The sequence below is a fragment of the Pseudomonas sp. Sample_14 genome, from assembly GCF_004307515.1.
Taxonomy (GTDB): Bacteria; Pseudomonadota; Gammaproteobacteria; order Pseudomonadales; family Pseudomonadaceae; genus Aquipseudomonas; species Aquipseudomonas atacamensis.
Genome location: NZ_RCOC01000025.1, coordinates 56,406 through 156,670, shown reverse-complemented (window position 1 = coordinate 156,670; position 100,265 = coordinate 56,406). Strand labels below are relative to the sequence as shown.

Annotated in this window: 100 protein-coding genes (1 of these 100 only partly in view); 48 read left to right on the top strand and 52 right to left on the bottom strand. The window is 61.4% G+C overall.

Annotated features, from left to right (window positions below):
• The 5 genes from D8U61_RS05570 to D8U61_RS05550 form a co-directional block, all read left to right on the top strand.
• A partial coding sequence (locus tag D8U61_RS05570; protein ID WP_130926545.1) for a YqgE/AlgH family protein occupies positions 1 to 512 on the top strand: 512 nt, incomplete at its 5' end.
• Entirely contained in the window at positions 512 to 949 is a 438-nt protein-coding gene (ruvX, locus tag D8U61_RS05565; protein ID WP_016772738.1) for a Holliday junction resolvase RuvX, read from the top strand. The genes D8U61_RS05570 and ruvX, both read left to right, overlap by 1 nt.
• Before the next feature lie 81 nt (positions 950 to 1,030).
• Complete coding sequence (gene pyrR, locus D8U61_RS05560; RefSeq protein ID WP_130888298.1) at positions 1,031 to 1,537, top strand: bifunctional pyr operon transcriptional regulator/uracil phosphoribosyltransferase PyrR; 507 nt, start codon at positions 1,031 to 1,033, stop codon at positions 1,535 to 1,537.
• A gap of 27 nt (positions 1,538 to 1,564) precedes the next feature.
• The gene (locus tag D8U61_RS05555; RefSeq protein WP_130926544.1) at positions 1,565 to 2,569 is read left to right on the top strand and encodes an aspartate carbamoyltransferase catalytic subunit; all 1,005 of its coding nucleotides are present in this window, start codon (positions 1,565 to 1,567) and stop codon (positions 2,567 to 2,569) included.
• Positions 2,566 to 3,837, top strand: a complete 1,272-nt coding sequence (locus tag D8U61_RS05550; RefSeq protein ID WP_042606567.1) for a dihydroorotase — start codon at positions 2,566 to 2,568, stop codon at positions 3,835 to 3,837. The genes D8U61_RS05555 and D8U61_RS05550 overlap by 4 nt, the downstream gene beginning before the upstream one ends.
• 158 nt (positions 3,838 to 3,995) lie before the next feature.
• On the opposite strand, the gene D8U61_RS05545 is transcribed toward D8U61_RS05550, so the two are convergent.
• The gene (locus D8U61_RS05545) at positions 3,996 to 4,430 is read right to left on the bottom strand and encodes a TM2 domain-containing protein (RefSeq protein WP_016772734.1); all 435 of its coding nucleotides are present in this window, start codon (positions 4,428 to 4,430) and stop codon (positions 3,996 to 3,998) included.
• 248 nt (positions 4,431 to 4,678) lie between these two features.
• Between D8U61_RS05545 and D8U61_RS05540 the strand changes: the two genes are divergently transcribed.
• Positions 4,679 to 5,296: a C40 family peptidase gene (locus D8U61_RS05540; RefSeq protein ID WP_024014657.1), complete on the top strand. Its 618-nt coding sequence runs from the start codon at positions 4,679 to 4,681 to the stop codon at positions 5,294 to 5,296.
• A 149-nt stretch (positions 5,297 to 5,445) separates the two neighbouring features.
• Here the strand turns inward: D8U61_RS05540 and D8U61_RS05535 are convergent, their stop codons facing one another.
• On the bottom strand, positions 5,446 to 6,480 hold the full coding sequence (locus tag D8U61_RS05535) for a type IV pilus twitching motility protein PilT (protein ID WP_016772732.1): 1,035 nt from the start codon (positions 6,478 to 6,480) through the stop codon (positions 5,446 to 5,448).
• 56 nt (positions 6,481 to 6,536) lie between these two features.
• On the opposite strand from D8U61_RS05535, the gene D8U61_RS05530 reads away from it, so the two are divergent.
• The 10 genes from D8U61_RS05530 to D8U61_RS05485 all read left to right on the top strand — a co-directional run bounded on the left by D8U61_RS05530 (position 6,537) and on the right by D8U61_RS05485 (position 13,979).
• Positions 6,537 to 7,223 carry a YggS family pyridoxal phosphate-dependent enzyme gene (locus tag D8U61_RS05530; protein ID WP_130902721.1) on the top strand — a complete coding sequence of 229 codons (687 nt, stop codon included), beginning with the start codon at positions 6,537 to 6,539 and terminating at the stop codon, positions 7,221 to 7,223.
• 23 nt (positions 7,224 to 7,246) lie between these two features.
• Positions 7,247 to 8,065, top strand: coding sequence for a pyrroline-5-carboxylate reductase (gene proC / locus D8U61_RS05525; RefSeq protein ID WP_130926543.1), 819 nt, complete (start codon positions 7,247 to 7,249; stop codon positions 8,063 to 8,065).
• A gap of 11 nt (positions 8,066 to 8,076) precedes the next feature.
• Positions 8,077 to 8,667, top strand: a complete 591-nt coding sequence (locus tag D8U61_RS05520) for a YggT family protein (RefSeq protein WP_016772729.1) — start codon at positions 8,077 to 8,079, stop codon at positions 8,665 to 8,667.
• A 254-nt stretch (positions 8,668 to 8,921) separates the two neighbouring features.
• Positions 8,922 to 10,061 carry a homoserine O-acetyltransferase gene (locus D8U61_RS05515; RefSeq protein WP_130888301.1) on the top strand — a complete coding sequence of 380 codons (1,140 nt, stop codon included), beginning with the start codon at positions 8,922 to 8,924 and terminating at the stop codon, positions 10,059 to 10,061.
• 7 nt (positions 10,062 to 10,068) lie between these two features.
• Positions 10,069 to 10,689: a methionine biosynthesis protein MetW gene (metW, locus tag D8U61_RS05510; RefSeq protein WP_024014659.1), complete on the top strand. Its 621-nt coding sequence runs from the start codon at positions 10,069 to 10,071 to the stop codon at positions 10,687 to 10,689.
• A 26-nt stretch (positions 10,690 to 10,715) separates the two neighbouring features.
• Entirely contained in the window at positions 10,716 to 11,150 is a 435-nt protein-coding gene (locus D8U61_RS05505; protein WP_122506138.1) for a DUF4426 domain-containing protein, read from the top strand.
• Positions 11,147 to 11,743: an RdgB/HAM1 family non-canonical purine NTP pyrophosphatase gene (gene rdgB / locus D8U61_RS05500; protein ID WP_024014661.1), complete on the top strand. Its 597-nt coding sequence runs from the start codon at positions 11,147 to 11,149 to the stop codon at positions 11,741 to 11,743. Before D8U61_RS05505 ends, rdgB begins: the two co-directional genes overlap by 4 nt.
• The gene (gene hemW, locus D8U61_RS05495; RefSeq protein WP_130926542.1) at positions 11,740 to 12,945 is read left to right on the top strand and encodes a radical SAM family heme chaperone HemW; all 1,206 of its coding nucleotides are present in this window, start codon (positions 11,740 to 11,742) and stop codon (positions 12,943 to 12,945) included. Before rdgB ends, hemW begins: the two co-directional genes overlap by 4 nt.
• Positions 12,946 to 12,967: 22 nt before the next feature.
• Positions 12,968 to 13,291, top strand: a complete 324-nt coding sequence (locus D8U61_RS05490; RefSeq protein WP_008083808.1) for a DUF3392 domain-containing protein — start codon at positions 12,968 to 12,970, stop codon at positions 13,289 to 13,291.
• Between the two features lie 139 nt (positions 13,292 to 13,430).
• Positions 13,431 to 13,979, top strand: a complete 549-nt coding sequence (locus tag D8U61_RS05485) for an RNA 2'-phosphotransferase (RefSeq protein WP_130926541.1) — start codon at positions 13,431 to 13,433, stop codon at positions 13,977 to 13,979.
• Positions 13,980 to 14,108: 129 nt separating this feature from the next.
• Here the strand turns inward: D8U61_RS05485 and trmB are convergent, their stop codons facing one another.
• The 4 genes from trmB to D8U61_RS05465 all read right to left on the bottom strand — a co-directional run bounded on the left by trmB (position 14,109) and on the right by D8U61_RS05465 (position 16,352).
• On the bottom strand, positions 14,109 to 14,834 hold the full coding sequence (gene trmB / locus D8U61_RS05480; RefSeq protein WP_130926540.1) for a tRNA (guanosine(46)-N7)-methyltransferase TrmB: 726 nt from the start codon (positions 14,832 to 14,834) through the stop codon (positions 14,109 to 14,111).
• A 9-nt stretch (positions 14,835 to 14,843) separates the two neighbouring features.
• Positions 14,844 to 15,638 carry a thiazole synthase gene (locus D8U61_RS05475; protein WP_007964131.1) on the bottom strand — a complete coding sequence of 265 codons (795 nt, stop codon included), beginning with the start codon at positions 15,636 to 15,638 and terminating at the stop codon, positions 14,844 to 14,846.
• 61 nt (positions 15,639 to 15,699) lie between these two features.
• On the bottom strand, positions 15,700 to 15,900 hold the full coding sequence (thiS, locus tag D8U61_RS05470; protein ID WP_038861193.1) for a sulfur carrier protein ThiS: 201 nt from the start codon (positions 15,898 to 15,900) through the stop codon (positions 15,700 to 15,702).
• Between the two features lie 71 nt (positions 15,901 to 15,971).
• Complete coding sequence (locus D8U61_RS05465) at positions 15,972 to 16,352, bottom strand: DUF423 domain-containing protein (protein WP_130926539.1); 381 nt, start codon at positions 16,350 to 16,352, stop codon at positions 15,972 to 15,974.
• 74 nt (positions 16,353 to 16,426) lie between these two features.
• Here D8U61_RS05465 and mtgA point away from each other — a divergent pair, with 74 nt between their 5' ends.
• Positions 16,427 to 17,149, top strand: coding sequence for a monofunctional biosynthetic peptidoglycan transglycosylase (mtgA, locus tag D8U61_RS05460; protein ID WP_016772718.1), 723 nt, complete (start codon positions 16,427 to 16,429; stop codon positions 17,147 to 17,149).
• Positions 17,150 to 17,330: 181 nt separating this feature from the next.
• Here mtgA and rpoH read toward each other — a convergent pair whose 3' ends face one another.
• The 4 genes from rpoH to ftsY all read right to left on the bottom strand — a co-directional run bounded on the left by rpoH (position 17,331) and on the right by ftsY (position 21,475).
• Positions 17,331 to 18,185, bottom strand: coding sequence for an RNA polymerase sigma factor RpoH (gene rpoH, locus D8U61_RS05455; protein ID WP_016772717.1), 855 nt, complete (start codon positions 18,183 to 18,185; stop codon positions 17,331 to 17,333).
• 115 nt (positions 18,186 to 18,300) lie between these two features.
• Positions 18,301 to 19,326 carry a permease-like cell division protein FtsX gene (gene ftsX / locus D8U61_RS05450; RefSeq protein WP_122612362.1) on the bottom strand — a complete coding sequence of 342 codons (1,026 nt, stop codon included), beginning with the start codon at positions 19,324 to 19,326 and terminating at the stop codon, positions 18,301 to 18,303.
• On the bottom strand, positions 19,323 to 19,994 hold the full coding sequence (gene ftsE / locus D8U61_RS05445; protein ID WP_016772715.1) for a cell division ATP-binding protein FtsE: 672 nt from the start codon (positions 19,992 to 19,994) through the stop codon (positions 19,323 to 19,325). The genes ftsX and ftsE overlap by 4 nt, the downstream gene beginning before the upstream one ends.
• On the bottom strand, positions 19,991 to 21,475 hold the full coding sequence (ftsY, locus tag D8U61_RS05440) for a signal recognition particle-docking protein FtsY (protein WP_130926538.1): 1,485 nt from the start codon (positions 21,473 to 21,475) through the stop codon (positions 19,991 to 19,993). The genes ftsE and ftsY overlap by 4 nt, the downstream gene beginning before the upstream one ends.
• Here ftsY and D8U61_RS05435 point away from each other — a divergent pair.
• The 5 genes from D8U61_RS05435 to D8U61_RS05415 all read left to right on the top strand — a co-directional run bounded on the left by D8U61_RS05435 (position 21,474) and on the right by D8U61_RS05415 (position 26,333).
• Positions 21,474 to 21,668, top strand: a complete 195-nt coding sequence (locus tag D8U61_RS05435; protein WP_016772713.1) for a hypothetical protein — start codon at positions 21,474 to 21,476, stop codon at positions 21,666 to 21,668. The genes ftsY and D8U61_RS05435 overlap by 2 nt on opposite strands.
• 151 nt (positions 21,669 to 21,819) lie before the next feature.
• Entirely contained in the window at positions 21,820 to 23,175 is a 1,356-nt protein-coding gene (locus D8U61_RS05430; RefSeq protein WP_071172213.1) for a pitrilysin family protein, read from the top strand.
• Positions 23,168 to 24,658: a pitrilysin family protein gene (locus tag D8U61_RS05425; protein WP_130926537.1), complete on the top strand. Its 1,491-nt coding sequence runs from the start codon at positions 23,168 to 23,170 to the stop codon at positions 24,656 to 24,658. Before D8U61_RS05430 ends, D8U61_RS05425 begins: the two co-directional genes overlap by 8 nt.
• Positions 24,658 to 25,272 carry a 16S rRNA (guanine(966)-N(2))-methyltransferase RsmD gene (rsmD, locus tag D8U61_RS05420; RefSeq protein ID WP_016772711.1) on the top strand — a complete coding sequence of 205 codons (615 nt, stop codon included), beginning with the start codon at positions 24,658 to 24,660 and terminating at the stop codon, positions 25,270 to 25,272. The genes D8U61_RS05425 and rsmD overlap by 1 nt, the downstream gene beginning before the upstream one ends.
• A gap of 65 nt (positions 25,273 to 25,337) precedes the next feature.
• Complete coding sequence (locus tag D8U61_RS05415; RefSeq protein WP_125925433.1) at positions 25,338 to 26,333, top strand: hydrolase; 996 nt, start codon at positions 25,338 to 25,340, stop codon at positions 26,331 to 26,333.
• A 57-nt stretch (positions 26,334 to 26,390) separates the two neighbouring features.
• Here D8U61_RS05415 and D8U61_RS05410 read toward each other — a convergent pair whose 3' ends face one another.
• Positions 26,391 to 27,245: a sulfurtransferase gene (locus D8U61_RS05410; RefSeq protein WP_130926536.1), complete on the bottom strand. Its 855-nt coding sequence runs from the start codon at positions 27,243 to 27,245 to the stop codon at positions 26,391 to 26,393.
• Positions 27,246 to 27,276: 31 nt separating this feature from the next.
• Positions 27,277 to 27,948 carry a TetR/AcrR family transcriptional regulator gene (locus D8U61_RS05405; protein ID WP_016772708.1) on the bottom strand — a complete coding sequence of 224 codons (672 nt, stop codon included), beginning with the start codon at positions 27,946 to 27,948 and terminating at the stop codon, positions 27,277 to 27,279.
• Between the two features lie 147 nt (positions 27,949 to 28,095).
• Here D8U61_RS05405 and D8U61_RS05400 point away from each other — a divergent pair, with 147 nt between their 5' ends.
• The 5 genes from D8U61_RS05400 to D8U61_RS05380 all read left to right on the top strand — a co-directional run bounded on the left by D8U61_RS05400 (position 28,096) and on the right by D8U61_RS05380 (position 32,820).
• Entirely contained in the window at positions 28,096 to 29,526 is a 1,431-nt protein-coding gene (locus D8U61_RS05400; RefSeq protein ID WP_130926535.1) for a coniferyl aldehyde dehydrogenase, read from the top strand.
• A 29-nt stretch (positions 29,527 to 29,555) separates the two neighbouring features.
• Complete coding sequence (locus D8U61_RS05395) at positions 29,556 to 30,101, top strand: twin-arginine translocation pathway signal protein (RefSeq protein WP_125925430.1); 546 nt, start codon at positions 29,556 to 29,558, stop codon at positions 30,099 to 30,101.
• Between the two features lie 131 nt (positions 30,102 to 30,232).
• Positions 30,233 to 31,828 carry a GMC family oxidoreductase gene (locus D8U61_RS05390; RefSeq protein ID WP_125925429.1) on the top strand — a complete coding sequence of 532 codons (1,596 nt, stop codon included), beginning with the start codon at positions 30,233 to 30,235 and terminating at the stop codon, positions 31,826 to 31,828.
• Between the two features lie 115 nt (positions 31,829 to 31,943).
• Positions 31,944 to 32,423 carry a pantetheine-phosphate adenylyltransferase gene (gene coaD / locus D8U61_RS05385; RefSeq protein WP_003229157.1) on the top strand — a complete coding sequence of 160 codons (480 nt, stop codon included), beginning with the start codon at positions 31,944 to 31,946 and terminating at the stop codon, positions 32,421 to 32,423.
• Between the two features lie 145 nt (positions 32,424 to 32,568).
• Positions 32,569 to 32,820, top strand: a complete 252-nt coding sequence (locus D8U61_RS05380; RefSeq protein ID WP_003195146.1) for a YfhL family 4Fe-4S dicluster ferredoxin — start codon at positions 32,569 to 32,571, stop codon at positions 32,818 to 32,820.
• A 151-nt stretch (positions 32,821 to 32,971) separates the two neighbouring features.
• Here D8U61_RS05380 and D8U61_RS05375 read toward each other — a convergent pair whose 3' ends face one another.
• From D8U61_RS05375 to D8U61_RS05365, 3 genes are read right to left on the bottom strand one after another with little or no spacing between them, the layout of a single operon-like run.
• A complete protein-coding gene (locus D8U61_RS05375; protein ID WP_076564452.1) occupies positions 32,972 to 33,295 on the bottom strand; it encodes a multidrug transporter in 324 nt (107 codons plus the stop codon).
• Between the two features lie 56 nt (positions 33,296 to 33,351).
• A complete protein-coding gene (gene mutM, locus D8U61_RS05370) occupies positions 33,352 to 34,164 on the bottom strand; it encodes a bifunctional DNA-formamidopyrimidine glycosylase/DNA-(apurinic or apyrimidinic site) lyase (protein WP_122698599.1) in 813 nt (270 codons plus the stop codon).
• A 12-nt stretch (positions 34,165 to 34,176) separates the two neighbouring features.
• Positions 34,177 to 34,989 (bottom strand): HDOD domain-containing protein, encoded by an 813-nt coding sequence (locus tag D8U61_RS05365; RefSeq protein ID WP_160769650.1) that lies wholly within the window; start codon positions 34,987 to 34,989, stop codon positions 34,177 to 34,179.
• 228 nt (positions 34,990 to 35,217) lie between these two features.
• Between D8U61_RS05365 and D8U61_RS05360 the strand changes: the two genes are divergently transcribed.
• The 6 genes from D8U61_RS05360 to ilvD all read left to right on the top strand — a co-directional run bounded on the left by D8U61_RS05360 (position 35,218) and on the right by ilvD (position 42,936).
• On the top strand, positions 35,218 to 35,757 hold the full coding sequence (locus D8U61_RS05360; protein WP_071172203.1) for a type 1 glutamine amidotransferase domain-containing protein: 540 nt from the start codon (positions 35,218 to 35,220) through the stop codon (positions 35,755 to 35,757).
• A gap of 162 nt (positions 35,758 to 35,919) precedes the next feature.
• Entirely contained in the window at positions 35,920 to 37,116 is a 1,197-nt protein-coding gene (locus D8U61_RS05355; protein WP_016772700.1) for a class I SAM-dependent rRNA methyltransferase, read from the top strand.
• Positions 37,117 to 37,565: 449 nt separating this feature from the next.
• Positions 37,566 to 38,639 carry a SagB family peptide dehydrogenase gene (locus D8U61_RS05350; protein ID WP_130926534.1) on the top strand — a complete coding sequence of 358 codons (1,074 nt, stop codon included), beginning with the start codon at positions 37,566 to 37,568 and terminating at the stop codon, positions 38,637 to 38,639.
• The gene (locus D8U61_RS05345; RefSeq protein ID WP_130926533.1) at positions 38,636 to 39,613 is read left to right on the top strand and encodes a diiron oxygenase; all 978 of its coding nucleotides are present in this window, start codon (positions 38,636 to 38,638) and stop codon (positions 39,611 to 39,613) included. Before D8U61_RS05350 ends, D8U61_RS05345 begins: the two co-directional genes overlap by 4 nt.
• The gene (locus D8U61_RS05340; RefSeq protein WP_125925425.1) at positions 39,606 to 40,838 is read left to right on the top strand and encodes an MFS transporter; all 1,233 of its coding nucleotides are present in this window, start codon (positions 39,606 to 39,608) and stop codon (positions 40,836 to 40,838) included. Before D8U61_RS05345 ends, D8U61_RS05340 begins: the two co-directional genes overlap by 8 nt.
• Before the next feature lie 256 nt (positions 40,839 to 41,094).
• Positions 41,095 to 42,936 carry a dihydroxy-acid dehydratase gene (ilvD, locus tag D8U61_RS05335; protein WP_016772696.1) on the top strand — a complete coding sequence of 614 codons (1,842 nt, stop codon included), beginning with the start codon at positions 41,095 to 41,097 and terminating at the stop codon, positions 42,934 to 42,936.
• Between the two features lie 221 nt (positions 42,937 to 43,157).
• Here ilvD and D8U61_RS05325 read toward each other — a convergent pair whose 3' ends face one another.
• Positions 43,158 to 44,213: a haloacid dehalogenase-like hydrolase gene (locus D8U61_RS05325; RefSeq protein WP_125925424.1), complete on the bottom strand. Its 1,056-nt coding sequence runs from the start codon at positions 44,211 to 44,213 to the stop codon at positions 43,158 to 43,160.
• A gap of 239 nt (positions 44,214 to 44,452) precedes the next feature.
• Here D8U61_RS05325 and D8U61_RS05320 point away from each other — a divergent pair, with 239 nt between their 5' ends.
• The gene (locus D8U61_RS05320) at positions 44,453 to 45,844 is read left to right on the top strand and encodes an L-cystine transporter (protein WP_130926532.1); all 1,392 of its coding nucleotides are present in this window, start codon (positions 44,453 to 44,455) and stop codon (positions 45,842 to 45,844) included.
• A 93-nt stretch (positions 45,845 to 45,937) separates the two neighbouring features.
• Here D8U61_RS05320 and D8U61_RS05315 read toward each other — a convergent pair whose 3' ends face one another.
• Positions 45,938 to 46,450, bottom strand: a complete 513-nt coding sequence (locus D8U61_RS05315) for a dihydrofolate reductase (RefSeq protein WP_130926531.1) — start codon at positions 46,448 to 46,450, stop codon at positions 45,938 to 45,940.
• Between the two features lie 85 nt (positions 46,451 to 46,535).
• Between D8U61_RS05315 and D8U61_RS05310 the strand changes: the two genes are divergently transcribed.
• Together D8U61_RS05310 and D8U61_RS05305 are read left to right on the top strand one after the other, a co-directional pair.
• A complete protein-coding gene (locus D8U61_RS05310) occupies positions 46,536 to 47,909 on the top strand; it encodes a DUF2868 domain-containing protein (RefSeq protein WP_130926530.1) in 1,374 nt (457 codons plus the stop codon).
• The gene (locus D8U61_RS05305) at positions 47,902 to 49,287 is read left to right on the top strand and encodes a GTPase/DUF3482 domain-containing protein (protein ID WP_130926529.1); all 1,386 of its coding nucleotides are present in this window, start codon (positions 47,902 to 47,904) and stop codon (positions 49,285 to 49,287) included. The genes D8U61_RS05310 and D8U61_RS05305 overlap by 8 nt, the downstream gene beginning before the upstream one ends.
• Positions 49,288 to 49,447: 160 nt before the next feature.
• Here D8U61_RS05305 and D8U61_RS05300 read toward each other — a convergent pair whose 3' ends face one another.
• The 7 genes from D8U61_RS05300 to D8U61_RS05270 form a co-directional block, all read right to left on the bottom strand.
• Positions 49,448 to 50,005 carry a phosphonate degradation HD-domain oxygenase gene (locus tag D8U61_RS05300; protein WP_125925420.1) on the bottom strand — a complete coding sequence of 186 codons (558 nt, stop codon included), beginning with the start codon at positions 50,003 to 50,005 and terminating at the stop codon, positions 49,448 to 49,450.
• On the bottom strand, positions 50,002 to 51,135 hold the full coding sequence (locus D8U61_RS05295) for a TIGR03364 family FAD-dependent oxidoreductase (RefSeq protein WP_130926528.1): 1,134 nt from the start codon (positions 51,133 to 51,135) through the stop codon (positions 50,002 to 50,004). The genes D8U61_RS05300 and D8U61_RS05295 overlap by 4 nt, the downstream gene beginning before the upstream one ends.
• 118 nt (positions 51,136 to 51,253) lie before the next feature.
• Positions 51,254 to 52,279, bottom strand: a complete 1,026-nt coding sequence (locus D8U61_RS05290) for a putative 2-aminoethylphosphonate ABC transporter substrate-binding protein (protein WP_042606530.1) — start codon at positions 52,277 to 52,279, stop codon at positions 51,254 to 51,256.
• A gap of 37 nt (positions 52,280 to 52,316) precedes the next feature.
• Positions 52,317 to 54,041 carry a putative 2-aminoethylphosphonate ABC transporter permease subunit gene (locus tag D8U61_RS05285; protein ID WP_130926527.1) on the bottom strand — a complete coding sequence of 575 codons (1,725 nt, stop codon included), beginning with the start codon at positions 54,039 to 54,041 and terminating at the stop codon, positions 52,317 to 52,319.
• Positions 54,041 to 55,117 carry a putative 2-aminoethylphosphonate ABC transporter ATP-binding protein gene (locus D8U61_RS05280; RefSeq protein WP_130926526.1) on the bottom strand — a complete coding sequence of 359 codons (1,077 nt, stop codon included), beginning with the start codon at positions 55,115 to 55,117 and terminating at the stop codon, positions 54,041 to 54,043. The genes D8U61_RS05285 and D8U61_RS05280 overlap by 1 nt, the downstream gene beginning before the upstream one ends.
• Positions 55,118 to 55,338: 221 nt before the next feature.
• Positions 55,339 to 56,202: a LysR family transcriptional regulator gene (locus tag D8U61_RS05275; RefSeq protein WP_038861192.1), complete on the bottom strand. Its 864-nt coding sequence runs from the start codon at positions 56,200 to 56,202 to the stop codon at positions 55,339 to 55,341.
• Positions 56,203 to 56,217: 15 nt separating this feature from the next.
• Positions 56,218 to 58,473 carry a heavy metal translocating P-type ATPase gene (locus D8U61_RS05270; protein WP_125925416.1) on the bottom strand — a complete coding sequence of 752 codons (2,256 nt, stop codon included), beginning with the start codon at positions 58,471 to 58,473 and terminating at the stop codon, positions 56,218 to 56,220.
• A gap of 84 nt (positions 58,474 to 58,557) precedes the next feature.
• Here D8U61_RS05270 and cadR point away from each other — a divergent pair, with 84 nt between their 5' ends.
• Positions 58,558 to 59,007, top strand: a complete 450-nt coding sequence (gene cadR, locus D8U61_RS05265) for a Cd(II)/Pb(II)-responsive transcriptional regulator (protein ID WP_016772685.1) — start codon at positions 58,558 to 58,560, stop codon at positions 59,005 to 59,007.
• Between the two features lie 119 nt (positions 59,008 to 59,126).
• Here the strand turns inward: cadR and D8U61_RS05260 are convergent, their stop codons facing one another.
• From D8U61_RS05260 to D8U61_RS05250, 3 genes are all read right to left on the bottom strand, one after another.
• Positions 59,127 to 60,098 carry a thymidylate synthase gene (locus tag D8U61_RS05260; RefSeq protein WP_024014695.1) on the bottom strand — a complete coding sequence of 324 codons (972 nt, stop codon included), beginning with the start codon at positions 60,096 to 60,098 and terminating at the stop codon, positions 59,127 to 59,129.
• 50 nt (positions 60,099 to 60,148) lie between these two features.
• On the bottom strand, positions 60,149 to 60,964 hold the full coding sequence (gene lgt / locus D8U61_RS05255) for a prolipoprotein diacylglyceryl transferase (protein WP_016772683.1): 816 nt from the start codon (positions 60,962 to 60,964) through the stop codon (positions 60,149 to 60,151).
• 79 nt (positions 60,965 to 61,043) lie between these two features.
• Positions 61,044 to 61,826: a sulfite exporter TauE/SafE family protein gene (locus tag D8U61_RS05250; RefSeq protein WP_016772682.1), complete on the bottom strand. Its 783-nt coding sequence runs from the start codon at positions 61,824 to 61,826 to the stop codon at positions 61,044 to 61,046.
• 130 nt (positions 61,827 to 61,956) lie between these two features.
• Here D8U61_RS05250 and D8U61_RS05245 point away from each other — a divergent pair, with 130 nt between their 5' ends.
• On the top strand, positions 61,957 to 62,703 hold the full coding sequence (locus tag D8U61_RS05245; RefSeq protein ID WP_130926525.1) for an NRDE family protein: 747 nt from the start codon (positions 61,957 to 61,959) through the stop codon (positions 62,701 to 62,703).
• Positions 62,704 to 62,912: 209 nt separating this feature from the next.
• Here D8U61_RS05245 and ptsP read toward each other — a convergent pair whose 3' ends face one another.
• The gene (ptsP, locus tag D8U61_RS05240; RefSeq protein ID WP_024014698.1) at positions 62,913 to 65,192 is read right to left on the bottom strand and encodes a phosphoenolpyruvate--protein phosphotransferase; all 2,280 of its coding nucleotides are present in this window, start codon (positions 65,190 to 65,192) and stop codon (positions 62,913 to 62,915) included.
• A gap of 22 nt (positions 65,193 to 65,214) precedes the next feature.
• Entirely contained in the window at positions 65,215 to 65,694 is a 480-nt protein-coding gene (locus D8U61_RS05235; RefSeq protein ID WP_003229203.1) for an RNA pyrophosphohydrolase, read from the bottom strand.
• 143 nt (positions 65,695 to 65,837) lie between these two features.
• Here D8U61_RS05235 and D8U61_RS05230 point away from each other — a divergent pair, with 143 nt between their 5' ends.
• A complete protein-coding gene (locus D8U61_RS05230) occupies positions 65,838 to 66,494 on the top strand; it encodes an HAD family hydrolase (protein ID WP_073471005.1) in 657 nt (218 codons plus the stop codon).
• Between the two features lie 105 nt (positions 66,495 to 66,599).
• Here the strand turns inward: D8U61_RS05230 and D8U61_RS05220 are convergent, their stop codons facing one another.
• The gene (locus D8U61_RS05220) at positions 66,600 to 67,013 is read right to left on the bottom strand and encodes a DUF2269 family protein (RefSeq protein ID WP_024014701.1); all 414 of its coding nucleotides are present in this window, start codon (positions 67,011 to 67,013) and stop codon (positions 66,600 to 66,602) included.
• 41 nt (positions 67,014 to 67,054) lie between these two features.
• Complete coding sequence (ilvA, locus tag D8U61_RS05215) at positions 67,055 to 68,569, bottom strand: threonine ammonia-lyase, biosynthetic (RefSeq protein ID WP_130926523.1); 1,515 nt, start codon at positions 68,567 to 68,569, stop codon at positions 67,055 to 67,057.
• A 317-nt stretch (positions 68,570 to 68,886) separates the two neighbouring features.
• Here ilvA and rpiA point away from each other — a divergent pair, with 317 nt between their 5' ends.
• Positions 68,887 to 69,561 (top strand): ribose-5-phosphate isomerase RpiA, encoded by a 675-nt coding sequence (rpiA, locus tag D8U61_RS05210; protein ID WP_007913886.1) that lies wholly within the window; start codon positions 68,887 to 68,889, stop codon positions 69,559 to 69,561.
• 141 nt (positions 69,562 to 69,702) lie between these two features.
• On the opposite strand, the gene D8U61_RS05200 is transcribed toward rpiA, so the two are convergent.
• From D8U61_RS05200 to D8U61_RS05185, 4 genes are all read right to left on the bottom strand, one after another.
• On the bottom strand, positions 69,703 to 70,620 hold the full coding sequence (locus D8U61_RS05200; protein ID WP_130889107.1) for an SdiA-regulated domain-containing protein: 918 nt from the start codon (positions 70,618 to 70,620) through the stop codon (positions 69,703 to 69,705).
• 117 nt (positions 70,621 to 70,737) lie between these two features.
• Positions 70,738 to 71,661, bottom strand: a complete 924-nt coding sequence (locus tag D8U61_RS05195) for an SdiA-regulated domain-containing protein (protein ID WP_130926522.1) — start codon at positions 71,659 to 71,661, stop codon at positions 70,738 to 70,740.
• Positions 71,662 to 71,976: 315 nt separating this feature from the next.
• Positions 71,977 to 72,642 carry a fumarylacetoacetate hydrolase family protein gene (locus tag D8U61_RS05190; protein ID WP_130926521.1) on the bottom strand — a complete coding sequence of 222 codons (666 nt, stop codon included), beginning with the start codon at positions 72,640 to 72,642 and terminating at the stop codon, positions 71,977 to 71,979.
• Between the two features lie 41 nt (positions 72,643 to 72,683).
• Complete coding sequence (locus tag D8U61_RS05185; protein ID WP_125925410.1) at positions 72,684 to 74,078, bottom strand: FAD-binding oxidoreductase; 1,395 nt, start codon at positions 74,076 to 74,078, stop codon at positions 72,684 to 72,686.
• 205 nt (positions 74,079 to 74,283) lie between these two features.
• On the opposite strand from D8U61_RS05185, the gene serA reads away from it, so the two are divergent.
• Positions 74,284 to 75,513 carry a phosphoglycerate dehydrogenase gene (gene serA, locus D8U61_RS05175; RefSeq protein WP_024014707.1) on the top strand — a complete coding sequence of 410 codons (1,230 nt, stop codon included), beginning with the start codon at positions 74,284 to 74,286 and terminating at the stop codon, positions 75,511 to 75,513.
• A gap of 123 nt (positions 75,514 to 75,636) precedes the next feature.
• On the opposite strand, the gene D8U61_RS05170 is transcribed toward serA, so the two are convergent.
• Positions 75,637 to 76,062, bottom strand: coding sequence for a DUF4399 domain-containing protein (locus tag D8U61_RS05170; protein ID WP_039757489.1), 426 nt, complete (start codon positions 76,060 to 76,062; stop codon positions 75,637 to 75,639).
• Positions 76,063 to 76,197: 135 nt separating this feature from the next.
• Here D8U61_RS05170 and D8U61_RS05165 point away from each other — a divergent pair, with 135 nt between their 5' ends.
• The gene (locus D8U61_RS05165) at positions 76,198 to 76,761 is read left to right on the top strand and encodes a transporter substrate-binding domain-containing protein (RefSeq protein WP_125925409.1); all 564 of its coding nucleotides are present in this window, start codon (positions 76,198 to 76,200) and stop codon (positions 76,759 to 76,761) included.
• Positions 76,762 to 76,991: 230 nt separating this feature from the next.
• On the opposite strand, the gene D8U61_RS05160 is transcribed toward D8U61_RS05165, so the two are convergent.
• Together D8U61_RS05160 and D8U61_RS05155 are read right to left on the bottom strand one after the other, a co-directional pair.
• The gene (locus tag D8U61_RS05160) at positions 76,992 to 77,477 is read right to left on the bottom strand and encodes a DUF523 domain-containing protein (protein ID WP_130926520.1); all 486 of its coding nucleotides are present in this window, start codon (positions 77,475 to 77,477) and stop codon (positions 76,992 to 76,994) included.
• Between the two features lie 2 nt (positions 77,478 to 77,479).
• Complete coding sequence (locus D8U61_RS05155; protein WP_071172179.1) at positions 77,480 to 78,112, bottom strand: 2OG-Fe(II) oxygenase; 633 nt, start codon at positions 78,110 to 78,112, stop codon at positions 77,480 to 77,482.
• A gap of 108 nt (positions 78,113 to 78,220) precedes the next feature.
• Here D8U61_RS05155 and D8U61_RS05150 point away from each other — a divergent pair, with 108 nt between their 5' ends.
• Entirely contained in the window at positions 78,221 to 78,952 is a 732-nt protein-coding gene (locus tag D8U61_RS05150) for a DUF2059 domain-containing protein (RefSeq protein ID WP_123441772.1), read from the top strand.
• Between the two features lie 104 nt (positions 78,953 to 79,056).
• Here D8U61_RS05150 and D8U61_RS05145 read toward each other — a convergent pair whose 3' ends face one another.
• Entirely contained in the window at positions 79,057 to 80,004 is a 948-nt protein-coding gene (locus D8U61_RS05145; protein WP_024014713.1) for an alpha/beta hydrolase, read from the bottom strand.
• Positions 80,005 to 80,103: 99 nt separating this feature from the next.
• Here D8U61_RS05145 and D8U61_RS05140 point away from each other — a divergent pair, with 99 nt between their 5' ends.
• Together D8U61_RS05140 and D8U61_RS05135 are read left to right on the top strand one after the other, a co-directional pair.
• Positions 80,104 to 80,682, top strand: coding sequence for a DUF6436 domain-containing protein (locus tag D8U61_RS05140; protein ID WP_024014714.1), 579 nt, complete (start codon positions 80,104 to 80,106; stop codon positions 80,680 to 80,682).
• 102 nt (positions 80,683 to 80,784) lie between these two features.
• Positions 80,785 to 83,193 carry a penicillin acylase family protein gene (locus D8U61_RS05135; RefSeq protein WP_130926519.1) on the top strand — a complete coding sequence of 803 codons (2,409 nt, stop codon included), beginning with the start codon at positions 80,785 to 80,787 and terminating at the stop codon, positions 83,191 to 83,193.
• A gap of 201 nt (positions 83,194 to 83,394) precedes the next feature.
• Here the strand turns inward: D8U61_RS05135 and D8U61_RS05130 are convergent, their stop codons facing one another.
• Positions 83,395 to 84,360, bottom strand: coding sequence for a GlxA family transcriptional regulator (locus D8U61_RS05130; RefSeq protein WP_122698629.1), 966 nt, complete (start codon positions 84,358 to 84,360; stop codon positions 83,395 to 83,397).
• Positions 84,361 to 84,671: 311 nt separating this feature from the next.
• Between D8U61_RS05130 and D8U61_RS05125 the strand changes: the two genes are divergently transcribed.
• Positions 84,672 to 85,313: an HD domain-containing protein gene (locus tag D8U61_RS05125; RefSeq protein WP_071172175.1), complete on the top strand. Its 642-nt coding sequence runs from the start codon at positions 84,672 to 84,674 to the stop codon at positions 85,311 to 85,313.
• Positions 85,314 to 85,487: 174 nt separating this feature from the next.
• Here D8U61_RS05125 and D8U61_RS05120 read toward each other — a convergent pair whose 3' ends face one another.
• From D8U61_RS05120 to D8U61_RS05090, 7 genes are all read right to left on the bottom strand, one after another.
• Positions 85,488 to 86,378 carry an ABC transporter permease subunit gene (locus tag D8U61_RS05120; RefSeq protein ID WP_122748323.1) on the bottom strand — a complete coding sequence of 297 codons (891 nt, stop codon included), beginning with the start codon at positions 86,376 to 86,378 and terminating at the stop codon, positions 85,488 to 85,490.
• Positions 86,375 to 87,256, bottom strand: coding sequence for an ABC transporter permease subunit (locus D8U61_RS05115; protein ID WP_177318487.1), 882 nt, complete (start codon positions 87,254 to 87,256; stop codon positions 86,375 to 86,377). The genes D8U61_RS05120 and D8U61_RS05115 overlap by 4 nt, the downstream gene beginning before the upstream one ends.
• A 35-nt stretch (positions 87,257 to 87,291) precedes the next feature.
• Positions 87,292 to 88,434: a polyamine ABC transporter ATP-binding protein gene (gene potA / locus D8U61_RS05110; protein WP_016772662.1), complete on the bottom strand. Its 1,143-nt coding sequence runs from the start codon at positions 88,432 to 88,434 to the stop codon at positions 87,292 to 87,294.
• Positions 88,435 to 88,497: 63 nt separating this feature from the next.
• A complete protein-coding gene (locus D8U61_RS05105) occupies positions 88,498 to 89,595 on the bottom strand; it encodes a polyamine ABC transporter substrate-binding protein (protein WP_038860901.1) in 1,098 nt (365 codons plus the stop codon).
• Between the two features lie 186 nt (positions 89,596 to 89,781).
• Complete coding sequence (locus D8U61_RS05100) at positions 89,782 to 90,894, bottom strand: polyamine ABC transporter substrate-binding protein (RefSeq protein ID WP_130926518.1); 1,113 nt, start codon at positions 90,892 to 90,894, stop codon at positions 89,782 to 89,784.
• A 171-nt stretch (positions 90,895 to 91,065) separates the two neighbouring features.
• Positions 91,066 to 92,430: an aspartate aminotransferase family protein gene (locus tag D8U61_RS05095; protein WP_130926517.1), complete on the bottom strand. Its 1,365-nt coding sequence runs from the start codon at positions 92,428 to 92,430 to the stop codon at positions 91,066 to 91,068.
• 56 nt (positions 92,431 to 92,486) lie between these two features.
• Positions 92,487 to 93,845, bottom strand: a complete 1,359-nt coding sequence (locus D8U61_RS05090) for a glutamine synthetase family protein (protein WP_016772658.1) — start codon at positions 93,843 to 93,845, stop codon at positions 92,487 to 92,489.
• A 728-nt stretch (positions 93,846 to 94,573) separates the two neighbouring features.
• Here D8U61_RS05090 and D8U61_RS05085 point away from each other — a divergent pair.
• Positions 94,574 to 95,950, top strand: a complete 1,377-nt coding sequence (locus D8U61_RS05085; protein ID WP_016772657.1) for a glutamine synthetase family protein — start codon at positions 94,574 to 94,576, stop codon at positions 95,948 to 95,950.
• A gap of 285 nt (positions 95,951 to 96,235) precedes the next feature.
• A complete protein-coding gene (locus D8U61_RS05080) occupies positions 96,236 to 96,868 on the top strand; it encodes a TetR/AcrR family transcriptional regulator (RefSeq protein WP_095181294.1) in 633 nt (210 codons plus the stop codon).
• A 161-nt stretch (positions 96,869 to 97,029) separates the two neighbouring features.
• Here the strand turns inward: D8U61_RS05080 and D8U61_RS05075 are convergent, their stop codons facing one another.
• The 5 genes from D8U61_RS05075 to D8U61_RS05055 form a co-directional block, all read right to left on the bottom strand.
• Positions 97,030 to 97,245: a TOBE domain-containing protein gene (locus D8U61_RS05075; RefSeq protein ID WP_003229256.1), complete on the bottom strand. Its 216-nt coding sequence runs from the start codon at positions 97,243 to 97,245 to the stop codon at positions 97,030 to 97,032.
• 106 nt (positions 97,246 to 97,351) lie between these two features.
• Positions 97,352 to 98,158 (bottom strand): aliphatic sulfonates ABC transporter ATP-binding protein, encoded by an 807-nt coding sequence (gene ssuB / locus D8U61_RS05070; RefSeq protein WP_130926516.1) that lies wholly within the window; start codon positions 98,156 to 98,158, stop codon positions 97,352 to 97,354.
• Positions 98,155 to 98,937 (bottom strand): aliphatic sulfonate ABC transporter permease SsuC, encoded by a 783-nt coding sequence (gene ssuC / locus D8U61_RS05065; RefSeq protein ID WP_122612327.1) that lies wholly within the window; start codon positions 98,935 to 98,937, stop codon positions 98,155 to 98,157. The genes ssuB and ssuC overlap by 4 nt, the downstream gene beginning before the upstream one ends.
• 9 nt (positions 98,938 to 98,946) lie before the next feature.
• A complete protein-coding gene (ssuD, locus tag D8U61_RS05060) occupies positions 98,947 to 100,095 on the bottom strand; it encodes an FMNH2-dependent alkanesulfonate monooxygenase (RefSeq protein WP_016772653.1) in 1,149 nt (382 codons plus the stop codon).
• A gap of 25 nt (positions 100,096 to 100,120) precedes the next feature.
• Positions 100,121 to 100,265 carry the final stretch of a sulfonate ABC transporter substrate-binding protein gene (locus D8U61_RS05055; RefSeq protein WP_110644464.1) on the bottom strand. The gene runs 830 nt beyond the window's last position, so only the last 145 of its 975 coding nucleotides appear in the window; its start codon lies off the right edge, out of view; its stop codon occupies positions 100,121 to 100,123.

Sequence of the window (100,265 nt, the reverse complement as noted above, 5' to 3'; positions counted from 1 at the left end):
CCGACCCGAACTTTGCCCACACCTTGACCTACATCGTCGAGCACACGGCCAATGGCGCGATGGGGCTGGTGGTCAACAGGCCGCAAGACTTGAACCTGGCCGACATCCTCGAACAGCTGCGCCCGGACATCGAGCCGCCGGCGCGTTGCCAGGATGTGCCGATCTTCATCGGCGGGCCGGTGCAGACCGATCGCGGTTTCGTCCTGCACCCGGCGGGCCAAACGTTCCAGGCCACGGCGCAGCTGGACGGCGACCTGGCCCTGTCGACTTCGCAGGACGTGCTGTTTGCCATCGCTGACGGCGTCGGCCCCGCGCAGAGCCTGATCACCCTCGGTTACGCCGGTTGGGAAGCCGGACAACTGGAAGCCGAACTGGCCGACAACGCTTGGCTGACCTGCCCGTTCAACGCCGACATACTCTTCAACACCCGCAGCGAATTGCGCCTGGAAGCGGCAGCGCGGCACTTGGGCATCGACCTCAATCTGCTCACCAGCCAGGCAGGTCACGCCTGATGGCCCTGCGCCTGATTCTCGGCTTCGACTACGGCACCAAACAGATCGGCGTCGCGGTCGGCCAGGTCATCACCGGCCAGGCCCGCGAGCTGTGCACCCTGAAAGCGCAGAACGGCGTGCCGAACTGGGATCAGGTCGAAGCGCTGATAAAAGAATGGAAACCCGACGCCGTGGTGGTCGGCCTGCCGCTGAACATGGACGGCACGCCCAGCGAGATGTGCGTACGCGCGGAGAAATTCGCCCGCCGCCTCAACGGCCGCTACAACCTGCCCTTCTATACCCACGACGAACGCCTGACCACTTTCGAAGCCAAGGGCGAGCGACTGGTGCGTGGCGGGCAGAAAGGCAGTTACCGCGACAACCCGGTGGACGCCATCGCCGCCGCCCTGTTGCTGCAGGGCTGGCTCGATGAAAACACTGCATTGTTTGAATCCTGACAAGCGCTTCGGCGCTTTTCTTTTGGTTATAAACCGAGCTTCGTCCGGCAGGACGCAGCGCGGAATCACGAAGGAGCAACCATGAGCCTGCCCAATCCCGCCGATCTGATCAGCCAGATGGCGACCCGCCTCAAGGCGCACCTTGCCCAGCGTGACATCAGCGAACCGCGTTACATCGGCATCCGCACCGGCGGCATCTGGGTCGCGCAGGCGCTGCTCAAGGAAATGGCCAGCGATGCGCCACTGGGCACGCTGGATGTATCCTTCTACCGCGACGACTTCAGCCAGAACGGCCTGCACCCGCAAGTGCGCCCATCCGCCCTGCCCTTCGAGATCGAAGGCCAGCATCTGGTGCTGATCGACGACGTGCTGATGAGCGGTCGGACCATCCGCGCCGCCATGAATGAACTGTTCGATTACGGCCGCCCGGCCAGCGTCACCCTGGTCTGCCTGCTGGACCTGGACGCCGGCGAGTTGCCGATCCGCCCGAACGTGGTCGGCGCCACCCTGACCCTGGCCGGCAACCAGCGGGTCAAGTTGTCCGGCCCCGAGCCGCTGACGCTTGAACTGCAAGACGTCACCCTTTAATCCGCCCTATTGAGAGTCCCCCTCGCGATGACGCCTCTAGATACCAAGCGCCCGCTGCAGCTCAATGATCAGGGCCAGCTGCGCCACTTCCTCTCGCTCGACGGCCTGCGCCGCGAGTTGCTGACGGAAATCCTCGACACTGCCGACTCGTTCCTTGAAGTCGGCGCCCGGGCGGTGAAGAAGGTCCCGTTGCTGCGCGGCAAGACCGTGTGCAACGTGTTCTTCGAAAACTCCACGCGCACCCGCACCACGTTTGAACTGGCGGCCCAGCGGCTGTCGGCGGACGTGATCACCCTGAACGTGTCGACATCGTCGGCGAGCAAGGGCGAAACGCTGCTCGATACCCTGCGCAACCTTGAAGCGATGGCTGCCGACATGTTCGTCGTGCGCCACGGCGACTCGGGCGCGGCGCACTTCATCGCCGAGCATGTCTGCCCGCAGGTGGCGATCATCAACGGCGGCGACGGCCGGCATGCGCACCCGACCCAGGGCATGCTCGACATGCTCACCATCCGTCGGCACAAGGGCGGTTTCGAAAATCTTTCGGTGGCGATCGTCGGCGACATCCTCCATTCGCGGGTGGCGCGCTCGAACATGCTCGCGCTGAAGACCCTCGGCTGCCCGGACATCCGCCTGATCGCGCCGAAAACCCTGCTGCCGATCGGCATCGAGCAATACGGCGTCAAGGTCTACACCGACATGGCCGAAGGCCTGAAGGACGTCGACGTGGTGATCATGCTGCGTCTGCAACGTGAGCGCATGACCGGCGGCCTGCTGCCCAGCGAAGGCGAGTTCTATCGCCTGTTCGGCCTGACCACCGCACGTCTGGCCGGGGCCAAACCCGATTGCATCGTCATGCACCCGGGCCCGATCAACCGTGGCGTGGAGATCGAGTCGGCGGTGGCCGACGGCCCGCACTCGGTGATCCTCAATCAAGTGACCTACGGCATCGCGATTCGTATGGCTGTGCTGTCCATGGCCATGAGCGGGCAGACTGCGCAACGTCAATTCGAGCAGGAGAACGCCCAGTGAAGCTCAGCATTCTCGGCGCACGCGTCATCGATCCCAGCAGCGGCCTGGATCAAATCACCGACATCCACGTTGAAGCCTGCAAGATCGTCGCGCTCGGCGCCGCACCGGCCGGTTTCAGCGCAGTGGAAACCATCGATGCCCAAGGTCTGGTCGCCGCGCCTGGCCTGGTCGACCTCAACGTTGCCCTGCGCGAGCCGGGCTACAGCCGCAAAGGCTCGATCGTCAGCGAAACCCGCGCCGCCGCTGCCGGTGGCGTGACCAGCCTGTGCTGCCCGCCGAAGACCAGACCGGTGCTCGACACATCCGCCGTGGCCGAACTGATCCTCGACCGCGCCCGCGAGGCTGGCAACACCAAAGTGTTCCCGATTGGCGCGCTGAGCAAAGGTCTGGACGGTGAGCAACTGGCCGAACTGGTCGCGCTGCGCGACGCCGGTTGCGTGGCGTTCGGCAACGGTCTGGAGAGCTTCCGCAACAGCCGCACCCTGTGCCGGGCGCTGGAATACGCGGCGACTTTCGACCTGACGGTGATCTTCAACTCGCAGGACCACGATCTGGCCGAGGGCGGTCTCGCTCACGAAGGCGCGGTCGCCAGTTTCCTAGGCCTGCCGGGCATCCCGGAAACCGCCGAAACCGTGGCGCTGGCTCGCGATCTGCTACTGGTCGAGCAGACCGGCGTGCGTGCGCATTTCAGCCAGTTGACCAGTGCGCGCGGTGTGGCGCTGATTGCTCAGGCGCAGGCCCGTGGCTTGAAGGTAACGGCGGATGTTGCGTTGTATCAGCTGATCCTGACTGACGAAGCGCTGATCGACTTCAACAGCCTCTACCACGTTCAGCCGCCGCTGCGCACCCGTGCTGACCGTGATGGCCTGCGTGAAGCGGTGAAGTCCGGGGTGGTCTCGGCCATTTCCAGCCATCACCAGCCCCACGAGCGCGACGCCAAACTGGCACCGTTCGGCGCCACCGAGCCGGGCATCAGCAGTGTTGAGTTGCTGCTGCCGCTGGCGATGACGCTGGTCGAGGATGGTTTGCTCGACTTGCCGACGCTGCTGGCACGTCTCAGCGCAGGCCCGGCCGAAGCCCTGCGCCTGCCGGCGGGCAAACTGGCGGTAGGTGGTGCGGCGGATATCGTGCTGTTCGATCCGAAGGCATCGACGGTGGCTGGTGAGCACTGGCTGTCGAAGGGCGAGAACTGCCCGTTCATCGGCCACAGTCTGCCGGGCGTGGTGCGCTATACGCTGGTGGATGGGCGGATTACTCACCAGGCATGACTTGCTGCTGAGGGAGATTGTGGGGAGGGGATTTATCCCCGTTCGGCTGCGTAGCAGTCGCGAAGCCATTGCACGCGGTGGAACAAATCCACCGCGTTCTCGGATTCAGGACCGCTTCGCGGCCCAACGGGGATAATCCCCTCGCCACTACTTACTGGTTACTGAAAGGCGCCGCGATTCTGCGCGTTGCGCACCGACACCTGATCGTTCAGGGTCCAGAAGTCATACAGCACGCCAATAAAGAACAACCCGCCGGTCAGCAGATACAGCAGGCCGCTGATCCATTTGCCCTGATACATCCGGTGCACGCCGAACACACCGAGGAAAGTCAGCAGAATCCACGCGACGTTGTACTCGATCGGCCCGGCGGCAAAGCGCAAATCCGCTTCGCGATCCATCGCCGGGATCAGAAACAGGTCGATCAGCCAGCCAATCCCCAGCAAACCGAAGGTGAAGAACCAGATCGTTCCGGTCACCGGCTTGCCGTAATAAAAGCGGTGCGCACCGGTGAATCCGAAAATCCACAGCAGGTAGCCGATGACTTTGCTGTGAGTGTCTTTTTCTTTCACGCGGGGGAGCTGATAGCTGTTCATTAAGACCTCATTGCACTCGATAGATAAATATTCTTCATTTCTTTGTGACTTTTTTACAGGTGGCCGACGTATGGCAAATGTTACCGTTGCTAGCGCGAAACCCTTGTAAAACCTGACTTCTGTCGGACAATTGCGTACTTTTTGAGCGTTTTTGGTTCCGTAGGCGGCGGAATGAATCGATGAACGGCCTCGGAACGGCAAAAAAAGCTGTTATAAAGTTGCGCGCTATCACTTATGAGCCACGCCTAATGCGACCATTTTTCAAGACATGGCTGACTATTTGCCTATTAATGCCACTGGCCGCCCACGCCACCAATCGTGAGCAACGTCTTCCCAACGTCAACGGATTCACCCCTAAATCCCATGCTTCGGCTCCTTCGAGCAAAAGCAGCAAGAGCAAGACCACCACGCTGAGCAGCAAGAGCCGCAGCAAGCTGGTGCCACCGATGGCGAGCAAGGAAAGCAGCAATGTGCTGAGCCGTGCGGTAAACGTCCTCGGTACACCTTATCGTTGGGGCGGCAGCAGCCCAAGTAAAGGCTTCGATTGCAGCGGTCTGGTGAAATATGCGTTCAACGACGCTACGTTCGACCTGCCACGCACCTCCAATGCCATGGCCAGCGGTCACGGCGAGAAAGTCGAGCGCAAGGATCTGAAGCCGGGCGATCTGATTTTCTTCAACATCAAGAGCCGTCGGGTCAACCACGTTGCCATCTACCTGGGCAACGACCGCTTCATCCACGCCCCGCGCCGGGGCAAAGCGGTAAGCATCGACACGCTGAACAAGCCGTACTGGGAAAAGCATTACGTTGTGGCCAAGCGCGTGTTGCCGAAAGAACAACAGCAACTGCGCGTAGTCCAGCGCTGAGCTGTTTGATCTCCTGAATCAGCTTCAGCAGTACCGGCCTTTTCGCGAGCAGGCTCGCTCCCACAGAAAAATGCATTCCAGCTGAAGGAATACGGTTTGATGTGGGAGCGAGCCTGCTCGCGAGGGGCCGGCAGCCGCACCACCGACCCTCAGAAGTTATCCGGGGTGCGCGCCTTCTCCCGCGCATGCTCGCGGCTGATCAAGCCCTTGGTCACCAGATCCTTCAGGCACATATCGAGTGTCTGCATCCCCAACGACCCACCGGTCTGAATCGCTGAATACATCTGCGCCACCTTGTCCTCGCGAATGAGGTTACGGATCGCCGATGTCCCGAGCATGATTTCATGCGCCGCCACCCGCCCGCCGCCGATCTTCTTGATCAACGTCTGCGACACTACCGCCAGCAACGACTCCGACAGCATCGAACGGACCATCGACTTCTCGTCGCCGGGGAACACATCCACCACGCGGTCGATGGTCTTCGCCGCCGAGGTCGTGTGCAGCGTGCCGAACACCAGATGCCCGGTCTCGGCGGCGGTCAGCGCCAGGCGAATGGTTTCAAGATCACGCATCTCGCCAACCAGAATCACGTCCGGGTCTTCACGCAGGGCCGAGCGCAGTGCGGTGGCGAAGCTGCGCGTATCGCGATGGACTTCGCGCTGATTGATCAGGCATTTGCGCGATTCATGGACGAACTCGATGGGGTCTTCGATGGTGAGAATGTGGTGATGGCGATGGGTGTTGAGGTAATCGATCATCGCCGCCAGCGTGGTCGACTTGCCGGAGCCGGTCGGCCCGGTGACCAGCACCAGCCCGCGCGGCGCGTCGGTGATCTTGCGGAAAACATCGCCCATGGCGAGGTCTTCCATGCTCAGCACTTTCGACGGAATAGTGCGGAACACGGCGCCGGCACCACGATTCTGGTTAAAGGCGTTGACCCGAAAGCGCGCCACGCCGGGTACATCGAAGGAAAAATCCGTTTCCAGATTTTTCTCGAATTCGATGCGCTGGGTGTCGTTCATGATGTCGTAGATCAGATCGTGCACTTGCTTGTGATCCAGCGCCGGCAGATTGATCCGTCGCACGTCGCCATCGACGCGAATCATCGGCGGCAGGCCGGCCGACAGGTGCAGGTCGGAAGCGCCCTGTTTGGCGCTGAAGGCCAGCAGTTCAGTGATATCCATAGCGTCCCTCAATTCCAGTAGAATGCCGCGAACCTACAGACCGCCGGCGCCTCTTGATGTCCACGATAGCAGACAACATCCTTCAGGTTAGTTCGCGCATCCAGGCAGCGGCGAAAGCTGCGCACCGCGACGAAAACAGCATCCATTTGCTCGCCGTGAGCAAGACCAAACCCGCCCAGGCCCTGCGGGAAGCCTATGCGGCGGGCCTGCGCGACTTCGGCGAGAACTACTTGCAGGAAGCCCTGGGCAAACAGCTGGAGCTGGCCGACCTGCCCTTGATCTGGCACTTCATCGGCCCTATTCAATCGAACAAGACTCGGGCGATTGCCGAGCATTTCGACTGGGTGCACTCCGTGGATCGTCTGAAAATTGCCCAACGCCTGTCCGAACAACGCCCGGCCGAACTGCCGCCACTGAACATCTGCATTCAGGTCAATGTCAGCGGCGAGGCGAGCAAATCCGGTTGCACCCCGGCCGATCTGCCAGCGCTGGCCGAGGCCATCAGCGCGCTGCCACGCTTGAAACTGCGCGGACTGATGGCGATTCCCGAGCCGACCGAGGAGCGCGCTGAACAGGACGCTGCCTTCGCCGCCGTACAGGAATTGCAGGCGAGCCTCGCTCTGCCGCTCGACACACTGTCCATGGGCATGAGCCACGACCTTGAGTCGGCCATCGCCCAAGGCGCCACCTGGGTGCGGATCGGTACCGCGCTGTTTGGCGCCAGAGATTATTCCCAGTCTTGAACGTTTCCAGATAAGGACCACACATGAGCAACACACGTATTGCGTTTATCGGTGCGGGCAACATGGCGGCCAGTCTGATTGGCGGCTTGCGCGCCAAAGGTCTGGAAGCGGCGCAGATCCGCGCCAGCGATCCGGGCGAAGACACCCGCGCCAAAGTCAGCGCCGAACACGGCATCGAAACCTTCGCTGACAACGCCCAGGCCATCGACGGCGTCGATGTCATCGTCCTGGCGGTCAAGCCACAGGCGATGAAAGCCGTGTGCGAGGCGATTCGCCCAAGCCTGAAACCGAATCAAGTGGTGGTGTCGATCGCCGCCGGCATCACCTGCGCGAGCATGACTGCATGGCTCGGCGAGCAGCCGATCGTGCGCTGCATGCCGAACACTCCGGCGCTGCTGCGTCAGGGTGTCAGCGGTCTGTACGCGACCAGCGAAGTGAGCGCCGAGCAGCGCCAGCAAGCCGAAGAGCTGCTGTCCGCCGTCGGCATCGCCCTGTGGCTGGAAGAAGAACAGCAACTGGACGCAGTCACCGCAGTGTCCGGCTCCGGCCCGGCGTACTTCTTCCTGCTGATCGAAGCGATGACCGCCGCCGGCGTCAAACTTGGCCTGCCAAAAGAGATCGCTGAGCAACTGACCGTGCAGACTGCTCTGGGCGCCGCGCACATGGCGGTGTCCAGCGATGTCGACGCCGCCGAACTGCGTCGCCGCGTGACCTCGCCAAACGGCACCACGGAAGCTGCGATCAAATCATTCCAGGCTGGCGGCTTCGAAGCGCTGGTTGAAACCGCACTCGGCGCCGCCGCGCACCGCTCGGCCGAAATGGCCGAACAACTGGGCAAATAAAGGAGCCTTACATGATCGGATTGAACACCGCAGCGGTTTACGTGCTGCAAACCCTCGGCAGCCTGTACCTGCTGATCGTGCTGCTGCGCTTCGTCCTGCAACTGGTGCGGGCGAACTTCTACAACCCGCTGTGCCAGTTCGTGGTCAAGGCCACTCAGCCGCTGCTCAAGCCTTTGCGCCGGATCATCCCGAGCCTGTTCGGCCTCGACATGTCGTCGCTGGTGCTGGCGATTCTGGTGCAACTGCTGCTGATGGCGCTGACCCTGCTGCTGACCTACGGCACCACTGGCAACCCGCTGCAACTGGTGATCTGGTCGCTGATCGGCGTCACTGCACTGTTCCTGAAGATCTTCTTCTTCGCCCTGATCATCAGCGTAATCCTGTCGTGGGTCGCACCGGGCAGCCACAATCCGGGCGCTGAACTGGTCAACCAGATCTGTGAACCGGCGCTGGCACCGTTCCGCCGCTTCCTGCCGAATCTCGGTGGCCTGGACCTGTCGCCGATCTTCGCCTTCCTTGCACTGAAATTGATCGACATGCTGGTGATCAACAATCTGGCGGCGATGACGATGATGCCGGAGATTCTGCGTTTGCTGATGTGAGGTGAGAGGGATTGGCGCTCGGCTTGATATGGCGTCGTCTGCGCCCCTCACCCCAGCCCTCTCCCAAGGGAGAGGGAGCCGATTTGTGTTGAGCTCAAGATTGGAGTTCGACTCGCAATTATCAGGTCGGCGCAGTTCGACAGAACACCTTGGTCAGTCCCCTCTCCCTCTGGGAGAGGGTTAGGGTGAGGGCTGCTTGCCGCTAACCCCCCCGGTCTTTAGACTTACGCCTCATTTCAACGAGAGCAGGGTCGATGCCAACTGCCTTTCCCGCCGATTCTGTTGGTCTGGTAACGCCGCAAACCGCGCATTTCAGCGAACCGCTGACGCTGGCCTGTGGCCGTTCGCTGGCCGCTTATGACCTGATTTATGAAACCTACGGCACGCTGAACGCCCAGGCGAGCAACGCCGTGCTGATCTGCCACGCGCTGTCCGGTCATCATCACGCCGCTGGTTATCACAGCGTCGACGACCGCAAGCCCGGTTGGTGGGACAGCTGCATCGGCCCCGGCAAGCCGATCGACACCAACAAGTTCTTTGTGGTCAGCCTGAACAACCTCGGTGGCTGCAACGGCTCCACCGGCCCGAGCAGTATCAACCCGGAAACCGGCAAGCCGTTCGGCGCCGATTTCCCGGTGCTCACCGTGGAAGACTGGGTGCACAGCCAAGCGCGTCTGGCTGACCTGCTCGGCATCCGCCAGTGGGCAGCGGTGATCGGCGGCAGCCTCGGCGGCATGCAGGCCCTGCAATGGACCATCACCTACCCGGATCGCGTACGTCACTGCTTGGCGATCGCCTCGGCGCCTAAATTGTCGGCGCAGAACATCGCCTTCAACGAAGTCGCGCGTCAGGCGATCCTCACCGATCCGGAATTCCACGGTGGTTCGTTCCAGGAAGCGGGCGTGATCCCCAAGCGCGGGCTGATGCTCGCGCGCATGGTCGGGCACATCACCTATCTGTCCGATGATTCAATGGGTGAGAAATTCGGCCGTGGCCTGAAGAGCGAAAAGCTCAACTACGACTTCCACAGTGTCGAGTTCCAGGTCGAAAGCTACCTGCGTTATCAGGGCGAAGAGTTCTCCGGGCGCTTCGATGCCAACACCTATCTGTTGATGACCAAAGCGCTGGATTACTTCGATCCAGCGGCTAACTTCGACGATGACCTGGCGAAAACCTTCGAAAACGCCACGGCCAAGTTCTGCGTGATGTCGTTCACCACCGACTGGCGCTTCTCCCCGGCGCGCTCGCGGGAACTGGTGGATGCGCTGATGGCCGCGCGCAAGGACGTCAGTTATCTGGAAATCGACGCCCCCCAGGGCCACGACGCCTTCCTGATTCCGATCCCGCGCTATTTGCAGGCGTTCGGCAATTACATGAACCGCATTTCGTTGTGAGAAAGCCATGAGAGCTGATCTGGAAATCATCCAGGAATGGATCCCCGCCGGCAGCCGCGTCCTCGACCTGGGTTGCGGTGACGGCGAGCTGCTGACCTGGCTGCGCGACAACAAGAACGTCACCGGTTATGGCCTGGAAAACGACGCCGACAACATCGCCGAGTGCGTGGCCAAGGGCATCAACGTCATCGAGCAGGATCTGGACAAAGGCCTGGGCAACTTCGCCAGCAACAGTTTCGACATCGTCGTCATGACCCAGGCCCTGCAAGCGGTGCATTACCCGGACAAGATCCTCGACGAAATGCTCCGGGTCGGCCGGCAGTGCATCATCACTTTCCCCAATTTCGGCCACTGGCGCTGCCGCTGGTACCTGGCGAGCAAGGGCCGCATGCCGGTCTCGGAATTCCTGCCCTACACCTGGTACAACACGCCGAACATCCACTTCTGCACCTTCGAGGACTTCGAAGAACTGTGCCGCGAACGTGACGCCAAGGTCATTGATCGGCTTGCCGTGGATCAACAGCACCGCCACGGGTGGGCCAGTAAGCTATGGCCTAATCTGTTAGGTGAAATCGGTATCTACCGCGTCAGCAGTCCGCAGTTGGCGGACCACCGAGTCGCGGTCTGAGCCTGGGCATTCGAAGGAGCACGAACATGAGTCGTCTAGCGTTGCTGTTACTCACCGCCTGCCTGAGCGCCAGCGCCATGGCGGCGGACGTCATCAAAGGTGAACGCAAGGAAACCTTCGGCGACATCACGGTGCACTACAACACGTTCAACTCGACGTTCCTGCAACCGGACATCGCCAAGGCTGCCGAGCTGATCCGCAGCAAGAATCAGGGCGTGATCAACGTCTCGGTGGTCAAGGACGGCAAACCGGTGATCGCCAGCGTCACCGGCACGGTCAAGGACCTGACCAGCAACAGCGTGCCGCTGAAATTCCGCCAGGTCACCGAACAGGGCGCGATCTACTACATCGCCCAGTACCCGGTGCCGCAGCAGGAAACCCGCACCTTTGAAATCAAGGTGCAGAACGGCGACAAGATCAACACCATCAATTTCAACCAAGAACTCTTTCCCGGCGAATGATGAACATCAAGCAGCTCGTACTGGCCAGCCATAACGCCGGCAAACTCAAAGAACTCCAGGCCATGCTCGGCGACTCGGTGCAACTGCGCTCGATTGGCGAGTGGAGCAAGGTCGAACCGGAAGAAACCGGCCTGTCGTTTGTCGAGAACGCGATCCTCAAGGCCCGCAATGCCGCGCGTATTTCAGGGCTGCCGGCACTGGCCGACGACTCCGGGCTGGCAGTGGATTTCCTTGGCGGTGCGCCGGGCATCTATTCGGCGCGTTACGCCGACGGCCAGGGCGATGCGGCGAACAACGCCAAACTGCTCGATGCGCTCAAGGACGTGCCACAAGCCGAGCGCGGCGCGCAGTTCGTCTGTGTATTGGCACTGGTGCGCCACGCCGATGATCCGCTGCCGATCCTCTGCGAAGGCCTGTGGCACGGGCGCATCCTCACCGCTGCCAGCGGCGAGCACGGCTTCGGTTATGACCCACTGTTCTGGGTGCCGGAGCGCGACTGCTCCAGCGCCGAACTGAGCCCGGCCGACAAAAACCAGATCAGCCACCGCGCCCGTGCAATGGATCTGCTGCGCCAGCGTCTGGGCTTGAAATGACCACTGATTCTTCCGCGTCGTCGCTGATCATCGGCGGCGCCGCGTCCTCGCCTCGGGCACCGCTGCCAACCCTGCCGCCCCTGGCGCTGTACATCCACATTCCGTGGTGTGTACGCAAATGCCCGTATTGCGATTTCAACTCGCACACCGCCAGCCCGGTGCTGCCTGAGCAGGAATACGTCGACGCGCTGCTGGCCGATCTCGACCAGGATCTGCATGCGGTGTATGGCCGTGAGCTGACCTCGATTTTCTTCGGTGGCGGGACGCCGAGCCTGTTCAGCGCCGAAGCCCTCGGACGCTTGTTGCAGGGCGTCGAGCAACGCATCCCGTTCGCCGATGACATCGAAATCACCCTTGAGGCCAATCCGGGCACCTTCGAGCAAGAGAAGTTTGTTGCTTATCGCAAGCTGGGGATCAATCGCCTGTCGATCGGCATCCAGAGTTTCCAGCAGGAAAAGCTTGAAGCCCTCGGCCGCATCCACAATGGTGACGAAGCCGTGCGTGCGGCGGGCATGGCCCGGCAGGCCGGGTTCGATAACTTCAACCTCGACCTGATGCATGGTTTGCCCGATCAGTCGCTGGACGATGCCCTGAGCGATCTGCGCCAGGCCATCGCGCTGAAGCCGACGCACATTTCCTGGTATCAGCTGACGCTGGAGCCCAATACGGTGTTCTGGAACCAGCCGCCAGTGCTGCCGGAAGACGACACCCTGTGGGACATTCAGGAAGCCGGTCAGGCGCTGCTGGCCGAGCACGGTTACGCGCAGTACGAAGTTTCGGCGTATGCCCAGGCCGGTCGCCCGGCGCGGCATAACCTCAATTACTGGAGTTTTGGCGACTTCATCGGCATCGGCGCCGGCGCCCATGGCAAGCTGAGTCATCCGGACGGGCGCATCGTGCGCACGTGGAAAACCCGCCTGCCGAAGGATTATCTGAACCCAGCGAAGAGTTTTCAGGCTGGCGAGAAATCGCTGAGCAATGACGAGATACCCTTCGAGTTCCTGATGAACGCCCTGCGCCTGACCGCCGGGGTCGAATCGCGCCTGTATCCGGAGCGCACCGGCCTGTCGCTGGAGACCCTCGCCGAAGGCCGGCGCGAGGCCGAACAAAGCGGCCTGTTGCAGGTCGAACCGTCACGCCTGGCGGCGACCGAACGCGGCCAGCTGTTCCTCAACGATTTGCTGCAACAATTTCTGAACTGACTTCAGCTCAAAGGGAAAACGCATGGATTTGATACTCGACCTGCTGGCCACCGTCTCCCGCTGGAGCCGCAGCAATCTCTCGGAAATCGCTTTGGCGCTGGTCGGTTGCCTGCTGGTGCTGTTCGGCGCTGACTTCAAAGGCTGGGTCGAGCAACGGCTGGGCAGCATCGCCGGCGCCCTGCGCGTGCCGCTGATGGCCCTGCTCTGCCTGATCGGCAGCGGCGCCGCGCTGATCTACGCCACGCCGTGGGTGATCAAAGGCCTGAGCCAGTTCAACAACTACAGCCTGGCGCCGGTGCTGCTGGTGGTGTTGGTACTGATCGGCGTCGTCGCCGACCGCCGCTGATCCCGCAAGCACCCCGAAACAAAATGTGGGAGCGAGCCTGCTCGCGAAGGCGTCATGACATCCAACATCATCGTTGATTGTCAGACCGCTTTCGCGAGCAGGCTCGCTCCCACAGTTGATTGCAATGAAAGGGAAGTTCATGAGTAAAAAACTACTGGATGAGACAAGCAAATTTCTCAGCTTCGTGTTGCGTCACCAGCCTCAAGCGATCGGACTGAATCTGAATTCGGAAGGCTGGGCAAATATCGATGCACTGATCAGCGGCGCGGCGCGTGATGGCAGACATTCAAGTCGTGAGCTGATTGAAAACGTCGTAACCAGCAGTGACAAGAAGCGTTTTACGATTTCCGCTGATGGCCACTGTATACGCGCTGTTCAAGGCCACTCGACGAAAAGCGTTGATCTGCAATTCGAGCAGAAACAGCCACCGCAAACGCTCTACCACGGAACAGCGACGCGTTTTCTCGACTCGATCCACGAACAAGGCTTGATTCCAGGACAACGCCATCAGGTGCATCTGTCCGATGAGATCGCCACCGCGTCGGCCGTGGGTCAACGCTACGGAACGCCAGTCGTTCTGAAGGTTGCCGCGAAGCAGATGGAAGAACAGGGCTTCAAGTTCTATCAGGCCGAAAATGGCGTCTGGTTGACAGAGCAGGTGCCCGCTCGATTTCTTGCCCCCCTGTAATCTCCTCATACACAAAACAATTGTGGGAGCGAGCCTGCTCGCGAAGGCGTCTTAACATCCAACATCATCGTTGATTGTCAGACCGCTTTCGCGAGCAGGCTCGCTCCCACAGTTTTTATTGCGTGATGCTTAAGCGAACTTTTCGAACTTCAGATCCCACACGCCATGGCCAAGACGTTCACCACGGCGTTCGAACTTGGTGATCGGGCGTTCGGCCGGGCGTGGGACGCATTTGCCATCTTCGGCGAGGTTGCGGTAGCCCGGGGCGACGTTCATCACTTCCAGCATGTACTCGGCGTACGGTTCCCAGTCGGTGGCCATGTGCAGAATGCCGCCGACCTTCAACTTGCTGCGCACCAGTTCAGCGAACGAGGCCTGGACGATGCGGCGCTTGTGGTGGCGGCTCTTGTGCCACGGATCCGGGAAAAACAGCATCAGACGATCGAGGCTGTTGTCGGCGATGCAGCGGTTGAGCACTTCGATCGCGTCGCAATCGTAGACCCGCAGGTTGGTCAGCCCTTGGGTCAACACGCCATTGAGCAGCGCGCCGACACCCGGACGATGCACTTCAACACCGATGAAATCCTGCTCCGGAGCGGCCGCGGCCATTTCCAGCAGCGAGTGGCCCATGCCGAAACCGATTTCCAGCGAGCGCGGTGCCGAGCGGCCGAACACCTGGTCGTAATCGACCGGCGCATCGGCCAGCGGCAGCACGTACAGCGGCGCGCCCTGGTCCAGGCCGCGTTGCTGGCCTTCGGTCATGCGCCCGGCGCGCATCACGAAACTCTTGATACGGCGGTGTTGGCGCTCGTCGCCTTCGTCCGGCTGGACAGGCGTGTCGTTCGATTCAGTCATCAATGGCTCTTACTTGATCAGACCATCCAGCGGCGAAGAGGCGCTGGCATAGAGTTTTTTCGGCATGCGGCCGGCGAGGTACGCCAGGCGACCGGCGACAATGGCGTGCTGCATGGCTTGCGCCATCATGACCGGTTGCTGGGCGTGGGCGATGGCCGAGTTCATCAGTACGGCGTCGCAACCCAGCTCCATCGCGATGGTCGCGTCGGAAGCGGTACCGACACCGGCATCCACCAGCACCGGGATCTTGGCTTCTTCGAGGATGATCTGCAGGTTGTACGGATTGCAGATGCCCAGACCGGAGCCGATCAGACCGGCCAGCGGCATCACGGCGATGCAGCCGATTTCCGCCAACTGGCGAGCGATGATCGGGTCATCGCTGGTGTAGACCATCACGTCGAAGCCTTCCTTGACCAGGGTTTCGGCGGCCTTGAGGGTTTCGATCACGTTGGGGAACAGGGTTTTCTGGTCGGCCAGCACTTCCAGCTTCACCAGATTGTGGCCATCGAGCAGCTCACGGGCCAGGCGGCAGGTGCGCACGGCTTCGATGGCGTCGTAGCAACCGGCAGTGTTCGGCAGGAAGGTGTAGCGATCCGGCGACAGCACTTCGAGCAGGTTCGGCTCGCCTTCGATCTGGCCCAGGTTGGTGCGGCGCACGGCGAAGGTGACGATCTCGGCACCCGAGGCTTCGATGGCCTGGCGGGTTTCTTCCATGTCACGGTACTTGCCGGTACCGACCAGCAAACGCGACTGGTAAGTACGACCGGCCAGCACAAAAGGCTTGTCGCTACGAACGATGCTCATGGGAAATCCTCTTCAAGGGTGAGGGTCTTGCAGAATTCTGTGCCCTTGCGGGCCGGGGCAATCAGCCGCCGCCGATGGCGTGGACCACTTCGACGTTGTCGCCGTCGTTCAATGTGGTGTCGGCATGCTGGCTGCGCGGGACGATGTCCAGATTGAGCTCGACCGCCACGCGACGTCCGGCCAGATCCAGACGGGTGATCAGGCCCGCAACGGTTTCACCGTCGGGCAATTCAAAGGACTCGCCGTTCAACTGAATGCGCATGCACAACGCCGCCATCATTTTTAGGGGCTGGCATTCTAGCCCGATCATGACCTAAAGGTCAGTACCAAGCGTCAAGCGGTTGGCTGCAAGCGCCAGGCGGCGAGGCCGAGGCAGATCCAACCGACCAGAAATGCCAAGCCACCGAACGGCGTGATGATGCCGAGTTTGCTGATGCCGGTCATGGTCAGCAGATACAGGCTGCCGGAGAACAACATAATGCCGACGGTGAAGGACAGGCCGGCCCAAGTAATCAGGCGCCCCTGAATCTGCGTGGCCAGCAGCGCAACGCCGAACAGCGCGAGTGTGTGCACCAGTTGGTAGGTGACGCCGGTGTGGAAAATCGTCAGGTATTCCGGCGTCAGACGGTTTTTCAGGCCGTGGGCGGCAAACGCGCCCAGCGCAACACCGGTGAATCCGAAAAAAGCGGCCAGCATCAAAAAGCCACGCAGCATGGGGAACTCCAGTCAGACGCCATCGGCAGGGTCTGTATAATGGCCCGCTCCACGGGTTCGGCCAAGCCATCTCTATGCTGCGTTCAATTTTCCGTCGTCTCACGAAGGCTCTGCTCTGGTTCGCCGGCGGCAGTGTCTTACTGGTGCTGGTGTTCCGCTTCGTGCCACCGCCGGGTACGGCGTTGATGGTCGAGCGCAAGGTCGAATCCTGGGTCGACGGCGAGCCGATCGACCTGCAGCGCACCTGGAAGCCGTGGGACGAGATTTCCGACGACCTGAAAGTGGCGGTGATTGCTGGCGAAGACCAGAAATTCCCCGAGCACTGGGGCTTCGATCTGCGCGCGATTCAGGCCGCTCTGGCCCACAACGAACTGGGCGGTTCGATTCGCGGGGCCAGCACCTTGAGCCAGCAGGTGTCGAAAAACCTCTTTCTGTGGTCTGGTCGCAGTTATCTGCGCAAAGGCCTGGAAGCGTGGTTTACCGCGCTGATCGAGGTGTTCTGGCCCAAGCAGCGGATTCTTGAGGTGTACCTGAACAGTGTCGAGTGGGATGACGGCGTGTTTGGCGCTGAAGCGGCGGCCCGCCATCACTTTGGCGTGAGCGCGAAGTCATTGTCGCGCCAGCAGGCGAGTTATCTGGCTGCCGTACTGCCCAATCCACGGGTGTGGAGCGCGAGTCATCCGACCGGTTATGTATCGCGACGCGCCGGGTGGATTCGGCAGCAGATGAGTCAGCTGGGCGGGGACAGTTACTTGCTCGGGCTGAATGATTCGCGACGGGCGCCTTGGGCTGAATAACACCGAAATTCCAATGTGGGAGCGAGCTTGCTCGCGAATGCGGTGGATCATTCAGCAGTGGCGGTGACTGACACTCCGCTTTCGCGAGCAAGCTCGCTCCCACATGGGTTTTGCGTAAAGCCAGAAATGAAAACGCCCCGATCATCGCTGATCGGGGCGTTTTTTATTGCTGATGCGCCGGTTACGCGGCGATCGACAACTTGAGCTTGTTCATCGCGCTCTTTTCGAGCTGACGGATTCGCTCGGCCGACACGTTGTACTTCTGCGCCAGATCGTGCAGTGTGGCTTTCTCTTCCGCCAGCCAGCGCTGGTAGAGGATGTCACGGCTGCGCTCGTCCAGCACTTCCAGTGCTTCGTGCAGGTTGGTGTTGGAGTTGTCGCTCCAGTCGGCATCTTCCAGTTGACGCGCCGGGTCGTACCGGTGGTCTTCCAGGTAGTTGGCCGGCGACTGGAAAGCGCTGTCGTCGTCGGCTTCGGCAGCCGGGTCGAAGGCCATGTCGTGGCCGGTCAGGCGGCTTTCCATCTCGCGCACTTCACGTGGTTCGACGCCAAGGCTTTCCGCCACACGGTGGACTTCCTCGTTGTTCAGCCACGCCAGACGCTTCTTCTGGCTGCGCAGGTTGAAGAACAGCTTGCGCTGGGCCTTGGTGGTCGCGACTTTCACAATGCGCCAGTTGCGCAGGATGAACTCGTGAATTTCCGCCTTGATCCAGTGCACGGCGAACGACACCAGACGCACGCCCATTTCCGGGTTGAAGCGCTTGACGGCCTTCATCAGGCCGACGTTGCCTTCCTGTATCAGGTCAGCCTGAGCCAGACCGTAGCCGGAATAGCTACGGGCAATGTGTACGACAAAACGCAGGTGGGCGAGCACCATCTGCCGAGCCGCCCCCAAATCCTGCTCATAGTAGAGACTCTCGGCCAGTTCACGCTCCTGCTCCGGCGTCAGCAATGGAATGCTGTTGACGGTGTGCACATAGGCTTCCAGGTTCGCACCCGGAACCAGCGCATACGCAGGTTGCAAAGAATTGGTCATACGAAAAAACCTCCCACTCACATACTCGTGCCTCTCGGCACTGCGAAAAATTGACCGGGAACTCAGGTACAAGTTCCCATAAAAACCGCAAGGTCAATCACGCGCAAAAAAGATTCTACTTCGGCGCCAGCTCCCTGAGATGACGTGCGACTGCAATCCATGCACCGATATAACCCAACAGCACCGCGCCAAGCAAGAGCGACAGACCGTCGGCCACTGGCACGCCGGCCAGGGCGAAATCACTGCCGTACAAACCGGCCAGTCCGACCACCGCATCGTTCAGCCAATTGAGGCCGAACGCCAATACGCCCCAGGACAACAGCCCTGCACCGAAGCCATACAACGCGCCCATATACAGGAAAGGGCGGCGCACATAACTGTCAGTGCCGCCGACGAGTTTAATCACTTCTATCTCGGTGCGGCGGTTTTCAATATGAAGACGAATGGTATTGCCTATCACCAAAAGTAATGCAGACACCAACAATACCGTCAGACCGAAGACAAAGCGGTCGCCAAGCTTGAGGATGGCGGCCAGACGCTCGACCCAGACTAGATCAAGTTGCGCCTGTTGTACCTTCGGCAGCTCGGAAAGTTTTTGTCTTAATGCTTCGAGTGTCGGCTTGTCGACTTCGTTCGGGGTCACCAGCACCACACCCGGCAAAGGGTTGTCGGGCAGCTCACGCAGGGCTTCGCCCAGGCCGGACTGCTGCTGGAATTCTTCCAGCGCCTGATCGCGGCCGACATATTCGGCATCAGCGACGCCGGGCATGCCTTTGATCTGCTCACGCAGCGCTTCACCCTGCTCCGGGCTGGCGTCGAGTTGCAGGTACAGGGAAATCTGCGCCGCGCGCTGCCAGGAACCGCCAAGACGCTCAACGTTGTTGAGCAACAGCGACAGCCCCATCGGCAGACTCAACGCCACGGCCATCACCATGCAGGTGAAGAAGCTGCCGATCGGCTGTTTGCCGAGGCGGCGCAGGCTATCGAGCAGGCTGGCGCGATGGCTTTCGATCCAGGCGTGAAACAGCGTGGCGAAGTCCGGGCCGTCGTCATCGTCGTGTTTTTTCTTCTTCTGCGGTTGCGGGTCGGCGGCCTTCGGGGCCACGCGCTCGGAAACCTTCGGACTGCGTGTCGCACTCATACCCCGGCCTCCCCGTCGCCGATCAGGCGGCCGCGTTGCAGGGTCAGCATGCGATGACGCATGCGCGCGATCAGTGCCAGGTCGTGACTGGCGATCAGCACGCTGGTGCCCAAACGGTTGATGTCTTCGAACACGCCCATGATCTCCGCCGCCAGACGCGGGTCGAGGTTACCGGTCGGTTCGTCTGCCAGCAGCAAGGCCGGGCGATGGACGATGGCGCGGGCAATGCCGACGCGCTGTTGCTGACCGGTGGACAGATCGCCCGGGTACAGATCGGATTTGTCCGACAGTGCCACGCGTTCCAGCGCCGAATCGACGCGCTTGGCGATCTCGACCTTGGACAGGCCGAGGATCTGCAGCGGCAAGGCGACGTTGTTGAACACCGTACGATCGAACAGCAACTGGTGATTCTGGAACACCACGCCGATCTGTCGGCGCAGGAACGGAATCTGCGCGTTGCTGATGGTGCTCAGGTCCTGCCCGGCGAGCAGCAGTTTGCCGCTGGTCGGCCGTTCCATTGCCAGCAACAGGCGCAACAGCGTGGATTTACCGGCACCGGAGTGACCGGTGACAAACAAGAACTCGCCACGACGGACTCGAAAGCTCAGCTCATGCAAGCCGACGTGACCGTTCGGGTAGCGTTTACCGACCTGTTCGAAACGAATCATGAACGCTCCCGCTCGGCAAACAGTGCCTGGACAAAGGGTTCGGCTTCAAAGGTGCGCAAATCGTCGATGCCTTCACCGACGCCGATGTAGCGGATCGGCAGGCCGAACTGCTTGGCCAGGGCGAAAATCACCCCGCCCTTGGCGGTGCCGTCGAGTTTGGTCAGGGCCAGGCCGGTCAGTTCGACGGTCTGGTTGAACTGCTTGGCCTGGTTGATGGCGTTCTGGCCAGTGCCGGCGTCGAGCACCAGCAGCACTTCGTGCGGCGCGTCGGCGTCGAGCTTGCCGATCACCCGGCGAACCTTTTTCAGTTCTTCCATCAGGTTGTCTTTGGTGTGCAGACGACCGGCGGTGTCAGCGATCAGCACGTCGATGCCACGGGCCTTGGCCGCTTGCACCGCGTCGAAGATCACCGAAGCGGAATCGGCGCCGGTGTGCTGGGCAATCACCGGAATCTTGTTGCGCTCGCCCCAGACCTGCAATTGCTCCACGGCCGCGGCGCGGAAGGTGTCGCCGGCCGCCAGCATGACCTTCTTACCCTCCAATTGCAGCTTCTTCGCCAGCTTGCCGATGGTGGTGGTCTTGCCAGCGCCGTTGACGCCGACCACCAGAATCACGAACGGCTTGTTCTGCGAGGCGATTTTCAGCGGCTGTTCAACCGGCTTGAGCATCGCTGCCAATTCGGCCTGCAGAGATTTGTACAGGGCGTCGGCGTCGGCCAGCTCCTTGCGTGCGACCTTCTGGGTCAGGCGCTGGATGATCTGCGTAGTGGCTTCGACGCCGACGTCGGCGGTCAACAGACGGGTTTCGAGGTCATCGAGCAGGTCATCGTCGATGGTCTTGCGCCCGAGGAACAGGCTGGCCATGCCCTCGCCGATGCTGGCGCTGGTCTTCGACAGGCCTTGCTTGAGACGGGCGAAGAAGCCGGCTTTGGTTTCTTCGGTGCGCGGGGTTTCGACGGGCGCTTCTACAGGTGCTTCGACCGGCACGATCGGAGTGATAACCGGCGCAGCGGCAAGCGGTGCGGGCTCAGGCTCGGACGGCGGAACAACCGGGGCGGCGGGTTCAGAAATGATCGGCGCTGGCGCGACAACCGGCTCAGGCACAGGCTGCGCAGCCACTTCGGCAACCGGCGCAGGAATCACTGGCGTCACATGCGGCGCTGCTTCTTCAACCAGCGCGACCGGTTCTTCTGCCACTGGCAGGGTCAGCCACGGCTCGGCGGCGGGCGTCAGCGGCAACTCGGCAGCGGCCGGCGTTTCGGGCTCGGCGTCAACCTCCGGTTGCAGCACCGGCTCGGCGATCGGCAGCACAATCGGCGCCGGCTCTTCTTCTATTACAGGTGCTGGCGCGGGGGCCGGCTCAGGAATCGCGGGCGGCTGTTCGACGACGGGTTCTTGCGGTTTCTTCCGCAGCCATCCGAACAGGCTTTTCTTCTCGCCAGCCGCAGCTGGGCTCTTCTTGTCGTCGTTGGAACCAAACATGGAGGACGGCTATCTCACGGTAGCGACGCGCCAACAGGGCGCCCCGGCAAATAAATATTCGATGCAGAACAGACTGTGTTTCACCCAGCTTGTTCACGCGCAACATTTTGTCGAGGCACCGAAGGCACCTCAAACTTCAATTAACACGAAGGACTGGAGCGGCATCGTCGGCGAAAACGCGCAGTACAGATGAAAAACTGCTGCTATCCGCGACAAACCCATACAGCCTGACCGGGTATCGAAACCTGATAGGCGTGGCCGCCAGTAAAACGGATCAGTATCCTAGCACCCTCTCGCCCGCTGACGCTAAGACCAAGCGGGCAGCCCAACAGGTTGAAAAACGAATGAATGCTCTTGCCCGCCGCGCTGCTGGCCTGCTGCTCAGCGCAGTCTGCCTGCCCCTTTCGGCCCTGGCGGCCGACCCGCAACCGACCCATGAATTCACCCTCGACAACGGCCTCAAGGTCGTCGTGCGCGAAGACCATCGTGCGCCGGTGGTCGTTTCGCAGATCTGGTACAAGGTCGGCTCCAGCTACGAGACTCCGGGCCAGACCGGTCTGTCCCACGCGCTCGAGCACATGATGTTCAAGGGCAGCGAAAAAGTCGGCCCCGGCGAAGCTTCGCTGATCCTGCGCGACCTCGGCGCCGAAGAGAACGCCTTTACCAGCGACGACTTCACTGCTTATTACCAGGTGCTGGCTCGCGATCGCCTCGGCGTGGCCTTCGAGCTGGAAGCCGACCGCATGGCCAACCTGCGCCTGCCGGCCGACGAGTTTGCCAAGGAAATCGAAGTCATCAAGGAAGAGCGCCGCCTGCGCACCGATGACAAGCCGATGTCCAAGGCTTACGAGCGCTACAAGGCCATGGCCTACCCGGCCAGCGGATACCACACGCCGACCATCGGCTGGATGGCTGACCTCGACCGTATGAAAGTCGAGGAACTGCGCCACTGGTACCAATCCTGGTACGCGCCGAACAACGCCACGCTGGTGGTGGTTGGTGACGTCACTCCGGACGAAGTGAAAACCCTCGCCCAGCGTTATTTCGGCCCGGTCGCCAAACGCGACGTGCCACCGGCGAAAAAACCGCTGGAACTGGCCGAGCCCGGCGAACGCCAGATCACCCTGCGCGTGCAGACCCAACTGCCGAGCCTGATGCTTGGCTTCAACGTGCCGAGCATTGCTACCGCTGAAGACAAACGCTCTGTCAACGCCTTGCGCCTGATCTCGGCGCTGCTCGACGGCGGCTACAGCGGACGCATCCCGGCGCAACTGGAACGCGGCGAAGAGCTGGTCTCCGGCGGCTCGTCGGACTATGACGCCTACACCCGTGGCGACAGCCTGTTCACCCTGTCGGCCACGCCAAATACGCAGAAGAAAAAGACCATCGCCCAGGCCGAAGCCGGCTTGTGGAAACTGCTTGAGCAACTGAAAACCACCGCGCCGTCTGCCGAAGAGCTCGAACGCGTCCGCGCTCAAGTCATCGCCGGCCTGGTCTACGAGCGTGACTCGATCACCAGCCAGGCCACCGCGATCGGTCAACTGGAAACGGTCGGCCTGTCGTGGAAGCTGATGGACACCGAACTGGCCGATCTGGAGAGCGTGACCCCGCAAGACATCCAGAACGCCGCGAAAAAGTATTTCACCCGCGAACGTCTCAGCGTCGCCCACGTCCTGCCTTTGGAGACGACTCATGAGTGAGCGCAAAACCCCACGCCTGATGCTGCTTGGCCTGATTGCTGTCGCGGTGATCGGCTCGGCAGCGGTTTATTTGTCGCCAAGCGCTGACAGCAAGGCCAGCGAAGCACTGGATAACGCTAAGTCCAGCCAGAAACTGCAATCGCTGGCCGAACTCGACGGCAAGGCCCCGGCCAGCCGCAAGCTTGATGTGCAGACCTGGAACACCGCTGAAGGCGCGAAAGTGCTGTTCGTCGAAGCCCATGAGCTGCCGATGTTCGACATGCGCCTGATCTTCGCCGCTGGCAGCAGCCAGGATGGCAACGTCCCCGGCCTCGCGGTGCTGACCAACGCAATGCTCAACGAAGGCATTGCCGGCAAAGACGTCGGCGCAATCGCTCAAGGGTTTGAAGGCCTCGGCGCCGACTTCGGCAACGGTGCGTTCAAGGACATGGCGCTGGCCTCGTTGCGCAGCCTGAGCGCACCTGAGCAGCGTGAACCGGCGTTGAAGCTGTTCGCCGATGTGGTCGGCAAACCGACCTTCCCCGCCGATTCCTTCGCGCGCATCAAGAACCAGCTGCTCGCCGGTTTCGAATACCAGAAACAGAACCCCGGCAAACTCGCCAGCCTGGAGCTGATGAAGCGTCTGTACGGCGATCACCCGTACGCGCATTCCAGCGATGGCACTGCCCAGAGCGTGCCGAAGATCACCCTGGCGCAATTGCGCGAGTTTCATGCCAAGGCCTACGCCGCCGGCAATGCGGTGATTGCGCTGGTTGGTGATTTGTCGCGAGCCGAAGCCGAGGCGATCGCCAATCAGGTCTCTTCTGCCCTGCCGAAAGGTCCGGCACTGGCGAAAATCGCCGCACCGCAGGAACCGAAGGCCAGCGTCAACCACATCGAGTTTCCGTCGAAACAGACCAACCTGATGCTCGCGCAACTGGGCATCGATCGCGACGATCCGGATTACGCCGCGCTGTCGCTGGGCAACCAGATCCTCGGCGGCGGTGGTTTCGGCACACGCCTGATGAGCGAAGTGCGCGAGAAGCGTGGCCTGACCTACGGTGTTTATTCGGCGTTCAGCCCGATGCAGGCCCGTGGCCCGTTCATGATCAACCTGCAGACCCGCGCCGAGATGAGCGAAGGCACCCTGAAGCTGGTGCAGGACGTGCTCGCCGACTACCTGAAAACCGGGCCGACGCAAAAAGAACTCGACGATGCCAAGCGCGAACTGGCCGGCAGCTTCCCGCTGTCCACCGCGAGCAACGCCGACATCGTTGGCCAATTGGGCGCGATGGGCTTCTATAATCTGCCGCTGAGCTATCTCGACGATTTCATGCGTCAGTCGCAGAGCCTGACCGTAGAGCAAGTCCGCGCTGCGCTGAACAAACACCTGAGCACGGAGAAAATGGTCATCGTCACCGCTGGCCCGACCGTGCCGCAAAAGCCGTTACCGGCCCCATCTGATAAACCTGCCGAGCAACCGCTCGGGGTTCCGGAGCATTAATGGCGACTCGAGCACCGAAAAAACCTGTGCAAAACGTGCACAACGGCGTCAATCAGCTGCGCATCATTGGCGGCCAGTGGCGCAGCCGCAAGCTGAGCTTCCCCGACGCACCAGGCCTGCGCCCGACCCCGGATCGCGTGCGTGAAACCCTGTTCAACTGGCTCGCGCCGTATGTCGAAGGGGCGAAAGTGCTCGACCCGTTCGCCGGCAGCGGCGCGCTGTTTCTCGAAGCCCTGTCCCGTGGCGCGGCCACGGCCCAGGCGCTGGACGCCAGCAACGTTGCGGTTTCCAGCCTGAAAGAACATCTCGGCACCCTGCGTTGCAGCAACGGCCAGGTGCAAACCGCCGATGCGCTGCGCTACCTGGAAACCCAGACCGCGACGCCGTTCGACCTGGTGTTCCTCGACCCGCCGTTCAACCAGAACCTGCTGCCAGCGGTTTGTACCTTGCTGGAAGAGCGCCAATGGCTGGCGGCCGATTCGTGGATCTACACTGAAAGCGAAACAGCGCCATCGACGCTGGGCCTGCCGGGCAACTGGCGTCTGCATCGTGAACAGAAATCCGGTCGGGTTTTTTACGCGCTGTGGCAGCGCACGGCGGACATCGCCGGCTGACAACGTCGCAAGCAACCTGCGGCGAGGGGGCGAGCTTCCTCGCCACAAGCCTATCGAGAATCATCGTGCCCCCTTCGCCAGAACGCTTCATCCCCGCCCTCGGCCTCGGCAATCCGCATCTGCAAACCCTGTGGGGGCCGCTGTGGCGCAAGACCGTGCACATCGAGCGCGAACGCGAGCGCCTGTGGCTCGAGGACGGCGACTTCCTCGACCTCGACTGGCACGGCCCGCACAGCGCCGAGGCGCCGTTGGTACTGGTGCTGCACGGTTTGACCGGCTCTTCCAATTCGCCCTACGTGGCGGGCATTCAAAAGGCCTTGGCCGAGCAGGGCTGGGCCAGCGTCGCGCTGAACTGGCGCGGTTGTTCCGGCGAGCCGAATCTGTTGCCGCGCAGCTACCACTCCGGCGCCAGCGAAGACCTTGCCGAAGCCATCCAGCACCTGCGCGCGAAACGACCGTTGGCGCCGTTGTACGCGGTCGGCTATTCGCTGGGGGGTAATGTGCTGCTCAAGCATCTGGGCGAAACCGGCAGCAACAGCGGTGTGCTCGGCGCGGTGGCGGTGTCGGTACCGTTCCGTCTCGATCAATGCGCCGATCGCATTGGCCAAGGGTTTTCGCGGGTGTATCAGGCGCACTTCATGCGAGAGATGGTCGCCTACATCAGGAACAAGCAGCGTCAGTTCCAGCATGACGGGCGCGAAGACGGCCTGGCGAAACTGGCCACGCTCGGCTCGCTGGAGAACATGCGTACGTTTTGGGATTTCGACGGCCGGGTTACCGCGCCGCTGCATGGCTTCAATGATGCCGAGGATTATTACCGCCGCGCCTCGAGCCGCTACTACCTCGGCGAGATCCGCACGCCGACGCTGATCATTCAGGCGGCGGACGATCCGTTTGTATTTCCACACAGCCTGCCGCAAGCCGACGAGTTGTCAGCCTGCACCAGGTTCGAATTGCAGGCGCGTGGCGGTCATGTCGGCTTCGTCGACGGCTCGGTGCGCCGGCCCGGGTATTACCTGGAGCGGCGTATCCCGCAATGGCTGGCCGCACTCGGTCAATGAGCGCCGCATATCCCTTGCAGGAGTGAGCCTGCTCGCTCCCACATGGGATCAGCGATGTTATTCGCCCGTGGCAATGCCGCGCGATGGCTCGTTGATCCATTCGCTCCACGATCCGGCATACAGCGCACCCAGCGGGTAGCCGGCCAGGCACAGTGCAAACAGGTTGTGACACGCCGTCACCCCGGAGCCGCAGTAGGCGACCAGTTCCGACGGTGAGCGATCGCCCAGTTTCGCTGCAAAGCGCTGCTTGAGCTGCTCGGCCGGCAAAAACCGTCCATCACCGCCGAGGTTGTCGGTGAACGCCGCACACTGGGCGCCGGGAATGTGCCCGGCGACCGGATCGATCGGTTCCATTTCGCCCTTGAAGCGCGGCAAGGCGCGGGCGTCGAGCAGGGTCAGGGTTGGCTGGCCGAGGCGCTGCTGCAATTGTTCGGCGCTGAGCAACAGGCTCATGTCCGGCTGACCACTGAAGCTGCCCGGCGTCACGCTCGGCGGATCCAGGCTCAGCGGCAGGCCGGCGGCGTGCCAGGCTTTGAGCCCGCCATCGAGAATGAATACGCCGTCGCGCTTGCCCAGCCATGCCAGCAACCACCACGCCCGCGCCGCGTATGCACCCGGGCCGTCGTCATACAGAACCACATCGCTGTCGTTGCTGATGCCCCAGGCTTGCAGGCGTTCGATCAGCGCCGCCGGCTCGGGCAACGGATGACGCCCGGTCACGCCCTTCTCGACTTTACCGCTCAGATCCCGTTCCAGATCGGCGAAACTCGCTCCGGCAATGTGCCCTTCGGCGTAGCTGCGCTGACCGTAATCCGGATCTTCGAGGGCAAAACGACAATCGAGAATCACCAGCCCCGGCTGCTCTTTGCGAGCGTCCAGTGCTTGTGGGCTGATCAACTGCGCAATTGACATAACGGGCTCCTGTGGAATTCGGCTGAACGGTTTATTTCACGTCTTCAAGGGCCTGCGCCAGCGGCACGTAGAACTCGTCGAACAGTGCGTTGACTTCATCCCGCGCCTGATCGGTAACAAACCCTGCTTCCAGCACCAGCACCTGATACACGCCACGCTTCACGGCCTGTTCGCTGAGGTGGTTGGAGTTTTCCCGCGTGGTGCACAGAAAACGCACCCACGAGGTCAGGATGATCCACGCGTTGAGGGTCAGCGACTCGATCTGCACGCGATCCATTTTCAGGATGCCGGCGGCGACAAAACCTTCGTAGATTGCGGCCCCCTGGATCACGCAGCGCTGGGAGAAACGCCGATAACGCGCGGCCAGTTCCGCATCGCTGTCGAGCAGATGCTCGAGGTCGCGGTGCAGAAAGCGGTAGCGCCACATGGCCGAGAGCAGTTCCTTCAAATAGAAACGCTTGTCCTCGACGGTCGCCGGGCGGCCCTGAGGCGGACGCAAAAAGCTGTCCACCAGGGCTTCGTACTCACTGAACAACACGGCGATGATCGCCTGCTTGTTGGGGAAGTGGTAGTACAGGTTGCCCGGAGAAATCTCCATGTGCGCGGCGATGTGGTTGGTGCTGACGCTGCGCTCGCCCTGCTGATTGAACAGCTCCAGGCTGTTCTGAACGATGCGCTCGCTGGTTTTTATTCGTGGGGCCATGGCTTGAGCTTTAATTCAGAGTGCGTAGACGGCGCATCTTACGACCTAACCGGAAATGGATAAAACACTGACGTGCGCGGAAGTCGTTTGACTTTCTAGAGCTTAGACTCTAAAAAGTGCCCACTACAATAAAATCCGGAGCCCGCGATGACTGCCGACATTGCCTACCTGCAAACGCTGCAACAGCCTCTTGAAACCCTCGATCGGCAGTTCCAGGCACAACGGGCCGCGTACGCCGCCAACCCGATGCCGCCGGCCGCGCAACGTCAGCAATGGCTCAAGGCTTTGCGCGATCTGCTCAGCGCTGAGCGGCAGGCATTGATCGACGCGATCAGCGCCGATTTCAGTCACCGCAGCGCCGACGAAACCCTGCTCGCCGAGCTGATGCCGAGCCTGCACGGCATTCACTACGCCAGTCGTCACCTGAAAAACTGGATGAAGCCCTCGCGACGCAAGGTTGGCATGGCGTTCCAGCCTGCTTCGGCGAAGGTGGTTTATCAGCCGCTGGGCGTGGTCGGCGTGATCGTGCCGTGGAACTACCCGCTGTATCTGGCCGTGGGGCCGATGGTCGGCGCCCTGGCTGCCGGCAATCGGGTGATGCTCAAGCTCAGCGAATCGACCCCGGCTACCGGCCTGCTGCTCAAAGAACTGCTGGCGCGGATCTTTCCCGAAGACCTGGTTAGCGTGGTGCTGGGCGAAGCGGATGTCGGCGTCGCGTTCTCGCGTCTGCCGTTCGATCATCTGCTGTTCACCGGCTCCACCAGCGTCGGCAAGCACGTCATGCACGCTGCCGCGGAAAACCTCACGCCAGTCACCCTGGAACTGGGCGGCAAGTCGCCGGCCATCGTCTCCAGAGACGTACCGCTCAAGGACGCCGCCGAACGCATCGCCTTCGGCAAGACCCTCAACGCCGGGCAGACCTGCGTCGCGCCCGACTATGTGCTGGTGCCGGAAGACCGCGTCGGCGCCTTCGTCGAGGCCTACCGTCAGGCTGTGAAAGGCTTCTACCCGACCCTGGCCGACAACGCCGACTACACCGCGATCATCAACGAACGCCAGTTGGCCCGACTGAACGGTTACGTCAGCGACGCGACCAGCAAGGGCGCGCTGCTGATCCCGCTGTTCGAACAAGGCCAGGGCCGACGCATGCCGCACAGCGTGCTGCTCAATGTCAGCGATGAAATGACCGTGATGCAGGACGAAATCTTCGGCCCGTTGCTGCCAATCGTGCCTTATCGCGATCTGGAGCAGGCATTCGCTTACATCAATCAGCGGCCTCGTCCTCTGGCTCTTTACTACTTTGGCTACGACAAACGCGAACAGCATCGCGTACTGCACGAGACCCATTCCGGCGGCGTATGCCTGAACGACACTTTGTTGCATGTCGCTCAGGACGACATGCCCTTCGGTGGCATCGGTCCCTCGGGCATGGGCCATTACCACGGCCACGAAGGTTTCCTGACGTTCAGCAAGGCCAAGGGTGTGCTGATCAAACAGCGCTTCAACGCGGCCCGGCTGATCTACCCGCCCTACGGCAGATCGATTCAGAAACTGATTCAGAAACTGTTCATCCGCTAAACGTTCGTCGACGCCGGGTAATAACAACAATGCACCCAAGCCTGACCGAAACACCCGCCCTGTCGCGCCGTGGCCTGCTGAAATTCAGCCTCGGCGCCAGCGCGTTTCTCGCCACCGCCGGCCTTGGCGCCAGCCTCACCGGCTGCTCGTCGAGCGTCAGCGCTAACGGCTTTGTCGTTTTGCGCGACGGCGATCTGCTGTTCCTGCGCGCGCTGATCCCGGTGATGCTCGACGGCGCCGTTGCCGTCGGGGAAATACCCGCAGCGGTCGACGGCACGCTGAAGTCGCTGGACTACAGCCTCGATCACGTGTCGCCGGAAATGCTCAAGCTCACTCGGCAACTGTTCGACGTGCTGGGCATGGCCGTGACCCGTGGCCCGCTTACCGGCATCTGGGGCAGTTGGGAAAATGCCAGCCCTGAAGCGATGCGGCATTTCCTCGAACGCTGGGAGAACAGTTCACTGAGCTTGCTGCGCATGGGCCATAGCTCGTTGCAGCAGATGGTGATGATGGCCTGGTACACCCGCGCCGAATCCTGGGCGCATTGCGGTTATCCCGGGCCGCCGAGGGTCTGAAACCGGGGCGCGGCCTTCGCGAGCAGGCTCGCTCCCACATTTGAAATGCATTCCCCTGTGGGAGCGAGCCTGCTCGCGACAGGGCCTGCTGCATCACCACAGCATCCAGAATAATAAAGAGAACCTGACCGATGCCCGTACCCGATCCCTTCCGCGAAGGCCTCGCCCGAGGCTGGAAAACCTACAACGGCGCGCAACTGAGCGACGACCTCACCCTCGAAGCCGACGTGGCGATCATCGGCAGTGGCGCCGGCGGCGGCACCACGGCGGAGATCCTCAGCGCGGCCGGCTACAAAGTCCTGCTGATCGAAGAAGGCCCGCTGAAGACCAGTTCGGATTTCAAACTGCTCGAAGACGAGGCCTACAGCAGCCTCTACCAGGAAGGCATCGGGCGCATGAGCAAGGACGGCGCGATCACGATCCTGCAGGGCCGCGCAGTCGGCGGTACGACGCTGATCAACTGGACCTCAAGCTTCCGCACGCCCGAGCCGACCCTCGAACACTGGGCCAGCGAGCACAACGTCAAAGGCCATAGTCCGGCAGAGATGGCGCCGTGGTTCGAAAAAATGGAGCAGCGCCTCGGCGTCGCGCCGTGGATGGTGCCACCCAATGCCAACAACGATGTGATCCGCAAAGGCTGCGAGCAACTTGGCTACAGCTGGCACGTGATCCCGCGCAACGTTCGCGGTTGCTGGAATCTCGGCTATTGCGGCATGGGCTGTCCGAGCAACGCCAAGCAATCGATGATGGTAACGACCATCCCGGCGACGCTGGAAAAGGGCGGCGAGCTGCTGTATCTCGCGCGGGTGGAGAAACTGCTGATCAGTGGCGACAAGGTTACCGGCCTGCATTGCGTGGCGATGGACGAGCGCTGCGTCGAGCCGACCGGGCGCAGCATCACCGTCAAGGCGCGGCATTACGTGCTGGCCGGCGGCGGCATCAACAGCCCGGCGCTGTTGCTGCGCTCCGACGCGCCGGATCCGCATGAGCGCGTGGGCAAGCGCACCTTTCTGCACCCGGTGAACATGTCCGCCGCGCGTTTCGCCGAGGTGGTCAATCCGTTCTACGGCGCGCCGCAGTCGATTTATTCCGACCATTTTCAATGGAAGGACGGCACCACCGGGCCGATGGCATTCAAACTTGAAGTGCCACCGCTGCATCCGGCGCTGGCCGCCACACTGCTCGGTGGTTTCGGCAAGGAAAACGCCCAGCATATGGCCGACCTGCCGCACACCCACGCGATGCTGGCGCTGCTGCGCGATGGCTTCCACCCGGACAGCAGCGGTGGCTCGGTGGAGCTGCGCGGTGATGGCTCGCCGGTGCTCGACTATCAGGTTTCGCAATACGCATGGGACGGTTTGCGCCGGGCCTTTCACGTCATGGCCGAAATCCAGTTCGCCGGCGGCGCGCAATCGGTGATGCCGATGCACGCCGACGGCCGCTATGTGAAGACCCTGGCCGAGGCGCGCTCAATGATCGATGGACTGAGCCTGGAGCTGTACCGCACGCGACTCGGTAGCGCCCATGTGATGGGTGGTTGTGCGATGGGTGAAGATCCGCAAAGCGCGGTCGCTGACAGCCTCGGCCGCCATCATCAACTGAGCAATCTGTCGATTCACGATGGCTCGCTGTTCCCCACCAGCATCGGCGCCAACCCCCAGCTGTCGGTGTATGGCCTGACCGCGCAACTGGCGACAGCCTTGGCTGATCGGCTGAAAAATCCATGAAAAAGCAGAATATTCCTATCGTCTATAGTGCTTTCTTACCCAACAGGCGACTTGGCCGACCGGGAAGGCTGCGATACCATCCGACTCCCCAACGGACTCCCGCCAGGACGACGCGATGAACCGAGTGTTGTACCCAGGTACCTTCGACCCTATTACCAAGGGCCATGGCGATCTGGTCGAACGCGCCTCGCGCCTGTTCGATCACGTGATCATTGCGGTCGCCGCCAGCCCGAAAAAGAACCCGCTGTTCCCGCTGGAACAACGGGTCGAACTGGCTCGCGAGGTCACCAAACACCTGCCGAACGTGGAAGTGGTCGGTTTCTCGACGCTGCTCGCGCATTTCGCCAAAGAGCAGAACGCCAATGTGTTCCTGCGTGGTCTGCGTGCGGTGTCGGACTTCGAATACGAATTCCAGCTGGCCAACATGAACCGCCAACTGGCGCCGGATGTGGAGAGCCTGTTTCTCACGCCGTCGGAGCGTTATTCGTTCATTTCCTCGACGCTGGTGCGGGAGATTGCCGCGCTGGGCGGCGATATCAGCAAGTTCGTCCACCCGGCCGTGGCCGACGCGCTGACCCTGCGCTTTAAAAAGTAGGAGCTGCCGCAGGCTGCGATCTTTGCTTTTGAAGATTGCAGTCTCGTGCCCTTGATCGCCCCCGCGTGCACTGCGCTCGCCAATGCGGCACAATTGCGCGCATTGATTTATAGCGCCCGGGCCTGCCGCCCCGGCTGGAGTTAGCATGTCCCTGATCATCACCGACGATTGCATCAACTGCGACGTCTGCGAACCCGAGTGCCCGAACGCCGCCATTTCCCAAGGCGAAGAGATCTACGTGATCGACCCGAACCTGTGCACCCAGTGCGTCGGCCACTACGACGAGCCGCAGTGCCAGCAGGTCTGCCCGGTGGATTGCATTCCACTGGACGAAGCCCATCCGGAGACTGAAGAACAGTTGATGGAGAAGTACCGCAAGATCACCGGCAAGGCCTGATCACATCAGCGCCAGTACCGAAGCCATCGCGGGCAAGCCCGCTCCCACAGAGTCTGTGGTGAAACACAAATTTGTGTGAACACCAAAACCCATGTGGGAGCGAGCCTGCTCGCGAATGGGCCATCAGCCACACCACTGAAACCCGATCAGCTCACTCGCGCTGCTCAAACCCCTCCCCTGTACACCCCAGACACCGCACAAACGCCGCTTTCGCCGGGTCGACCACCAGCGCCTGACCGGCATCGCCAACACCGCCGCCCAGTGCGGTAAAAGGCAACGACACCACAAATGCTCCCGCACCGATCACCGTGGCCACCACCAGCAAAGGTCGGGCAATCAGCAGGTCGCCAAGCATGGCGTAGGCCGGGGGATTCTGGATGGTGTAACGCGGATCACCGCTGCCGGTTTCCGAGGCCTGAACGGCCAGGCTGGAACACAACAGCAGCGTGACGAAGAAGACTTGCAGGACTTTCATGGCACGATCCTTCGGGCTGCGCAGTAAGACTTCTCACTATAGACCGAAGGATTTTTTCAGGTCTGGCAGCGCGGGCAAAACACGCTGGCGCGCTGGCCCAGCTTCACTTCGCGCAGGCCGCTACCGCAGACCTTGCAGTGCTGACCACCGCGGCCGTAGACAAACAGTTCCTGCTGGAAATAGCCCGGCTGACCATCTCCGCCAATGAAATCGCGCAGCGTCGTGCCGCCACGCTCGATGGCGGCGGCGAGGATGCGTTTGATCTCGATTGCCAGTTTCAAGTAACGCCCGCGGGAAATGCCCCCGGCTTCGCGGCGCGGATCGATGCCGGCGGCGAACAGCGCTTCGGTCGCGTAGATATTGCCGACCCCGACCACCACCGCGTTGTCCATGATGAACGGCTTGACCGCCATCGAGCGCCCGCGTGACAGCTGGAACAGGCGCTCGCCATCGAACAGATCGGTCAGCGGCTCCGGCCCGAGGCGAATCAGCAGTTCGTGATTGAGCGGGTCGTTGCTCCACAGCATCGCACCGAAGCGTCGCGGGTCGGTGTAGCGCAGGGCCAGTCCCGACTCCAGTTCGATATCGACGTGCTCGTGCTTCAACGCCGGCAACCCCGCCTCGACCAGACGCAGATTGCCGGACATGCCCAAATGGCTGATCAGCGTGCCGATCTCGGCGTTGATCAACAGGTATTTGGCGCGCCGCTCGACCAGCACGATGCGCTGCCCGGACAGGCGCACATCGAGGTCTTCGGGGATCGGCCAGCGCAGGCGCCGGTCGCGGACGATGACCCGGCTGACCCGCTGGCCTTCCAGGTGCGGGGCGATCCCACGACGGGTGGTTTCGACTTCCGGCAGTTCAGGCATGGTGTCCTCGGATCAATGCGCGCCGAGGTCGCGAATCGTTTGTTTGAGTGTTTCGAAGTCGTAGTCCGACAGACCGACGTAATCGAGCACCAGCGGGCCCACCGCGCTCCACTCGAAATCCTCGCTCTGGTTGCCCAGCACGCGATAAGAGGCGCAGATGTGCTCGGCCATTTTCAGAATCGCCAGCAAATTCTTCAGTTGGCTGTTCTTCGACGATTCGTCGCTGAAAATCGCCAGCGCATTGTGGTGGTTGGCGATGGCGGCGCTGACATGCTCCGGCAGGCGCCAGGACTTGGCGGTGTAGTAACCGACCACGGCGTGGTTGGTGTTGAACACACGGTTTTCCGTATCGACCACGCGGCATTCCGGGCTGGCGCTGGCGTAGGCCTCTTCCAGCACGGTCATGTAATTGGGGAAACGCTGCAGCATCAATGGCACGCCGCAATCGTGGAACAGGCCCAACGCATAGGCTTCGTCACCGGCCTGGGTGCCGATGCGCTTGGCCAGAGTCAGGCAGGTCATCGCCACATCCTGCGCGGTGTCCCAGAAACGGTTGAGGGTGACGATGGTGTCATCGTTCATCTCGCCCTTGATCGACTGCGCGTTGATCAGGTTGATGATCGAGCGGCTGCCCAACAGGTTCACCGCACGCTGGATCGAGGTGATCTTGTTGCTCAGGCCGTAATACGGCGAGTTGACGATTTTCAGCAGCGCGCCGGACAGACCGGGGTCCTGGGAGATCAGTTTGGCGATCACCTCCAGGTCCGGGTCGGGCATGTACTGCTCCATTTGCAGATCCACCATGATCTGCGGTTGCGCCGGCACACTGATGCCTTGCAGCGATTGTTGAATCTGTTCGGTGGTCAGCTCTTGGGACATAAGTACACACTCCGGGGCAGGCGGCGATTCTAACCGCTGAAACCGCAGGGCGACACACCGATGGGCACATCGCCGGAACTTTCATCTGTGCCCAGGCTTCGGAATCTGTAGGGCGCATCGGACCTCATCGGTCCGCTGCGAAGGCAAAATCTCCACAGACTCAGGAGCTTACCGATGGCAACTTCCCTCAATGGCAAACGCGTCGCTATTTTGGTTACCGATGGTTTCGAACAGGTCGAAATGACCGGCCCCAAGGATGCCCTGGAGCAGGCCGGCGTGCAGGTCGATATCCTCTCGGCCGAGGCCGGCACCGTCAAAGGCTGGAACCATGACAAACCGGCCGACGACTTCCCCGTCACCAACACTTTCCAGGCTGTGAGCGTCGATCAATACGATGCCGTGCTGCTGCCGGGTGGTGTGCAAAATTCCGACACCATCCGTATCGACCAGGATGCTCAGCATCTGGTCAAGACTGCCGCTTCGGCGGGCAAGCCGATTGCCGTGATCTGCCACGGCAGCTGGTTGCTGATTTCCGCAGGACTGGTCAACGGCAAGACCATGACCAGCTACAAAACGGTCAAGGACGATCTGGTCAATGCCGGGGTCAACTGGGTCGATCAGGAAGTGGTCAAGGACGGCAACCTGATCAGCAGCCGCCAGCCGGATGATGTGCCGGCGTTCAGTCAGGCCCTGATTGACGCACTGGCTGCATAAGAGCTGAAATCGCTTTCGCGAGAAGGCTCGCTCCCACAGGTGAATGCATTCCAAGTGTGGGAGCGAGCCTGCTCGCGAAGGGGCCACCCGCTTTTCATCGCAGGCCAGACCGGAGCACGCCTCAACACGCTATACTCCCGCTCTTTTTTCCGGAGCGACGTCATGTCCCTGCCTAGCCTGCGCCTCAAAGCCAACGCCGACCGTCGCCTGCGCAACGGCCACTTGTGGGTCTACAGCAACGAAATCGACGTGGCCGCCACGCCTCTGCACGGCTTCAAGGCCGGCGATCAGGCGGTGCTCGAAGCCGCTGGCGGCAAGCCGTTGGGCATCGTCGCCATGAGCCCGAACAACCTGATCTGCGCGCGCCTGCTGTCGCGCGACATCAAACTGGCCCTCGACAAGTCGCTGCTGGTGCATCGCCTGAACGTCGCGCTGTCGTTGCGCGAGCGCCTGTTCGACAAGCCGTTCTATCGTCTGGTCTACGGCGACTCCGACCTGCTGCCGGGTCTGGTGGTCGATCGTTTCGGCGACATCCTCGTGGTGCAGATCGCCTCGGCGACCATGGAAGCGCATAAAGACGACGTGATCGCCGCGTTGACCCAGGTGCTCAAGCCGAGCGGCATCCTGTTCAAGAACGACTCCGCCGCCCGCGACGCCGAAGGCCTCAACCGCTACGTCGAAACCGTATTCGGTCTGGTGCCGGAATGGGTCGCGCTGGAAGAAAACGGCGTCAAGTTCGAAGCGCCGGTCATTCAAGGGCAGAAAACCGGCTGGTTCTACGATCACCGCATGAACCGCGCGCGCCTGGCACCTTACGCCAAGGGCAAACGCGTACTTGATCTCTATAGCTACATCGGTGGCTGGGGCGTGCAGGCCGCTGCGTTCGGCGCCAGCGAAGTGTTCTGCGTCGACGCCTCTGCATTCGCCCTCGACGGTGTCGAGCGCAACGCTGCACTGAACGGCTTCGCGGACAAGATGACCTGCATCGAAGGCGACGTCTTTGAAGCGCTGAAGGAACTGAAAGCCAGCGAAGAGCGCTTCGACGTGATCGTTGCCGATCCGCCGGCCTTCATCAAACGCAAGAAAGACATGAAGAACGGCGAAGGCGCCTACCGTCGTCTCAACGAGCAAGCCATGCGCCTGCTGACCAAGGACGGCATTCTGGTCAGTGCTTCGTGCTCCATGCACCTGCCGGAAGACGATCTGCAGAACATCCTGCTGACCAGCGCCCGTCATCTGGACCGCAACATCCAGATGCTCGAACGTGGCGGTCAGGGTCCGGATCATCCGGTGCATCCGGCCATCGCTGAAACCCGCTACATCAAAAGCATCACCTGCCGTCTGCTGCCCAACAGCTGATTGCGCTTGAACACCGGGGAGCCACTGAGCTCCCCGTTTTTTTGCGCCCCCCCGCCCGTTTTTTTCACACTCGACATGAGTGCCTTGCTCTCTTCCTACAACTTCTTTCTCGCCGCCTTGCAGGAAGTTTCGTCATGCCTGTAAAACATGGAAACTAAACCTACACAGCAAGTCTCCTGCAAAAGATCACTCCGACAAAATTACTGGAATATTCCTACCTAATATCCGCTTGCCAATATTCGATTACAAACTAATATGAAGTTGTCGCAACGAAGCGACTCCAACTACCAACGAACAAGGAGTTCACATCATGAAAACCATTTATCTCGAAACAGACAAACTCGCCAACCTGGCCTTTCTGGTTGCAGCCACCGGCCGCTAAGTAGCCTGGACGCTGGAGAGTGCCGGCACTCTGGCGTCCATCAGACTTTCCTGAGTGATCTGAACCCATGTATATCAATCCTTTTCTTTTTATATTGCCGCGCCCGCCCGGACAAGTAGTCTGGAACTACAAGAACCATACTCAACACGAACTTGATCTTGAATACTCCCATCGCCTCGCCAGCCTTATACACAACCCTGATATATTTGACCCGAACAACATAATAGACAGACAACTTCTGGATGCAGGCATTCTAACAACTTCAAAAATAGACACCCCGGATTGGGGCTGGGATGAACTATCGAAGATTTATCACATCGGCACACAAAATATACCTTGCGCACATACGCCTCGGAATATTCACGAGTGGTCCAGGCAATATCTGGCGCACTGCAGCGAAGTGCTGGCGAAGCCGGAACCTGCGAACACCCCGGCGCCGCGATCAGTGCAGCCCTTGATTACCCTGCCCGTACCAGGCGCCATTAATGATGACAGCCTGACTCAGGCCCTGATGAGGCGCAAAACCTGTCGTTCCTACACCGGTGCGGCGGTGACACTGAACGAGGTCGGCACGCTGCTCTATCTGACCCTCGGCTATCTTCCCCCGCGCGAAGATGCCCACGCCGATCCGGTCGCGCCGGGTCTCGAGGCCCGCCGGAGCTGCCCGTCCGGCGGCGGATTGAACGCCTGTGAGGGATTTGTCCTGGCGCAAAATGTCAGCGGGCTGGAACCCGGCATCTACGCCTACCACCCTGCCGAACACGCTCTGAGTCGGATCAATGCGCTGCCGGATCCGGAACTGGGCCAATTGCTCGGCGGCCAGCACTTCATCAACAACCTGCCGCTGGGCGTGTTCATCACCGCCAGGTTTGATCGTCTCTGGTGGAAGTACGAACACTCGCGCGCCTATCGCATGGCATTCATCGAGGCCGGTCATCTCTCGCAAACCTTTCAACTGGTAGCAACAACGCTGGGGCTGAACACCTGGCTGACCGGCGCATTTGCCGACGCACAGGTTGAAACCCTGCTCGGCATCGCGGGCAGCGCCGAGCAACCGCTGTTCTTTGTCGGTTGCGGCGAAAGCGATGGTCACGCCATGTGCCAGGAAATGCGTGATCTGCTCAGCGGAGCACAGTCATGATTCCCACGGCGATGGACGAGAGCGAAGCCCCGGTGTCATGGTCGCTGAAATTCACGCTTCCAGACTGGGAGAGCCGTGCATCGGTACGCAGCAGTACCCATGACTACCGGTTACCGGGCGATGTCGAGCAGCAATTGCAAACCCGCTACTGGTTCCCCCCGGCCTTCGTGCCCTATCTGGCGCATCCGGCCATCCAGGCCAAAGGGCGCGAAACCCTGCACCGCCTTACCGCCAATCATCTGGTGTATTTCCTCGACTACACCACCCTGCTCGAACACCGCATCGTCAACCGCGCCGTGGAAGTCATCGCGCACCGCGAACTGCCCATCTACATACCGCTGCCGATGAAACATGCGGCACTGCAGCTGTATACCGACGAGGGCTACCACGCGCTGTTTTCCAACCAGATTGCCGAGCAGATCGCTGCGTATTACAGCATCACCCGGCGTCCGGTCATTCCGAAGCGGATCAGCCGCATGAACGCCTTGATCGCGCGCACGCCGGAGAAAAACCGCGCTCTGGCCTGGTTCCTGCTGGGATTTGTCTCGGAAACGATCATTGCCCGCGAGTTGCTGGAGGTCTGTCGCGACACGCTGGTGTCCAGCGTGAACGACATGCTGCGTGATCACCTTGCCGACGAAGCCCGGCACAGCCGTTATTTCGCCGAAGCCTTCCATTATTTCTGGATTGCGATGAACAGTCGTCAGCGCCTGTTCGCCAGCAAGACCCTCGTGGAGATCATTTCCATCTTCTTCGAAGCAGATGAAAGCTGGCTGCAACAAAGCCTGCGTTCGGCCGGTATTGCCGAGATCGACGTGATGGAGATTGTCGGCAGCACGGTAACGGTGCAGGCCAACCGCGCCCGTGCACGTGCTGGCTGCAAACCTACAGTGGAGGCCCTGCACAAGGCCGGCTTCTTTGCATTGCCCCATAACCTGACACTCTTCGCCAAAGCAGGATTGATCGATGGATAAACACAGCCGTGCAACCACCCGCCGACAACAGCGCGGAGCAATCAGCCTGCTGCTGGCGATGATCCTGCTAGGCGTGTTTCCGCTGGATGTGCTGCTGCCTTCCTTTCCGGCATTGGCAGCCCACTTTGGCCGATCGTCAAACGACATCGCGCTGTCGATCAGTCTGTTTGCCGTGGGCATCGCATTTGCCCAGTTATTGATCGGCCCGTTGTCCGATGTGATCGGGCGCAAAGGTCTGCTGCTTGCCGGCATGAGCGTGTCGCTGCTCGGCGCACTGGGCTGTGTGCTGAGCAATGACTACACGCTGTTCCTGATTTTCCGGGTGATGCAGGCGCTGGGATGCGGTTGCTTCGTGCTGTCCCAGGCACTGGTGCAGGATCTGTTCGAAGGCAACGAGCGTGATCGCCTGCGGATCCTGATGGTCACCGCCACGGGCATCTTCATTTCGGTATCACCATTGGCGGGCACGTTTCTGCAGGCCACGCTCGGCTGGCGCGGCAGCTTCTGGGTGTTCATCGCCTTGGCCGCCGTGGTTCTGGTGAAGACGTGGCGGCTGCTCGATAACAGCCGTCCTCCTCATGATGCCAACCGCCTGGGCTTCATCCAGTCCTATCAGCGCGTCCTGAGCAATTTCGAATTCGTCGGCTGCTGGCTGATTTCCGCCTTCGCTTTCGCCTGCCACTTTTCCTTCATTGTCATTTCCCCGCTGATCTTCATGGAGCAGCTGCAGATGGCACCTTACGATTTCGCCTTGATCCTGCTGATCTACGGCGCCGCCTATGTCTTTGGCGGCCTGTTCGCCAGCGTGCTGAATCGGCATATCAATGCGCAACAGCAGATTTTCACCGGGCTGAGCCTGATCCTGCTCTCGGGGCTGGTGATGCTCTATCTGGCGGCCAGTCATGATCTGTCAGCGGCGACTGTGCTGATTCCGATGCTGATCTGCACGGTAGGCACGACCATTTCACGCCCGCCGGCTACCTCCCGCGCCATGAGCCTGTTCGCCGAAAATGCCGGCGCATCGGCGTCCGCCGGCAGCACCATCATCTTTATCTGTGGCGGGCTGGTCAGCGCCTTGATCAGCCTCGGCCCGGCCAACCTGCAAGCGACGCTGGGTTACGGCTTCGTGGTGCTGAGCGGCGTATCGCTGTTGCTCAACAGCGTGATTGGCCGTCGCGTCAGCAACCTGCGCAGCAATCCGGTGATGCCGGGAGGCGACCACTGATCCTGCCAGTCGTCATCCCGCGTGCCTCTTCAACGGGGGAACAACGCTTTGCGCCATTCCCTCGCGACGCCAGCGGTGTAGAATCGCCTCATTCATCGCCATTCATCCCCGGCGGGTTTATGAGCTCAGGCTGAGACCAGCGGCGATCCCGCAACGTCATCGGCAGCTTCCGGACACACGGCCATTTTTCGGGTGTTTCAGAGGTCAACAGAAGCTCACTCCCCTTTAGTACGTGATTAGCCGCCCGGAGTGCTCCATGCCAGATTACCGCTCGAAAACATCCACCCACGGCCGCAACATGGCCGGCGCCCGCGCACTGTGGCGCGCCACCGGCATGAAAGATGACGACTTCAAGAAGCCGATCATTGCCATCGCCAACTCGTTCACCCAGTTCGTCCCGGGGCATGTGCACCTGAAGGACCTGGGTCAACTGGTCGCCCGCGAAATCGAACGCGCCGGTGGCGTGGCCAAGGAATTCAACACCATTGCTGTCGATGACGGCATCGCCATGGGCCACGACGGCATGCTGTATTCGCTGCCGAGTCGCGAGATCATCGCCGACTCCGTCGAGTACATGGTCAATGCCCACTGCGCCGACGCCATCGTGTGCATTTCCAACTGCGACAAGATCACCCCGGGCATGCTGATGGCCGCGCTGCGCCTGAACATCCCGGTGATCTTCGTTTCCGGTGGCCCGATGGAAGCCGGCAAGACCAAACTCGCTTCCCACGGCCTCGACCTCGTCGACGCCATGGTAATCGCCGCCGACTCCAGCGCTTCTGACGAGAAAGTCGCCGAGTACGAGCGTAGCGCCTGCCCGACCTGCGGTTCGTGCTCCGGCATGTTCACCGCCAACTCGATGAACTGCCTGACCGAAGCACTGGGTCTGGCCTTGCCGGGCAACGGTTCCACTCTGGCCACCCACAGCGACCGCGAACAGCTGTTCCTCCAGGCCGGTCGCACCATCGTCGAGCTGTGCAAGCGTTACTACGGCGAGAACGATGACTCCGTGCTGCCGCGCAACATCGCCAACTTCAAGGCGTTCGAGAACGCGATGATGCTCGACATCGCCATGGGCGGTTCGACCAACACCATCCTGCACTTGCTCGCAGCTGCCCAGGAAGCCGAGATCGATTTCGACCTGCGCGACATCGACCGTCTCTCGCGCAGCGTGCCGCAGCTGTGCAAAGTTGCACCTAACATCCAGAAGTACCACATGGAAGACGTGCACCGCGCCGGCGGCATTTTCAGCATCCTCGGTTCGCTGGCCCGTGGCGGCCTGCTGCACACCGACCTGCCGACCGTGCACAGCCGCAGCATGGAAGAAGCCATCGCCAAGTGGGACATCACCCAGACCAGCGACGAAGCCGTGCATCACTTCTTCAAGGCAGGTCCGGCGGGCATTCCGACCCAGACCGCGTTCAGCCAGTCGACCCGTTGGGAAACCCTCGACGACGACCGTGAAAACGGCTGCATCCGCAGCTTCGAGCACGCCTATTCGAAAGAAGGCGGCCTCGCCGTGCTGTACGGCAACATCGCGCAGGACGGCTGCGTGGTGAAAACCGCCGGGGTTGATGAGTCGATCCACGTCTTCGAAGGCAACGCGAAGATTTTCGAAAGCCAGGACAGCGCCGTGCGCGGCATCCTCGCTGACGAAGTGAAGGAAGGCGACATCGTCATCATTCGCTACGAAGGCCCGAAAGGCGGCCCGGGCATGCAGGAAATGCTCTACCCGACGTCCTACCTGAAATCCAAAGGTCTGGGCAAAGCCTGCGCGCTGCTCACCGACGGGCGTTTCTCCGGCGGCACTTCCGGCCTGTCGATCGGTCACGCTTCGCCAGAGGCTGCGGCCGGTGGCGCGATCGGTCTGGTGCAGGATGGCGACAAGGTGCTGATCGACATTCCGAACCGCTCGATCAACCTGTTGGTCAGCGACGAAGAACTGGCGGCACGCCGCGCCGAGCAGGATAAGAAAGGCTGGAAACCGGTCGAGGTGCGCCCACGCAAGGTGACCACCGCCCTCAAGGCCTACGCCCTGCTGGCGACCAGTGCCGACAAGGGCGCTGTGCGTAACAAAGCGATGCTCGACGGGATTTGAGGCAGCTACAGCTGCAAGCTGCAAGCTGCAAGCAAAGGTGATCGTTCCCACGCTCTGCGTGGGAACGCCTCAAGGGACGCTCCGCGTCCAGTGACGCGGAGCGTCACGGGCTGCATTCCCACGCAGAGCGTGGGAACGATCAAAAGCTTCAAGCTGCAAGCTTCAAGCAAGAGCCAAGTTGCTTTTTCTTGCCGCTTGTAGCTTGTAGCTTGCAGCTGCTTTTATTGAATTTCTTCCGGCTTGACGATCACCCAGTTCTTGTCCGCTGTCACCGGCAAGCCTTCCTTGGCCTGCGCCGCCGCGTGCCTGGCCATCATGCCGTTGATTTGCGTCATGTACTTGTCCTTGCGGTTGATCCACAAGTGAATGCCGCCCTTGGCCACATCGACATCGTGGAACAGCATGTAACCGTCGCTCGTCGGGGTATCGCCGCCGACCAGTACCGGTTTTTTCCATTCATCGATGTAGGTGAGGATCGCCGCGTGCTTGCCGGCCATCCACGTTGCCGGGGTCCACAGGTACGGCGTCAGCTCCAGGCCGAGGTTGGCCTTCTCGTCATATTTGCCGGCAGTGATCTGTTTGCGCGCAGTGGTCAGCTCGCCGGTCTTCTGATCCTTGAGCAGCAGTGAAACGCCAATGACGTTCTGCGGTTTGACGTTGTAGCCGTACTTGGGATCCGCCGCGACCATACGCACCAGTTCCTCTGAAGCGGCGGTCATCACGTAAACCTCGATGCCGTTCTCCATCAGCTTGTTATACAGCTCTTGCTGGCCAGTGAAGATCTTCGGCGGATTGACGTCGAGCTTCTTCACCACATCGCCTTCGTAATACGTCGCCGGCACCGGTTTGCCCGAAGCCATCAGCTCATCGACGTAGCCCTTGAGCTCCTTGAGTGTGAAGCCGGAGAACACCTGCGCCACCCACGGGTAGCAGACCATGTCGTCGACTTCGCAGAGCCGGTAGTAATAACTGAACAGGCTTTCCTTGTGCTCGGCGGTGTCCTTGAACGGCATCAGTTTCAGCGAGGGGTCGAGCTTGTCGCGGGTAATAAGGCCCTTGTTTTCCATGAACGGCAGCAAGGATTCTTCGAGGTCGTAGCGGTAACTGGTGTTGTCCATGTCGAACACCGCGTAATTACCCTTGTTGGCGTTGGCAGCGATCATCGCGTCCAGCGCCTTGGCCTGATCTGCCGGCCAATGCTTGAGGTCCGTGGCCAATGCCTGGCCGACGAGGCCAGCCGCCAGTGCTACAGCCAACAACGTGCGTGCAATTTTCATAGCGCTACTCCCCGATGCAAAGAGTTCGACGCTAACAAATCAGTGTGACAACCCTCGCCTGTCAGCGACCGCTTGCGTCCCCTGCGCGTCAGTTGCATTGCCGACAGCGACACGCGCTTATTCCAAAAACGACGGACGCCCTGCCATTTCGGTATTAAATCATTGCAAATCAAGCTGTTAGGCTTTCCGGTTCGCAGCAGCCCCGGACGGCTGTTGGCACAGTCTTTACTGGAGTTCTCATGAATCTACCGTTGATTCTCAACCTGCTGGTGTTCCTCGCCTTGCTCCTCGGTCTGGCGCAAACCCGCCACACCACTTGGAGCCTGGCGAAAAAAGTCCTGCTTGCACTGGTCCTCGGCGTGGCGTTCGGCGTTGCGCTGCACACGATTTACGGTGCCGGCAACCCGGTGCTGAAAGCCTCGATCGGCTGGTTCGATCTGGTCGGCAACGGTTACGTGCAGTTGCTGCAAATGATCGTGATCCCGCTGGTGTTTGCTTCGATCCTCAGCGCCGTGGCACGCCTGCACAACGCTTCGTCGCTGGGCAAGATCAGTTTCCTGACCATCGGCACGCTGCTGTTCACCACCGCCATCGCGGCGTTGATCGGCATCGGCCTGACCAACCTGTTCGGCCTTACCGCTGAAGGTCTGGTCGCCGGCACTCAGGAAATGGCGCGCCTGCAAACCATTCAAAACGACTACGCCGGCAAGGTTGCCGACGTGAATGTGCCGCAATTGCTGCTGTCGTTCATTCCGCAGAACCCGTTCGCCGACCTGGCCCGGGCCAAGCCGACTTCGATCATCAGTGTGGTGATTTTTGCCGCGTTCCTTGGGGTTGCTGCACTGCAACTGCTCAAGGACGACGTCGAGAAAGGTCAGAAAGTGATCAACGCTATCGACACCCTGCAAGCCTGGGTGATGCGACTGGTGCGTCTGGTGATGAAGCTGACCCCCTACGGCGTGCTGGCGCTGATGACCAAAGTGGTCGCCGGTTCCAACCTGCAGGACATCATCAAGCTCGGCAGTTTCGTCGTGGTCTCGTATATCGGCCTGGGCCTGATGTTCGTTGTGCACGGCGTGCTGGTGTCGGCCGCCGGGATCAACCCGCTGCGCTTCTTCCGCAAGATCTGGCCGGTCCTGACCTTCGCCTTCACCAGCCGCTCCAGCGCGGCGACCATTCCGCTGAGCATTGAAGCGCAGACCCGCCGCCTGGGTATTCCGTCGTCAGTCGCCAGTTTCGCTGCCTCGTTCGGTGCGACCATCGGCCAGAACGGTTGCGCAGGCCTGTACCCGGCGATGTTGGCGGTGATGGTCGCACCAACGGTCGGCATCAACCCGCTGGATCCGCTGTGGATCGCGACGCTGGTGGCGATTGTCACGTTGAGCTCGGCCGGTGTCGCCGGGGTCGGTGGCGGCGCGACGTTCGCCGCACTGATCGTGCTGCCGGCGATGGGCTTGCCGGTGTCACTGGTGGCCCTGCTGATTTCGGTCGAGCCGCTGATCGATATGGGCCGCACCGCGTTGAACGTGAGTGGCTCGATTACCGCCGGGGCGATTACCAGTCAGGTCATGCAGCAGACGGATAAAGCGCTGCTGGATGCCGATGAGCACGCAGAGTTGGCCCAGGCTTAAGCTTCTCAGCGACTGAGCGGGCCTCTTCGCGAGCAGGCTCGCTCCCACACTGAAATGCGTTCCCCTGTGGGAGCGAGCCTGCTCGCGAAGCTGTTAGGCTTTCTCCCAGACCTCAAAGCTATATGCAGGTTTATCGCCCTCTGCCGGATTCGGCACGTTCGAGACCAGTTTCCACTCGCTCAAGTCAAACTCTGGAAACCACGCATCCCCTTCCGGGCTCAGCGCCACGCGGGTCAGGTACAGCCGATCGGCCTGCGCCAGTCCCTGCGCATACAACTGCGCGCCGCCAATCAGCATCAGTTCATCAACGCCCTGGGCTTTCGCCCATTCCTCGGCGCGGGCCACGGCGGCTTCCAGCGACGGATAGACCTCGGCGCCTTCGAGTTGCAGATCAGGCTGGCGGCTGACCACGATGTTCAAGCGCCCCGGCAGCGGCCGGCCGAGCGAATCCCAGGTCTTGCGACCCATGATGATCGGCTTGCCGAGCGTGGTCGCCTTGAAGTATTTGAAGTCCCCCGGCAAGTGCCAGGGCATGCTGTTGTCGACGCCGATCACGCGGTTTTCACCGAGGGCTGCGATCAGGCTGAGGGGCAGTGATTTAGTCATGCCGGCGAGGATACCAGAGCCGCGCTTACCCCGATAAGCGCCACAGCGGTTATGCTCAGCGCTCGATTTAGCGACGGGACGCCGCGTGACTGAACTGACTCCACTGCAAAACCTCTGGCTCACCGAAACCATCCGCCTGCGCGAAGAACACGCGGGGCCGCTGGACGATCTGGAAGCCAATCGTCTGGCCCGCGCCGCTGGCGGCGATCTGCCGAGCCGCATTGCGCGCCGGGCGCTATGGCTGGCCGAGCGTGACGGGCTGACCGCCGCGCTCAAGCACTGGCTGCAAGGCGCGCGCCTGGCGCTGGTGTTGTTGATGATTTTCGCCGTGCTCAGCGGCGCCGGTCTGGCCTTCGCCGCACTTGGCCAGACGCCGGTGAATGTGTTCTGGGCGCTGGGCAGTCTGCTCGGGATCAATCTGATTTTGCTGCTGAGCTGGGCGCTGGGCTTGATTTTCGCTGGCGAACACGGCGCCACCCTCGGGCGCTTGTGGCTGTGGCTCAGCGAAAAATTCGCTCGCGACGCCAAAGCCGCGCAACTGGCGCCGGCCCTGCTGTTGCTGCTGCAACGCAAGAAACTCAACCGCTGGGCACTCGGCGCGTTGGTCAATGGCCTGTGGCTGCTGGCAATGCTCAGCGCGCTGATCCTGCTGCTGACGCTGATGGCCACCCGGCGCTACGGCTTTGTCTGGGAAACCACGATCCTCGGTGCCGACACCTTTATCCATGTCACCCAGGCCCTTGGCTATCTGCCGTCGCTGCTCGGCTTCAACGTGCCGACCGAGGAAATGATCCGCGCCAGCGGCGCCGGCGCACTGGATATTGAAAGCGCACGACAGGCCTGGGCGACCTGGCTGGTCGGCGTGCTGGTGGTCTACGGCGTGCTGCCGCGCCTGCTGCTCGCGCTGTTCTGCCTGTGGCGCTGGAACAGCGGCAAAGCCGCGCTGCGCCTGGATCTGAACCTGCCCGGCTACGCGCAACTGCGCGAACGGTTGATGCCAACCAGCGAACGCCTCGGCGTCAACGACCCGGAGCCGGCGCAACTGCATCGCATCGAAAGCAACGTCGGCGAACGCGCCAGTGAAGGCGCGCTGCTGGTGGCGATCGAGTTGGACGAACAGCGTCCGTGGCCACCCGCGCTGCCGAAAAACGTCAGCAACGCGGGCATCCTCGACAGTCGCGAATCGCGGCACAAACTGCTCGAGCAACTCAGTCGCTTCCCGCCGGCGCGGCTGGCCATCGCCTGTGATCCGCGACGTTCGCCGGATCGCGGCAGCCTTGCGCTGATCGCCGAACTCGCGCGCAACGCTGGCGCCACTCGCATCTGGCTGCTGCAAGCGCCGCCTGGCGAAGCGCTGGACGGGCAACGTCTGGGTGACTGGCACGCGGCGCTGCAACAGCTGGAACTGCCATTCGCCGATTGCGCGCCGATGAACTGGCTGGAGAGCGGACATGACTGATGCACGCAAGGCCCCGCTGAAACTCGCGGTGGTCGGCCACACCAACGTCGGCAAGACCTCGCTGCTGCGCACGCTGACCCGCGATGTCGGCTTCGGCGAAGTCTCGCATCGGCCGAGTACCACCCGGCATGTTGAAGGCGCGCGGTTGTCGGTGGACGGCGAGCCGTTGCTCGATCTGTACGACACGCCGGGGCTGGAAGATGCGATCGCCCTGCTGGATTTTCTCGAACGCCTGGAACGCCCCGGCGAACGTCTCGACGGCCCGGCGCGGCTGGCGCGGTTTCTCGACGGCAGCGAGGCGCGCCAGCGTTTCGAGCAGGAGGCCAAGGTGCTGCGGCAATTGCTCGCTTCCGACGCTGGTCTGTATGTGATCGACGCCCGTGAACCGGTGCTGGCCAAGTATCGCGACGAGCTGGAAGTGCTCGCCAGTTGCGGCAAACCGCTGCTGCCGGTGCTGAATTTCGTCAGCAGCGCCAACCATCGCGAACCCGATTGGCGCGAGGCGCTGGCGCGGTTGGGGCTGCATGCGTTGGTACGTTTCGACAGCGTCGCGCCGCCCGAGGATGGCGAGCGGCGCTTGTACGAGAGCCTCGCCCTGCTTTTGGAAAACGCCCGGCCGCAACTGGAGCGGTTGATCGCCGACCAGCAGGCGCAGCGCCTCGCCCGTCAGCAAAGCGCCGCGCGCTTGATTGCCGAATTGCTGATCGACTGCGCTGCGTGCCGGCGCAGTGTGGTCAGCGAAGCCGAGCAGGAGCAGCAGGCGATCAGCGAACTGCGCAAAGCCGTGCGCCAGCGCGAGCAGAAGTGCGTTGAGGCGCTGCTCAAGCTCTACGCGTTTCGCCCGCAGGACGCGGCGGCCAGTGACTTGCCGTTGCTCGACGGGCGCTGGGGCGATGATCTGTTCAACCCGGAAACCCTGAAGCAACTCGGCGTGCGCGTCGGCGGCGGCATTGCCGCCGGTGCAGCGGCCGGGGCTGGGGTGGATTTGCTGGTCGGCGGGATTACCCTCGGCGCGGCGGCGTTGGCCGGTGCGATCGCCGGCGGTGCGCTGCAAACCGCGCGCAGTTATGGCAGTCGCCTGCTCGGCAAGATCAAAGGCCAGCGGGAATTGACAGTGGATGACGCCGTGCTGCGCCTTCTGGCGCTGCGCCAGCGCCAGTTGCTGCTGGCACTCGATCAGCGCGGGCATGCGGCGATGGACAGCATTCAGGTGGCCACGCCTGTGGACAAGACGTGGCGCGAAGGCAAGTTGCCGGAAGCGCTGAACAAAGCCCGTGCCCATCCGCAGTGGTCGTCGCTCAATCCGCAGGCGAAGTTGAATCAGGCGGAAAGGCAGGAGCAGGTTGTGGCGTTGGAGGGGAAAGTGCTTGAGCTGTAGGCCTTTGCCCTCACCCCAGCCCTCTCCCGGAGGGAGAGGGGGCCGACTGTGTTGCTCTTGGGTCATACACCGACCTGAGATATCCAGTCGAACTCAGGTTTGAAAAGCACGGAGATCAGCTCCCTCTCCCTCCGGGAGAGGGCTGGGGTGAGGGCTGCAATCACTCAGCCGACAACAATTTCCCAGCCTTGCGCTTTAACACACTCAGATCCACCAGCGGCACCGCAACCTCCTTCGCCAACTCATCCCAGCGCCGCATGCGCAAACTCAGCGCACACAACGGATCAGCCTCGAACGCATCCGCCTCAGCCGCGCTCATTACCCCGCCCTGATATTCCAGCGTCCTGCGACTCGCCTCACTCAACCGCGCGTAGTACCCCGGCTCGCGCAAGGTCAGATAGCGTTTGGCCTGGACGTGATATTCCACCAGTCGCGCCAGCCGCTCGCTGAAACCTGCCTCACGCAGATAATCCGCACCGAGCCGTTCATGGCTGACCACGCCATAACCGCCCATGTTTTCCGCGCCCTCGGCACACAAATGGCCGATGTCATGAAAGAACGCCGCCAGCACCACTTCATCGTCACAGCCTTCAGCCATGGCCAGTTCTGCGGCCTGGGACATGTGCTCGAGCTGCGACACCGGTTCGCCGATGTAATCGCTGGCGCCGAAGCGTTCATACAGGCCGAACACCCGGGCGATCACCTGTTCGTGATTCATGCCTCCTCCAGTAACTGCGCGATGTTGTGTTCGGCCAGCGCCGGGCCGACGCTCATGCCGACGCCGGTGTGCATCAGCGCCACGCTCAGGCCCGGTGCCGGGCGCAGGAAAGAAAACGGCCCTGGCCCCCGAGAACCATAGACGCCCTGCCAGCGTTCGACCACATGCACCTTGCAGCCCAGCGTCTGCTCGGCGAGTTCGAGCATCCAGTTGTCGACCTGTTCGGCGTTGAACGGTGACGCATCGCTGCCGTAATGATGCGAATCGCCAATGATCAGTTCGCCATACGGCGTCGGGCTGATCAGCAGGTGAATGCCGTTGGCGTGCAGGTGCGGTTGTTCACGGAGAATCTGCGCCTGCACCGCTGCGGCTTCCGGCAGATCGGCGAAAGCGCCGTAGTGCACGCAGCTCAGGCCGGTGAGCACGGCGTGTTGAAGGTTCAACTCGATGCTAGGTCTGGCGCGGAGCATTTGCAAACGACAGATCTGCGGCTCGAGCGCAGCAATCGGCTCGGCCAGCAGGGTCTGATAATCGTGGCCGGAGCAGACGATGATCTGCTTGCCGGTAAAACTGCCGGCGGTGCTGTGCAGACGCCCCGGCCCGACGTCGCGCACCAGCGTGGAAAAGTGAAACTCGACACCGAGGTCGCGGCGCAGATAGTCGATCAGCGCCGGAATCGCCTCGCGCGAGTACAGCTGCTGATCATCGATACCGTGCAGCGCGGCGCGGTGATGGCTGAACTGGCCGTCATACAGATCACGCAACGCCGCGCCGCGCAGCAGCTCGACGTTATAGCCATGCTCGACCGCGCGGCCGGTGCAGAAGGCTTCGAGCAGCTGTTCTTCCGCCTCGCTGCGGGCGAACAGGTATGAGCCGTTGCGCTTGACCTGCAGGCCGGCAAGTTGCGCCCAGTCGCCCCAGATCTCGCGGCTGGCCTTGGCCAGTTCGAGCATGATGCCGGGCGGCTGACCGGTCACCAGCGCCTGGCCGAAGTTGCGCACCGAAGCGCCAAGGGGCGTGGCGGTGCGTTCGAATACCGCGACTTTGAGGCCGCGTTTGGCGGCGGCATAGGCGTGGGACAGACCGAGGATGCCGGCGCCGATGATGAGCAGGTCTTTGGGTTGTGTCATGTAGAGGTGCTCTGAATGAGAAACCGCTTTCGCGAGCAGGCTCGCTCCCACAGGGGACAGCATTGCAACTGTGGGAGCGAGCCTGCTCGCGAAGGGGCCTTGTCAGTCGATAAAGATCTTACTTGGCGACAACTTTTTCGGACTTGCCGTCATACCGCTTGCGCCATTCAGCCAGGATCTCGTCGCGATTCTTCGAGGCCCAGGCAAAGTCGTTCTTGATCAGACGCTGCTCATAGTCGGCCGGCAATTCGGTCTGCGGCTTGGCGATCCCCGGCTGCGCGAGCACGGCGAAGTTCTCTTTGTACAGATCCATCGCCTCGGCGCTGGCGGAGAAATCAGCGAGTTTCTTCGCCGCTTCTTCATGCGGTGTGCCTTTGATCACCGCTGTCGCTTCAATCTCCCAGCCCAGACCTTCCTTCGGCAGGATGATGTCCAGTGGCGCACCCTGGCGTTTCAACTGTACGGCTGGATATTCAAAGGAAATCCCGATCGGAAACTCCCCCGCCGCCGCCAGCTTGCAAGGCTTGGAACCGGAGTGGACGTACTGGCCGATGTTCTGGTGCAGGCCGTCCATATACGCCCAGCCCTGCTTCTCGCCGAAGGTTTGCAGCCAGGCGCTGACGTCGAGGAAACCAGTGCCGGACGACGCCGGGTTGGGCATGACGATCTTGCCCTTGTACTCAGGCTTGGTCAGATCCTGCCAACTCACGGGTTTGCTCAAACCCTGCTTCTCGGCCTCGACGGTATTGAAGCAAATGGTCGCGGCCCAGACGTCCATGCCGACCCAGGCTGGCGGATTGGCGGCGTCGCGGTAGTTCGCGCCGATCTTGCCAAGATCCTTCGGTGCATAGCTTTGCAGCATGCCTTGCTGATCGAGAATTGCCAGGCTCGAAGCAGCCAGGCCCCACACCGCGTCAGCCTGCGGCCGCGCTTTTTCGGCGAGCAGTTTGGCGGTGATGATTCCGGTGGAATCGCGCACCCATTTGATCTCGACGTCCGGGTTGGCCTTTTCAAAGGCTTCCTTGTAGGACTTCAGTTGTTCGGCTTCGAGGGCGGTGTACACCGTCAACTCGGTTTTTGCCGCGAAGGCATTCAGGCTGAAAGTCGCGAGCACAGCAGCGGCCAGGGCCATAGGCTTGAACATGAGCGTTTTCCTGTAGATGAGTTGAACGGGTTTGCAATCAGTGACCGGGCGCGGTTTGCCGCCAGGCCTGGGAACGGCGCAACAGGCCGCGCGAAGCCCACGCCAGCAGCAGCGACACGCCGGCCGAAGTGAACAGAATCAGGGTCGACATTGCCGCCGCACCGCCGACGTTGCCGGCGTCGTCCATGTTCAGCACCGCCACCGCCGCGAGGATGGTGTCGGGGCTGTAGAGGAAGATCGCGGCGGAAACCGTGGTCATTGCCGAGACGAACAGGTAGCGCACGATGTCCAGCAGCGCCGGCAGGCAGATCGGCACGGTCACGCGCAGGTAATGCCGGTACAGCGGCGCCTTCAGCGACAGCGCCGCAGCCTCGAACTCAGCATCGAGCTGGCGCAGCGCGGTGGTCGCGGTCATTTGTGCGGTGGTCAGATAGTGCGCAATGGTGCAGACGATCAGCAGCGTCATCGTCCCGTACAGCACGTGCAGCGGATTGCCGCTGAGGTTGAAGAAGAAAACGTAACCCAGGCCCAGCACCAGCCCCGGCACCGCCATCGGCACGAAGCTGAGCATGCGCAAAGCCAGGTTCAAGCCGCGCTGGGTGCGGGTTTTCTCCATCAGATAGGCGCCAGTGAAAATCAGCACGCTGCCGATCAGCGCGGTGCCCAGCGCCATTTTCAGACTGTTAGCGTAGGCGAGCCAGCCACCGCCGGCGGTCTCGTTGAACTGATAGTGGTTGAGCGACAGCGACAGGTTGTACGGCCAGAACTTCACCAGGGACGAGAATACCGCCATGCCGAACACCAGCAGCAGCGCGGCGCAAATCAGCAAAACGATCGCCAGATAGCAGCCGTCGCGCATTTTCGACGGCAGCGGTTTGAATACCTGCGCGCGCCCGCTCATGGAGTCGCCATGGCGGCGACGCAACCACGCATCGACACCGAAACTGAACAGCGCCGGCAGCAACAGCACCATGCCGATCAATGCGCCGCGACCGAATTGCTGCTGGCCGACCACGGCTTTGTAGGCTTCCAGCGCCAGCACTTGATAGTCGCCACCGACCACCACCGGCACACCAAAATCGGTGATGGTCAGGGTGAACACCAGACAGAACGCGGCGAACACCGCCTGGCGGGTCGCCGGCCAGGTAATGCTGCGAAACGCCTTGGCGGGACTGGCGCCCATGCTTGATGCGGCATCGAACAAACGCGCATCGGCCAGCGACAATGCCGAGAGCAAAATCATCAGCGCATGGGGGAAGGTGTAGATCACCTCGCCCAGCACAATGCCCCAGAACCCATAGATATTGTCCGAGAGCAGCCCACGCAACATGCCCTGATTGCCGAACAGATAGACCAGCGCAATCCCCGGCAGCATCGACGGCGCCATCAGCGGCAGCAGCGAGATCCCGCGCCAGATGCCTTTGCCCGGAATCAGCGTGCGTTGCAGCGCGTAGGCAAACAGGTAGGCCAGCGGTACGACAATGGCCGCAACGCTGAGGGACACTTTCAGGCTGTTGCCGAGCAGCCAGTGGAAATTGGCACTGGTCACCAATTCTTTCGCGGCGAGCCAGCCACCGCCCTGCCCGGCGTCATTGCTGAAGCCGCGCCAGAAGATCGCCAGCAACGGCAGCAGCACCGCGAGGCCGAGCAACACCAGCAGGAGGATTTTGCCGCCGAGCACGAACAGGCGATCGCCGATCTCGGCTTTCGAGGACTGTCGCACCTGCTTGTGCGGTAGCGGCAGCGCGAGGTTGCTGTTCATCAGGCGAACACCTGCAAACTGCGCGGCGGCAAGGCGACCATGATCTGCTGGGCGCCGAGGCGCGGCATGGCTTCTGGCGCGAGCTCGGCGAGCAGCGCATGGCCTGGCAGTTGATCGAGTTCGAAGCTCATCCGGCAGCGGTTGCCGAGAAAAGTGATTTCGCGAACCCTGGCCGGGAACAGGTTCTCTTCGTGCACCAGCGGGTTGACGTTGATCGCCTCCGGGCGGCAAAACAGTCGACCCGAAGCGCCGTGTACGCTGCCCTCGGCCAAGCGCAGATTCATCCCGCCAACCTTGGCGTGACTGTCGCTGCTGCGCTGAAACGGCAGCCAGTTGCCCTGGCCGACAAACTCGGCCACGAACGGCGTGGCCGGGCGGTTGTAGATTTCCTGCGGGGTGGCGTACTGCTCGACGCGACCGTTGTTCATCACCGCGATGCGGTCGGCCATCAACATCGCTTCGTCCTGATTGTGCGTGACCATCAGCGTGGTGATGCCGAGGTTGCGTTGCAGCTGACGCAGCTCGGTGCACAGATGCTCGCGCACCCGCGCGTCGAGGGCCGACATCGGTTCGTCGAGTAATAACAGCGACGGCGCCGGCGCCAGGGCCCGAGCCAGCGCCACCCGCTGTTGCTGACCGCCGGACAATTGGCCTGGGTACTTTTTCTCACTGCCGCTGAGGCCGACCAGTTCCAGCATCTGGCCGACACGCCGGCGCACTTCATCGCGACCGCTGCCGGCGAGGCCGTAGGCAATGTTCGCCTCGACCGTCAGATTGGGAAACAACGCGTAGGACTGGAACAGAATCCCGTAATCCCGCGCTTGCGGGGCAAAACGCGAGACATCGCGATCGCCCAGATACAACTCGCCGCTGTCCTGCTGCTCCAGCCCGGCAATGCAGCGCAACAATGTGGTCTTGCCACAGCCCGACGGGCCGAGCAGGCACACCAGTTCGCCGGCGGCGACATCGAGGGAGACGTTGTCCAGCGCAGTGAACGCACCGAAACGCTTGTGCACGCCGCGCACTTTCATCGGCGCGCCGGGGTTGGTCAGGGCAGTTGCGATGGCAGGATTCATGGACGGACCTCAGCAAACGGATGAGGCCAATCCTAGAGTTGTAATGCGTCCGTCATGTGGCAGCGAGGCGAAAACTGCTGATAGTGGTATTCGAGGATTTTGGTTCACTGCACATCGTTCCCACGCTCTGCGTGGGAATGCCTCATCGGACGCTCCGCGTTCGGCTTTTGGGACGCAGAGCGTCCCGGGCTGCATTCCCACGCGGAGCGTGGGAACGATCATTACGCAGGAGACATCTCTTGGGCCAGGCCAAGAAACGCCGCCGGCAACCGCGCGCCCTTTCTTTCCTTCAGGCAATACAGATACTCCGGAATCTGCGGCGCATTCTCGATGGTCAGCACACGCAATTGCGGATCATGCGGCACCTCCTGCCGCGCAATGATGCTGATACCGATATTGCGCAGCACGGCTTCACGAATCGACTCACGGCTGCCGATCTCCAGCAACGGCCCGAAACTGACCCCGGCGCTGGCCAGCAACTCTTCGGTCAAGCGCCGAGTAGTCGAACCCGGCTCGCGCATCAGCAGCGTATGCCCGGCCAGCGCGTTCAGCGTCACATGTTCCTGCGCCGCCAACGGATGATTGCGATGCACCGCCAGCACCAGCGGATCGGTGCCGAGTACTCGGCGAATCAACCGCGCATCGTCGAGCAACTGCGACGAAGCCGCGACATCCACGCGGTAATCCTCCAGCGCTTCCAGCACCTGCTGCGAATTGCCGATTTCCACCGATACTTCGACCTGCGGCAAACGCTCGCGGAAGGTCTTCACCAGATCGAGGATGTAATATGGTGCCGTCGCGGCAATACGCAACGTGCCCTGCACCTGACCGCTGTTGCGCAGGAAGAACTCGATGTCGGCCTCTTGCTGCAACAGGGTCTTGACCATCGGCAGCAGCCGCGCGCCTTCGTCACTGACGCTTAAACGGCGCCCGCCACGGTAGAACAGTTCCACCGAATACTGACTCTCCAGATTGCGGATCTGCGTGGTCACGGTCGGTTGGCTGAGGCCGAGTTTTTTCGCCGCCAGCGTGATGCTGCCCAGGCGGGCGACCATGTAAAACGCTTTCAGCTCGGCACTCAGCACAACCATCCCTCACGTTTATTTGCGCAGCAGGCGCAAACCGTTGAACACCACCAGCAGGCTCACGCCCATATCGGCAAACACCGCCATCCACATGGTGGCCAGCCCGGCGAAGGTTACCGCAAGAAAGATCGCCTTGATCACCAGCGCCAGTGCGATGTTCTGTTTGAGGATGCTCGCGGTGTTGCGCGACAGGCTGATGAACGCAGGGATCTTGCGCAGATCGTCGTCCATCAGGGCGACATCGGCGGTTTCGATCGCCGTGTCGGTGCCGGCGGCGGCCATGGCGAACCCGATCTCGGCACGGGCCAATGCCGGGGCATCATTGATGCCGTCGCCGACCATGCCGACCCGGTGGCCCTGCTTGTAAAGATCTTCAATGGCTTGCAGCTTGTCGGTCGGCAGCAAATCGCCGCGCGCCTCGTCGATCCCGACCTGAGCGGCAATCGCTTGTGCGGTGTGGACGTTGTCGCCGGTCAGCATCAGGGTTTTCACCCCGAGTTCATGCAACTGACGAATCGCTTCGCGGCTGGTTTCCTTGACCGTGTCGGCGACGGCGAACAGCGCCAAGGGGCCTGCGCTGTCGAGCAGCAGCACCACGGATTTGCCCTGTTTTTCCAGCGCGAACAGCTTTTCTTCCAGTTGCGGCGAGCACAGGCCAAGCTCTTCGACCAGACGATGGTTGCCCAAGTGATAAGTCTGGCCGTTGATGTCACCTTTGACGCCCCGCCCGCCCAGTGCCTCGAAGTTGTCCACAGTCAGCCCGGCGAAATCTTTATCCACAGCGGCGTTGGCGATGGCCAACGACACCGGGTGATCGGAGCGCCCGGCCAGCGCGGCGGCAATTGCCGGTGCGCTGGCATCGGCCGTCGGCTCGAGCGAGAGGTAATCGGTCTGCACCGGTTTGCCGTGGGTGATCGTGCCGGTCTTGTCCAGCGCCAGATAGTCGAGCTTGAAGCCGCCTTCCAGATACACGCCGCCCTTGACCAGAATGCCCTTGCGCGCCGCCGCCGCGAGGCCGCTGACGATGGTCACCGGGGTGGAAATCACCAGTGCGCACGGGCAGGCAACCACCAGCAACACCAGCGCGCGGTAGATCCAGTCGAACCACGCCGCGCCCATGAACAACGGCGGGATGATCGCCACGGCCAAGGCGAAGACGAAGACCGCCGGGGTGTAGATTTTCGAGAATTGGTCAACGAAACGCTGAGTCGGCGCCCGTGCGCCCTGGGCCTGTTCGACCGCGTGGATGATCCGCGCCAGGGTCGAGTTGTTGGCCGCAGCGGTGACCGTGTATTCCAGCGAGCCGGCCTGATTGATGGTGCCAGCGAAGACTTTATCGCCGACAGTTTTTTCTACCGGCAGGCTTTCACCGGTGATGGGCGCCTGGTCAATGGTCGAGCTGCCGCTGACCACCGCGCCGTCCAGCGCGATGCGCTCGCCGGGTTTTACCCGCACGCGCGCGCCGAGATCGACGCTTTTCACCTCTTGTTCGCGCCAGTTGCCGTCAGCCTGCAATACCGTGGCTTGCTCGGGAGTCATTTGCATCAAACCACTGATCGCATTGCGCGCGCGGTCCAGCGAGCGTGCTTCGATCAGCTCGGCGACGGTGAAGAGGAACATCACCATCGCCGCTTCCGGCCACTGGCCGATGAGGATCGCGCCCGTCACGGCGATGCTCATCAGCGCATTGATGTTGAGGTTGCGGTTCTTCAGGGCAATCCAGCCCTTTTTATAGGTGCCGAGGCCGCCGCTGAGGATCGACACCAGCGCAACAATCGCCACCACCCAGTCGGGGGCAGCGCTGGTGAAGTGGATGACTTCGGCGCCCAGCGCGGTCAGGCCGGACAGCGCCAGTGGCCACCAGTGTTTTTTCACCGCAGCCGGGGCCGGCGCGTCGACACCCGCCTCGAGTGGCTCGGCGTGCATGCCGAGGGATTTGATCGCCTCGGTGATCGGCTCGGTGCCCGGAAGATTGTGGGTCACGCCAAGCACGCGGTTGATCAGGTTGAATTCCAGCTGCTGCACGCCGGCCAGTTTGCCGAGTTTGTTCTGGATCAGCGTCTGCTCGGTCGGGCAGTCCATCGCCTCGATGCGGAAGCTGCTCAGGCGCGCGTCGGCGCTGGTCTTTTCGCTCAATTGCACCCGCGCAGGTGCGGCGGCTTTTGACGAGCAGCAGGCATCGCCGCCATGCGCATGTTTATGCACGGGCTGCAATTTATGACTGTGATCGTGACCGTCGCCGGGCTTGTGGGTGTGCAGGGAATCGCTCATTGGTCGCGTCCATGAAGGTGCCTGTTGCCAAGTAAAGACCCTGTAGCCACTATAGGGTCAAGCACCCTTTTGGAGATGGCCGTCATGAAGATCGGCGAACTGGCGAAACTCACCGACTGTGCGGTGGAAACCATCCGCTACTACGAGCGCGAAAACCTCCTGCCGGAACCGGCGCGCAGCGATGGCAACTACCGCGTCTACACCCAGGCCCACGCCGAGCGCCTGACCTTCATCCGCAACTGCCGCACCCTCGACATGACCCTCGAAGAAATCCGCAGCCTCCTCGCCCTGCGCGACAGCCCGCAGGATCAGTGCGAGAGTGTCAATGCGCTGATCGACGAACATATTCAGCACGTGAAGGCGCGAATTGATGGCTTGCTGGCGTTGCAGACACAACTGCTCGACCTGCGCCAACGCTGTGGCGAAGGGCCGGAGGCCGATCAATGCGGGATCTTGCAGCGGCTGGAAGTGAGTGGCGGGGTTGTCGCGACCGAAGTCGAACACTCCCATGTGGGCCGCAGCCACGGCCACTGACGGGCGAAGCTCGTTCCCACGCTCCGCGTGGAATGCCGCCATGGACGCTCCGCGTCCAAAGTGACGCAGAGCGTCACGGGATTCATTCCCACGCGGAGCGTGGGAACGATCAATGGTGACTAGACCGCCATCGGCGCGGTCATCGGCGGATGGTGCTCATAGCCTTCCAGCGAGAAATCGCTCGGCTCGACCAATTCCAGCCACTCCGGCTGATATACACCAGTCTTGGCAAACTCCGGCACGCGGTCGGAGATCTTCAGTTTCGGCATGGCAAACGGCTCGCGCTTGAGCTGTTCGTTGAGCATGTCCAGGTGGTTCTCGTAGACGTGCGCATCGCCGATGAAATAGGTGAACCAGCGCGGCGTGTAGCCGGTCAGGCGACCGATCAGGCTCAGCAGCGCGGCGCCCTCGGTGAGGTTGAACGGCGTGCCCAGGCCCAGGTCGTTGGAGCGGATGTAGAGAGTCAGGGAGATTTCCTTGGTCTCGACGTTCGGGTGAAACTGGTACAGCAGATGGCATGGCGGCAGGGCCATTTCATCGAGCTGGGCGACGTTCCAGCCGTGGAACAGAATGCGGCGGCTGCCCGGATCCTTGATGATCGTGTCGACGCACTGGCGCACCTGATCGATCGCCTTGTACAGCACGACGTAGGCCTGGCCGTCTTCTTCGCCCTGAGCGATCTGCTTGTAGCCGTTGGTCAGGGTTTGTTCAATGGCGGCGGTGTTGCTCAGCGGGATCTGCTTGTACGCCGGCCATTTGCGCCATTGCACGCCGTAGATTTCACCGAGGTCGTCGTCGCCCTGACGGAACGGGTTGGCCAGCCACTGCGCGTTTTCGTTGGCGTTCTGGTCCCAGACCTTGCAGCCCAGCGCGCGGAATTCAGCGGCGTTGTTCACGCCACGCAGAAACCCGCACATCTCGCCGATGGCCGATTTGAAAGCCATCTTGCGCGTAGTGATCGCCGGAAAACCTTCCTGCAGATCGAAACGCAGCATCGCCCCCGGAAAACTGATGGTGTTGATGCCGGTGCGGTTGGCCTGCTTGGTGCCGTTCTGAATGACGTGCGAGACCAGTTCGAGATATTGCTTCATGAGTTACCTGTGTCCTTGGAGCCCCGGCGTCGCGCGCCGGGGTTCGTAGTTTAAGCCGTCGGCGCGAGCGGTGCTGCCGGGGCGCGACGATAGGCCAGCCAGATCAGCAACAGCCCGCCGACAATCATCGGCACGCAGAGCACCTGACCCATGGTCAGCCAGTTCCACGCCAGATAGCCCAACTGCGCATCAGGCACGCGGACGAACTCGACGATGAAACGGAAGATGCCGTAGAACAGCGCGAACATGCCGGAGACCGCCATGGTCGGACGCGGTTTGCGCGAGAAGATCCACAGGATCAGGAACAGCGCCACGCCTTCGAGGGCGAACTGATACAGCTGCGACGGGTGGCGCGGCAACTGCGCCGGATCGCTGAACGGCGGGAACACCATCGCCCATGGCACGTCGGTGGCCTTGCCCCACAACTCGGCGTTGATGAAGTTGCCGATGCGCCCGGCGCCCAGGCCGATCGGCACCATCGGCGCGACGAAGTCCATCAGCTGGAAGAACGACTTGCCATTGCGCTTGCCGAACCACAAGGCCGCGAGCATCACGCCAATAAATCCGCCGTGGAACGACATGCCGCCCTTCCACACTTCGAAAATCAGCGTCGGGTTGGCCAGGTACGCGCTCAGGTCATAGAACAGCACGTAACCCAGACGGCCGCCGACGATCACGCCCATCGATAGCCAGAACACCAGATCGGAGAGTTTCTCCTTGGTCCAGGTCGGGTCGAAGCGGTTGAGCCGGCGCGACGCCAACAGCCACGCGCCGCCGATGCCGATCAGGTACATCAGACCGTACCAGTGGATTTTCAGCGGACCGATGGCCAGGGCCACCGGGTCGATCTGCGGGTAAGGCAGCATTGCGACTCCTTGTTAGAGTTGAAAGCGAAATTCCCGGGCGACGCTGCCACCTCAGGATTAAGCCAGGATTGCCACGCGGTCAGAGCAGAAAGCTCAAACCCACGCAGAACAGCAAAGCGGCGAACAGCCTTTTCAGCAAGCGCGGCGACAACCTGTGTGCCAGACGCGCGCCGAGCCGGGCGAAGACCATGCTGGTCAGGGCGATGCCCAACAATGCCGGCAAATACACAAAACCGAGACTATGGGCTGGCAACAACGGATCGTGCCACCCCAGAATCATGAAACTTGCTGCACTGGCCAGAGCGATCGGCAAGCCACAGGCCGATGAGGTCGCCACAGCCTGCTGCATCGGCACGCTGCGCCAGGTCAGAAACGGCACGGTCAGCGAGCCGCCACCAATGCCGAAAATCGCCGAGGCCCAGCCAATCACCGTACCGGCAGCGGTCAGACCGAGTTTGCCCGGCACCGTTCGGCTGGCCTTGGGTTTGACATCCAGCGCCAGTTGCACGGCGATCACCAGAGCGAACACGCCGATAATCTTTTGCAGGTTCGGTCCGGAGATCGCTTCTGCGGTCAGCGCACCGAAACCGGCGCCGAGCAGAATGCCCACGGTCATCCAGCGAAAAATCGCCCAGCGCACCGCGCCACGGCGGTGATGTTCACGCACGGCGTTGACCGAGGTGAATATGATCGTCGCCAGCGACGTGCCCACCGCCAGGTGCGTGAGGATCGACTGATCGAAGCCCTGCAGGGTGAAGCTGAACACCAGCACCGGGACGATGATGATCCCGCCGCCGACGCCAAACAGCCCGGCGAGCACGCCCGCACAGGCGCCGAGCGCCAGGTAGAGCAGAAATTCCATGACCGTCTCCAGCACGCATCGGCAAAACAGGAGCGGCATGTTAACGGATGCGCAGCCTTCTGCTCCACTGGCGATGGATGCACGGACGCCGGATGCGTAGAGTGGGCAAAAAACACACAAGGACCACCTTATGTGCCTGATTGTTTTCGCCTGGCGCCCGGGCCATGCCCAGCCGCTGATCGTCGCGGCCAACCGCGACGAGTTCTACGCCCGCCCCAGCCTGCCATTGGCGCCGTGGCCCGAGGCGCCGCATGTGCATGCCGGGCGTGATCTTGAGGCCGGCGGCACGTGGCTGGGGATCGGCGCCAACGGACGCTTCGCCGCGCTGACCAACATCCGCGATCCACAGCAGCCACCGGCAACCAAATCCCGGGGCGAACTGGTGGCGCGCTTTCTTGCTGACGATCTGTCGATTGATGATTATTTGAGCGATGTGGTGGGCCGTGCGGGCGAATACGCTGGCTTCAATCTGCTGCTGGGCAATGCCCATGAGCTGTGGCATTTCAATGCGCGGGCGTCGGAGCCGGTGATGTTGCAACCCGGGGTTTACGGGTTATCCAATGCCGGACTGGATACACCGTGGCCAAAACTGCTCAAGGCCAAGGCGGCGTTGAGCGCGGTGCTGGACGATCCGCAGCCTGAGCGATTGCTGGCCTTGCTGAGCGATGCGCAGACCGCACCCGAGGCGGAGTTGCCGGATACCGGGGTAGGCATGGCGACGGAGTCGTTGCTGTCGAGCGTGTTTATTGCCAGCCAGAGTTATGGCACGCGAGCGAGTACAGCGTTGATCGTGCGCGCGGACGGCACGCGGCGGATGGTAGAGCGCAGTTTTGGGCCGTATGGCGGGCATCTCGGGAAAGTTGAGGTTTGTGTCTAACAGCAGCCCCTCACCCCAGCCCTCTCCCGGAGGGAGAGGGAGCCGACCGAGGTGTCTTGCGGTATACATCGACCTGAAAGATCGAGTCGATTATGGATTCAGCAAAGCACTTACAGGTCGACGGAGTTCTGCAGCATCCCCCAATCAGTCCCCTCTCCCTCTGGGCGGTCCGACGTTTCGGGAGGGCTAGGGTGAGGGGCTTTTGATCTTTAGAGAGCCTTGGTCACCACCGGCGAATTCATCTTCGCCAACCCGAGATTCTTCAGCGCCAGTTGCAGCGAGCTGTGGATAACCTGCGGGTTATCGATCTTCATCAGTTCCGCCAGCATCTCCTGCGCCTTGCTCAGGTTCACCTGGCGCAACATCCACTTCACCTTCGGCAGGTTGGTGGCGTTCATCGACAGGCTGTCGAAACCCATCGCCATCAACAGCACCGCCGCCGCCGGATCACCGGCCATTTCGCCGCAGATGCTCACCGGTTTGCCTTCGGCGTGGGCGTCAGTGACGACGGTTTGCAGAGCTTGCAGCACCGCAGGGTGCAGATAGTCGTAGAGGTCGGCGACGCGCGGGTTGTTGCGGTCTACCGCCAGCAGATACTGGGTCAGGTCGTTGGAGCCGACGGAGAGGAAGTCGACCATCCGCGCCAGTTCCTTGGTCTGGTACACCGCTGCCGGGATTTCGATCATCACGCCGATCGGCGGCATCGGCACGTCGGTGCCTTCGTCGCGCACTTCGCCCCAGGCCCGGTGGATCAGGTGCAGGGCCTCTTCGAGTTCGTGAGTGCCGGAGATCATCGGCAGCAGAATCCGCAGGTTGTTCAGGCCTTCGCTGGCCTTGAGCATCGCGCGCGTCTGCACGAGGAAGATTTCCGGGTGATCGAGGGTGACGCGGATACCGCGCCAGCCGAGAAACGGGTTGTCTTCCTTGATCGGGAAGTACGACAGCGACTTGTCACCGCCGATGTCGAGGCTGCGCATGGTCACCGGTTGCGGGTGGAACGCGGCGAGCTGTTCGCGGTAGATCGCCAGCTGTTCCTTCTCGCTCGGGAAGCGCTGGTTGATCATGAACGGCACTTCGGTGCGGTACAGACCAACCCCTTCGGCGCCACGCTTCTGCGCCCGCGCCACATCGGCGAGCAGGCCGGTATTGACCCACAGTGGCATGCGGTGGCCATCGAGGGTCACGCACGGAAGGTCGCGCAGGGTGTCGAGGCCCAGCGCCAGTTGTTTCTCTTCCTCTACGACTTCGGCGAACTGCTTGCGCAGCACTTCGCTGGGGTTGGTGTAGACCTCGCCACGGGTGCCGTCGACGATCATTTCGATGCCGTCGACCTTGGCGTACGGCAGATCGACCAGGCCCATCACCGTCGGAATGCCCATGGCCCGGGCGAGAATCGCAACGTGGGAGTTACCCGAACCGAGTACCGAGACCAGACCGACCAGCGTGCCTTCCGGCACCTCGCCGAGCATCGCCGGCGTCAGCTCTTCGCTGACCAGAATGGTTTTTTCCGGGTAGACCAGGTTCTGCTGGCGCTCTTCCTGCAGATAGGCGAGCAGACGGCGGCCAAGGTCTTTGACGTCCGAAGCGCGCTCGCGCAGGTAGGCGTCGTCCATCAGTTCGAAACGGTTGACGTGCTCAGTGACCACCTGACGCAGCGCGCCCTGAGCCCACTGCCCCGTCTTGATCACGGTGGTGATTTCGCTGCCCAGCGAGGCATCGTCGAGCATCATCAGGTAGACGTCGAACAACGCGCGCTCTTCCGGGCGCAACTGGGTCGCGAGTTTGGCGGACAAGGCGCGCATGTCGGCGCGCACGCCTTCGATGGCAGTCTTGAACAGCGCCAGCTCAGCGTTGATGTCGGTGATGGTCTTGTCCGGCACCACGTCCAGGTCCGCCGGCGGCAGCATGACCACGGCGGTACCGACGGCAGCACCCGGCGAACCCGGCACGCCGACGAATTTGGCTTCCTGAATGCCCTTGCCCTGCCGGCCCAGACCACGGATCGAACCGGTGGCCTCGGCGTGGGCGATCACGCCGGCGAGCTGCGCGCTCATGGTCACGAGGAAGGCTTCTTCACCTTCGTCGAACTGGCGGCGTTCTTTCTGCTGGATGACCAACACGCCGACGACGCGGCGGTGGTGAATGATCGGTGCACCGAGGAACGAGGCGTAACGCTCTTCACCGGTTTCGGCGAAGTAGCGATAGCGCGGGTGAACCGAAGCGTTTTCCAGGTTCAGGGGTTCTTCACGCGTGCCGACCAGACCGACCAGACCCTCGTTGGGGGCCATGCTGACCTTGCCGATCGAGCGCTTGTTCAAGCCCTCGGTGGCCATCAGGACGAAGCGATTGGTTTCCGGATCAAGCAGGTAGACCGAGCAGACCTGGCTGCCCATGGCCTCTTTGACGCGCAACACAATAATCCCCAACGCCGCCTTGAGATCCTTGGCGGAGTTAACTTCCTGGACGATCTTGCGCAGCGTATTGAGCATGGCTCGGGGTCGAACTCCGTCGTCAGTCGCGCGCTAAAAGGCGCGGGGCAAGCTCTTTGAGAGCGCGTCGATACACCTCGCGCTTGAATGTCACCACCTGGCCCAACGGATACCAATAGCTGACCCAGCGCCAGCCATCGAACTCCGGTTTACCGGTCAGATCCATCCGCACCCGCTGCTCGTTGGAGATCAGGCGCAGGAGAAACCATTTCTGTTTCTGGCCGATGCACAGCGGTTGGCTGTGGGTACGCACCAGGCGTTGCGGCAAACGATAGCGCAACCAGCCTCGGGTACAGGCCAGTATTTCAACATCTTCACGTTCCAGGCCAACTTCTTCGTTCAGCTCGCGGTACAAGGCGTCTTCCGGCGTCTCCTCGGGGTTGATCCCCCCTTGCGGAAACTGCCAGGCGTCCTGATTGATACGGCGAGCCCATAGCACCTGGCCGGCGTCATTCGTCAGAATGATCCCGACATTGGGGCGGAAACCATCGGGGTCGATCACGGCAACAACCTCGCAAACGCATGTCGCCGCATTGTTCCACAAAGCTTGATGAGGCGGCAACGAAGGTTCCTACCTTATGTGCACTCTTGTGAAAAGACCGTATTCTTGTCGCCTTTTTACTGACTTTTCAGCGGGTAACTGCAATGCGCCTGGCTTTATTCGATTTGGACAACACCCTTCTGGGCGGCGACAGCGATCACGCCTGGGGCGATTATCTGTGCGAGCGCGGCTTCCTCGACCCGATCGCCTACAAGGCGCGCAACGACGAGTTCTATCAGGATTACCTGGCCGGCAAGCTCGACAACGCCGCCTACCTGAACTTCTGCCTGGAAATTCTCGGCCGCACCGAAATGGCCGTACTCGACGCCTGGCACAGCGATTACATGCGCGACTGCATCGAGCCGATCGTGCTGCCCAAGGCACTGGAGCTGCTGAAGAAGCACCGCGATGCCGGCGACAAACTGGTGATCATCACCGCCACCAACCGTTTCGTCACCGCGCCGATCGCTGTGCGCCTGGGCGTGGAAACCCTGATTGCCACCGAATGCGAAATGGTCGACGGCCGCTACAGCGGGCGCAGCACCGACATTCCATGCTTCCGTGAAGGCAAGGTCACGCGCCTCAATCGTTGGCTGGAAGAGACCGGGCATTCGCTTGAGGACAGCTATTTCTATAGCGATTCAATGAATGATCTGCCGCTGCTGGAGCAGGTGGCGAATCCGGTGGCGGTGGACCCGGATCCGAATCTGCGGGCCGAAGCCGAGAAGCGTGGCTGGCCGGTGATCAGTCTGCGCGGCTGACTCCGCCTTCGCGAGCAAGCTCGCTCCCACAGGGAATTTGTGAACGACACAGATCCAATGTGGGAGCGAGCTTGCTCGCGAATGGGATCGACTCGGTCTCAAGCCTTAAACCGGCTTGGCCCCCATCAACGCCGCTATGGCGACAAATCCGACGCCGCTGACAATCGCCAGGGCCAGATTGAATGTGCGGTTGCCCACCCCGCTTGTCCACAGCCGATCCAGCCGGACCAGCAGCCAGACCGCGCTGAGCGTGGCCACGGCATAGATCACGCTGGACCCCAGAATCCACAATTGGCCCAATGGCCAGCCCACCAGGTGCACCAGCCACCAGCCGGTGAAAGGCATGCTGAGCATGCCGATCAGCATCAGACACCAGATGAACAGCCACGGACGGCGCATCGTACTGGCCGGGCCTTCGCTGCGATTACGCCAGGTCAGGGCGGCGAGCCCCAGCCCGCTCGCGAGGATGACCACGGTCGCCGCGACGTGAAGGACTTTCAGGGTGGTCAGGGTTTCCATGTCGTTCTCATCCGTAGATCCATGCCCATCAGCGTAGCCGCTCAGCCAAGAAACAGCTGATAGGCCGGGTTGTCGCTTTCATCCCAATACGGGTAGCCGATTTCCGCCAGTGCCGCCGGCACCAGATGACGTTCGTCATGGGGCACTTGCAGGCCGGCGACCACGCGGCCGTCCGCTGCGCCGTGGTTGCGGTAGTGGAACATCGAGATATTCCAGCGCCCGCCGAGCTTGTTGAGGAAGTTGAACAAGGCGCCCGGACGCTCCGGGAATTCGAAGCGCAGCACCACTTCATCGACCACCTGCGCCGCGCGGCCGCCGACCATGTGGCGGATGTGCAGCTTGGCCAGCTCGTTGTCGGTCAGGTCGATAACCGGAAAACCCTGCTCGGTCAGGCTCGCCAGCAAGGCGCTGCGCGGATCGTTGTCCGGGTGGGTCTGCACGCCAACAAAGATGTGTGCTTCGCTGCCGGTGTTGTAGCGGTAATTGAATTCAGTGATCTGGCGCTTGCCGATGGCTTCGCAGAACGCCTTGAAGCTGCCGGCCTTTTCCGGGATGGTCACGGCGATGATCGCCTCGCGACCTTCGCCCAGTTCGGCGCGCTCGGCGACGTGGCGCAGGCGGTCAAAATTGACGTTGGCGCCGGAGTCGATGGCGACGAAAGTCTGGCCGCTGACGCCACGCTGCTCAACATACTTCTTGATCCCGGCCACGCCCAGCGCGCCGGCAGGCTCGGTGATCGAGCGGGTATCGTCGTAGATATCCTTGATTGCTGCGCAGATCTCGTCGGTGCTGACAGTAATCACTTCATCGACGTAATCCTTGCATATCTCAAAGGTGTACTGGCCGATCTGCGCCACCGCCACGCCGTCGGCGAAGATGCCGACAGTCGGCAGAACCACGCGCTCGCCCGCTGCCATCGCGGCTTGCAGGCAGTTGGAGTCGTCCGGTTCGACGCCGATCACTTTGATGTCCGGGCGCAGATACTTCACGTACGCGGCAATACCGGCGATCAGACCACCGCCGCCGACCGGGACGAAAATCGCATCCAGCGGCTGCGGGTGCTGACGCAGGATTTCCATCGCCACGGTGCCCTGCCCGGCAATGGTGTGCGGATCGTCGTACGGGTGGATGTAGACGTAGCCTTTTTCATCGACCAGTTTCAGCGAGTAGGCCAGCGCTTCCGGAAACGAGTCACCGTGCAGCACCACTTTGCCGCCGCGCGAACGCACGCCTTCGACCTTGATTTCCGGGGTGGTCTTGGGCATGACGATGGTGGCTGTGACGCCCAACACTTTCGCCGCCAGGGCCAGACCCTGCGCATGATTGCCCGCCGACGCGGTGACCACGCCTCGGGCGCGCTCTTCGTCGCTCAGCTGGGTCAGCTTGTTGTAGGCGCCGCGAATCTTAAACGAGAACACCGGCTGCAAGTCTTCGCGCTTGAGCCAGATGTCGTTGCCCAGCCGCTCGGAGAGCTGGCGAGCGTTCTGCAGCGGGGTTTCTACGGCAACGTCATAAACGCGCGAGGTGAGGATCTTCTTGACGTACTGTTCGAGCATCGGAAAGCATCACTGGCGATTGGGCGGGACCAGCGAGTCTAACCCGCCTTTTGCCGAGGCGACCACACTAAACAGGTGGTTTTAGGGTCTGGAAACCCATTCTTGAGTGAGCACCGTTGTGGCGAGGGGATTTATCCCCGCTGGAGTGCGAAGCGCTCCCCTGCATTTTTTCAATTACACCGCGTTCCAGGGTCTTACGACGACTGCGTTGCCGAACGGGGATAAATCCCCTCGCCACAGCTTGTTTCCCCCTCTACCACCGCGAGGCCTATAATGCCGGCCTTTCTGCCCAACCCTTGCCCGCTTCCGGAGCCCGCATGACCCAGGATCAACTCAAACAGGCCGTGGCCCAGGCCGCTGTCGACTTCATCCTGCCGAAACTCGACGACAAGAGCATCGTCGGCGTCGGCACCGGCTCCACCGCCAACTGCTTCATCGATGCACTGGCCCAGCACAAGGGCGCGTTCGATGGCGCCGTTGCCAGCTCCGAAGCCACCGCCGCGCGCCTCAAGGGCCATGGGATTCCGGTGTATGAGCTGAATACCGTCAGCGATCTGGAGTTCTACGTCGACGGCGCCGATGAAAGCGATGCGCACCTGAACCTGATCAAGGGCGGCGGCGCCGCTCTGACCCGCGAGAAGATTGTCGCCGCTGTGGCCAAGACCTTCATCTGCATCGCCGACGCCAGCAAACTGGTGCCGGTACTCGGCGAGTTCCCGCTGCCGGTGGAAGTAATCCCGATGGCCCGCAGCCACGTAGCCCGCCAACTGGTCAAACTCGGTGGCGACCCGGTGTACCGCGAAGGCGTGTTGACCGACAACGGCAACATCATCCTCGACGTGTTCAACCTGCAGATCACCAACCCGGTGGAGCTGGAAGCGCAGATCAATGCCATCGTCGGCGTGGTCACCAACGGCCTGTTCGCCGCGCGCCCGGCGGATCTGCTGTTGCTGGGCACCAGTGAAGGCGTGAAAACCCTGAAGGCTGAGTAACAGACTGCCCGAATCATGGGCAGACAAATAAACCTGTGGGAGCGAGCCTGCTCGCGAATGCGCCTGTTCAGCCAACATCTTCATTGACTGGCCAACCGCACTCGCGAGCAGGCTCGCTCCCACAGTGTTTTGTGGTGTTGGTCAGTTTTGTGTGGGCTTCTTGAAGACGTAGAACAGATTCGGCTCGCTCACCAGGTACAACGTGCCGTCATCATCCATCGCAATTCCCTCCGCCTGCGGCACGGTTTTCTGCAAACCCTGGCGCCCGCCGCTGATCGACATGGTGCTCAACGGGCGCCCGTCGACATCCAGCTCGATAATCAACCGCGACTCGTCCGACAGCGCCAGCAAGTGCCCGCTGCGTTCGTCGTACTGCAGACTCGACAGATCACGCACGAACATCCCGGCATCGCGCTTGGGGTTGTTGATCACGTGCACCGCGTAGGTCTTGTCCGGTTTGAAGTGCGGAAAACCGTGGACCTCGTAGATCAGCATCGGGTCGCGTTCTTTGGCCACGAACAGCCGCTTGCCCACCGAGTCGTAAGCCAGCCCTTCGAAACCCTTGTTGCCGGACATGTGCACGCCGAGGGTCATTTGCTCGGCATCCTCGGCATCGAGAAAAGTGGTGTCGGCCTCGAGGTGGATCTTGATCAGCCGTTGCTGACGCTCGTCGGTGATCACGTAGGTGTCGGCGCTGATGTACTCGACGGCTTCCGGATCGCCAAACCCCACCAGAGCGATGCGCCGCAGAATCTTGCCTTCCAGGGACAATTCGACCAGTTCGGAATTCTTGTTGGTCACGGTGAACAGGCTTTTACGCACCGGATCGTAGGTCAGCGCCGAGACGTCATCGTCGAGCCCGTCGATCGGCCGCGCTTCGATGGTCACCCGATATTGATCCAGGCCGATCGCCTCGCTGCTCACCGGTTGCCACAGCGTGTGCAGGTTGAACCAGGCGCGCTCGAACAGGCGCAGGTATTGGCCGATCGCGATCAACGCGATCAGGACAATCATCAACAGGACGAGGATCAGCGGTTTGGGGCGGGCAAGTCGACGCATTCAGGCAGGCTCGGATTCATGACAGGCCGATGAAATATCACGCCCGTCTGAATTGAAGCTTAATGGCCACTTGTCCGCCACGACAACCGCACAATTACGCGATTGTCGTAGGGAAAATTACCGGTGTTTTTCGAATCGGTAGAACAGGTTCGGTTCGCTGACCATGTACAGCGTGCCTTCCTCATCCATGGTCATGCCTTCGGCGCGGGGGATGGTGTCTTTCAGACCGTTGAAATTGCCGAGCAATGTCATGAAGCTGACTTGCTTGCCGGCTTCGTCCAGTTCCAGCAACAGGTGCGAATCGGCGGACAACACCAGCAGATGGCCAGTGCGCGGATCGACAGCCAGCGCCGACAGGTTGCGCAGATCCAGCTGATCGCTGGCCAGTTTCTGCTTGTCGCCCTGCAGGGTCTGGCCGCCATCGCTTTTCCAGGTGAACAGCGCCGGGGGGCGTTCCTCCCCCAGAATAAGTCGCTGATTGCGCCCGTCCCAGGTGATGGCCTCAAAAGCCTTGTTCTGATCTTTCGACGGCCCAAGGTCGTATTTGGGGAAATCGGCGATGTTCAGCTCACGAGTCGCGGCATCGACCTTGACGATCGACAGCGTATGCTCACGCTCATCGACAATGGCCAGCAAACCGTTTTCCATGACCGTCAAGCCTTCCGGATTACTCCAGCCCACCAACGGCATCTTGCGCAACACGTCGCCCTGAAGCGTCAGCTCGACCAGAAAGGCATTCTTGCCCATCACCGCAAACAGTGTCCTGGTCTGCGGGTTGTAGGCCAGATCCGAAGCTTCGTCCTTCTCCATGCCCGGCAGCGGCTTGGCATCGATCACCACCTGATAGTCCGGCAGCCACACGCTCTCCTTCTGCTCGGCCTTGCTCTCGAAGCGCTCCAGCACCCACAGCACGCCGCGATCATCCCAATGCATGGCGAACGCCAGCCCATAGGCTGCGGCGATGACCAGCAACAGCCAGACATACCAGCGCAGGACGAAGCGCGAACGGAAGGGGGATTTCTGCTGAGTTGGAGATGCCATCAAGGGATGCGTTCCGTTAATTCAGGCCAAGGGTAATAGCACAAAGAGGCCGGCTGAGACGCCAGAATCGCGGGAATTATCCAGAGAGGATGTGAAAAAAACGGCAAATGGCGGGATTGCCGTGTGCATTTGCCAGCAGCAACACATTACAGATATGGAATGGCCCTTGTGGCGAGGGGATTCATCCCCGTTGGCGCGCGAAGCGCGCCCCTCTTGATCTTGAAGAGGGGCCTGCTGCGCAGTCCAACGGGGCGGTGCGACGTTTCGCTAAACCCCCTCACCACAAAGCTCACCCCCCAACAAGGGGTTCTGCGGTTAGCGCACGCTGCTGCTGAAGCTGCTCGCCCCCGGCAGTTCGAGGATGATTTCATCGCCGACGTTCAGCGGGCCGACGCCCACTGGCGTGCCGGTGAGGATCACGTCGCCGGCCTGCAGCGAGAAGCAGCCGGCCATGTGCTGGATCATCGGCACGATCGGGTTGAGCATCGCGCTGCTGTTGCCGTCCTGGCGCACTTCGCCGTTGATGGTCAGGCGGATGCCGATGTCGGTCAGGTCAGCGAAGGTGCTGCCGACCACGAACGGGGCGATCACCGCCGCGCCGTCGAACGACTTGGCGATTTCCCACGGCAGGCCCTTGGCTTTCAGCTCGGCCTGCTTGTCGCGCAGGGTCAGGTCCAGCGCCGGGGCGAAGCCGGAGATCGCATCGAGGACTTCTTCACGGCTCGGCTTGGTCGACAGCGGCTTGCCGATCAACACGGCGATTTCCGCTTCGTAGTGCACCGAACCACGCTCGGTCGGAATGCTGAACCCGCCTTCCAGCGGCACCACGCAACTGCCCGGCTTGATGAACAGCAGCGGCTCGGTCGGCACCGGATTGTCCAGTTCCTTGGCGTGCTCGGCGTAATTGCGGCCAATGCACACGACTTTCCCGATCGGGAAGTGAATGCGCGTGCCGTCGACGTACTGGTGCTGATAGCTCATTTACCGACTCCTGCCTTTATTGATTCAACAGAGATTACCGATCAAACCGGGAAAATCTTGCCCGGGTTCATGATGCCGTTCGGGTCGAACACTGCCTTGACCGCTTTCATGTACTCGATCTCGGCCGGCGAGCGGCTGTAGGTCAGGTAATCACGCTTGGTCATACCGACGCCGTGCTCGGCCGAGATCGAGCCGTTGTACTTCTCGACGGTTTCGAACACCCACTTGTTGACGGTGGCGCACTTGGCGAAGAACTCGTCCTTGCTCAGATTTTCCGGCTTGAGGATGTTCAGGTGCAGATTGCCGTCGCCAATGTGGCCGAACCAGACGATTTCGAAATCCGGGTAGTGCTCGCCAACGATCGCGTCGATTTCGCGCAGGAACGCCGGCACTTTCGAGACGGTAACCGAGATGTCGTTCTTGTACGGCGTCCAGTGGGAAATGGTTTCGGAGATGTACTCGCGCAGCTTCCACAAGTTGTGCAACTGGGTTTCGCTCTGGCTCATAACGCCGTCGAGCACCCAGCCCTGTTCAACGCAGTGTTCGAAGGTTTCCAGCGCGCTGTTGGCCACTTCTTCGGTAGTCGCTTCGAATTCCAGCAGGGCGTAGAACGGGCACTCGGTCTCGAACGGCGCCGGCACGTCACCACGGCCCATGACCTTGGCCAAGGCCTTGTCGGAGAAGAATTCGAACGCCGTCAGGTCGAGTTTGCCTTGGAAGGCGTGCAGCACCGGCATGATCGAATCGAAATCGGCGGTGCCGAGGACCATCGCCGTGAGGTTTTTCGGCGCGCGATCGAGGCGCATGGTCGCTTCGACGACGAAACCGAGCGTACCTTCGGCGCCGATGAACAGCTGACGCAGGTCGTAACCGGTAGCGTTCTTGATCAGGTCCTTGTTCAGCTCGAGCACGTCGCCCTTGCCGGTGACGACTTTCATGCCGGCCACCCAGTTGCGGGTCATGCCGTAGCGAATCACTTTGATCCCGCCGGCATTGGTGCCGATATTGCCGCCAATCTGACTGGAACCCGCCGAGGCGAAGTCGACCGGATAGTACAGGCCGTTTTCCTCGGCGACGTTCTGCAGATGCTCAGTGACCACACCCGGCTGGCACACGGCGGTGCGATCGGTGAGGTTGACGTCGAGAATCTGGTTCATGTAATCGAACGAAACCACCACTTCGCCATTGGCCGCCACTGCTGCGGCGGACAGCCCGGTGCGCCCGCCGGATGGCACCAGCGCAATTTTGTGGGAATTGGCCCAACGCACCACGGCCTGCACTTGCTCGATGGTCTTGGGAAACACGATGGCGCTCGGCGCCGGCGCGAAATGCTTGGTCCAATCCTTGCCGTAAGTGTTCAGGGAGTCGGCGTCAGTGAGGACTTTGCCAGGCTCAACCAGGGTCTTCAGTTCATCAATCAGCGCAGGATTGGTCATCGACAGAACTCTCGAACAATTCATGGTCATCCTGAGAACGCTTCACGTCGCAGGAATGAGTGTTTAGCGGGGTGGCTATGCTAGCATACCGACCCCGCAGGACAGTGCCCAAGGCCAGATCCGCGGTGACGGCTTTGTTGCCGTGCGGGTCAGCTCCAGGCTGCTCCCTCCCTGCCATTTTTCTCCGGGATACAGGTTTACGCAGATGAGCAAGACTTCTCTCGATAAGAGCAAGATCAAGTTCCTTCTTCTCGAAGGCGTCCACCAATCGGCTGTCGACGTCCTCAAGGCGGCGGGCTACACCAGCATCGAATACCTGACTGGTTCCTTGCCGGAAGCCCAGCTCAAGGAAAAGATCGCTGACGCTCACTTCATCGGCATCCGCTCGCGCACGCAACTGACCGAAGAGATCTTCGATCACGCGAAGAAACTGGTCGCGGTCGGCTGTTTCTGCATCGGCACCAACCAGGTTGACCTCAGTGCGGCCCGCGAGCGCGGTATTGCCGTGTTCAACGCGCCGTACTCCAACACCCGTTCCGTAGCCGAGCTGGTACTGGCCGAAGCGATCCTGCTGCTGCGCGGCATCCCTGAGAAGAATGCATCCTGCCACCGTGGCGGCTGGATCAAGTCCGCCGCCAACTCGTTCGAGATCCGTGGCAAGAAGCTGGGCATCGTCGGCTACGGCTCGATCGGTACGCAGCTGTCGGTGCTGGCTGAAGGTCTGGGCATGCAAGTGTTCTTCTATGACACCGTGACCAAGCTGCCACTGGGCAACGCTACGCAGGTCAACAACCTGCACGAGCTGCTGGGCATGTCCGACATCGTCACCCTGCACGTCCCGGAAACCGCCGCCACTCAGTGGATGATCGGCGAGAAGGAAATCCGCGCCATCAAGAAGGGCGGCATCCTGATCAACGCCGCACGCGGCACCGTGGTCGAACTCGACGCCCTGGCGGACGCGATCAAGGACAAGCACCTGATCGGCGCGGCCATCGACGTGTTCCCGGTGGAACCACGCTCCAACGACGAAGAGTTCGAAAGCCCGCTGCGTGGCCTCGACAACGTGATCCTGACCCCGCACATCGGTGGCTCGACCGCCGAAGCGCAAGCCAACATCGGTCTGGAAGTGGCAGAGAAACTGGTCAAGTACAGCGACAACGGTACCTCGGTGTCGTCGGTCAACTTCCCGGAAGTGGCGCTGCCGGCTCACCCTGGCAAGCACCGCCTGCTGCACATCCACGAGAACATCCCGGGTGTGATGAGCGAGATCAACAAGGTTTTCGCCGAAAACGGCATCAACATCTCCGGTCAGTTCCTGCAGACCAACGAGAAAGTCGGCTACGTGGTGATCGACGTCGACGCCGAATACTCGGAGCTGGCGCAAGAGAAACTGCAACACGTCAACGGCACTATCCGTAGCCGTGTTCTCTTCTGAAGAAGCAGCGGCAAGCTTCAAGCTACTAGCGGCAAGTGAACAGCGCTTTTGCTTTACCTTGCCGCTTGCAGCTAGCCACTTGAAGCTGAATTAAAAAAGGGAGCCCCGCAGGGCTCCCTTTTTTTATTTCACGTTGACGGTGATTTTTTCCGAAACGATCGATGGGTCGAACGGCATGTGGCCGCTGTCGCCGAGGATCAGTTGCAAGGTGTGCTTGCCGGGGGCCAGTTTGATCGTGGCTTCGGTCTGCGCCTTGCCGAAATGCATGTGATGGGCGTCAGTCGGGATCGGCGCGCCTTCGGCCGGCAGGTCGTCGACGTCGATCAGCAAGTGATGGTGGCCGGTGTTCTTGGTGGTGTCACCCGCCGGGGCCAGCGCGATGTTCTTGACGCCGAACTTGACCTTGAATTCCTGCGAGACGGTGGCGCCGTCCTCGGGAGAAACGATGAACACTTCAGCATCCTTCGGCGCCGGTGTCGCCGCACTGGCCAGCACCGAAACACCCATCAGCACACCGGCCAACGCTGCACGTGACATAAAGCTTTTCATTTTCTTCTCCAGTTTTTCCGTAAAATCCGCACGGTCATGACAACTTCATGACCATTCGTTGTCGAAGGCACTCGACAACCATAGCAAAGCGAGCCTGAATCAGAGCGTCGCGATAATGATTTCAAAGGAGTGACCATGCGCCTGCTGCCTGGCCTGATCTGCCTGCTACCCCTTCTGAGCCCGCTGGCTCACGCCGAACTGATTGATGACGTCAACGACCGTGGCGAGCTGCGCATAGCCCTTGAGGCTAATACACCGCCCTTCAATTACAAGGAAGGCGACACCCTCACGGGGTTCGAGGTCGAGCTTGGGCAACTTCTGGCCCAGGAGCTGGATGTACGCGCCGACTTCATCGTGACCGACGAGGGCGACCTGCTCCAGGGCGTTGAAAGCGGCAAGTACGACGTCGCGCTCAACCACATAGCACTGACACCCGAACTCAAGGATCGTTTCGACTTCAGCGAGCCGTACGGCGAGGTTGATGGGCAATTGTTGGCGAAGAAGGACGAGACGCCGCGGCCGATGGTGCTGGTGCAGGCGTTGACCGAAGCGAAGCCGAAAGCGGCAGCGCCGGTGGAATTGGCGATACCGTTTCAGAAGGGTAATCCGGCGTTTCAGGCCAGCCTCAAGAGCGCGCTGGAACGGATCAAGGCGGATGGGCGGTTGGCGGCGCTGTCCGAGAAGTGGTTGAAACCGTAAGAGCCCCTCACCCTCACCCTAACCCTCTCCCGGAGGGAGAGGGAACTGATCCGGGGATGCTTTTGAGGTACGCCGACTTGGGATTGCTATACCGAATCCGAAATCGACTGATCATGGCTTTGTCGAATCCCTGGTCGCCAAGGTCTTTCAGGTCGATGGACAGCGCCAGACACCTCGGTCGGCCCCCTCTCCCCCCGGGAGAGGGCTGGGGTGAGGGCAACAATGGCGGATCAGTCCAAAGCCGCCAGAGTCACCGCCGCCTCAGCCAGCTCAAGCTCACTGAAAACCCGAACCCCATGACGCTTGAGCAACGCCGCCGTCACCCCTTCGCCATTGACCTTGACCCCGCTGAACGTGCCGTCATACGTCAGCAGGTTCCCGCAAGACGGACTGTTGGCCTTGAGCACCGCCACCCGAATGCCGTGCTTTTGCAACAGTTCCAGCGCTTGCCGCGCCCCCTCGAGAAACTGCGCGCTGACATCCTCGCCATCGGTAGTGATCACAGCAGCAGTGCCATCCAGCACCTCACCGCCCTGCCCGCCAGGAATCTCAGCCGCCGCCCGCGGCGTCGGCAATCCACCGGCCACCTCCGGACACAACGGCACTACGCGCCCTTCTTCGATCCATTGCTCAAGCAGATCAAACGGCCCGCTCGCGCCACCGTCATAGCGCACGCGATGGCCCAGCAGGCAGCGACTGACCAGGATCTTTTCCATGTTCAGAACGGCTCGTTGCCACGGCGACGGAACCAGCCGGTCAGCGACAGCCGCTCGCGATGGGCCGGCATCACTTCGTGGGGCACTTCGCCGGAGAGAAACACCACCAGACAGCCGCCGGTCGGCTGTACGTCATGCACACGTTCTTCGCCCAGGTACATGCGCAATTGGCCACCGTCCTCCGGCAGCCAGGCCTCGTTGAGGTAGATGACGGCCGAGACCATGCGCCGGTCATCATCGCGAAAGCGGTCAACGTGCTTGAGGTAAAACGCGCCGGGCGGGTACAGGGCGAAATGGCATTCGAAATCCTCAAGCCCCAGAAACAGACCGCGATTGAGTGCCTCGCGCAGACTGTCCATCAGGCTCAGGTAACGGTCAGTGGCCTCGGCCTGACCCGGGTCGATCCACTGGATGTGATCGCCGCGAATACCCTCGCGAATCTCCGAAAAAGGCCCGCGTCCGACCGCCGCCGGCGCCAGCTCACCTTCGGCTTCACGTTTACGGCACTCGGCCGCCAGCGCCCGGGTCAGATCGGCGGGCAGGAAGATGTTCTGCTGCGACCAGCCGTGTTCAGCCAGGTCGTCGACAATGCGTAACAGCAGCGGGTGTTCAGAGGATATCGGCATGGCGCGCATAGTATGCCGACGGCGATAAATCCGACAGAGCCACGCAGCGCCTTGCTACGAATTCTCGACAAGTACCGGCACCGCACGGACAATAGTCCGCTGCTGACAGGAGTCCCTATGCGCCGTTTGCTTTTTTCACTGTTGATGTTCTGCGTATTGCCCGCCTGGGCGGACGGCTTTGATCAGTTGTACAAGGTCGCCGGCTGGCCAGAACAACGCGCGCATTTCAACGATGCCCTGAGCGCCGCCCAGCAGCGCTATCAGAACAGCCTGCCGCCTGCGGTATTTCAGGCGCTGGTCAACAACAGCAATCAGCGCTTCGCCGCGCAGGCCATGGATCAGCGTGCCGAAGCGCAACTGCGGCAGAAACTCGCCGACCCGAAACCGGCGCTGACCTTCTTCCAGTCGCCGCTGGGCAAGAAGATCGTTGCCGCCGAACTGCTGGCGACCCGCCGCGATCAACTGGCAAAAAATGCCCAGGGCCTGCCGAAGATGCAGGCCAGCGACAGTCGCTTGCTGATCATCGGCCATCTCGCCCAGGCCCTGCCAGCCCGTGAGGCGGGCGCCGAGGTCAGTCTGGCGATTGCCGGCGTAGCGGCGGACAGCTTGAGTTCGATGATCCCGGGACTGCTCGGCGGTGGACAGGCACAGGGCATGTTGAACGGTCAGCGCCAGCGGCTGATGGATCAGATCGGCGCCGATCTGAACAACACGCTGCTCTATGTCTATCGCGACTTGTCGGATGAAGAGCTCGAAGAATTTGCGACGTTTGCCGAGTCGACCGAGGGCAAGGCTTACTACCAGGCGGCACTGGCGGCGATTCGGGCGGGGTTGGCGGTCGGCCAGTGATGTTCGTTACCTGAAAGATCGCATTCGCGAGCAGGCTCGCTCCCACAGTTGTAACGCATTCCCCTGTGGGAGCGAGCCTGCTCGCGAAGAGGCCCTCCCAGGCACTAGAGATTCCGCCCCCTGATCCGCTTGCTCAAGAATTCGAAATACTCCTCACGCATCTCCGCCGTTTCATTGGCCAGGTGATGCCGTGCCTCGGCCAGCAGCAGAATCTGCGGTCGGTCGAACTTCCATTTCAACACCTGCAGATTGTGCTGCCAGTCGACAGTCATGTCCGCCTGCCCCTGAATGATCAGCGGCCGTCGCGGACTTTTTTTCGCGTGCTCGACGCGGATGATCCAGCGCGACAGCGCGCCCACCCATTTCGTCGGCAGGCGCCTTGGCTGTAACGGATCGGCCTGCAGAAACGGCAGGAAATCCGGATCGTTGGAGTTCTCGCTGAAGCGTCGCGCGACCCCGCGTACAAACGGCCGCAGCAGGTAATAACTCAACTGCGACCAGCCCCACGCCCTCGGCCTTACCAATGGCGCCAGCAGAATCACCTGCCCCTGCGCCGGGCTGTTCTCGCCATGGTTGAGCAGGTGATCGACGACAATCGCGCCACCGGTGCTTTGCCCGCACAAATGCCAAGGCTGCGGCAGCGCGATCGAGTTCGCTTCAGCAAACAGCGCCTGCAACACGTCCTGGTATTCAGAGAAATCACGAATGCTTGCCCGTGGCCCGCTCGACAGACCATGGCCCGGCAAGTCGCAGGCGATCACGGCAAAATCCTGATCCAGCGCCCACTCGATCACATGCCGGTACAGGCCGATGTGATCGTAGTAACCGTGCAGCAGAAACAACGTCGCCTTGACCTTCTCCGGCCACCAGCAATGGCTGACCAGCTCGTAGCCATCGACCTCGAAACGACCCATGCCGCGCCAGACATCGCGCTCGGCAAAGTCGGTCTTGTAGAAGCGCTGATAAGCCTTCGCCTCATCCGATAACGGCTGCCACTCGGCCAATGGCTTGAGGCTCGCGCGTAAATGATCGGGGTCGAAAGTATCAGGCATGCGCACATTCCAAAGCGGTAAACGGACTTTATCGGCCTGCGATATTCATCTGTCGGAGCAAGCATGGCAAGCTAGCCAACCTTTTCAGATTCCGAAATCATGCGTTCGCCCTACCGCACCGCACTGTTCGCCAGCCTGCTCGCGCTGATCTGCGCCGGGGTGCTGTGGGCGGCGTATGACTGGTTTCAGGGCCGCTATCTGCGCGCGTTCAGCGAACATACGGCGGTATTTTCCGGTGACCCGCTGCGCCTGCCGGACAACCTCGCCGGGCCGGGCAATATCCGCCTGGTGCACTTCTGGGACCCGGCCTGCCCGTGCAACGTCGGTAATCAACAGCACCTGAGCGAGATGGTCGAACAGTTCGGTCCTCGCGGCGTGGAGTTCTTCGCCGTGCAAAAGCCCGGCAGCCACGGCCAGTTGCCCGCCACCCTCGCCAGCCTGAAAACCATCATCGTCCTGCCCGGCGCCGAACAGATCCCCGCCAGCCCCGCCGTGGCGATCTGGGATCGTAGCGGCAAACTCGCCTACTTCGGCCCGTACAGCGAAGGTTTGACCTGCAACTCCAGCAACAGCTTTATCGAACCGATTCTGCATGCCCTGACGGAAGATCGCCCGGTCAATGCCACGCATACGCTGGCAGTGGGTTGTTATTGCCCGTGGCCGGCGGACGCGAAGTAAGGCATTCCGGACTTTTCAAGGACAGCGCTGCACCGCACAGATGCTCTGTGCTAAATGTTTGCAGCCCGACGGGCGGCCTTCCCGCCTGCACAAGGAGTCACCATGAAGCGTGCGTTGATCGTCGTTGCCTTGCTCATCGTTGTCCTGCTCGGCGCCGCCGGCGGGTATATCTACAGCAAGCAGCCGACGCGCCAGGGCCAGGTCGAGCTGCGCAATCTGCAAGGCTCGGTGACCGTGCGCTATGACGAGCGCGGTGTGCCGCATATCCGCGCCGAGAACGAAACCGACCTCTATCGCGCCCTCGGTTATGTCCACGCGCAGGATCGTCTGTTCCAGATGGAAGCCATGCGCCGCCTCGCCAGGGGCGAGCTGGCCGAAGTGCTCGGGCCGAAACTGCTCGACACCGACAAACTGTTTCGCAGCCTGCGCATCCGCGAGCGTGCGGCCAGTTACGTCGCCAGCCTCGACAAGCAGTCGCCGGCGTGGAAGGGCCTGCAAGCCTATCTGGACGGCATCAACCAATATCAGGACAGCCACGTCGCGCCGATCGAGTTCGACGTGCTGGGCATCCCCAAGCGGCCGTTCACGGCCGAAGACAGCATTAGCGTCGCCGGCTACATGGCCTACAGCTTTGCCGCCGCATTTCGCACCGAACCGCTGCTGACCTACGTGCGCGATCAGCTCGGCGCCGATTACCTCGATGTGTTCGATCTCGAATGGCAGGCCAAAGGGGTTCTGGCCACCGATCACACTCGGCACGCACCGGCCCTCGCCGCCGGCGACTGGCAGGACCTCACCGCCCTCGCCCGCCTCAGCGAACAGGCGCTGCTCGACAACGGCCTGCCGCAGTTCGAGGGCAGCAACGCCTGGGTGATTACCGGCAGCCGCAGCCAGAGTGGCAAGCCGTTGCTGGCCGGCGATCCGCATATCCGCTTCTCGGTGCCGTCGGTGTGGTACGAGGCGCAGTTGTCGGCGCCGGGTTTCGAGTTATACGGCCATCATCAGGCACTGGTGCCGTTCGCGTTTCTGGGACACAACCTCGATTTCGGCTGGAGCCTGACCATGTTCCAGAACGACGATCTCGATCTGATCGCCGAGAAGGTCAACCCGGACAACCCCAATCAGGTCTGGTATCGCGGTCAGTGGACCGACATGCTCGTCAGCGAGCAGCAGATCAATGTGAAAGGCCAGGCTCCAGTGACGATAACCCTGCGCCAGTCTCCGCACGGGCCAATCGTCAACGACGCCCTCGGCAGCGCTGCCGGAAAAACACCAATCGCGATGTGGTGGGCCTTCCTCGAAACACCCAACCCGATCCTCGAAGGCTTCTACCAGCTCAACCGCGCCGACACCTTGGCCAAGGCCCGCGCGGCAGCGGCCAAGGTGCAGGCGCCGGGCCTGAATCTGGTGTACGCCAACGCCAAGGGCGATATCGCCTGGTGGGCCTCGGCCCTGCTGCCCAAACGTCCGGCCGGGGTGAAACCGGGCTTCATCCTCGACGGCAGCACGCCTGAGGCGGACAAGGAAGGCTATTACCCGTTCAGCGCCAACCCGCAGGAAGAGAATCCGGCGCGCGGCTATATCGTCTCGGCCAACTTCCAGCCCGTGTCGCCGACCGGCATGGAGATTCCCGGTTACTACAACCTTGCCGATCGTGGTCAGCAGCTTGACCGTCAGCTCAGCGACAACCGGGTGAAGTGGAGCAACGAGGCCAACCAAAAACTGCAATTGGGCACGGCGACCGGTTACGGCCCGCGTCTGTTGGCGCCGCTGTTGCCGGTGTTGCGTGAGGTGGTCAGTGATCCGGCGCAACTGAAACTGGTCGAGCAGCTGGCGCAGTGGCCCGGCGACTATCCGCTGAATTCCGTCAGCGCGACGCTGTTCAACCAATTCCTCTACGACCTTGCCGATGCGGCGATGCGCGATGAGTTGGGCAATGACTTCTTCGAAACACTGCTGTCGACGAGGGTGATCGATTCGGCGCTGCCACGCCTGGCGGCCAAGGCGGATTCACCGTGGTGGGACAATCGCAGCACGCCAGCCAAAGAAACCCGCGCCGATGTCGTGCGCACGGCGTGGGCGGCAAGCATGGCGCATCTGAAACTGACCCTCGGCGATAACGTGGCCGGTTGGCAGTGGGGCGCGGCGCACACCCTCACCCACGGCCATCCGCTGGGGCAGCAGAAGCCGCTGGACCGCCTGTTCAACGTCGGCCCGTTCGCAGCGCCGGGCAGCCACGAAGTGCCGAACAACCTCTCGGCGAAGATCGGCCCGGCACCATGGCCGGTGACCTATGGACCTTCGACGCGCCGACTGGTGGATTTCGCCGATCCGGTGCATGGCCTGACGATCAACCCGGTCGGCCAGAGTGGCGTGCCACTGGACAGTCACTATGACGACCAGGCCGAGGCGTATGTGGAGGGGATTTATGTGCAGGCGCATTTCAGCGAGGAAGAGGTGCTGGCGAATACGCGCAGTACGTTGAAGCTGCTGCCTGCGCGCAAGCCCTGAAGAGCCCCTCACCCTAGCCCTCTCCCAGAGGGAGAGGGGACCGATTGGGGGATATTCATGAGAAACGCCGACGTGAAAGATTGGCGCCGAATCCATAATCGATAAGGTCTTTCAGGTCGATGTAACACGCCAGACACTGCAGTCGGCTCCCTCTCCCTCTGGGAGAGGGCTGGGGTGAGGGCTTTCGAGCTCAAGCCCGGATCAAACATTCAGCGCAAAATTCATCCGAAACTGCTGCGGCGTCACGCCTAATCTGCGGTTGAACACACTGCGCATATGCTGCGCATCACGAAACCCGCACTGATAGGCCACGGTTTTCAGCGGCGCCGTGGTGCTTTCCAGCATGACCCGCGCCGCATCCACCCGCGCCCGTTCGACAAACTCCGCCGGGGTCACTTTCGCTTCCCGCGCGAACACCCGGGAGAAATTGCGCGCACTCATGTTCGCCGCATTGGCCAGATCGGCGATCGTCAGATCGCCAGTGAGATTGGCCAGCACATACAACTGCACCAGCGCCACCGCTGACGTCGGCTCGGCATGCGGCGTGAGGAACGGGCTGAACTGCGATTGCCCGCCCGAGCGCTGGGTAAACACCACCAGCCGTTTCGCCACACTCAGCGCGACCTCGGCACCGTGGTCGCGCGCCAGCAGGTACAGCGACAGATCGATGCCCGCGGTGACCCCGGCCGAGGTGTAGAGCGCGCCGTCCTCGACATACAGGCGATCCGCCTCGACCCGCGTGGTCGGGCACAACTGCGCCAACGCCTCGGCATCGTTCCAGTGCGTGGTGACAGTGCGCCCCTCGAGCAAACCGGCGCGGGCGAGCATGAACGCGCCATTGCAGATCGAGCCGAAACGCCGGGCGCGGCCACAGGCTTCACGCAGCCAGGCATCGAACGTGGGGCCAAAATCCATGAACGGCAATTGCGGGCCGCCGGCGACCAGCAACAGGTCGGGGCTATCCTTTGCTTCGCTGAAGTGGCAGTGGGCGTTCAGGCTCATGCCGTTGGAACAGGCCATCGGTCCATGCTCGACGCCGATCACTTGCAAGCGATAGTGATCCTGCGGCGCAAGAAAGCGGTTGGCTTCGGCGAACACGTCCATGGGGCCGCTGACGTCCAGTGACTGCACGCCGGGGAACACCACAATGGCGACGGATTTGTTCATGACTCAAACGTCCTCGATCCTTTGGCAGACACACAAACCTGTGGGAGCGAGCTTGCTCGCGAAGAGGCCAACACACGCAACATAGCTGTCGAATGAGAAACCGCTTTCGCGAGCAAGCTCGCTCCCACATGGGCCATGTCCAACTGGTTGATCGAGCTAACCCTGGCCAGCCCACACCCGACAAGTGAGCTTGGCACGATTTGCAGGTGCAATGGCAAGGATCGCAGCCATGACTCGATTGTTCGCTTGGCGCGCGGGGAACAGACTTTCTCCAGCAGCGCCACGACGGCGTTTTCGACGAGGAAACCGTTATGACCAGCACCATCGCCGGCATCAAGATCCCTGACAGCGCCCTCGCCCGGGCCACCACCGAGTACATCCGCGACATCGAATCCGACCTGCTTTATCACCACTCGCGCCGGGTGTTTCTGTTCGGTGCCCTGAGCGGCGAGCGCCAGCAATTGGCCTATAACCCGGAGCTGCTGTATGTCGGGGCGATGTTCCACGACCTTGGTCTGGTCGCAGGTCATCGCAGCGATGACGAGCGCTTCGAAGTGGACGGCGCTAATGCCGCCGCAGCCTTTCTCAAACCGTACGGGCTGAGCGACGACGACATCGAGCAGGTGTGGCTGTCGATCGCATTGCACACCACGCCGGGCGTACCCAGGCATCTGCGCCCGACCGTCGCGCTGGTGACCGCCGGGGTGGAGATGGACGTGCTGGGCATGGACTACGCGGCGTTCAGCAGCGTGCAGCGCGAAGCGGTGGTGCATGCGCATCCACGTGGGGAAGGTTTCAAGGAGTGCATCATCTGCGCGTTCGCCGACGGCTTGCGTCATCGCCCGCAGACCACGTTTGGCAATGTGAAGACTGATGTGCTGGTGGATCAGGAGCCGGGGTTCAAACCGATGAATTTCGTCGAGGTCATCCGCCAGTCTCCCTGGACTGCTTAAAACCAGATTTGGAACTGGGCCCTGTGGCGAGGGGATTTATCCCCGTTGGGTTGCGAAGCGACCCCCAAAAAAAGGCCTGCTGCGCAGTCCATCGGGGATAAATCCCCTCACCACAAAAGCCCGCTCCCACATTTTGATTTGGGTTGGCCTCGGGAATGAAACCAACCCGCCGGCTCACACAGTCTGTGGCGCAGGCGCGCGGCGTGCGTCCGGTTGCTTCCACGAATCAGCCGCGCTTTCTTCGATGGCCTGCTGGATGGCTTTCTTGCGTGCTTCTTCGGCGCGGCGGCTGAAGAACCAGACGAGGAAGGTCACCAGCGACACCGCCAGCAGAATCAGGCTGGCCACGGCGTTGATTTCCGGCTTCACGCCCAAGCGCACGGCCGAGAACACTTCCATCGGCAGCGTCGTCGAACCCGGGCCGGACACGAAGCTTGCCAGCACCAGGTCATCCAGCGACAGCGCGAACGACATCATCCCGCCCGCCGCCAGCGACGGCGCGATCATCGGGATGGTGATCAGGAAGAACACCTTCCACGGCCGTGCACCCAAATCCATCGCCGCTTCTTCGATCGACAGGTCCAGCTCACGCAAGCGCGCCGACACCACCACCGCCACATACGCCGCGCAGAACGTGGTGTGGGCGATCCAGATGGTGACGATGCCGCGCTCCTGCGGCCAGCCGATCATCTGCGCCATGGCCACGAACAGCAGCAACAGCGACAGACCGGTGATCACTTCCGGCATCACCAGTGGCGCAGTCACCAGGCCGCCAAACAGCGTGCGGCCCTTGAAGTGGGTGATGCGCGTCAGCACGAACGCGGCCAGGGTACCCAGTGCCACCGCAGCAACCGCGGTGTAGCAGGCGATTTCCAGCGAGCGCAACACCGAGCCCATCAGTTGCGAGTTGTCGAGCAGGCCGACATACCACTTGATCGACCAGCCGCCCCACACCGTCACCAGTTTCGAGGCGTTGAACGAGTAGATCACCAGGATCAGCATCGGCAGATAGATGAAGATCAGACCCAGTACCAGCATCAGGCTGGAGAAACGGAAGCGCTTCATTCTTTACCCTCCATTTCCTTGGCCTGACTGCGGTTGAACAGAATGATCGGCACAATCAGGATCGCCAGCATCACCACCGCCAGGGCGGACGCCACCGGCCAGTCGCGGTTGTTGAAGAATTCTTGCCACAGCACCTTACCGATCATCAGGGTTTCCGGGCCGCCGAGCAGTTCCGGGATCACGAACTCGCCGACCACAGGAATGAATACCAGCATGCAGCCGGCGATGATGCCGTTCTTGGACAATGGAATGGTGATCTTCCAGAAGCTGTTGAACGTGCTCGAGCCCAGATCGGACGCGGCTTCCAGCAGACTCTGATCGTGTTTGACCAGGTTGGCGTACAGCGGCAGGATCATGAACGGCAGGTACGAATAGACAATCCCGATGTACACCGCCAGGTTGGTGTTGAGGATCTGCAGCGGCTCGTCGATCAGGCCCATGCTCATCAGGAAACCGTTGAGCAGGCCGTTGTTGCTGAGGATGCCCATCCACGCGTAGACGCGGATCAGGATCGCCGTCCAGGTCGGCATCATGATCAGCAGCACCAGCACCGTTTGCAGCTCTTTGCGCGCGCTGGCGATGGCATAGGCCATCGGATAGCCGATCAGCAGGCAGAGCAAGGTGCTGATAAAGGCCATTTTCAGCGAGCCGAGATAGGCAGCGATGTACAGCTCGTCGTCACCAAGCAACGCGTAGTTGCCCAGGTTCAGCAGCACTTGCAGCTTCTGCTCGGCGTAGGTGTAGATCTCGGTGTACGGCGGGATCGCCACGTCGGCTTCGGCGAAGCTGATCTTCAGAACGATGAAGAACGGCAGCATGAAGAACAGGAACAGCCAGATGAACGGTACCCCGATGACCATCTGCCGGCCATTGGGGATGATTCGGTTTATGCGGCGTTTGAATTTGCGCATGTTCATGAGCGAAGTACCACGCCGCTATCGTCTTCCCACCACACGTAGACCTGATCGCCCCAGGTCGGACGCGCGCCGCGACGTTCGGCGTTGGCGACGAACGACTGCACCAGTTTGCCGCTCGGCAATTCGACGTAGAACACCGAGTGCCCGCCCAGATAGGCGATGTCGTGGACCTTGCCGCTCGACCAGTTGTATTCGCAGGTCGGCATGTCGGCGGTGACCAGCAGTTTTTCCGGGCGAATCGCGTAGGTGACCGACTTGTCCTGCACCGAGGTGCTGATGCCGTGGCCGACGTAGATCTGCCGGTCGAGGTCCTTGCAGGTGATGGTCGCGTGGCCTTCGGCGTCGTCGATCACTTCGCCTTCGAAGATGTTGACGTTGCCGATGAATTCGCAGACCAGACGGCTGGTCGGGGTTTCGTAGATGTCGATCGGGCTACCAATCTGCGCGATCCAACCGAGGTGCATGATCGCGATGCGCTCGGCCATGGTCATGGCCTCTTCCTGGTCGTGGGTCACCATTACGCAGGTCACGCCGACGCGCTCGATGATTTCCACCAGTTCCAGTTGCATCTGCGAACGCAGTTTCTTGTCCAGTGCGCCCATCGGTTCGTCGAGCAGCAACAGCTTCGGCCGCTTGGCCAGCGAACGGGCCAGGGCCACACGCTGGCGCTGACCGCCGGACAGTTGATGCGGCTTGCGCTTGGCGTACTGGCTCATCTGCACCAGCTTGAGCATCTCGGCCACGCGGGCGTCGATTTCAGCCTTGGGAATCTTGTCCTGCTGCAGGCCGAAGGCAATGTTCTGCGCCACGGTCATGTGCGGGAACAAGGCGTAGGACTGAAACATCATGTTGATCGGACGGTCGTACGGCGGCATGTCGGTGATGTCGACGCCGTCGAGGAAAATCCGCCCTTCCGTGGGCCGTTCGAAGCCTGCAAGCATCCGTAGCAAGGTGGATTTGCCCGATCCCGAACCGCCGAGCAGAGCAAAAATTTCGCCCTTCTTGATTTCCAGGGACACGTCGTCCACGGCAATCGTCTCGTCGAACTTCTTCGTGACCCGGTCGATTTTGACCAGCACCTGTTTTGGTGTCTGGTCGCCCTCGAGGGCTTTCTTGTAGGCGCCGGAGGCAACTGCCATTTACGAAACTCCCAACAGAAGCAGCAGTTCGCCCCGCAAGACGAACCCTGGATAGTTTGTGCGTTATTTGCCCGACTTGACCTTGGTCCAGCTACGGGTCATCAAACGCTGAATATTGGCTGGCAACTCGGTCGACACGTAGGTCTTGTCGAGGACTGCTTGCGGTGGGTAAACCGCTTCATCGGTGCGAATGGATTGTTCCATCAGCTTGTCCGAACCCGGGTTGGGGTTGGCGTAACCGACGTAATCACTGACCTGGGCGATCACCTCAGGTTTCAGCAAATAGTTGATGAAGGCGTGGGCTTCCTTGACGTTGGACGAATCCTTGGGGATCGCCAGCATGTCGAACCACAGCGCGCCGCCCTCTTTCGGGATCGAATAGGCGATGTTGACGCCCTTCTTGGCTTCCTCGGCACGGTTCTTCGCCTGGAAGATGTCGCCGGAGAAACCGATGGCCACGCAGATGTCGCCGTTGGCCAGATCGCCGATGTACTTCGAGGAATGGAAATAGGTCACGTAGGGACGCACCGCGAGCAACTTGGCGGTGGCCTTTTCGTAGTCTTTGGTGTTGGTGCTGTTGGCGTTCAGGCCCAGATAATTGAGCATGGTCGGCATCATTTCATCAGCCGAATCGAGGAACGCAACGCCGCAGCTGTGCAGCTTCTTGATGTTTTCCGGCTCGAACAGCACGGCCCAGGAATCGATCTTGTCGATGCCCAGCACAGCCTTGACCTTGTCGACGTTGTAGCCGATGCCGTTGGTGCCCCACAGATACGGCACGGCGTAGAGGTTGCCGGGGTCGTTCTGCTCCAGGCGCTTGAGCAGCACCGGGTCGAGGTTGGAATAATTCGGCAGTTGCGCCTTGTCGAGCTTCTGGAACGCGCCCGCCTTGATCTGCTTGCCAAGGAAGTGGTTCGACGGCACGACCACGTCGTAACCGGTGCGCCCGGCGAGCAGCTTGCCTTCCAGGGTTTCGTTGGAGTCGAAAACGTCGTAGACCGGCTTGATCCCGGTCTCTTTCTCGAAGTCGGCCAGGGTCGACTCGCCGATGTAATCGGACCAGTTATAAATATGCACCGTACCGGCGGCCTGGGCTCCGACAGCGATTGTCAGGCCGGCAGCGGCCAGCAGGGCTTTGCGCAAAGAAGAAAATACAGGCAAGTGGAGGTCCTCTAAATGGATTGGGCCCAAGTTGCCCCGCGCTGCATGACAGCCATGGCTGCCCGACAACAAAACCGGCGCGCAACTTACCCTCGAAAAACCGATCCAGCAAAACTTTCTGTCATTTAATTATCCGCTGGCCGCCGTCGCGACGACGACGGCCAGCGGTTGTGGCGACAAACCGGCTTATTTGCCCGATTTGATCTTGGTCCAGCTGCGGGTGATCAGACGCAGCGTTGCGGCGTCCAGATCGCTGATCGCATAGAGCTGCTTCTTCACTTCAGCCGACGGGTAGATGCTCGGGTCGCTGGTGATGCCCTTGTCCACCATAGGCGTCGCCGCCTTGTTGCCGTTCGGGAAACGCACGGCGTTGGTGATGCCGGCCATCACTTGCGGCTCCATCAGGTAGTTCATGAACTTGTAGGCGGCTTCGACGTTTTCGGCATCCTTGGGAATGGCGACCATGTCGTAGAAAGTACCGGCGCCTTCTTTTGGAATGGTGTAGGCCAGTTTGACCTTGTCACCGGCTTCCTGAGCGCGGGTCTTGGATTGCTCCAGGTCACCCGAGTAACCGACGGCGACGCAGATGTTGCCGTTGGCCAGGTCGGAGATGTACTTGGACGAATGGAAGTAGGCGACCGAAGGACGGATCTTCAGGAACAGGTCTTCGGCGGCTTTCAGGTCAGCCTTGTCCTTGCTGTTGGTCGGCTTGCCCAGATAGTGCAATGCCGCCGGAATCATTTCGGTCGGGGCATCGAGGAAGCTCACACCGCAGCTTTTGAGTTTCTCGATGTTTTCCGGCTTGAACACCACGTCCCACGAATCGATCTTGTCGATGCCCAGCGCAGCCTTGACCTTGGCCGGGTTGTAGCCGATGCCGATCGAGCCCCACATGTACGGGAAGGCGTGTTTGTTGCCCTGGTCGCTGGCATCGCCAACGGCCTTGAGCAGATCTTCGTCGAGGTTTTTCCAGTTCGGCAGCTTGGACTTGTCCAGCTCCTGGTAAACGCCGGCCTTGATCTGCTTGGCGAGGAAATTGTTGGAAGGCACCACGATGTCGTAACCGGACTTGCCGGCCAGCAGCTTGGCTTCCAGGGTTTCGTTACTGTCGAAGACGTCGTAGACGACTTTGATCCCGGTGGCTTTTTCGAAGTTGGCCACGGTGTCCGGCGCGATGTAGTCGGACCAGTTGTAGACGTGCAGTACCTTGTCGTCCGCGTGCACCGCACCCGCCATCATGCCCGCCATGGACAGCGCGAGCAGAGTCTTGCCAGCTAGCTTTTTACCTAATGCCTTCATGCGTCATGCTCCAAATTTTTCTTTTTTGAACCACTTTGTTCAGCGGCCGAACCCGGACAACTGGAACCGCGGCTAGTCTGGCAAGATCCGAGGCGGTCTTTCAACAAAAGACCAGCCTTTCTGACAGCTTTGAGCGAGTGCGCCGCGGCTCCCCCGCCCAAAGCCTAGCACCTAGGCCTGTAGCGCACCGAGGGTCAGGTCCAGACACTTGCGTGCTTTTGTAACCAGCTCATCGATCTCCGCTTTGCTGATCACCAGCGGCGGCGCGATGATCATGGTGTCGCCCACCGCGCGCATGATCAGGCCGTTGTCGAAGCAGAACTGCCGGCAGATCATGCCCACGCCCCTGCCTTCGTAACGCTTGCGCGTGGCCTTGTCCTGCACCAGCTCGATCGCCCCCAGCAGACCGACGCCGCGAACTTCACCCACCAACGGGTGATCGTTCAGCTCGCGCAGACGTTTCTGCAAATACGGTGCCGTTTCGTTGTGGGCGTTCTCGATAATTTTTTCGTCGCGCAGGATGCGGATGTTTTCCAGGCCCACAGCGGCTGCCACCGGGTGGCCGGAGTAAGTGAAGCCATGGTTGAAATCGCCGCCTTCATTGAGCACGGCCACCACCGAATCACGCACGATCAACCCGCCCATCGGGATGTAGCCGGAGGTCAGGCCCTTGGCGATGGTCATCATGTGCGGCTTGAGGTCGTAGAAATCGCTACCGAACCACTCACCGGTACGGCCGAAGCCGCAGATCACTTCGTCGGCAACAAAGAGGATGTCGTACTTGGCGAGGATTTCCTTGATGCGCGGCCAGTAGGTATCAGGCGGAATGATCACGCCGCCGGCACCCTGGATCGGCTCGGCAATAAAGGCACCGACGTTGTCGACGCCGACCTCGAGAATCTTTTCTTCGAGCTGATTGGCCGCCCAGATGCCGAACTCTTCCGGCGACATGTCACCGCCTTCGGCGAACCAGTACGGCTGGGCGATGTGGACAATGCCCGGAATCGGCAGGTCGCCCTGCTCGTGCATATAAGTCATGCCGCCGAGGCTGGCGCCGGCCACGGTAGAACCGTGGTAACCGTTCTTGCGGCTGATGATGACTTTCTTGTTCGGCTGGCCTTTGATCGCCCAGTAGTGGCGGACCATGCGCAACATGGTGTCGTTGCCTTCGGAGCCGGAGCCAGTGAAGAACACGTGGTTCATGCCTTCTGGCGCCACGTCGGCAATCGACTTGGCCAGTTCCAGTGCCGGCGGGTGTGCGGTCTGGAAGAACAGGTTGTAGTACGGCAGTTCGCGCATCTGTTTGGCGGCGGCATCGGCCAGCTCATCGCGACCGTAACCGATCGCCACGCACCAGAGGCCAGCCATGCCGTCGAGGATCTTGTTGCCTTCGCTGTCCCACAGATAAACGCCCTTGGCGTTGGTGATGATCCGCGGGCCCTTCTCTTTCAGTTGCTTGAAGTCGCTGAACGGGGCCAGGTGGTGATCGCTGCTCAGCGCTTGCCACTCACGGGTTTGCGGGTTGTTGCTGGTCATGCCAATTCTCCTTGTTATCGGTGAAGGCGCGACGGCTGGCCGCCGCGCCCGGCGTATCAGACGGCGAAGAGCAGGTACTCACGCTCCCAGGAACTGATCACGCGCTTGAAGTTTTCATGCTCGGCCCGCTTGACCGCGACGTAGCCGGTGATGAAGGTCTTGCCGAGGTACTTCTCGATGGTCGCGCTGTTTTCCATACGCTCCAGCGCGTCCTCGATGGTCAGCGGCAGGCGCAGGTTGCGGCGCTCGTAACCACGGCCGACCACTGGCGCGCTCGGGTTCAGGCCCTCGACCATGCCGATGTAACCGCAGAGCAGGCTCGCGGCGATCGCCAGGTACGGGTTGGCGTCGGCGCCCGGCAGGCGGTTTTCCACGCGGCGGTTCTGCGGGCCGGCATCCGGTACGCGCAGGCCGACGGTACGGTTCTCTTCGCCCCACTCGACGTTTACCGGTGCCGAAGTGTCCGGGAGGAAGCGGCGGAACGAGTTGACGTTCGGCGCGAACAGCGGCAACAGCTCGGGGATCAGTTTCTGCAAGCCACCGATGTGGTGCAGGAACAGTTGGCTCATCGTCCCGTCTTCATTGGAGAAGACGTTCTTGCCGGTCTGAATGTCGATGATGCTCTGGTGCAGGTGCATGGCGCTGCCCGGCTCGCCGGTCATCGGCTTGGCCATGAACGTCGCCGCCACGTCGTGCTTGAGCGCGGCTTCGCGCATGGTGCGCTTGAACACCAGAATCTGATCGGCCAGCGACAGGGCATCACCGTGACGGAAGTTGATTTCCATCTGCGCGGTGCCGTCTTCGTGGATCAGTGTGTCGAGGTCCAGCTCCTGCAATTCGCACCAGTCGTAGACGTCTTCGAACAGCGGGTCGAATTCGTTGGCCGCTTCAATGGAGAACGACTGCCGGCCGATTTCCGGACGGCCCGAGCGGCCGATCGGCGGCTGCAACGGATAGTCGGGGTCGTCGCTGCGCTTAGTCAGGTAGAACTCCATTTCCGGCGCCACGATCGGCTGCCAGCCCTTGTCGGCATACAGCTTCAAGACTTTCTTGAGGACGTTGCGCGGCGACAGCTCGATCGGGTTGCCTTGCTTGTCGTAGGTGTCGTGGATCACCTGCGCGGTCGGCTCTATGGCCCACGGCACCAGGTACACGGCGTTCTGGTCGGGGCGGCAGATCATGTCGATGTCGGCCGGGTCGAGCAGTTCGTAATAGATGTCGTCTTCGACGTAGTCGCCGGTCACGGTCTGCAGCAGCACGCTCTCCGGCAGACGCATGCCTTTCTCGGCGATGAACTTGTTGGTCGGCGATATCTTGCCCCGGGTAATACCGGTCAAGTCGCCGATCATGCATTCGACTTCTGTGATCTTGCGGTCTTTCAACCAATCGGTGAGCTGGTCGAGGTTGTTACTCATAAATGCCTCTGGGCTGAGTCTCCTGACGCGATGTCAGGCAATTTTGACGCTTGCGGCGTCGCGTTAAAGGGGGCTTGCTCGCGCAGTGCCGGCTTACGCCTGGCACCGCGCATAGACAATGAAAGAGGAGCTTACCTGCCCTTGACGCTGGCGTTGCATTTCCCGTGCAGTTTGCAAACGTGCAGAATCACAAGCATGACGCTGAGTGCGGCACGGGCTTTGAGAGGGAAAGAGTTCTATAGTGAAAGGAGACGCCATAAAGCGGATGCTGTGCCCGACGTCCAGAATATCGGACGCTGCCGTTTTGCCGGATGTTGACGAGAGTCTCGTCGACAGGCTGCGCGCCTTGCTGGCTGCGCTACGGACGGATTGATCGCCACTGATGTGATGAGCATGCAGACCGGACTGTTGCGAGCAGTCGGTGATGCCGATTAACGGCAGGCGAGACATGAAGCACCCCGGTATTATTGCTGTTATGGGTTTGACCGGAGCTTAGCCTTGTTCATTTTTTTACACAACACCCCCGTAAAAAATACAACACGGCCTGCTCAAGCCCGCAGCTGAGCAACGTTCAAGGTTTGAAAAAACGCCCCAAAGTGCCCCATAAATGCCCTTCAAGCGCTTTTTCGGGGCAAAAAAGGCCTCGCTTGACTTCGGCAGGCCGTTCGGGTTGACTGAAACCAGAAAAGATCAATGATTGATATTTTTAACAACAAAGGTGTTGCATCATGTCGGTACCCCCGCGTGCCGTTCAGCTTAACGAAGCGAACGCGTTCCTTAAGGAACATCCTGAGGTTCTGTACGTTGACCTTCTGATTGCGGATATGAATGGTGTGGTGCGCGGCAAGCGCATCGAACGCACCAGCCTCCACAAGGTTTACGAGAAAGGCATCAACCTGCCGGCCTCTCTATTTGCCCTGGATATCAACGGCTCCACGGTGGAAAGCACCGGTCTGGGCCTGGACATCGGCGACGCCGATCGCATCTGCTATCCGATCCCCGATACCCTGTGCAACGAGCCATGGCAGAAGCGCCCTACCGCGCAGCTGTTGATGACCATGCACGAACTCGAAGGCGATCCGTTCTTCGCCGATCCCCGTGAAGTGCTGCGCCAGGTGGTGACCAAGTTCGACGAGCTCGGCCTGACCATCTGCGCCGCCTTCGAACTCGAGTTCTACCTGATCGACCAGGAAAACGTGAACGGCCGTCCGCAGCCGCCACGCTCGCCGATCTCCGGCAAACGCCCGCACTCGACGCAGGTCTACCTGATCGACGACCTCGACGAATACGTCGACTGCCTCCAGGACATTCTGGAAGGCGCCAAAGAGCAAGGCATCCCGGCCGACGCGATCGTCAAGGAAAGTGCCCCGGCGCAGTTCGAAGTGAACCTGCACCACGTCGCCGACCCGATCAAGGCCTGCGACTACGCAGTCCTGCTCAAGCGTCTGATCAAGAACATCGCCTACGACCATGAAATGGACACCACCTTCATGGCCAAGCCGTATCCGGGCCAGGCGGGCAATGGTCTGCACGTACACATTTCGATTCTGGACAAAGCTGGCAAAAACATTTTTGCCAGCGAGGATCCCGAGCAGAACGCCGCGCTGCGTCACGCGATCGGCGGTGTGCTCGAGACCCTGCCGGCGCAGATGGCTTTCCTCTGCCCGAACGTCAACTCCTACCGTCGCTTCGGCGCGCAGTTCTACGTACCGAACTCGCCGTGCTGGGGCCTGGACAACCGCACCGTGGCGATTCGCGTACCAACCGGTTCTGCCGATGCCGTACGTATCGAGCACCGCGTGGCCGGCGCCGACGCCAACCCGTACCTGCTGATGGCTTCGGTACTGGCCGGCGTGCACCACGGCCTGGTCAACAAGATCGAACCGGGCGCGCCTGTCGAAGGCAACAGCTACGAGCAGAACGAACAGAGCCTGCCGAACAACTTGCGCGATGCCCTGCGCGAGCTGGACGACAGCGAGGTGATGGCCAAGTACATCGATCCGAAGTACATCGATATCTTCGTCGCCTGCAAGGAAAGCGAGCTGGAGGAGTTCGAACACTCCATCTCCGACCTTGAGTACAACTGGTATCTGCATACCGTTTAAATGGTTTGCAGCTTCAAAAAAACGCCGTTGGCTGATTCAGCCAGCGGCGTTTTTTTATGGCCGAACACAAAACCTGTGGCGAGGGGATTTATCCCCGTTGGGTTGCGAAGCAGCCCCAAATCCATCCCACTCGGTGCGTCAGGAATACCCGGCTCTCAGGGTTTACGACTGCTGCGCAGCCGAACGGGGCGGTGCGACGTTTCGCTAAATCCCCTCGCTACAGGGTACTGGCAGACAACACCTGAACCGCCTCGTACAATGCCCGCTGCCCCGCAGGAGACTTCCATGACGCGTCCCGCCACCGTTCGCAAACCCCGTGCCCGCAGTCAGGCGCGGATCGATTCGATCCTCGATGCCGCGCGCACGCTGCTGGCGGCCGAGGGCGTGGCCAGTCTGTCGATTTACAGCGTCGCCGAGCGCGCGCAGATTCCGCCCTCCTCCGTATATCACTTCTTCGCCAGCGTACCGGCGCTGCTCGAAGCGCTGACCGCTGATGTCCACGCAGCCTTCCGCGCCTGCCTGCAAGCGCCGATCGATCACGACGCGTTACGCGACTGGCGAGATCTGTCGCGACTGGTCGAACAACGCATGCTCGAGATCTACGACCAGGATGCGGCCGCACGGCAATTGATCCTGGCGCAACACGGCCTGACCGAAGTGACCCAGGCCGACCGCCAGCACGATCTGGAACTGGGCGACCTGATGCACAAGCTGTTCGACCAGCATTTCGAGTTGCCAAGGCTGCCGGACGATGTCGATGTGTTTGCCCTGGCGATGGAACTGGGCGACCGGGTGTATGCCCGTTCGGTGCAGCAGCACGGGCAGATCACCCCGCGCATGGCCGAGGAAGGGATGCGCGTGTTTGATGCCTATATCGGGTTGTACCTTCCGCCATATTTACCCAAAAGAAATCTCTAGCGCATGCACCGGCCCTTTCGCGAGCAGCCTCGCTCCCACATTTGAAATGCGTTCCCCTGTGGGAGCGAGCCTGCTCGCGAAAGCCGCGCCGCCGAATCCGCGACAGGCACAAAAAACCCCGCAGGGCTCACACCCTCCGGGGTTGTTTTTTGTTCACCGGCTTACAACTTGGCGATCGATACCTCGGTGGATTTCACAAAGGCGATCACCTCACTGCCGACCACCAGCTCCAACTCTTTCACAGAGCGGGTAGTGATCACCGAAGTGACGATGCCCGAAGCGGTCTGCACGTCGATTTCCGACAGCACGTCGCCGAGGACGATTTCCTTGATCGAGCCTTTGAACTGGTTGCGCACGTTGATGGCTTTGATAGTCATGGCATTTCTCCTAGGATCGAAATGAGCTGCAAGCGGCAAGCTATAAGCTGCAAGTAAAAGCACCAGGCTTGTTCTTGCGGCTTGTAGCTTGAAGCTTGCAGCTGCTTCATTGCGCCCAGCGCAGTTGCGTAGGCAGGGGTGAAACGGGTTCCGGCGCCGGCGGTTCGCCGGGCAGGGACAGAACACGGTTGAGCACTTCGGTTTCCAGTGCGGCGAGGCGATGCGAGCCACGCACCCTGGGGCGCGGCAGTTCGACGTGCAGGTCGAGGCCGACTTCGCCGTCCTCGATCAGAATCACCTGATCGGCAATCGCCACCGCTTCACTGACGTCATGGGTCACCAGCAGCACGGTAAAACCGTGTTGCTGCCACAGCCGTTCGATCAGTTGCTGCATCTCGATGCGGGTCAGCGCATCCAGTGCGCCGAGTGGTTCGTCGAGCAGCAGCAGACGCGGCTGGTGAATCAGCGCCCGGGCCAGCGCCACGCGCTGCTTCTGGCCACCGGACAATGCCGCCGGCCACTCATTGGCGCGATCAGCCAGACCCACGGCTTCCAGTGCATCCAGCGCTTGCTGGCGCCAGTTGCCCTTGAGGCCGAGACCGACGTTGTCGATGATCCTTTTCCACGGCAGCAGCCGCGCTTCCTGGAACATCAGCCGCGTATCGTCGCGCGCCTGGCTGAGCGGCGCGGAGCCGGCCAGCAGCTCGCCGCCAGTCGGTTGATCGAGGCCGGCGAGCAAGCGCAAGAACGTGCTCTTGCCACAACCGCTGCGCCCGACCACGGCGACAAATTGCCCCGCCGGAATGTGCAGATCGATGTCGCGCAGCACCTGCCGCGCGCCGAAGGTTTTCTGCAGGTTGCGCACCGCCAGCGGAATCCCGCGCAGCAGGCGTGGAGGTTGTTGAGCAGTCATGCCGCACCTCCCTTGGCAACCTGATAGGCCGGGTGCCAGCGCAGCCACACACGCTCAAGTCCACGTGCGGCGAGGTCGGCAAGTTTGCCGAGCACCGCGTAAAGCAGGATCGCCAGCACCACCACATCGGTCTGCAGGAACTCGCGGGCGTTCATCGCCAGATAGCCGATACCGGAGCTGGCCGAGATGGTTTCAGCGACGATCAGCGTCAGCCACATGAAGCCCAAAGCGAAGCGCACGCCAACCAGAATCGACGGCAACGCACCCGGCAGAATCACCTGCCAGAACAGGCTGAAACCGCTCAGACCATAACTGCGCGCCATCTCCACCAGCGCCGGGTCGACGTTGCGGATGCCGTGGTAAGTGTTGAGGTAAATCGGGAACAAGGTGCCCAGCGCCACGAGAAAAATCTTCGCTGACTCGTCAATGCCGAACCACAGGATCACCAGCGGAATCAGCGCCAGATGCGGCACGTTGCGGATCATCTGCACCGAGCTGTCGAGCAGGCGCTCGCCCCACTTCGACAGGCCGGTGATGAAACCCAGCACCAGACCAATGCTGCCGCCGATGGTAAAACCGAGTGCCGCGCGCCAGCCGCTGATCGCCAGGTGCGTCCAGATCTCGCCGCTGCGCACCAGACTGACACCGGCTTCGATCACCGCCACCGGTGCCGGCAGAATCCGTGTTGACAACCAGCCCGTCGACACCGACAACTGCCACACCGCCAGCAGCAACACCGGCAACGCCCAGGGCGCGAGGCTGTGGATAAATTTGTTCATGGCCGCGCCTCAGCTCTGCGATGCGGCTTTGGGCAGGATGTCGTTGGCGACCATCTCGCCGAACGGGCTGACATAACCGGCGCTCTTCGGCAGTTCCGGGCGCTCGACGTCGAGGTGCGGGAACAGCAGCTCTGCCACGCGATACGATTCTTCGAGGTGTGGATAACCGGAGAAGATGAAGGTGTCGATGCCCAGATCCGCGTATTCCTTGACCCGCGCCGCCACAGTCGGGCCATCGCCGACCAGCGCCGTGCCGGCACCGCCGCGCACCAGACCGACGCCGGCCCAGAGGTTCGGGCTGACTTCCAGATTGTCGCGGCTACCGCCGTGCAGCGCGGCCATGCGTTGCTGGCCGACCGAGTCGAAACGCGCCAACGAAGCCTGGGCACGCTGGATGGTGTCGTCGTCCAGGTGCGAGATCAGCCGATCCGCCGCCTGCCAGGCTTCGGCGTTGGTTTCACGCACGATCACATGCAGACGAATGCCGAAGCGCACGGTACGGCCGAGTTTGGCGGCTTTGGCCCGGACTTGTGCGATCTTCTCGGCCACCGCGGCCGGCGGCTCGCCCCAGGTGAGAACCATCTCGACCTGCTCGGCCGCCAGATCCTGCGCCGCTTCCGAGGAGCCACCGAAATACAGCGGCGGACGCGGTTGCTGGATCGGCGGATACAGCAGCTTCGCGCCCTTCACGCTGATGTGCTCGCCGTCGTAATCGACGGTTTCGCCTTCCAGCACACGGCGCCAGATGCGGGTGAATTCCACCGAGGCCTGATAGCGTTCCTCATGGTTGAGGAACAGACCGTCGCCGGCCAGTTCTTCCGGATCGCCACCGGTGACCAGATTGAACAGCGCACGCCCGCCGGACAAACGATCCAGCGTCGCTGCCTGGCGCGCCGCGACCGTCGGGGAAATGATCCCGGGGCGCAGGGCGACCAGAAACTTCAGGCGCTGGGTCACCGGAATCAACGAGGCTGCCACCAGCCACGAGTCTTCGCAGGAGCGTCCAGTGGGAATCAGCACACCGCCAAAACCCAGACGATCCGCCGCTTGCGCGACCTGTTGCAGGTAACCGTGATCAACCGCGCGGGCGCCTTCGGCGGTGCCAAGGTAATGGCCGTCGCCGTGGGTCGGCAGGAACCAGAAGATGTTGAGGCTCATGGAGTGGTCTCCTTGTGGATTCGAATTACTGGGCTTGGGAGCTTTGGGCCACAGCGGCCGGCGGGGTCCAGATCACATCCTTGATGCTCAACGGCTTGGGAATCAGCTTGAGCTGGAAGAACGTGTCGGCGATTTTCTGTTGCGCGGCGACCACTTCCGGGGTCAGGAAC

Excerpts from the sequence above, each read along its gene's own strand:
- ruvX (WP_016772738.1), top strand. The coding sequence starts at position 512 with ATGGCCCTGCGCCTGATTCTCGGCTTCGACTACGGCACCAAACAGATC.
- pyrR (WP_130888298.1), top strand. The coding sequence starts at position 1,031 with ATGAGCCTGCCCAATCCCGCCGATCTGATCAGCCAGATGGCGACCCGC.
- D8U61_RS05555 (WP_130926544.1), top strand. The coding sequence starts at position 1,565 with ATGACGCCTCTAGATACCAAGCGCCCGCTGCAGCTCAATGATCAGGGC.
- D8U61_RS05545 (WP_016772734.1), bottom strand. The coding sequence starts at position 4,430 with ATGAACAGCTATCAGCTCCCCCGCGTGAAAGAAAAAGACACTCACAGC.
- D8U61_RS05540 (WP_024014657.1), top strand. The coding sequence starts at position 4,679 with ATGCGACCATTTTTCAAGACATGGCTGACTATTTGCCTATTAATGCCA.
- D8U61_RS05535 (WP_016772732.1), bottom strand. The coding sequence starts at position 6,480 with ATGGATATCACTGAACTGCTGGCCTTCAGCGCCAAACAGGGCGCTTCC.
- D8U61_RS05530 (WP_130902721.1), top strand. The coding sequence starts at position 6,537 with ATGTCCACGATAGCAGACAACATCCTTCAGGTTAGTTCGCGCATCCAG.
- proC (WP_130926543.1), top strand. The coding sequence starts at position 7,247 with ATGAGCAACACACGTATTGCGTTTATCGGTGCGGGCAACATGGCGGCC.
- D8U61_RS05520 (WP_016772729.1), top strand. The coding sequence starts at position 8,077 with ATGATCGGATTGAACACCGCAGCGGTTTACGTGCTGCAAACCCTCGGC.
- D8U61_RS05515 (WP_130888301.1), top strand. The coding sequence starts at position 8,922 with ATGCCAACTGCCTTTCCCGCCGATTCTGTTGGTCTGGTAACGCCGCAA.
- metW (WP_024014659.1), top strand. The coding sequence starts at position 10,069 with ATGAGAGCTGATCTGGAAATCATCCAGGAATGGATCCCCGCCGGCAGC.
- D8U61_RS05505 (WP_122506138.1), top strand. The coding sequence starts at position 10,716 with ATGAGTCGTCTAGCGTTGCTGTTACTCACCGCCTGCCTGAGCGCCAGC.
- rdgB (WP_024014661.1), top strand. The coding sequence starts at position 11,147 with ATGATGAACATCAAGCAGCTCGTACTGGCCAGCCATAACGCCGGCAAA.
- hemW (WP_130926542.1), top strand. The coding sequence starts at position 11,740 with ATGACCACTGATTCTTCCGCGTCGTCGCTGATCATCGGCGGCGCCGCG.
- D8U61_RS05490 (WP_008083808.1), top strand. The coding sequence starts at position 12,968 with ATGGATTTGATACTCGACCTGCTGGCCACCGTCTCCCGCTGGAGCCGC.
- D8U61_RS05485 (WP_130926541.1), top strand. The coding sequence starts at position 13,431 with ATGAGTAAAAAACTACTGGATGAGACAAGCAAATTTCTCAGCTTCGTG.
- trmB (WP_130926540.1), bottom strand. The coding sequence starts at position 14,834 with ATGACTGAATCGAACGACACGCCTGTCCAGCCGGACGAAGGCGACGAG.
- D8U61_RS05475 (WP_007964131.1), bottom strand. The coding sequence starts at position 15,638 with ATGAGCATCGTTCGTAGCGACAAGCCTTTTGTGCTGGCCGGTCGTACT.
- thiS (WP_038861193.1), bottom strand. The coding sequence starts at position 15,900 with ATGCGCATTCAGTTGAACGGCGAGTCCTTTGAATTGCCCGACGGTGAA.
- D8U61_RS05465 (WP_130926539.1), bottom strand. The coding sequence starts at position 16,352 with ATGCTGCGTGGCTTTTTGATGCTGGCCGCTTTTTTCGGATTCACCGGT.
- mtgA (WP_016772718.1), top strand. The coding sequence starts at position 16,427 with ATGCTGCGTTCAATTTTCCGTCGTCTCACGAAGGCTCTGCTCTGGTTC.
- rpoH (WP_016772717.1), bottom strand. The coding sequence starts at position 18,185 with ATGACCAATTCTTTGCAACCTGCGTATGCGCTGGTTCCGGGTGCGAAC.
- ftsX (WP_122612362.1), bottom strand. The coding sequence starts at position 19,326 with ATGAGTGCGACACGCAGTCCGAAGGTTTCCGAGCGCGTGGCCCCGAAG.
- ftsE (WP_016772715.1), bottom strand. The coding sequence starts at position 19,994 with ATGATTCGTTTCGAACAGGTCGGTAAACGCTACCCGAACGGTCACGTC.
- D8U61_RS05435 (WP_016772713.1), top strand. The coding sequence starts at position 21,474 with ATGGAGGACGGCTATCTCACGGTAGCGACGCGCCAACAGGGCGCCCCG.
- ftsY (WP_130926538.1), bottom strand. The coding sequence starts at position 21,475 with ATGTTTGGTTCCAACGACGACAAGAAGAGCCCAGCTGCGGCTGGCGAG.
- D8U61_RS05430 (WP_071172213.1), top strand. The coding sequence starts at position 21,820 with ATGAATGCTCTTGCCCGCCGCGCTGCTGGCCTGCTGCTCAGCGCAGTC.
- D8U61_RS05425 (WP_130926537.1), top strand. The coding sequence starts at position 23,168 with ATGAGTGAGCGCAAAACCCCACGCCTGATGCTGCTTGGCCTGATTGCT.
- rsmD (WP_016772711.1), top strand. The coding sequence starts at position 24,658 with ATGGCGACTCGAGCACCGAAAAAACCTGTGCAAAACGTGCACAACGGC.
- D8U61_RS05410 (WP_130926536.1), bottom strand. The coding sequence starts at position 27,245 with ATGTCAATTGCGCAGTTGATCAGCCCACAAGCACTGGACGCTCGCAAA.
- D8U61_RS05405 (WP_016772708.1), bottom strand. The coding sequence starts at position 27,948 with ATGGCCCCACGAATAAAAACCAGCGAGCGCATCGTTCAGAACAGCCTG.
- D8U61_RS05400 (WP_130926535.1), top strand. The coding sequence starts at position 28,096 with ATGACTGCCGACATTGCCTACCTGCAAACGCTGCAACAGCCTCTTGAA.
- D8U61_RS05395 (WP_125925430.1), top strand. The coding sequence starts at position 29,556 with ATGCACCCAAGCCTGACCGAAACACCCGCCCTGTCGCGCCGTGGCCTG.
- D8U61_RS05390 (WP_125925429.1), top strand. The coding sequence starts at position 30,233 with ATGCCCGTACCCGATCCCTTCCGCGAAGGCCTCGCCCGAGGCTGGAAA.
- coaD (WP_003229157.1), top strand. The coding sequence starts at position 31,944 with ATGAACCGAGTGTTGTACCCAGGTACCTTCGACCCTATTACCAAGGGC.
- D8U61_RS05380 (WP_003195146.1), top strand. The coding sequence starts at position 32,569 with ATGTCCCTGATCATCACCGACGATTGCATCAACTGCGACGTCTGCGAA.
- D8U61_RS05375 (WP_076564452.1), bottom strand. The coding sequence starts at position 33,295 with ATGAAAGTCCTGCAAGTCTTCTTCGTCACGCTGCTGTTGTGTTCCAGC.
- mutM (WP_122698599.1), bottom strand. The coding sequence starts at position 34,164 with ATGCCTGAACTGCCGGAAGTCGAAACCACCCGTCGTGGGATCGCCCCG.
- D8U61_RS05360 (WP_071172203.1), top strand. The coding sequence starts at position 35,218 with ATGGCAACTTCCCTCAATGGCAAACGCGTCGCTATTTTGGTTACCGAT.
- D8U61_RS05355 (WP_016772700.1), top strand. The coding sequence starts at position 35,920 with ATGTCCCTGCCTAGCCTGCGCCTCAAAGCCAACGCCGACCGTCGCCTG.
- D8U61_RS05350 (WP_130926534.1), top strand. The coding sequence starts at position 37,566 with ATGTATATCAATCCTTTTCTTTTTATATTGCCGCGCCCGCCCGGACAA.
- D8U61_RS05345 (WP_130926533.1), top strand. The coding sequence starts at position 38,636 with ATGATTCCCACGGCGATGGACGAGAGCGAAGCCCCGGTGTCATGGTCG.
- D8U61_RS05340 (WP_125925425.1), top strand. The coding sequence starts at position 39,606 with ATGGATAAACACAGCCGTGCAACCACCCGCCGACAACAGCGCGGAGCA.
- ilvD (WP_016772696.1), top strand. The coding sequence starts at position 41,095 with ATGCCAGATTACCGCTCGAAAACATCCACCCACGGCCGCAACATGGCC.
- D8U61_RS05325 (WP_125925424.1), bottom strand. The coding sequence starts at position 44,213 with ATGAAAATTGCACGCACGTTGTTGGCTGTAGCACTGGCGGCTGGCCTC.
- D8U61_RS05320 (WP_130926532.1), top strand. The coding sequence starts at position 44,453 with ATGAATCTACCGTTGATTCTCAACCTGCTGGTGTTCCTCGCCTTGCTC.
- D8U61_RS05315 (WP_130926531.1), bottom strand. The coding sequence starts at position 46,450 with ATGACTAAATCACTGCCCCTCAGCCTGATCGCAGCCCTCGGTGAAAAC.
- D8U61_RS05305 (WP_130926529.1), top strand. The coding sequence starts at position 47,902 with ATGACTGATGCACGCAAGGCCCCGCTGAAACTCGCGGTGGTCGGCCAC.
- D8U61_RS05300 (WP_125925420.1), bottom strand. The coding sequence starts at position 50,005 with ATGAATCACGAACAGGTGATCGCCCGGGTGTTCGGCCTGTATGAACGC.
- D8U61_RS05295 (WP_130926528.1), bottom strand. The coding sequence starts at position 51,135 with ATGACACAACCCAAAGACCTGCTCATCATCGGCGCCGGCATCCTCGGT.
- D8U61_RS05290 (WP_042606530.1), bottom strand. The coding sequence starts at position 52,279 with ATGTTCAAGCCTATGGCCCTGGCCGCTGCTGTGCTCGCGACTTTCAGC.
- D8U61_RS05285 (WP_130926527.1), bottom strand. The coding sequence starts at position 54,041 with ATGAACAGCAACCTCGCGCTGCCGCTACCGCACAAGCAGGTGCGACAG.
- D8U61_RS05280 (WP_130926526.1), bottom strand. The coding sequence starts at position 55,117 with ATGAATCCTGCCATCGCAACTGCCCTGACCAACCCCGGCGCGCCGATG.
- D8U61_RS05270 (WP_125925416.1), bottom strand. The coding sequence starts at position 58,473 with ATGAGCGATTCCCTGCACACCCACAAGCCCGGCGACGGTCACGATCAC.
- cadR (WP_016772685.1), top strand. The coding sequence starts at position 58,558 with ATGAAGATCGGCGAACTGGCGAAACTCACCGACTGTGCGGTGGAAACC.
- D8U61_RS05260 (WP_024014695.1), bottom strand. The coding sequence starts at position 60,098 with ATGAAGCAATATCTCGAACTGGTCTCGCACGTCATTCAGAACGGCACC.
- lgt (WP_016772683.1), bottom strand. The coding sequence starts at position 60,964 with ATGCTGCCTTACCCGCAGATCGACCCGGTGGCCCTGGCCATCGGTCCG.
- D8U61_RS05250 (WP_016772682.1), bottom strand. The coding sequence starts at position 61,826 with ATGGAATTTCTGCTCTACCTGGCGCTCGGCGCCTGTGCGGGCGTGCTC.
- D8U61_RS05245 (WP_130926525.1), top strand. The coding sequence starts at position 61,957 with ATGTGCCTGATTGTTTTCGCCTGGCGCCCGGGCCATGCCCAGCCGCTG.
- ptsP (WP_024014698.1), bottom strand. The coding sequence starts at position 65,192 with ATGCTCAATACGCTGCGCAAGATCGTCCAGGAAGTTAACTCCGCCAAG.
- D8U61_RS05230 (WP_073471005.1), top strand. The coding sequence starts at position 65,838 with ATGCGCCTGGCTTTATTCGATTTGGACAACACCCTTCTGGGCGGCGAC.
- D8U61_RS05220 (WP_024014701.1), bottom strand. The coding sequence starts at position 67,013 with ATGGAAACCCTGACCACCCTGAAAGTCCTTCACGTCGCGGCGACCGTG.
- ilvA (WP_130926523.1), bottom strand. The coding sequence starts at position 68,569 with ATGCTCGAACAGTACGTCAAGAAGATCCTCACCTCGCGCGTTTATGAC.
- rpiA (WP_007913886.1), top strand. The coding sequence starts at position 68,887 with ATGACCCAGGATCAACTCAAACAGGCCGTGGCCCAGGCCGCTGTCGAC.
- D8U61_RS05200 (WP_130889107.1), bottom strand. The coding sequence starts at position 70,620 with ATGCGTCGACTTGCCCGCCCCAAACCGCTGATCCTCGTCCTGTTGATG.
- D8U61_RS05195 (WP_130926522.1), bottom strand. The coding sequence starts at position 71,661 with ATGGCATCTCCAACTCAGCAGAAATCCCCCTTCCGTTCGCGCTTCGTC.
- D8U61_RS05190 (WP_130926521.1), bottom strand. The coding sequence starts at position 72,642 with ATGAGCTATCAGCACCAGTACGTCGACGGCACGCGCATTCACTTCCCG.
- D8U61_RS05185 (WP_125925410.1), bottom strand. The coding sequence starts at position 74,078 with ATGACCAATCCTGCGCTGATTGATGAACTGAAGACCCTGGTTGAGCCT.
- serA (WP_024014707.1), top strand. The coding sequence starts at position 74,284 with ATGAGCAAGACTTCTCTCGATAAGAGCAAGATCAAGTTCCTTCTTCTC.
- D8U61_RS05170 (WP_039757489.1), bottom strand. The coding sequence starts at position 76,062 with ATGAAAAGCTTTATGTCACGTGCAGCGTTGGCCGGTGTGCTGATGGGT.
- D8U61_RS05165 (WP_125925409.1), top strand. The coding sequence starts at position 76,198 with ATGCGCCTGCTGCCTGGCCTGATCTGCCTGCTACCCCTTCTGAGCCCG.
- D8U61_RS05160 (WP_130926520.1), bottom strand. The coding sequence starts at position 77,477 with ATGGAAAAGATCCTGGTCAGTCGCTGCCTGCTGGGCCATCGCGTGCGC.
- D8U61_RS05155 (WP_071172179.1), bottom strand. The coding sequence starts at position 78,112 with ATGCGCGCCATGCCGATATCCTCTGAACACCCGCTGCTGTTACGCATT.
- D8U61_RS05150 (WP_123441772.1), top strand. The coding sequence starts at position 78,221 with ATGCGCCGTTTGCTTTTTTCACTGTTGATGTTCTGCGTATTGCCCGCC.
- D8U61_RS05145 (WP_024014713.1), bottom strand. The coding sequence starts at position 80,004 with ATGCCTGATACTTTCGACCCCGATCATTTACGCGCGAGCCTCAAGCCA.
- D8U61_RS05140 (WP_024014714.1), top strand. The coding sequence starts at position 80,104 with ATGCGTTCGCCCTACCGCACCGCACTGTTCGCCAGCCTGCTCGCGCTG.
- D8U61_RS05135 (WP_130926519.1), top strand. The coding sequence starts at position 80,785 with ATGAAGCGTGCGTTGATCGTCGTTGCCTTGCTCATCGTTGTCCTGCTC.
- D8U61_RS05130 (WP_122698629.1), bottom strand. The coding sequence starts at position 84,360 with ATGAACAAATCCGTCGCCATTGTGGTGTTCCCCGGCGTGCAGTCACTG.
- D8U61_RS05125 (WP_071172175.1), top strand. The coding sequence starts at position 84,672 with ATGACCAGCACCATCGCCGGCATCAAGATCCCTGACAGCGCCCTCGCC.
- D8U61_RS05120 (WP_122748323.1), bottom strand. The coding sequence starts at position 86,378 with ATGAAGCGCTTCCGTTTCTCCAGCCTGATGCTGGTACTGGGTCTGATC.
- potA (WP_016772662.1), bottom strand. The coding sequence starts at position 88,434 with ATGGCAGTTGCCTCCGGCGCCTACAAGAAAGCCCTCGAGGGCGACCAG.
- D8U61_RS05100 (WP_130926518.1), bottom strand. The coding sequence starts at position 90,894 with ATGAAGGCATTAGGTAAAAAGCTAGCTGGCAAGACTCTGCTCGCGCTG.
- D8U61_RS05095 (WP_130926517.1), bottom strand. The coding sequence starts at position 92,430 with ATGACCAGCAACAACCCGCAAACCCGTGAGTGGCAAGCGCTGAGCAGC.
- D8U61_RS05090 (WP_016772658.1), bottom strand. The coding sequence starts at position 93,845 with ATGAGTAACAACCTCGACCAGCTCACCGATTGGTTGAAAGACCGCAAG.
- D8U61_RS05085 (WP_016772657.1), top strand. The coding sequence starts at position 94,574 with ATGTCGGTACCCCCGCGTGCCGTTCAGCTTAACGAAGCGAACGCGTTC.
- D8U61_RS05080 (WP_095181294.1), top strand. The coding sequence starts at position 96,236 with ATGACGCGTCCCGCCACCGTTCGCAAACCCCGTGCCCGCAGTCAGGCG.
- D8U61_RS05075 (WP_003229256.1), bottom strand. The coding sequence starts at position 97,245 with ATGACTATCAAAGCCATCAACGTGCGCAACCAGTTCAAAGGCTCGATC.
- ssuB (WP_130926516.1), bottom strand. The coding sequence starts at position 98,158 with ATGACTGCTCAACAACCTCCACGCCTGCTGCGCGGGATTCCGCTGGCG.
- ssuC (WP_122612327.1), bottom strand. The coding sequence starts at position 98,937 with ATGAACAAATTTATCCACAGCCTCGCGCCCTGGGCGTTGCCGGTGTTG.
- ssuD (WP_016772653.1), bottom strand. The coding sequence starts at position 100,095 with ATGAGCCTCAACATCTTCTGGTTCCTGCCGACCCACGGCGACGGCCAT.